This window comes from Chryseobacterium sp. NFX27, from assembly GCF_049887855.1.
GTDB lineage: Bacteria > Bacteroidota > Bacteroidia > Flavobacteriales > Weeksellaceae > Chryseobacterium.
On sequence record NZ_JAGEKK010000008.1, the window covers coordinates 1 to 115,343 of the forward strand.

The 115,343-nt window shown below is 38.2% G+C and carries 115 protein-coding genes, 2 tRNA genes and 1 pseudogene (1 of these 118 running past the window's edge); 56 read left to right on the forward strand and 62 right to left on the reverse strand.

Annotated elements, in window-relative coordinates; all coding sequences use genetic code 11:
- Positions 1-446: 446 nt before the first annotated feature.
- The 4 genes from J4Q03_RS10430 to J4Q03_RS10445 all read left to right on the forward strand — a co-directional run bounded on the left by J4Q03_RS10430 (position 447) and on the right by J4Q03_RS10445 (position 3,487).
- Positions 447-1,292, forward strand: a complete 846-nt coding sequence (locus J4Q03_RS10430; RefSeq protein ID WP_426048120.1) for a caspase family protein — start codon at positions 447-449, stop codon at positions 1,290-1,292.
- A gap of 71 nt (positions 1,293-1,363) precedes the next feature.
- Positions 1,364-2,374, forward strand: a complete 1,011-nt coding sequence (locus J4Q03_RS10435; RefSeq protein ID WP_426048121.1) for a trypsin-like serine peptidase — start codon at positions 1,364-1,366, stop codon at positions 2,372-2,374.
- Between the two features lie 259 nt (positions 2,375-2,633).
- On the forward strand, positions 2,634-3,143 hold the full coding sequence (locus J4Q03_RS10440) for a hypothetical protein (RefSeq protein ID WP_426048122.1): 510 nt from the start codon (positions 2,634-2,636) through the stop codon (positions 3,141-3,143).
- Positions 3,140-3,487 (forward strand): tRNA-binding protein, encoded by a 348-nt coding sequence (locus J4Q03_RS10445; RefSeq protein ID WP_426048123.1) that lies wholly within the window; start codon positions 3,140-3,142, stop codon positions 3,485-3,487. The genes J4Q03_RS10440 and J4Q03_RS10445 overlap by 4 nt, the downstream gene beginning before the upstream one ends.
- Positions 3,488-3,489: 2 nt before the next feature.
- Here J4Q03_RS10445 and J4Q03_RS10450 read toward each other — a convergent pair whose 3' ends face one another.
- Entirely contained in the window at positions 3,490-4,260 is a 771-nt protein-coding gene (locus J4Q03_RS10450) for a DUF4382 domain-containing protein (RefSeq protein ID WP_426048124.1), read from the reverse strand.
- Between the two features lie 83 nt (positions 4,261-4,343).
- Between J4Q03_RS10450 and J4Q03_RS10455 the strand changes: the two genes are divergently transcribed.
- Positions 4,344-5,045 carry a 3'-5' exonuclease gene (locus tag J4Q03_RS10455; RefSeq protein WP_426048125.1) on the forward strand — a complete coding sequence of 234 codons (702 nt, stop codon included), beginning with the start codon at positions 4,344-4,346 and terminating at the stop codon, positions 5,043-5,045.
- A gap of 3 nt (positions 5,046-5,048) precedes the next feature.
- Entirely contained in the window at positions 5,049-5,375 is a 327-nt protein-coding gene (locus J4Q03_RS10460) for an SUF system Fe-S cluster assembly protein (protein ID WP_111954157.1), read from the forward strand.
- Between the two features lie 247 nt (positions 5,376-5,622).
- Here the strand turns inward: J4Q03_RS10460 and J4Q03_RS10465 are convergent, their stop codons facing one another.
- From J4Q03_RS10465 to J4Q03_RS10525, 13 genes are all read right to left on the reverse strand, one after another.
- Entirely contained in the window at positions 5,623-6,462 is an 840-nt protein-coding gene (locus J4Q03_RS10465) for a sulfurtransferase (protein WP_426048126.1), read from the reverse strand.
- Between the two features lie 181 nt (positions 6,463-6,643).
- Positions 6,644-7,492, reverse strand: coding sequence for a hydroxymethylglutaryl-CoA lyase (locus J4Q03_RS10470; protein ID WP_426048127.1), 849 nt, complete (start codon positions 7,490-7,492; stop codon positions 6,644-6,646).
- A 192-nt stretch (positions 7,493-7,684) separates the two neighbouring features.
- A complete protein-coding gene (locus J4Q03_RS10475) occupies positions 7,685-9,208 on the reverse strand; it encodes a TSUP family transporter (RefSeq protein WP_426048128.1) in 1,524 nt (507 codons plus the stop codon).
- A gap of 5 nt (positions 9,209-9,213) precedes the next feature.
- On the reverse strand, positions 9,214-12,087 hold the full coding sequence (locus tag J4Q03_RS10480; protein ID WP_426048129.1) for a TonB-dependent receptor: 2,874 nt from the start codon (positions 12,085-12,087) through the stop codon (positions 9,214-9,216).
- A 137-nt stretch (positions 12,088-12,224) separates the two neighbouring features.
- Entirely contained in the window at positions 12,225-13,898 is a 1,674-nt protein-coding gene (locus J4Q03_RS10485) for an NADPH-dependent assimilatory sulfite reductase hemoprotein subunit (protein WP_426048130.1), read from the reverse strand.
- Positions 13,899-13,915: 17 nt separating this feature from the next.
- A complete protein-coding gene (locus J4Q03_RS10490; protein WP_426048131.1) occupies positions 13,916-15,622 on the reverse strand; it encodes a diflavin oxidoreductase in 1,707 nt (568 codons plus the stop codon).
- Complete coding sequence (gene cobA, locus J4Q03_RS10495; RefSeq protein WP_426048132.1) at positions 15,612-16,457, reverse strand: uroporphyrinogen-III C-methyltransferase; 846 nt, start codon at positions 16,455-16,457, stop codon at positions 15,612-15,614. The genes J4Q03_RS10490 and cobA overlap by 11 nt, the downstream gene beginning before the upstream one ends.
- Positions 16,458-16,481: 24 nt before the next feature.
- Positions 16,482-17,393, reverse strand: a complete 912-nt coding sequence (gene cysK / locus J4Q03_RS10500; RefSeq protein WP_426048133.1) for a cysteine synthase A — start codon at positions 17,391-17,393, stop codon at positions 16,482-16,484.
- A 31-nt stretch (positions 17,394-17,424) separates the two neighbouring features.
- A complete protein-coding gene (epsC, locus tag J4Q03_RS10505; RefSeq protein ID WP_426048134.1) occupies positions 17,425-18,255 on the reverse strand; it encodes a serine O-acetyltransferase EpsC in 831 nt (276 codons plus the stop codon).
- Between the two features lie 2 nt (positions 18,256-18,257).
- Positions 18,258-19,496, reverse strand: coding sequence for a sulfate adenylyltransferase subunit 1 (locus J4Q03_RS10510; protein WP_426048135.1), 1,239 nt, complete (start codon positions 19,494-19,496; stop codon positions 18,258-18,260).
- Positions 19,497-19,585: 89 nt separating this feature from the next.
- Positions 19,586-20,494 (reverse strand): sulfate adenylyltransferase subunit CysD, encoded by a 909-nt coding sequence (gene cysD / locus J4Q03_RS10515; RefSeq protein WP_426048136.1) that lies wholly within the window; start codon positions 20,492-20,494, stop codon positions 19,586-19,588.
- A 10-nt stretch (positions 20,495-20,504) separates the two neighbouring features.
- Positions 20,505-21,218 (reverse strand): phosphoadenylyl-sulfate reductase, encoded by a 714-nt coding sequence (locus J4Q03_RS10520; protein WP_426048137.1) that lies wholly within the window; start codon positions 21,216-21,218, stop codon positions 20,505-20,507.
- A gap of 84 nt (positions 21,219-21,302) precedes the next feature.
- On the reverse strand, positions 21,303-21,719 hold the full coding sequence (locus tag J4Q03_RS10525; protein ID WP_426048138.1) for an RrF2 family transcriptional regulator: 417 nt from the start codon (positions 21,717-21,719) through the stop codon (positions 21,303-21,305).
- 155 nt (positions 21,720-21,874) lie between these two features.
- On the opposite strand from J4Q03_RS10525, the gene pepT reads away from it, so the two are divergent.
- The 6 genes from pepT (at position 21,875) to J4Q03_RS10555 (ending at position 26,705) form a co-directional block, all read left to right on the forward strand.
- On the forward strand, positions 21,875-23,122 hold the full coding sequence (gene pepT / locus J4Q03_RS10530; RefSeq protein WP_426048139.1) for a peptidase T: 1,248 nt from the start codon (positions 21,875-21,877) through the stop codon (positions 23,120-23,122).
- Between the two features lie 6 nt (positions 23,123-23,128).
- On the forward strand, positions 23,129-23,698 hold the full coding sequence (locus J4Q03_RS10535) for a hypothetical protein (RefSeq protein ID WP_426048140.1): 570 nt from the start codon (positions 23,129-23,131) through the stop codon (positions 23,696-23,698).
- A gap of 159 nt (positions 23,699-23,857) precedes the next feature.
- Positions 23,858-24,097 (forward strand): hypothetical protein, encoded by a 240-nt coding sequence (locus J4Q03_RS10540; RefSeq protein ID WP_426048141.1) that lies wholly within the window; start codon positions 23,858-23,860, stop codon positions 24,095-24,097.
- Positions 24,098-24,246: 149 nt separating this feature from the next.
- Positions 24,247-24,843 (forward strand): porin family protein, encoded by a 597-nt coding sequence (locus tag J4Q03_RS10545; protein WP_426048142.1) that lies wholly within the window; start codon positions 24,247-24,249, stop codon positions 24,841-24,843.
- A gap of 76 nt (positions 24,844-24,919) precedes the next feature.
- Complete coding sequence (locus J4Q03_RS10550; protein ID WP_426048143.1) at positions 24,920-25,981, forward strand: sensor histidine kinase; 1,062 nt, start codon at positions 24,920-24,922, stop codon at positions 25,979-25,981.
- Positions 25,971-26,705: a LytR/AlgR family response regulator transcription factor gene (locus tag J4Q03_RS10555; protein ID WP_426048144.1), complete on the forward strand. Its 735-nt coding sequence runs from the start codon at positions 25,971-25,973 to the stop codon at positions 26,703-26,705. Before J4Q03_RS10550 ends, J4Q03_RS10555 begins: the two co-directional genes overlap by 11 nt.
- 154 nt (positions 26,706-26,859) lie before the next feature.
- On the opposite strand, the gene J4Q03_RS10560 is transcribed toward J4Q03_RS10555, so the two are convergent.
- The 5 genes from J4Q03_RS10560 to J4Q03_RS10580 all read right to left on the reverse strand — a co-directional run bounded on the left by J4Q03_RS10560 (position 26,860) and on the right by J4Q03_RS10580 (position 31,808).
- On the reverse strand, positions 26,860-27,762 hold the full coding sequence (locus J4Q03_RS10560) for a DUF6268 family outer membrane beta-barrel protein (protein ID WP_426048145.1): 903 nt from the start codon (positions 27,760-27,762) through the stop codon (positions 26,860-26,862).
- A gap of 151 nt (positions 27,763-27,913) precedes the next feature.
- A complete protein-coding gene (locus J4Q03_RS10565) occupies positions 27,914-29,104 on the reverse strand; it encodes a multidrug effflux MFS transporter (RefSeq protein WP_426048146.1) in 1,191 nt (396 codons plus the stop codon).
- Positions 29,105-29,269: 165 nt separating this feature from the next.
- Positions 29,270-30,088, reverse strand: coding sequence for a helix-turn-helix domain-containing protein (locus tag J4Q03_RS10570; protein ID WP_426048147.1), 819 nt, complete (start codon positions 30,086-30,088; stop codon positions 29,270-29,272).
- 92 nt (positions 30,089-30,180) lie between these two features.
- The gene (thiL, locus tag J4Q03_RS10575; protein WP_426048148.1) at positions 30,181-31,242 is read right to left on the reverse strand and encodes a thiamine-phosphate kinase; all 1,062 of its coding nucleotides are present in this window, start codon (positions 31,240-31,242) and stop codon (positions 30,181-30,183) included.
- 74 nt (positions 31,243-31,316) lie between these two features.
- On the reverse strand, positions 31,317-31,808 hold the full coding sequence (locus J4Q03_RS10580; RefSeq protein WP_426048149.1) for an acyl-CoA thioesterase: 492 nt from the start codon (positions 31,806-31,808) through the stop codon (positions 31,317-31,319).
- A 113-nt stretch (positions 31,809-31,921) separates the two neighbouring features.
- Between J4Q03_RS10580 and J4Q03_RS10585 the strand changes: the two genes are divergently transcribed.
- The 5 genes from J4Q03_RS10585 (at position 31,922) to J4Q03_RS10605 (ending at position 35,562) form a co-directional block, all read left to right on the forward strand.
- Complete coding sequence (locus tag J4Q03_RS10585; protein WP_426048150.1) at positions 31,922-33,124, forward strand: NAD(P)/FAD-dependent oxidoreductase; 1,203 nt, start codon at positions 31,922-31,924, stop codon at positions 33,122-33,124.
- A 31-nt stretch (positions 33,125-33,155) separates the two neighbouring features.
- Positions 33,156-33,581 carry an energy transducer TonB gene (locus J4Q03_RS10590; protein WP_426048151.1) on the forward strand — a complete coding sequence of 142 codons (426 nt, stop codon included), beginning with the start codon at positions 33,156-33,158 and terminating at the stop codon, positions 33,579-33,581.
- Positions 33,582-33,660: 79 nt separating this feature from the next.
- Positions 33,661-34,221, forward strand: coding sequence for a DUF2306 domain-containing protein (locus J4Q03_RS10595; RefSeq protein ID WP_426048152.1), 561 nt, complete (start codon positions 33,661-33,663; stop codon positions 34,219-34,221).
- Positions 34,218-35,138, forward strand: coding sequence for a YARHG domain-containing protein (locus J4Q03_RS10600; RefSeq protein ID WP_426048153.1), 921 nt, complete (start codon positions 34,218-34,220; stop codon positions 35,136-35,138). Before J4Q03_RS10595 ends, J4Q03_RS10600 begins: the two co-directional genes overlap by 4 nt.
- Positions 35,139-35,148: 10 nt before the next feature.
- Positions 35,149-35,562 (forward strand): energy transducer TonB, encoded by a 414-nt coding sequence (locus J4Q03_RS10605; RefSeq protein ID WP_426048154.1) that lies wholly within the window; start codon positions 35,149-35,151, stop codon positions 35,560-35,562.
- Here J4Q03_RS10605 and J4Q03_RS10610 read toward each other — a convergent pair.
- From J4Q03_RS10610 to J4Q03_RS10620, 3 genes are all read right to left on the reverse strand, one after another.
- Positions 35,549-35,950: a DUF2809 domain-containing protein gene (locus J4Q03_RS10610; protein ID WP_426048155.1), complete on the reverse strand. Its 402-nt coding sequence runs from the start codon at positions 35,948-35,950 to the stop codon at positions 35,549-35,551. The two genes, J4Q03_RS10605 and J4Q03_RS10610, sit on opposite strands and share 14 nt — an antisense overlap.
- Before the next feature lie 152 nt (positions 35,951-36,102).
- Positions 36,103-36,762, reverse strand: coding sequence for a thioredoxin family protein (locus J4Q03_RS10615; protein WP_426048156.1), 660 nt, complete (start codon positions 36,760-36,762; stop codon positions 36,103-36,105).
- Positions 36,763-36,772: 10 nt separating this feature from the next.
- Complete coding sequence (locus J4Q03_RS10620; protein WP_426048157.1) at positions 36,773-37,261, reverse strand: TlpA family protein disulfide reductase; 489 nt, start codon at positions 37,259-37,261, stop codon at positions 36,773-36,775.
- Positions 37,262-37,399: 138 nt separating this feature from the next.
- Between J4Q03_RS10620 and J4Q03_RS10625 the strand changes: the two genes are divergently transcribed.
- Positions 37,400-37,564: a bacteriocin gene (locus J4Q03_RS10625; protein ID WP_111954095.1), complete on the forward strand. Its 165-nt coding sequence runs from the start codon at positions 37,400-37,402 to the stop codon at positions 37,562-37,564.
- Between the two features lie 29 nt (positions 37,565-37,593).
- The gene (locus tag J4Q03_RS10630; RefSeq protein WP_223557943.1) at positions 37,594-37,752 is read left to right on the forward strand and encodes a bacteriocin; all 159 of its coding nucleotides are present in this window, start codon (positions 37,594-37,596) and stop codon (positions 37,750-37,752) included.
- A gap of 102 nt (positions 37,753-37,854) precedes the next feature.
- Here J4Q03_RS10630 and mutS read toward each other — a convergent pair whose 3' ends face one another.
- The 3 genes and pseudogenes from mutS to J4Q03_RS10645 all read right to left on the reverse strand — a co-directional run.
- Entirely contained in the window at positions 37,855-40,443 is a 2,589-nt protein-coding gene (gene mutS, locus J4Q03_RS10635) for a DNA mismatch repair protein MutS (RefSeq protein WP_426048158.1), read from the reverse strand.
- A gap of 65 nt (positions 40,444-40,508) precedes the next feature.
- Positions 40,509-41,984: a T9SS type A sorting domain-containing protein gene (locus tag J4Q03_RS10640; RefSeq protein ID WP_426048159.1), complete on the reverse strand. Its 1,476-nt coding sequence runs from the start codon at positions 41,982-41,984 to the stop codon at positions 40,509-40,511.
- A gap of 368 nt (positions 41,985-42,352) precedes the next feature.
- Positions 42,353-42,534, reverse strand: a pseudogene (locus J4Q03_RS10645) (hypothetical protein); the annotation flags it as partial.
- Positions 42,535-42,676: 142 nt separating this feature from the next.
- Here J4Q03_RS10645 and J4Q03_RS10650 point away from each other — a divergent pair.
- Positions 42,677-43,207, forward strand: a complete 531-nt coding sequence (locus J4Q03_RS10650) for a GNAT family N-acetyltransferase (protein ID WP_426048160.1) — start codon at positions 42,677-42,679, stop codon at positions 43,205-43,207.
- 180 nt (positions 43,208-43,387) lie between these two features.
- On the opposite strand, the gene J4Q03_RS10655 is transcribed toward J4Q03_RS10650, so the two are convergent.
- Positions 43,388-44,257 carry a cupin-like domain-containing protein gene (locus tag J4Q03_RS10655; protein ID WP_426048161.1) on the reverse strand — a complete coding sequence of 290 codons (870 nt, stop codon included), beginning with the start codon at positions 44,255-44,257 and terminating at the stop codon, positions 43,388-43,390.
- Positions 44,258-44,615: 358 nt separating this feature from the next.
- On the opposite strand from J4Q03_RS10655, the gene J4Q03_RS10660 reads away from it, so the two are divergent.
- A complete protein-coding gene (locus J4Q03_RS10660; RefSeq protein WP_426048162.1) occupies positions 44,616-45,497 on the forward strand; it encodes a bestrophin family protein in 882 nt (293 codons plus the stop codon).
- Positions 45,498-45,506: 9 nt separating this feature from the next.
- Here J4Q03_RS10660 and J4Q03_RS10665 read toward each other — a convergent pair whose 3' ends face one another.
- Positions 45,507-46,106, reverse strand: a complete 600-nt coding sequence (locus tag J4Q03_RS10665) for a hypothetical protein (protein WP_426048163.1) — start codon at positions 46,104-46,106, stop codon at positions 45,507-45,509.
- A 55-nt stretch (positions 46,107-46,161) separates the two neighbouring features.
- On the opposite strand from J4Q03_RS10665, the gene J4Q03_RS10670 reads away from it, so the two are divergent.
- The 9 genes from J4Q03_RS10670 (at position 46,162) to J4Q03_RS10710 (ending at position 53,840) form a co-directional block, all read left to right on the forward strand.
- A complete protein-coding gene (locus J4Q03_RS10670) occupies positions 46,162-46,782 on the forward strand; it encodes a toxin-antitoxin system YwqK family antitoxin (RefSeq protein ID WP_426048164.1) in 621 nt (206 codons plus the stop codon).
- Between the two features lie 5 nt (positions 46,783-46,787).
- Positions 46,788-47,318: an RNA methyltransferase gene (locus tag J4Q03_RS10675; protein ID WP_426048165.1), complete on the forward strand. Its 531-nt coding sequence runs from the start codon at positions 46,788-46,790 to the stop codon at positions 47,316-47,318.
- Between the two features lie 187 nt (positions 47,319-47,505).
- Complete coding sequence (locus J4Q03_RS10680; protein WP_426048166.1) at positions 47,506-48,156, forward strand: CBS domain-containing protein; 651 nt, start codon at positions 47,506-47,508, stop codon at positions 48,154-48,156.
- A gap of 1 nt (position 48,157) precedes the next feature.
- Positions 48,158-49,024: an NAD kinase gene (locus J4Q03_RS10685; protein WP_116010424.1), complete on the forward strand. Its 867-nt coding sequence runs from the start codon at positions 48,158-48,160 to the stop codon at positions 49,022-49,024.
- Positions 49,025-49,095: 71 nt separating this feature from the next.
- A complete protein-coding gene (fbaA, locus tag J4Q03_RS10690) occupies positions 49,096-50,166 on the forward strand; it encodes a class II fructose-bisphosphate aldolase (RefSeq protein ID WP_426048167.1) in 1,071 nt (356 codons plus the stop codon).
- 97 nt (positions 50,167-50,263) lie between these two features.
- Complete coding sequence (accD, locus tag J4Q03_RS10695) at positions 50,264-51,118, forward strand: acetyl-CoA carboxylase, carboxyltransferase subunit beta (protein WP_034739627.1); 855 nt, start codon at positions 50,264-50,266, stop codon at positions 51,116-51,118.
- 53 nt (positions 51,119-51,171) lie between these two features.
- A complete protein-coding gene (locus J4Q03_RS10700) occupies positions 51,172-51,681 on the forward strand; it encodes a DUF6973 domain-containing protein (RefSeq protein WP_426048168.1) in 510 nt (169 codons plus the stop codon).
- Positions 51,682-51,871: 190 nt separating this feature from the next.
- The gene (locus J4Q03_RS10705; protein WP_426048169.1) at positions 51,872-53,275 is read left to right on the forward strand and encodes a nucleoside recognition domain-containing protein; all 1,404 of its coding nucleotides are present in this window, start codon (positions 51,872-51,874) and stop codon (positions 53,273-53,275) included.
- Positions 53,276-53,447: 172 nt separating this feature from the next.
- The gene (locus tag J4Q03_RS10710; RefSeq protein ID WP_426048170.1) at positions 53,448-53,840 is read left to right on the forward strand and encodes a hypothetical protein; all 393 of its coding nucleotides are present in this window, start codon (positions 53,448-53,450) and stop codon (positions 53,838-53,840) included.
- Positions 53,841-53,854: 14 nt separating this feature from the next.
- Here the strand turns inward: J4Q03_RS10710 and J4Q03_RS10715 are convergent, their stop codons facing one another.
- The 4 genes from J4Q03_RS10715 to J4Q03_RS10730 form a co-directional block, all read right to left on the reverse strand.
- Complete coding sequence (locus J4Q03_RS10715; RefSeq protein WP_426048171.1) at positions 53,855-54,742, reverse strand: ferric siderophore ABC transporter substrate-binding protein; 888 nt, start codon at positions 54,740-54,742, stop codon at positions 53,855-53,857.
- 33 nt (positions 54,743-54,775) lie between these two features.
- Complete coding sequence (locus J4Q03_RS10720; RefSeq protein ID WP_426048172.1) at positions 54,776-55,174, reverse strand: ExbD/TolR family protein; 399 nt, start codon at positions 55,172-55,174, stop codon at positions 54,776-54,778.
- Between the two features lie 96 nt (positions 55,175-55,270).
- Positions 55,271-55,975: a MotA/TolQ/ExbB proton channel family protein gene (locus J4Q03_RS10725; RefSeq protein ID WP_426048173.1), complete on the reverse strand. Its 705-nt coding sequence runs from the start codon at positions 55,973-55,975 to the stop codon at positions 55,271-55,273.
- Between the two features lie 169 nt (positions 55,976-56,144).
- Complete coding sequence (locus tag J4Q03_RS10730) at positions 56,145-56,606, reverse strand: hypothetical protein (RefSeq protein ID WP_426048174.1); 462 nt, start codon at positions 56,604-56,606, stop codon at positions 56,145-56,147.
- Positions 56,607-56,774: 168 nt separating this feature from the next.
- Between J4Q03_RS10730 and J4Q03_RS10735 the strand changes: the two genes are divergently transcribed.
- Positions 56,775-58,571 carry a DUF885 domain-containing protein gene (locus J4Q03_RS10735; protein ID WP_426048175.1) on the forward strand — a complete coding sequence of 599 codons (1,797 nt, stop codon included), beginning with the start codon at positions 56,775-56,777 and terminating at the stop codon, positions 58,569-58,571.
- Positions 58,572-58,667: 96 nt separating this feature from the next.
- On the forward strand, positions 58,668-59,114 hold the full coding sequence (locus J4Q03_RS10740) for a DinB family protein (RefSeq protein ID WP_426048176.1): 447 nt from the start codon (positions 58,668-58,670) through the stop codon (positions 59,112-59,114).
- 168 nt (positions 59,115-59,282) lie between these two features.
- Here the strand turns inward: J4Q03_RS10740 and J4Q03_RS10745 are convergent, their stop codons facing one another.
- Entirely contained in the window at positions 59,283-59,903 is a 621-nt protein-coding gene (locus J4Q03_RS10745; RefSeq protein WP_426048177.1) for an endonuclease III domain-containing protein, read from the reverse strand.
- Between the two features lie 33 nt (positions 59,904-59,936).
- On the opposite strand from J4Q03_RS10745, the gene bcp reads away from it, so the two are divergent.
- Complete coding sequence (gene bcp, locus J4Q03_RS10750; protein WP_426048178.1) at positions 59,937-60,386, forward strand: thioredoxin-dependent thiol peroxidase; 450 nt, start codon at positions 59,937-59,939, stop codon at positions 60,384-60,386.
- 100 nt (positions 60,387-60,486) lie between these two features.
- Here the strand turns inward: bcp and J4Q03_RS10755 are convergent, their stop codons facing one another.
- Genes J4Q03_RS10755 through J4Q03_RS10775 form a run of 5 tightly spaced genes read right to left on the reverse strand, consistent with a single transcriptional unit; the run spans position 60,487 to position 64,699 of the window.
- Positions 60,487-61,023, reverse strand: a complete 537-nt coding sequence (locus tag J4Q03_RS10755) for a GNAT family N-acetyltransferase (protein WP_426048179.1) — start codon at positions 61,021-61,023, stop codon at positions 60,487-60,489.
- The gene (locus J4Q03_RS10760; protein ID WP_426048180.1) at positions 60,992-61,654 is read right to left on the reverse strand and encodes a hypothetical protein; all 663 of its coding nucleotides are present in this window, start codon (positions 61,652-61,654) and stop codon (positions 60,992-60,994) included. The genes J4Q03_RS10755 and J4Q03_RS10760 overlap by 32 nt, the downstream gene beginning before the upstream one ends.
- Positions 61,655-61,684: 30 nt before the next feature.
- Positions 61,685-62,767: a mannose-1-phosphate guanylyltransferase gene (locus J4Q03_RS10765; protein ID WP_426048181.1), complete on the reverse strand. Its 1,083-nt coding sequence runs from the start codon at positions 62,765-62,767 to the stop codon at positions 61,685-61,687.
- Positions 62,761-63,360 carry a SprT-like domain-containing protein gene (locus tag J4Q03_RS10770; RefSeq protein ID WP_426048182.1) on the reverse strand — a complete coding sequence of 200 codons (600 nt, stop codon included), beginning with the start codon at positions 63,358-63,360 and terminating at the stop codon, positions 62,761-62,763. Before J4Q03_RS10770 ends, J4Q03_RS10765 begins: the two co-directional genes overlap by 7 nt.
- A 1-nt stretch (position 63,361) precedes the next feature.
- Positions 63,362-64,699 carry a TolC family protein gene (locus J4Q03_RS10775; RefSeq protein ID WP_426048183.1) on the reverse strand — a complete coding sequence of 446 codons (1,338 nt, stop codon included), beginning with the start codon at positions 64,697-64,699 and terminating at the stop codon, positions 63,362-63,364.
- A gap of 98 nt (positions 64,700-64,797) precedes the next feature.
- Here J4Q03_RS10775 and J4Q03_RS10780 point away from each other — a divergent pair, with 98 nt between their 5' ends.
- The 3 genes from J4Q03_RS10780 (at position 64,798) to J4Q03_RS10790 (ending at position 66,268) form a co-directional block, all read left to right on the forward strand.
- A complete protein-coding gene (locus J4Q03_RS10780; RefSeq protein ID WP_426048184.1) occupies positions 64,798-66,042 on the forward strand; it encodes a bifunctional folylpolyglutamate synthase/dihydrofolate synthase in 1,245 nt (414 codons plus the stop codon).
- A 41-nt stretch (positions 66,043-66,083) separates the two neighbouring features.
- A tRNA-Val gene (locus tag J4Q03_RS10785) sits at positions 66,084-66,158 on the forward strand.
- Between the two features lie 35 nt (positions 66,159-66,193).
- A tRNA-Val gene (locus tag J4Q03_RS10790) sits at positions 66,194-66,268 on the forward strand.
- Between the two features lie 54 nt (positions 66,269-66,322).
- On the opposite strand, the gene J4Q03_RS10795 is transcribed toward J4Q03_RS10790, so the two are convergent.
- From J4Q03_RS10795 to J4Q03_RS10815, 5 genes are read right to left on the reverse strand one after another with little or no spacing between them, the layout of a single operon-like run.
- Complete coding sequence (locus J4Q03_RS10795; protein ID WP_426048185.1) at positions 66,323-67,219, reverse strand: glycosyltransferase family 2 protein; 897 nt, start codon at positions 67,217-67,219, stop codon at positions 66,323-66,325.
- Positions 67,219-68,190 (reverse strand): glycosyltransferase family 9 protein, encoded by a 972-nt coding sequence (locus J4Q03_RS10800; protein WP_426048186.1) that lies wholly within the window; start codon positions 68,188-68,190, stop codon positions 67,219-67,221. The genes J4Q03_RS10795 and J4Q03_RS10800 overlap by 1 nt, the downstream gene beginning before the upstream one ends.
- Positions 68,191-68,192: 2 nt before the next feature.
- Positions 68,193-68,612 (reverse strand): SufE family protein, encoded by a 420-nt coding sequence (locus J4Q03_RS10805; protein WP_426048187.1) that lies wholly within the window; start codon positions 68,610-68,612, stop codon positions 68,193-68,195.
- 50 nt (positions 68,613-68,662) lie between these two features.
- Positions 68,663-69,757, reverse strand: coding sequence for a glycosyltransferase (locus tag J4Q03_RS10810; protein WP_426048188.1), 1,095 nt, complete (start codon positions 69,755-69,757; stop codon positions 68,663-68,665).
- Positions 69,757-69,981 (reverse strand): uroporphyrinogen decarboxylase, encoded by a 225-nt coding sequence (locus J4Q03_RS10815; RefSeq protein ID WP_111954019.1) that lies wholly within the window; start codon positions 69,979-69,981, stop codon positions 69,757-69,759. The genes J4Q03_RS10810 and J4Q03_RS10815 overlap by 1 nt, the downstream gene beginning before the upstream one ends.
- A gap of 152 nt (positions 69,982-70,133) precedes the next feature.
- Between J4Q03_RS10815 and J4Q03_RS10820 the strand changes: the two genes are divergently transcribed.
- Positions 70,134-72,665: an ATP-dependent Clp protease ATP-binding subunit gene (locus J4Q03_RS10820; RefSeq protein ID WP_426048189.1), complete on the forward strand. Its 2,532-nt coding sequence runs from the start codon at positions 70,134-70,136 to the stop codon at positions 72,663-72,665.
- A gap of 246 nt (positions 72,666-72,911) precedes the next feature.
- Here J4Q03_RS10820 and J4Q03_RS10825 read toward each other — a convergent pair whose 3' ends face one another.
- Entirely contained in the window at positions 72,912-73,439 is a 528-nt protein-coding gene (locus J4Q03_RS10825) for a hypothetical protein (RefSeq protein WP_426048190.1), read from the reverse strand.
- A 117-nt stretch (positions 73,440-73,556) separates the two neighbouring features.
- Between J4Q03_RS10825 and mnmA the strand changes: the two genes are divergently transcribed.
- Complete coding sequence (gene mnmA / locus J4Q03_RS10830) at positions 73,557-74,744, forward strand: tRNA 2-thiouridine(34) synthase MnmA (RefSeq protein WP_426048191.1); 1,188 nt, start codon at positions 73,557-73,559, stop codon at positions 74,742-74,744.
- Between the two features lie 79 nt (positions 74,745-74,823).
- Positions 74,824-75,030, forward strand: a complete 207-nt coding sequence (locus tag J4Q03_RS10835; protein WP_426048192.1) for a hypothetical protein — start codon at positions 74,824-74,826, stop codon at positions 75,028-75,030.
- A 73-nt stretch (positions 75,031-75,103) separates the two neighbouring features.
- Here J4Q03_RS10835 and J4Q03_RS10840 read toward each other — a convergent pair whose 3' ends face one another.
- Together J4Q03_RS10840 and J4Q03_RS10845 are read right to left on the reverse strand one after the other, a co-directional pair.
- A complete protein-coding gene (locus J4Q03_RS10840) occupies positions 75,104-75,457 on the reverse strand; it encodes a hypothetical protein (RefSeq protein ID WP_426048193.1) in 354 nt (117 codons plus the stop codon).
- A gap of 11 nt (positions 75,458-75,468) precedes the next feature.
- Positions 75,469-76,224 (reverse strand): glycine-rich domain-containing protein, encoded by a 756-nt coding sequence (locus J4Q03_RS10845; RefSeq protein WP_426048194.1) that lies wholly within the window; start codon positions 76,222-76,224, stop codon positions 75,469-75,471.
- Between the two features lie 137 nt (positions 76,225-76,361).
- Here J4Q03_RS10845 and J4Q03_RS10850 point away from each other — a divergent pair, with 137 nt between their 5' ends.
- Entirely contained in the window at positions 76,362-77,258 is an 897-nt protein-coding gene (locus J4Q03_RS10850; RefSeq protein ID WP_426048195.1) for a hypothetical protein, read from the forward strand.
- A gap of 168 nt (positions 77,259-77,426) precedes the next feature.
- Here J4Q03_RS10850 and J4Q03_RS10855 read toward each other — a convergent pair whose 3' ends face one another.
- From J4Q03_RS10855 to J4Q03_RS10885, 7 genes are all read right to left on the reverse strand, one after another.
- Positions 77,427-78,170, reverse strand: coding sequence for a LytR/AlgR family response regulator transcription factor (locus tag J4Q03_RS10855; protein ID WP_426048196.1), 744 nt, complete (start codon positions 78,168-78,170; stop codon positions 77,427-77,429).
- Between the two features lie 52 nt (positions 78,171-78,222).
- Positions 78,223-78,492 carry a 2TM domain-containing protein gene (locus J4Q03_RS10860; protein WP_426048197.1) on the reverse strand — a complete coding sequence of 90 codons (270 nt, stop codon included), beginning with the start codon at positions 78,490-78,492 and terminating at the stop codon, positions 78,223-78,225.
- Positions 78,493-78,513: 21 nt separating this feature from the next.
- Positions 78,514-78,810, reverse strand: a complete 297-nt coding sequence (locus tag J4Q03_RS10865; RefSeq protein ID WP_426048198.1) for a 2TM domain-containing protein — start codon at positions 78,808-78,810, stop codon at positions 78,514-78,516.
- A gap of 181 nt (positions 78,811-78,991) precedes the next feature.
- Positions 78,992-79,561, reverse strand: a complete 570-nt coding sequence (locus J4Q03_RS10870; RefSeq protein ID WP_426048199.1) for a methyltransferase family protein — start codon at positions 79,559-79,561, stop codon at positions 78,992-78,994.
- Positions 79,562-79,665: 104 nt separating this feature from the next.
- Positions 79,666-81,000, reverse strand: coding sequence for a 2TM domain-containing protein (locus tag J4Q03_RS10875; protein ID WP_426048200.1), 1,335 nt, complete (start codon positions 80,998-81,000; stop codon positions 79,666-79,668).
- 129 nt (positions 81,001-81,129) lie between these two features.
- Positions 81,130-81,780 (reverse strand): hypothetical protein, encoded by a 651-nt coding sequence (locus tag J4Q03_RS10880; protein ID WP_426048201.1) that lies wholly within the window; start codon positions 81,778-81,780, stop codon positions 81,130-81,132.
- Between the two features lie 81 nt (positions 81,781-81,861).
- Positions 81,862-84,105: a TonB-dependent receptor gene (locus J4Q03_RS10885; RefSeq protein ID WP_426048202.1), complete on the reverse strand. Its 2,244-nt coding sequence runs from the start codon at positions 84,103-84,105 to the stop codon at positions 81,862-81,864.
- Positions 84,106-84,295: 190 nt separating this feature from the next.
- Here J4Q03_RS10885 and J4Q03_RS10890 point away from each other — a divergent pair, with 190 nt between their 5' ends.
- Positions 84,296-84,799 (forward strand): superoxide dismutase family protein, encoded by a 504-nt coding sequence (locus J4Q03_RS10890; protein WP_426048203.1) that lies wholly within the window; start codon positions 84,296-84,298, stop codon positions 84,797-84,799.
- Positions 84,800-84,849: 50 nt separating this feature from the next.
- Here J4Q03_RS10890 and J4Q03_RS10895 read toward each other — a convergent pair whose 3' ends face one another.
- Positions 84,850-86,979 carry a carboxy terminal-processing peptidase gene (locus J4Q03_RS10895; RefSeq protein ID WP_426048204.1) on the reverse strand — a complete coding sequence of 710 codons (2,130 nt, stop codon included), beginning with the start codon at positions 86,977-86,979 and terminating at the stop codon, positions 84,850-84,852.
- A 145-nt stretch (positions 86,980-87,124) separates the two neighbouring features.
- Between J4Q03_RS10895 and surE the strand changes: the two genes are divergently transcribed.
- Both surE and J4Q03_RS10905 read left to right on the forward strand, forming a co-directional pair.
- Positions 87,125-87,895, forward strand: coding sequence for a 5'/3'-nucleotidase SurE (gene surE / locus J4Q03_RS10900; protein WP_426048205.1), 771 nt, complete (start codon positions 87,125-87,127; stop codon positions 87,893-87,895).
- A complete protein-coding gene (locus tag J4Q03_RS10905; RefSeq protein ID WP_426048206.1) occupies positions 87,895-88,560 on the forward strand; it encodes a GNAT family N-acetyltransferase in 666 nt (221 codons plus the stop codon). Before surE ends, J4Q03_RS10905 begins: the two co-directional genes overlap by 1 nt.
- Positions 88,561-88,634: 74 nt before the next feature.
- Here J4Q03_RS10905 and J4Q03_RS10910 read toward each other — a convergent pair whose 3' ends face one another.
- From J4Q03_RS10910 to J4Q03_RS10920, 3 genes are read right to left on the reverse strand one after another with little or no spacing between them, the layout of a single operon-like run.
- Positions 88,635-90,038 (reverse strand): radical SAM protein, encoded by a 1,404-nt coding sequence (locus tag J4Q03_RS10910; protein WP_426048207.1) that lies wholly within the window; start codon positions 90,036-90,038, stop codon positions 88,635-88,637.
- A gap of 12 nt (positions 90,039-90,050) precedes the next feature.
- Entirely contained in the window at positions 90,051-90,284 is a 234-nt protein-coding gene (locus J4Q03_RS10915; RefSeq protein ID WP_426048208.1) for a hypothetical protein, read from the reverse strand.
- On the reverse strand, positions 90,253-91,023 hold the full coding sequence (locus J4Q03_RS10920; protein ID WP_426048209.1) for a prolipoprotein diacylglyceryl transferase: 771 nt from the start codon (positions 91,021-91,023) through the stop codon (positions 90,253-90,255). Before J4Q03_RS10920 ends, J4Q03_RS10915 begins: the two co-directional genes overlap by 32 nt.
- A 71-nt stretch (positions 91,024-91,094) precedes the next feature.
- Between J4Q03_RS10920 and J4Q03_RS10925 the strand changes: the two genes are divergently transcribed.
- Positions 91,095-92,135: a GMP reductase gene (locus tag J4Q03_RS10925; RefSeq protein ID WP_426048210.1), complete on the forward strand. Its 1,041-nt coding sequence runs from the start codon at positions 91,095-91,097 to the stop codon at positions 92,133-92,135.
- A 118-nt stretch (positions 92,136-92,253) separates the two neighbouring features.
- Here the strand turns inward: J4Q03_RS10925 and fabG are convergent, their stop codons facing one another.
- The 4 genes from fabG to J4Q03_RS10945 form a co-directional block, all read right to left on the reverse strand.
- On the reverse strand, positions 92,254-92,997 hold the full coding sequence (fabG, locus tag J4Q03_RS10930; RefSeq protein ID WP_426048342.1) for a 3-oxoacyl-[acyl-carrier-protein] reductase: 744 nt from the start codon (positions 92,995-92,997) through the stop codon (positions 92,254-92,256).
- A gap of 172 nt (positions 92,998-93,169) precedes the next feature.
- On the reverse strand, positions 93,170-94,678 hold the full coding sequence (locus J4Q03_RS10935; protein ID WP_426048211.1) for a WG repeat-containing protein: 1,509 nt from the start codon (positions 94,676-94,678) through the stop codon (positions 93,170-93,172).
- Between the two features lie 4 nt (positions 94,679-94,682).
- Positions 94,683-95,357 carry a 16S rRNA (cytidine(1402)-2'-O)-methyltransferase gene (gene rsmI, locus J4Q03_RS10940; protein ID WP_426048212.1) on the reverse strand — a complete coding sequence of 225 codons (675 nt, stop codon included), beginning with the start codon at positions 95,355-95,357 and terminating at the stop codon, positions 94,683-94,685.
- Positions 95,358-95,359: 2 nt separating this feature from the next.
- Positions 95,360-96,865, reverse strand: coding sequence for a hypothetical protein (locus tag J4Q03_RS10945; protein WP_426048213.1), 1,506 nt, complete (start codon positions 96,863-96,865; stop codon positions 95,360-95,362).
- Between the two features lie 61 nt (positions 96,866-96,926).
- Between J4Q03_RS10945 and J4Q03_RS10950 the strand changes: the two genes are divergently transcribed.
- The 6 genes from J4Q03_RS10950 to J4Q03_RS10975 all read left to right on the forward strand — a co-directional run bounded on the left by J4Q03_RS10950 (position 96,927) and on the right by J4Q03_RS10975 (position 105,751).
- Positions 96,927-97,517 (forward strand): thymidine kinase, encoded by a 591-nt coding sequence (locus J4Q03_RS10950; protein WP_426048214.1) that lies wholly within the window; start codon positions 96,927-96,929, stop codon positions 97,515-97,517.
- Between the two features lie 252 nt (positions 97,518-97,769).
- Positions 97,770-100,217 carry a bifunctional UDP-N-acetylmuramoyl-tripeptide:D-alanyl-D-alanine ligase/alanine racemase gene (locus J4Q03_RS10955; RefSeq protein ID WP_426048215.1) on the forward strand — a complete coding sequence of 816 codons (2,448 nt, stop codon included), beginning with the start codon at positions 97,770-97,772 and terminating at the stop codon, positions 100,215-100,217.
- Between the two features lie 2 nt (positions 100,218-100,219).
- Positions 100,220-102,376, forward strand: a complete 2,157-nt coding sequence (locus J4Q03_RS10960) for a patatin-like phospholipase family protein (protein WP_426048216.1) — start codon at positions 100,220-100,222, stop codon at positions 102,374-102,376.
- 4 nt (positions 102,377-102,380) lie between these two features.
- Positions 102,381-102,800: an rRNA maturation RNase YbeY gene (gene ybeY, locus J4Q03_RS10965; protein ID WP_426048217.1), complete on the forward strand. Its 420-nt coding sequence runs from the start codon at positions 102,381-102,383 to the stop codon at positions 102,798-102,800.
- A gap of 150 nt (positions 102,801-102,950) precedes the next feature.
- Entirely contained in the window at positions 102,951-104,813 is a 1,863-nt protein-coding gene (gene mnmG / locus J4Q03_RS10970) for a tRNA uridine-5-carboxymethylaminomethyl(34) synthesis enzyme MnmG (protein WP_426048218.1), read from the forward strand.
- Positions 104,814-104,929: 116 nt separating this feature from the next.
- The gene (locus J4Q03_RS10975) at positions 104,930-105,751 is read left to right on the forward strand and encodes a class I SAM-dependent methyltransferase (protein ID WP_426048219.1); all 822 of its coding nucleotides are present in this window, start codon (positions 104,930-104,932) and stop codon (positions 105,749-105,751) included.
- A gap of 149 nt (positions 105,752-105,900) precedes the next feature.
- Here the strand turns inward: J4Q03_RS10975 and J4Q03_RS10980 are convergent, their stop codons facing one another.
- The gene (locus J4Q03_RS10980) at positions 105,901-107,763 is read right to left on the reverse strand and encodes a hypothetical protein (RefSeq protein ID WP_426048220.1); all 1,863 of its coding nucleotides are present in this window, start codon (positions 107,761-107,763) and stop codon (positions 105,901-105,903) included.
- A 108-nt stretch (positions 107,764-107,871) separates the two neighbouring features.
- Complete coding sequence (locus J4Q03_RS10985; RefSeq protein WP_426048221.1) at positions 107,872-109,062, reverse strand: phosphoglycerate kinase; 1,191 nt, start codon at positions 109,060-109,062, stop codon at positions 107,872-107,874.
- A gap of 553 nt (positions 109,063-109,615) precedes the next feature.
- Between J4Q03_RS10985 and rpiB the strand changes: the two genes are divergently transcribed.
- The 6 genes from rpiB to J4Q03_RS11015 all read left to right on the forward strand — a co-directional run.
- Positions 109,616-110,050, forward strand: coding sequence for a ribose 5-phosphate isomerase B (rpiB, locus tag J4Q03_RS10990; protein WP_426048222.1), 435 nt, complete (start codon positions 109,616-109,618; stop codon positions 110,048-110,050).
- A gap of 430 nt (positions 110,051-110,480) precedes the next feature.
- Complete coding sequence (rnr, locus tag J4Q03_RS10995) at positions 110,481-112,634, forward strand: ribonuclease R (protein ID WP_426048223.1); 2,154 nt, start codon at positions 110,481-110,483, stop codon at positions 112,632-112,634.
- Positions 112,635-112,699: 65 nt separating this feature from the next.
- A complete protein-coding gene (locus J4Q03_RS11000) occupies positions 112,700-113,386 on the forward strand; it encodes a LysE family translocator (RefSeq protein ID WP_426048224.1) in 687 nt (228 codons plus the stop codon).
- Complete coding sequence (locus tag J4Q03_RS11005; RefSeq protein ID WP_426048225.1) at positions 113,383-114,312, forward strand: S66 peptidase family protein; 930 nt, start codon at positions 113,383-113,385, stop codon at positions 114,310-114,312. Before J4Q03_RS11000 ends, J4Q03_RS11005 begins: the two co-directional genes overlap by 4 nt.
- 38 nt (positions 114,313-114,350) lie before the next feature.
- Complete coding sequence (locus J4Q03_RS11010) at positions 114,351-114,722, forward strand: YraN family protein (RefSeq protein ID WP_426048226.1); 372 nt, start codon at positions 114,351-114,353, stop codon at positions 114,720-114,722.
- A 16-nt stretch (positions 114,723-114,738) separates the two neighbouring features.
- On the forward strand, positions 114,739-115,343 hold the 5' portion of the coding sequence (locus J4Q03_RS11015; protein WP_426048227.1) for an SDR family NAD(P)-dependent oxidoreductase. It continues 145 nt past the right edge of the window; only the first 605 of its 750 coding nucleotides appear in the window; it begins with the start codon at positions 114,739-114,741; its stop codon lies off the right edge, out of view.

The window sequence follows — 115,343 nt, forward strand, 5'->3', positions numbered from 1 at the left end:
AATCCTGCTTTTTACTAAAATATCAAAAAAATTCCTGAAAAAACAAATAACGGAAATCTAAACCTGAAAAATTGTAGATCGCAAACTTTGAGACACAAAAAAAGACTGCCCCTTTTGAGACAGCCTCGATTAAGCGGTTTTATCCGTCAGCTTCATCAACGACGTAGTCGAATTCTTTGCTTTCTCAAAATTATCCACTTCCTAAATAACCTTTGCGTTAAAATGAATTTTTAATCCGCAATACTTAGAAGTATCAATCAACTGTGTAAATCCGTGGTTGAAAAACTCATTCAAACCTTAAAAAAGGTGTTTTACCTACCACATAATTAGTCTTTTACCTCTGTTTTCGTTCTGTTGAATTATGGAATTTTGTCCTGTAAAACTAATCCATGAAGGCAGAACCCGAAAAGCCGAAACAGAGTAGGGAAAATTTAAAAACTAATAAAATGAAAAAAGCACTCGTAGTAGGAATCAATGACTATGCACCCATAGGATCAGGCGGACCGGATCTGAACGGCTGTGTGAACGATGCCCGGGACATGGCAAACACATTGGTCATTTGCGGATTTAATCCCGCAAAGATTAAAATTCTCACCAACCAGAATGCCACAAGAGCCAATATACTTAATTACCTGAAAGCATTGGTGAACAGCAGTATAAAAGGAGATTCTCTGGTCTTTTATTATTCAGGACACGGCACCAGAGTGGCCAATATTGGGGCAGATCTGGAAATAGACGGCTTGGACGAAGCGATTTGCCCTCACGATTATGCAAGTGCCGGCGTGATCCGTGACGATGATTTTAAAGCAGTACTCAGTAAAATGAAAGCAGGCGTGAATCTGGAGGTTATTTTTGACTGCTGTCATTCAGGAACAGGAACCAGGAAAATGGATCTCGGACTGGATTTAGAGCTCTCTTATGAAACGCCACGTTTCATCCCACCAATGCTTGAAGATGAATTTTATATGACGTATGCCAGTGAAATGCAGTCTTCTAAAGCTTCTAAAAAAACAACTTCCATGACCAAAGCCTTGATTCCCGTTGCCGGAATGAATCATACGTTATGGGCCGCTTCCAAAGACAACCAGGTATCCATGGAAGGAAATATGAGTGGCCAGATAAGGGGCTACTTCACCTATCACTTCTGTAAAATACTGCGGGCTACCAACGGCAATATTGTCAGGAAAACACTTGATAAACAGGTCGCTATTGCCTTAGCCGCGATGGGGGCTGCCCAGCTCAACCAGACGGAAAGCATTACAGCAGAATTTTCTCAAAAAATATTTTCGTAAACATCAAATCACTGGCGGAATCCGAAAAGCCATCCAAAGAGTAGGAAAAAACTGATTAAAAACTAATAATCATGTCTAAAACTGACAATAACAAGCCAATGACAGCGGAAGAAGTATCAAGACTTAAAACCGTTAAAGCAAAATCAACTGAAAAATTGACAAATGCCGAAAAATCAACCAGCCAGGGACCTGCCATAGAAACCATTGACGGAAGGTCTTTTCCCAAAGGAATGAAATCGATAGGAATGCCTGCCGGTGAAAAAGCAGCAGAAGGAAAAGTACTCGAAACCGATCACTTCTACCCTACCCATTCAGATTTTGAATACCAGCCTAAACTGGAAGCTAAAAAGGACCGTAAACCAAAATTCATTGACAGAGAATCTTTCTTATCTGCAGAAGGGGTAAAAACTATATTCGGTCCCGATCAGAGAAAGGTATATAATTCCACAGCTTATCCATGGAGATGCGTGGGAAGAGTAGAAAGTGCTTTAGGTTCAGGAAGCGGGGTAATGATTGGTCCGAGACACCTCCTTACCTGTGCCCACATTGTGGACTGGCAACCTAATAACACCACAGGCTGGCTAAAATTCACTCCTATGTATTATAACGGAAGTGCTCCGTACGGAAGCGCATGGGGTGCATTAACCTATTATAAGTATAAAGTAGCCGGACCAACCATAGATTCCACAGAAATTCAATATGATTATGTTGTGATTGTTCTCGACAGACGTATCGGAGACAATATAGGATGGCTGGGTGCGAAATCATATTCCGATTCATGGGATGGTGGTGCCTACTGGACTCATGCAGGTTATCCGGGAGATCTAACAGGAACCCAGAGACCAACCTATCAGACCGGTATTGCTTTAGACGGAGACTTCTGGAGTGCTGATGATAATGAAAGCATGAGCCATAAAGCAGATATCTGGCCGGGGCAAAGCGGTGGTCCGTTCTGGGGATATTGGGATGGAGCTCCCTATGCAGTAGCAACACAAAGTGCCCATAATTCAAGTGAAAATTTTGCAAGCGGCGGCTCTGACCTTGTTAATCTGGTGATCAAAGCAAGAAACGAACATCCTTAACCAATTATTTTCTTAAGTGAAGAGCCGGGCCAGTGTCCGGCTTTTTGTTGTATTAGATTTTAGTTTAAAAACACAATACAAAATTTTGACAGAAAAAACACCTGATAAATCCTGTTTGACTACACTATTAACAGATATACTAACTCGACAAAAACGGAATGAGTTCGATAGAAGTTTACATCAGGCAAGGTACTCATATGATTACTTTACCTCTATATAAATAAAATATTTTAATACATTTGTTTAAAACATATTCTGAATGAATTTCGAGCAGATCAACTTACATCTTGAGGCCTACAAAGAACACGATCAGATCCTGGATGCCGCTAAGTTTTTAATCCATTCCTTTGACCTGGAACATGAAAATTTTGCCGGTTTCGGATTCCGGGAAGAGCTCTCTCCCACTTCCATGCTTTTGACGGCGGAAGGAATATTGGGCGGTCCTCAGACCGTAATGATCCCCAAGAATTTATTTGATTTTGATCTGAACCTCGTCCTGAATATGGTCGCCCACGAAATGCTTCACGTCCGTCAGAAAGCTCCCGGGCTGGTCATCGAAGACAAAAATGAAAGGGAATTTCAGGCCTATTATGAAATGCTTTTCCATAAAGTCTTTCCACAGATCCCGGAAGTCTCGGATCATTATAAGAAATTCTTTGGAGGCCAGGCACTGGAATATTACAGGAGAATGGGCGAAGGATCGGAACTGCAGCAGAAATATGCATCAGAAAAAGCAGAAGTAGAACATTTAATCAATTCATTATCATGACTATAAAGCCGGAAATATCCTGGACAGACTTTGAAAAAATAGATATACGATGCGGAACGATAATTTCAGTTACCGATTTTGAGAAAGCAAGAAACCCTTCTTACCAACTGGAAATTGATTTTGGTGATCTGGGAATCAGAAAATCAGCGGCACAAATTACTGCTTTTTACCGGAAAGAAGATTTAATCGGAAAACAGATCTTAGCCGTCGTCAACTTTCCCAAAAAACAGATTGCCAATTTTTTCAGCGAATGCTTGGTATTGGGCGTTTACGGAGAGGACAAAAAGGAAGTGACATTACTGACAACATCACTTCCCACTAAAAATGGTTTCCAAGTAGGTTAAACCTATTGATGCAATGTTTTTGTTCCCAGATTGGTAATCTGTCCAAAGGTCACCGAAACATTACCCGTGCTTTCGTCTACATACCCGGTACTGTTACTTGCGTCATAAGAGACGGTATAAGTGCCCTGAGACAGGCCGGAAAACATAAAGAATCCATCATTGTTGGGTATTGCCGTTGCAATGGTATCTGAGGCCACAATTGCATGCACTACCGCGTCTGCTGCCTGTGGCTGTACATAACCTTTTATCTGCCCGTTTGTTAATTCAGAAAAAGTCCTAATCACCGGCTTCAGAATGTATGATCCGTTTCCGGTGCTCACAATAGATCTTCCGGCATCAAAATCTATCCATACCGTATAAGCTCCGTTGGCTTCTAACGTCTGATGCCAGTTAAATTTAAGACCGCTCTGTTCGGCAGAAGGAGTTTGCAATGAATAGGTTACCCCATTAGCAGCCAAGGTATTATTAGGGCCTAAAACCATCCTCATCTGAGAAATATTTCCTGCCGGCAGCACTGCCTGTCCTAAAACAACATCCGCCCCATTTTTAAAATTAAGAAGATTATAAACTCCCGGACTTGGAAAATTGAGTGGAGTCCACTGGCCATTGCTGTTGATTTCAATTCTCTGAATATCTATATTAACAGCATCATACGCGGCGGGGCCATCTGTAAGCCTCACATTCACTGTAGCAGTATCACTTCCTTCGGAATCATTACACGAAGCCAGAAAAAGTATACCTATACTGCTTCCTATCATTAATAATTTTTTCATAAAATAGTATTTTGTCTGTTCTGTAAAAACGTTTTTGATAATTATTTTATTATGTCATATATTTCAGTCTTAAAAACAAGAGAATGATACAGCACATCCCCCTGGAAAAAATTTTATTCCTCGATATCGAAACTGTTCCCGGTGCGCCATCCTGGGACGTATTATCTGAAGCGGAGCAGATGCTTTGGGAAAAGAAAACAAGGTTTCAGAGAAAAGAAGACGTCAGTGCAGCGGAATTCTATGACCGTGCCGGCATTATGGCCGAGTTTGGAAAGATTATCTGCATCACAATCGGAATGGTAGAAAAGAATGAAACCTTAAAAATTAAGAGCTTTTCGGGTCATGATGAGAAGAAGCTGCTTCAGGAATTCGGAGAGATCTTCAACAGCCCGAGACTGAATAATGTAATTCTCTGTGCCCATAACGGAAAAGAGTTTGATTTTCCCTGGATTGCAAGAAGGTATCTGATCAATAGGATGCAGCCTCCGGTTCCTTTCCAGATGTTTGGAAAAAAGCCATGGGAGATTCCGCATATTGATACAATGGAGCTTTGGAAATTCGGAGATTATAAAAGTTTTGTTTCTCTGGAATTGCTGGCTCATGTCTTCGGAATTCCTACGCCTAAAGATGATATAGACGGTTCAATGGTTTCATCAATCTACTACATAGAAAAAGACTTGCAGCGAATTGTTGACTATTGTGAAAAAGATGTCTTAACTTTGGCAAATGTTTTCCGGCGGATGCGTCAGGAAGATTTGTTGAAAAGGAATATCAATCTAGATTAAAAAATGAAATTTACAGACGATCAAATTGCTGACATTGGTGAGGAAATCATCAGCGTCTTAAAATCCGTATACGACCCGGAAATTCCGGTAGATATTTACGAGTTAGGACTGATATATGATGTACAGATCTCCGAGGATGGCGATGTAAAAATTATAATGACCCTTACTACCCCGAACTGTCCGGTTGCAGAAAGCCTGCCACAGGAAGTAAAAGACAAGGTAGGAGAAGTGGAAGGAGTGAAAAGCGTAGATTTAGAGCTTACTTTTGAACCAAGCTGGAATAAGGATATGATGAGTGAAGAAGCAAAGTTTGAATTGGGAATGCTTTAAGAAGGATGTAAGCAGGAAGATGGAGGTTTCAGAGTTCATAAAGCCACTTTCTTCCATATAAAAACTCCTTTTTTTACGCTAATACAATACAAACCCCGGAAATTTCCGGGGTTTTCTATTTTAAGATTAAAATATCTTTGCTTGTAAGTTCAGATGATTAAAAGAGAAAAGTTTTTAAAATCAAGCTACCAGAAATAATAAGACTAATAGTAGCTTCCGGCCTCCCTCTTCCATTTTCGTGCTTTTGTTAATTCTCTTTCGCAATCTCTTTTCCTTCTCTCCGGCTCCATTCGCTCCATGAGCCTACATACAGATCAGGAATTGGGAAGCCTGCATAATCCAGTGCTAAAATAGTATGGCAAGCCGTAACGCCAGATCCGCAATGGATGATGAGATGTTGAGGTTTATCTTTTAAAAGTTCCTTATATTTTTCTTTTAAAACTTCAGGCTTAAGGAAGTTTCCATGCTCATCAAGGTTTTCAGAAAAAGGAATATTAATTGCTCCCGGAATGTGTCCGGCTACCAGATCAATCGGCTCAGATTCACCTTTATAGCGGTAAGCATCCCGTACATCTATAACCGTTGAAGAACGGCTTATTATCTCATTTTCAACATATTCCAAAGCTTTAAAAGGAAGAAGCCAGCCTTCCTTTTTAATGACTGAAGATTTTTCAAAGGTTTCTTCACCGGATGAAAATTCTATACCTTCTTTCTCCGCAGACTGTATTCCGCCATCCAGCACCTGAACTTTTTCAAATCCGAAAGATCTCAGCATCCACCAGGCTCTTGCTGCTGCATTAGCTCCGTTTTTATCATCGTAAATAACAATATGAGCATCTTCTGATGCTCCAAGATTTGACAATGTTACAGCAAATTTTGCAGTATCCGGAAGCGGATGTCTTCCTCCAAAAGCGGCATCTTCCCCAATCTCAGCCAGATCTTTATCCAGATCTATAAAACGGGCTCCTTTGATATGTTTTTCAAGATAGTTTTGATATACGTCTTTTCCTACTCTGGCATCAAGGATGATGAGGTTTGGATTCTGAAAAATATTTTTTAGTTCGGATGATAAGATTATTGGTGACATTCTGCTGATTTTGGAGTTAGATGATATGTTTTGGCTAAAGCCGATCGAGTTTTAATACGGGAAAGCGGGTTAAAACCCGCTCCTGTTGATATTATTTGTTCCACAGGTTGTGCAGATTTCAATACTTTAAAAGTAATCTGATCTGCTTCATCTGCCTGATTTGCGGGATGATATTTCTTAATTAAAAATGAAAAATATCCTTCGCCTTATTATATGAGCTTTCGAAATTTAACAGATTCAGTTTGTGCTCTGCTTTTTCTACGCTCATAAAATTGATTACCTGTTCTGTAGGCATATTTCCTACCAGATCATCTTTGGCCATAGGACATCCCCCAATTCCTTTGATGGCACTGTCGAATCTTCTGCAGCCTTTATCATATGCAGCTTTCAGTTTTGAATAGGAATCTTCATAACGGTTATGAAAATGTCCTCCAAAATTGATCTCAGGGTATTTTGACGGAATTTTTTCAAATAAAAGGGCAATGGTTTCAGGAGTGGCAACACCAGTAGTGTCCGAAAGCAAAACATCTTTAATTCCAATCTCTGAAAATCTTTTGGCCCAAAAATCCACATCTTCCCATTTCCACATTTCTCCATAAGGATTTCCAAAAGCCATAGAAAAATAGATATTCAGCTGCTTTCCTTCACTTTTAACAAGCTCAAGCATCCTGATGATCTCGCTAAAAGCCTCTTCCTGGTTTTTGTTGGTATTCCTGTGCTGGAATGTTTCCGAAATAGAGAACGGGAAGCCTAAAATATCTACGCTCTGATGTTTTAATGCTTTTTCAGCGCCTCTGAAATTTCCGATGATTGCAGAAACTTTTGTTTTGGATAAAGATTTATCAATATTTTCAGCTACCTCATCGGAATCGGCCATCTGTGGAATTGCTTTCGGGGAAACAAAGCTCAGACAGTCCAATACATCAAAGCCAACCTCCATCAGTGAGTTGATATAATCTATTTTTTTGCCGGTAGGAATAAATTCTCCCCAACCCTGCATGGCATCTCTAGGACATTCAGTAAGAAACATTTTTACTTTTGATTTTCTCAAATATAATAAAACTAAACAAGTTTATAGATGAGGCATACAAATCTAACATTATTTTGATTTTCAAATATTTATATTTAATTTAAAATTTCGATAACTGATATATAAGTCCGGATAAACCAGACCAGACGTGAAAACCTTTGTTTATCTCCAATATTCTGATTCAAAAAATAGCTAGGTTAATGATTTTACAATCGTGATCAGACTCATTACAATTACCACTACACCCACTACCGCAAACATTTTTTTGGCAGGAAGACGTGAGGCAAACATCGCTGAAAAGGGAGCTGTAAAAACGCCTCCCAGAAGAAGCCCCAGAACAATGTTCCAGTGATGAATTCCAATGGTAAAAATAAAGGTTAATGCACTGACCACGGTCAGTAAGAATTTAGCCACAGTAGAGCTCCCCACTACATATCTGGGCGTTCTTCCCTCTTTAATCAGGGTTCCCGTCACAAGCGGTCCCCAGCCTCCTCCGGCAAAAGAATCAATAAAGCCGCCTGCCAATCCCAATATTCTGAGGTTGGTTGTCTTTTTTTGCCTGCTGTTTCCTGATTTTTTATTTTTCCCTTTAAAAGCATTTTTAAGAATGTTGATTCCCAAATAAAGAGTGTAGAAGGCAATGACCGGCTTCACAATATGAGCATAATGTTCCCCGAAATGAGACAGCGCAAAAGCTCCGGTAAAAGCTCCCACTGCCGCTACAGGAAATAAAGCCAAGACCATTTTTTTGTTGACATTCCCTAATTTATAATGACTGATACTTCCTGCTGCCGATGTGAACGATTCAGCGGAATGAATACTTGCACTCACCACCGGAGGCGGAACATTCAGAAGCAAAAGAATTGTTGTACAGATCACTCCATATCCCATCCCCATAGAACCGGCAACAATTTCTGCCAGAAATCCGGCCAGCAGCATCCAGTAAAAAATATGTCCGTCTTTACTGAGGAAACTTTGAATATCTCCGGACAGGTTAAACTGGTAAATGATCAGCACAAGGACAACAATAAGTGTCAGGACACCTATGATACCAAGGTAAATATTAGCTCTTCTCTGTACTGTCTTGGTGATGCTGATTAGTTTTTCCATCTCCAGTTTTTTTTCAGGCTGATCCCCCTTTTCCCCCAGGTATTGCGTCGTAAGCCTGTTCAGCTCTTTTACTTTATAGGTAAAGTCTCCTTTTAACTGATTACGGATGTTTTGCATGTTGTCTAAGAGCCCATCCATTTCTTCATCGGGAATTGTTTCCGTTAAAATCTCACGCAACCGCTTGGCTACCGTTGGTGATTTTCCATTGGTAGAAACTGCAATTTTAAGATTTCCTTTTCTTACAATGGAGCCCAGATAGAAATCACACAGATCCGGTTTATCGGCAATGTTGACCAGTGTATTATTTTGATGAGCCCTGTCACGGATCTGCTCAGCGATAAAAATATCATTAACCGCTACAATCGCAAGATCGGCACTGTTAAAATCATTATCCGTAAAAGATCTCTCGTGCAGGGTAAGGTTGGGATAATTCTTTTTGAGTTCTTTAACCTGGTCACTAATTTCCAGTGCTACCAGCTTAATGCGCGCTCCCGGAGAATTGGCGAGAACAGATTCCAGTTTTTCCAGAGCAATATTGCCTCCGCCAATGATGAGCAGGGATAATTCCTCCAGTTTTAAGAATATGGGATATAAAAAGTTACTCATCTTATTTAAAGTTTTAGATCATAGGTAAATGCGAGATAATACAGCCCTCCAATCTCGGGTCCTGCGGCATACTGAAGATACCGGCGGTTAAGCAGATTCGTTGCCCCTATTTTAACGCTTGCTTTTATTTCAGGAATTCTCCACGTTGCCTGCGCATCAATGGTATAATAGGCCGGAATATTACCGGAGGCTAGCGGGCTTTCCCATAAGAAACCGTCCTGCCATCTTGCAGCAATTGTAAATCCTATATTTTTGATGATCTCTCTGTTTCCAACACTTAAATTGACGGCCCATTTAGGTGTATTGAAAGCCGTAATAAAAAGGTCTGAAGTATTAGTTGAAACAAGGTCATTGTACGAAACGTTGACGTTCACATTATAATTTTTCACCAGATTATACCGGATTCCCAAAGATGTTCCGAGGCTTTTGTATTTACTGGTGCTATTGGTGTATACTCTGTACCGGTCCTGTTTAGTTCGGTCAAGCATCGCTAAAACTGCATTATCACTACCTATATTTTCATTTTTTGGAACAGCTACTTCCACCTGTCCCAGAAAACCTTCATACACGTTATAATAAAAGTCCCAGTCAATGACCAGCCTGCTGCTGAATAAAGCCGATTTATAGCCTATTTCGAAAGAGGTTACCTTTTCCGGCTGTAATCTCGGAAGGTTGGCAGCGGTCAAAAGATTTCTGTTTTTCATCGCAGCCTGGTTCTGATTAAACCCACCATCTATATCTTTATTAACTGCAGAAATGAATTGATCAATAGAAGCCAGCGTATATGAATTTTCAAGATATCCCAACCCCTCATTAGCCTTCAACAGCCCACCTACCCTTCTTACATTTCCGTTGTTCACGAATGAAAGGGCTTCAAACAGAGAAGGAAAACGGTAACCATTTTGAACAGAGACCCGGAAATTATGTTGGTTAACCGGAGAATAAACTACGCTTACCCTTGGATTTAACTTAGTTTCAAACTCCGGATTTCGGTCGGCACGAAGCGCCAGATTTACTTTTAGCTGATCGCCGAAAAAAACTTTGGTAAATTGGGCAAATGCACCATATTTCTGGTAAATGACGTTGCTCCCGAAGGTTCCGTCAGATAAAGGGATATTCCTATCACTGACTGGCCTGTCAAAATCAACAAAATTATTTCCGTCAGGAGTAATGCTGTAAAGACGGTAATCTGCGCCGACAAGAAGATTAAAAACTTTTACAAGTCTTGTAAAGTCGTAAGTGATTTCTCCCTGATAAAAACGGGATTTCTGTTCAAGTTTTGCTCCTCCTGTAGCCGGTGCTCCGGCAATTCCGGAATTAGCAGAATCCCAGTTATTGATCCCGATGATCGTATTCTTTAACTGCTCAAATGCTGCCGTCCCGGGAACAGCCCTGTTTTTATCGGCTTCCCGTCTGGCCAAAATAAAAGCGTCATTCAGATTCACTCCCGAATTAAGTCTGTCCTGCAAAACAGTCTGAAAAATATTTTTCCAGTTTCCATTGGAAAGATGGGTAAGATCCAGATTATCCGCTAAAGGCTTCAGATTATACGAGTCCCCGGTATTTTCTATGGACATATACGCCCTGAATGTCAGCTCCTTACCCGTCAATTCTACTTTATGGTTCTGAACGGTTGCATTCTGAAGACGGATCTTATTTCCTCTCTGAAAGGTACCATCCAGCAGGCCATAACGGTAAACGTAAGAGGTCCTCCACTGATCTCCAAAACGGTAGTATAATCCGGCATCAAATTTCACATTCTTCACTTCAGGACTTATCAGATCTTTTTCATCATATCCTGTCCTTGATATGTTAAAAGTAGTCGGTTTTCCGTTGTAATTTACTTTTACAGAGGTACGGTTGTTCCTTTCATCACCATATTTATTCCAGAGATCTTCAGCCGGATTGCTGGCCAGGGAGAAGTTGGGATTGGCGGTCATCAGTGAATTTGGATTCTGGTCCGTACGGTTATCCGAGATCCAGTCAACTCCGCTGAAATAGGAGGCATTGATCTTTACAGCAAAATTCTTATTAAAAACTTTAGCAATTCTGACGGCACTTTCTCCTAAGGCAGCTGTTTTATGATTCACATGATCCACATGGTTCACACCGCCTCTGAAATAAAGACTGATTCCTTCTGAGGTAAACGGATCTTTTGTCTGAAGGCTCGCCAATCCGTTCACAGCGTTCATTCCATACAAAGCAGAAGCAGCTCCGGGAGTAATCTCCATGGACTGGATGTCCAATTCTGTCGGGCCTATGGCATTTCCCAGTGGGACTCCAAGTGTGGCAGACTGTACATCTACACCATCTACCAGCTGCATGAATCTGAAGTTATTCGGAGAATTGAATCCCCTGGAATTGGGAACTTTTAAAGTAAGGCTTGAGGTTAAAAGCTGCAGACCTTTTACATTTTCCAATGTTTCGTAGAAGGAGGCGGCCGGACTTTCCCGGATGGTTTTAATATCAATTTTTTCAATAGCAATGGGCGACCTCAGTATTTTTTCGGGAACACGTGAAGCGGAAATAACCACTTCATTAATGATGGTATTCTGAGGATTCAATTCTACTGCAATTTTACTGGACAATGACAGGATTTCAGTAGTCTGAGTGGCAAATCCTTCCTTGGCAATGACAATTCTGAAGGGTATCTTCACCCTTGTTCGAAGCCGAAAGTTCCCATCCTGATCAGTTATTGCCGTCTCCTGAGTATGTTCTACGCGGATGTTTGCTCCGGCAATTCCTTTTTGGGAGTCTGTATGTCTGATCATTCCGCTTACTTCAATAAGCTGCTGCGCCTGTACGAGGCCGGCGAAGGAAAGGGTAAACAGTATAAGATGGATTTTTTGTTTAAAATGTGGATGGTGTATGAATTTCACTTGTTTCTTATTTAGGGTTGAAAATGATTTTATGCGTCGTCAAGTAATGAACAGCACATACACATTCGGAGCCCTAAAAGATTCTGATCACGTTTTTTAGCTTTTTTCTGTCTGTAAAGGAGATTGGTCATATTTTTTTATTTTACGGTTTGCAAATAGTGGCAGGAGAAATCACCGAAGGTCTCTTCTTCATTTCTCTGCTCTGAATAGATTCTGAAAAGCTGGTCAAGGGTGTCTATGATTTCTTCTTCACCTATATTTTCCCTGAATTTTGTATTCAGACGCATTCCGAGCCTGTCACCACCGATATGAAGATTATATTTGCCATACGCTGTACCCACGAATCCAATTTCTGCATTGGGTGATCTTCCGCATCCGTTGGGACAGCCTGTCATTCTGATGGTAATATCCTCGTTCTGAAGTCCGTATTTTTCAAGGACGGGCTCTATTTTTGTAACTAAAGAAGGTAAATAACGCTGAGCCTCCGCCAAAGCCAACGAACATGTATTCAATGCTACACAGGCGACGGAATTTTTACGCAGAGCACTGGCTTCGTCAGTATAAGTGGATATTCCTGATTCTTTGAGCAGGGATTCAATTTCAGCTTTATCTTCTTCGAGAATATCAGAAAGGATGAGATTTTGATTGCAGGTAAAACGGAAACTGACTTTTCCGGTTTCAGCAATTTTTAACAGTCCTGACTTTAAAGGATATTCTGCCGTATCAAGAACCCGTCCGTGTTCTACGAATAAAGTATAAAACCATTTCCCTTCATGGTTCTGTACCCAGCCGTAACGGTCTTTTCTCTGCTCAAACTTAAATTCCCTTGCCGTTTCAAAATTAAAACCGCATCTTTTTTCTACTTCAGCTCTATACCCTTCAACCCCCAGTTTATCTATTGTATATTTTAACCTTGATAATTTTCTGTCGCTTCTGTTCCCAAAGTCGCGCTGTACCGTAATAATTTCATATACCGCTTTCAAAACTTTTTCCTCCGTATCCACAAAACCAAGCAGAGATGCCAGCCGGGCATACGTCGCTTCATTTCCGTGTGTAGCACCCAATCCTCCGCCGGCAGCAATATTATAACCGGCAATTTTGTTATTTTCAATGATAGCGATCAGTGCTATATCATTAATAAAAACATCCACATCATTATTGGGTGGAACAGCAATTCCGATTTTCAGTTTTCTGGGCAGATATCTGTCCTGATACAAAGGATCTTCCTCTGTTTTTCTGTCAACTACCAATTCATCGTCAATCCACAGATCATAATACGATTTTGTTTTAGGCAGACACATTTCACTGATCTTCCCTGCCAGTTCGTAAGCTTCCTGATGCAATGGTGATTCGGAAGGATTTGAGGTACAGGTCACATTTCTGTTCACATCACCGCAGGCTGCAATGGAATCCAGATGCTGGAGATTGAAACTCTGAATGGTAGGTTTTACATGAGATTTTAAAATCCCGTGCAGCTGAATGGTTTGGCGTGTCGTAATTTTAATTACTCCCGTGGAATGATCTTCTGCAATTTCATGAAGTCCTGCCCATTGTTCTGAAGTTAAAAACCCTCCGGGAAGCCTCAGCCTGATCATATAGGAATATAGCCACTCCAACTTTTTTGCGACTCTTTCTTCACGTCTGTCCCGGTCATCCTGCTGATACATTCCATGGAACTTGATGAGGGTTTGATCATCTTCTCTGATGGCTCCCGTAAAATCGTCCAAAAGGCTTTCCTTTAAGGTTCCCCTTAGCCCGTTACTGGCTGTTTTTATCCTTTCTACAGACGAAAGGTTATTCTTATCTGTCATATTGATCCGTTTATGATTTAGTATACATCTTTTACATATCTGCCGCTCAGTTCCAGCTCTTCCAGGTAATTCCGGGCTTCTTCCAAACTTTGTTTCCCTTTATCCTGAATGATGTTCAGAATGGTTTTTTCAACATCTTTACTCATGGGATCCCTGGTTCCGCATACATAAAGTGATGCTCCGCTTTCCAGCCAGTGATAAACCTCCTGTGCTTTTTGCTCCAGCCTGTGCTGAACGTATATTTTTTCGTCAGTATCTCTTGAAAAAGCAAGGTCCAGATGAGTTAATGTTCCGGTTTTCAGAAAGTCCTGAATTTCTGCCTGATAAAGAAAATCTGAAACAAAAGTCCGGTCTCCGAAAAAGAGCCAGTTTCTTCCTTCCGCTCCAATGGCATCGCGCTCGTACAGAAAAGATCTGAAAGGCGCAATTCCTGTTCCCGGGCCAATCATAATGACGTCTTTATCCGGTTGGGGTAGTCTGAAATGCTTGGCTTCCTGAATATAGAATTCAAGATCTTCTCCTTCCTTAAATTCAGCAAGGAAACTGCTGCAGAGTCCATTCTGCTTTTTATCATTAATAAAAAACTCAGATTTTGTTACTGTAATGTGGATTTCGGTATTCCCATGAGCTTCCAGCGATGAAGAAATGGAATACAAACGCGGAGACTGTCCGGTTAAAACCTTAAGTACCTGTTCAAAATCCTCTGCATTTTTCACCGGATAGATCCGCAGCAGATCAAGAAGGCTTAATCTTACTTCAGGAATATGCTGTCCTGTGATTTCTGCATATTGAGCCACTGTACTTTTAAGCAGATAACTGATATTAAGATGTTTGTAAAGAAGTTCTTCTGCAACGGCTGTAATTTTTGCTGTTTTAATCTGTTTCTGAGGATCAATTCCGGTCAGGGTAATAATTTCCTCAACTTCTTCTTTCGGGTTAAAGGCTATAACACCCAATGCATCACCCGGACTGTAGATTAAAGGTTCTTCCGTCTCTATTTCAATATGATAGGTTTCTTTATCAGATCCTATATCATTTAAATTGATGATTGTTGAAATTTTTCCCCGGTATTTCTTTCTTCCTGCCGATATTTTTGACGTGGCTGTATTTTTCCGGCTGCTTTCCTTTGTTTTATTAGCCACATCAAGAATATGTTCCGCCCAGACATGAGCTTCCTGTTCATAATCGATATCACATTTTTTCAGAGGAAGAATCCGCTGTGCTCCCAGTACTTCAAAACGGGAATCGATATCTTCGCCTGTTTTGCAGAACAACGGATAGCTGCTGTCTCCCAGAGCAAGGACTCCGAATTTCAAATTACTGATGTTCAAGTCATTTTCATGAATATGATCATAAAACTTCTTCGCAAGAATGGGTGGCTCACCTTCTCCCTGGGTGCTGATAATGATAAAGAAAAGGTCTTCTTTAGCAAGATCTTTAGGCTTATACTGGGAAAGATCTGCCAGCTTTACCTGAATGCCTTTTTTCTTGATGATACCGGCAAGTTCTACCGCAAGTTTCTTACTGTTTCCGGTTTCAGTACCATAGGTAAGGGTAATTTTCTTTGCTGAAGACGTTTCCGCATGAATAGCCGAAGGAAGGAGTTCCTGCACGACCGATGATCCTGCAAGGCCTGCCAGAAAACCGCTGGCCCAGACGGCTTCATCTCTGGAAAAATCGACGGATATTTCTTTAAGCGCTTTTAGTTTAGTTTCAGACAGCATATTCGAATAGATTTTGATGATTTGACACTAAGGTTCCGTTCGTTACAGATTTAAAATAAATCCCTTCCTGTATAGGTAATTTCAGCCACGAAAACTCTTCATGCAGATTAACCACTTTTCCTATCACGACCAATGATGGCGATACAAAGTCTTTACTGCCCAATTTTGTGTGAAAATCTTCTATAGATGAGGTATATACTTTCTGATAAGGTGTGGTAGCCTGTTCAATGACCGCTATTTTTTTGCCATCGGTCTTGCCTAATGCCAAAAATTTCTCTATCAATCCATTAAGGTTTCCTTTAGACATATAAAAGACAAGGGTATCTTCTGATGTTCCCAATTCTTTCCAGTATTCATCACTGAGAATTTCTGTTTTATAATAGGTAAGGAAACGGACTGATGTGGCATATCCCCTTGCCGTTAAAGGTATTCCGGCATAGGCGGCGGCTCCTGAAGCTGCTGTAATTCCCGGTATAATTTCAAATGTGATATGATGTTCTTTAAGAGCTTTCAATTCGTCCAGTACATTGGAAAAAAAGGAGATATCCCCACCTTTAAGCCTTACCACGGTTTTTCCCCGGGAAGCATGGTCAACAATTAATGTATTGATGCGGGACTGTGGTGTAGAGGCATTCTTACTGCATTCTTTTCCAACATATATAATTTCGCTGTTTTTATTGGCGTAACGGCTTATTATTTCAGGACTTACCAGACGGTCACATAGGATAACATCGGCAGCAGCAATGGCTTTTACCGCTTTTACCGTGATCAGATCAGGGTCGCCGGGTCCTGCACCGACAAGGAAAACCTGTGGTGAATTACTATTTTGTTTCATTTTTAATTTCTTTATTAGGGGTGGCTAGAACAGTCCTTCAACGGAAAGGTACCTTTCACCTGTATCATAGTTGACCGTTAGAATGGTAGATCCTTCGGGAATTTCAGGCAGTTTCTTCGCTACTGCAGCTAAAGCAGCTCCTGTGGAAATTCCAACGAAAAGGCCTTCTTTTTTAGCAGCATTTTTTGTGTATTCAAAAGCTTCGTCTTTATTGATCTGAACAATTTCATCCAGTAGAGCTGTATCAAGTATGGAAGGGATGAATCCGGCACCCAGACCCTGTAAAGGATGTGGAGCGGGAGTACCTCCGCTGAGTACGGGAGACAGCTCGGGCTCAACAGCAATTACTTTGATATTGGGAAGCTCCTGCTTAAGGACCTGTGCAATTCCTGTGATATGTCCTCCGGTTCCAACTCCGGTGATCAGGTAGTCTAATCCATCCGGAAAGTCTTCCAGAATTTCCCGGGCAGTGGTTTCAACGTGCACTTTCACATTAGCCGGATTATCAAACTGTCTCGGGATCCATGAATTTGGGGTTTCTTTTGCCAGTTCTTCAGCTTTTTCAATAGCGCCTTTCATTCCTTTTTCTCTGGGAGTCAGAACGAATTCTGCTCCATATGATTCCATAATTTTACGGCGTTCCAAACTCATACTTTCGGGCATCACGAGAATCAGCTTATAGTTTTTTACAGCGGCTACCAGGGCAAGGCCAATTCCAGTATTCCCGCTTGTAGGTTCTATAATTACACTGTCTTTATTTAAAATACCTTTAGATTCGGCCTCTTCAATCATGGATAAAGCGATTCTGTCTTTGATGCTTCCGCCAGGATTAGCCTTTTCCAGCTTGATCCAGACATCATGCCCGGCACCGAAAAGTTTATTAATTTTTACAACCGGGGTATTACCGATGGTTTCTAATGCGTTTTGGAACTTCATACCGATTCAGTTTTATGTTGTTTTTTGCTGTTTAAATTACAAATGTTAAAGATTCAGGAAGAGGTCCGTTATCTTTTATTTTTATTTCACTTTTATTATAGACCAGGGAACTGGAGGGTACATTTTGGGTGATCCATACATTTCCTCCAATGATACTGTCTCTGCCAATGGTTGTGTCTCCTCCTAAAATGGTTGCCCCTGAATAAATGATCACGTGATCTTCAATATTGGGGTGTCTTTTCTCATTGGCCTTATCTTTTGAAACATGTAAAGCTCCCAGTGTTACTCCCTGATATAGTTTCACATGATTGCCAATAACTGTTGTTTCTCCGATCACGATCCCTGTTCCGTGGTCGATAAAGAAATGTTCGCCAATGACGGCACCCGGATGAATATCTATTCCCGTCCTGCTGTGTGCATATTCTGAGATGACGCGCGGCAAAATCTTTATTTCCTGAATCCAGAGCTGATGCGAAATTCTATAGACATAGGTTGCAAAAAAGCCCGGATATGAAAGCAGAATTTCCTCTAAAGATTCTGTAGCAGGATCAAATTCCAGTATAGATTCTGCATCGAGAATCAATTTATCATAGATATCAGGCAGGGCCATAAAAAAAGCATTGGTCTGATTTTCAGAGGAAACCTGGTCGGTCACGGTACTTTCTAATAGATCAAAAAGAAGTTTACCCAGCTTTTCAAAATCATTATAAAGCTGATCATCCGTGTTGATCTGTTTGGGAAGAAACATAAGATTGTACAGCTCTGTGACAAAATCTTCCATTTTTTTATAATCAAAGAACCGGGTGGAACTGATCTGCTTTTTTTCAAGGATTTTCTTAATAAAAGGATCTGATATCTTCATTTCTACTGAATTATACAGGCCGCAACGGTAGCATTGGATGTTTCATCTACCAAAATGGCGGATCCTGTTTTTTTATTACTTATAAAATCATCAAACACCAAGGGCTGTGCTGTCCGTATCGTTACTTTAGCAATTTCGTTGAGCTGTATATCTTCTTCAGCGGTTTCTTTTTCCAGCGTATTGACGTTGATCTTGTAATCGACCTGTTTTATCACAGCTTTTAATTGTCTGCTGTGATGTTGCAGCAGATATTTATTACCCGGCTGCAGGGCTTTATGATCAAGCCAGCACAGTAATACTTCTATTTCTTTTTCAACATTGGGAAGTTCTTCTGCCGAGGTAAAGAAATCGCCTCTGCTTACATCTATATCTTCTTTAATCTGAATTACAACAGGCTGTCCTTCAAACGCTTCCTGCACCTCAGCGCCATTCACCTCTATTGCAGAAATTTCTGTGATGATACCTGCCGGAAGTATGGCTATTTTATGACCTTTCTGAAAGCTTCCGCTTACGATTTGTCCGGCATAACCACGGTAATCATGTAATTCTTCGGTCTGCGGACGGATAACATACTGCACCTGAAAACGGCTGCCATTGTTCTGTACCTGATCAAGCTGTACTTCTTCCAGGTATTCAAGAAGAGAGCTTCCTTTATACCAGTCCGTAACAGGAGATAAGGAAACAATATTATCCCCTTTCAATGCAGAAATCGGAAAATAGGTAACATCATTTAAGCCCAGCTCTTCTGCGATCTTAGAATAATCAGCTTTTATAGTTTCAAAAACATCTTCCGAATAATCCACCATGTCCATTTTGTTGATGGCGACAGCTACCTTTTTCAGTTTTAGCAATGAAGCTATAATGGAGTGTCTCCTCGTCTGCTCAATAACTCCTTTACGGGCATCTATGAGAATGACCATGAGATCCGAATTAGAAGCTCCGGTAATCATATTGCGGGTATACTGAACATGTCCCGGAGCATCTGCAATAATAAATTTTCTTTTTGATGTCGAAAAATATCGGTAAGCGACATCAATGGTGATCCCCTGCTCTCTTTCAGCACGGAGCCCATCCGTTAAAAGAGCAAGATCTACCCCATCATCGTTTTTGTTTTTTGAATGTTTTTCAAGTACTTCCAGCTGGTCCTGTAAAATACTCTTGCTATCGTAAAGCAGTCTTCCGATGAGGGTGCTTTTACCGTCATCTACGCTTCCTGCTGTTATTAATCTTAATATATCCACGATTTTTTATTTATAAGTGATAAATGATAAGTAATGAGTGATTGTTATGTGTAATAGTGCCTGTTCATTGATTGCTTATTCATTATCTATTAGAAATAACCTCCTTTTTTACGGTCTTCCATGGCCGCTTCAGTAACCCGGTCGTCAATCCTTGTTTCTCCTCTTTCTGAAATTCTGGTGGCTACAATTTCTTCAATTACCCGGTCAACGGTTGCCGCTTCAGATTCTACGGCAGCCGTACAGGTCATATCTCCCACAGTTCGGTAGCGGATCCGTTTTGTTGTTACAATATCACTTTCTTCCAATACGGCAAATTCAGAATTAGCAATCCACTGTCCGTTAAGGTCTACTACTTCTCTTTCATGCGAAAAGTAAATGGACGGCAGATCTATATGCTCTCTTCGGATATAGTTCCAGACATCGAGCTCCGTCCAGTTGCTTATCGGGAAAACCCTTACATTTTCACCTTTATGAATTTTTCCATTGAAAATATTCCACAGCTCCGGTCTTTGAAGTTTCGGGTCCCATTGTCCGAATTCATCCCGGACAGAAAATATTCTTTCTTTTGCACGCGCTTTTTCTTCATCTCTCCTTGCTCCCCCGATGCATGAATCGAATTCAAATTCTTCAATTACATCAAGCAGGGTAAAGGTTTGCAGCCAGTTACGGCTCGGGAATTTACCTTTCGGTTCTGTCAGTTTCCTTTTCTGAATTGTGTCCTCTACTTTCCGTACAACCAGATCCACATTCAGCTCTTCAGCCAGCTGATCTCTGAAATCTAAGACTTCCTGAAAATTGTGTCCGGTATCAACATGAACGAATGTAAATGGAATCTTTCCGTGGGGAAATGCTTTTGCTGCCAGATGAGCCAGAACAATACTGTCTTTTCCACCACTGAACAGTAAAGCCGGGCGTTCAAACTGCCCCGCAACCTCTCTGAGGATATAAATGGACTCGGATTCCAGCTGATCTAAATAATTTAACTGATATAATGACATAGTATATTTTTTATTGATGAACATGTAAACCGCATTCTTTCTTATCGGCATCTTCCCACCACCACCGGCCGGCTCTGAAATCTTCGCCTTCTTTAATAGCTCTGGTACAGGGCTCACATCCTATACTTACAAATCCTTTTTTGTGAAGCTGGTTATATGGTAGGTGATGTTTTTTTACATAGTCTGCCACCTGTTCCGTAGTCCAGTGAAGGATAGGATGAAATTTAATGATCTGATGATCCGGATCCCACTCCAGTTGCGGCATTTCTTTCCTGCCTGCGGAATGCTCAGACCTTAAGCCTGTAATCCAGATCTTATATCCCTGAAGGGCCTTTTTCAGAGGCTGAACTTTTCGGATATTACAGCAGACTTTTCTATTTTCCACAGACTGGTAAAAAGAATCCGGTCCGTTTTCCGAGACAAATTTCTGCAGGGCTTCCGGATCCGGATAATAGGCTTTGATGTTCTTTTTGAAAAAAGCCCTGGATAAGGTCCAGGTTTCATAAGTCTGTTCAAAAAGTCTTCCCGTATCGAGCGTGAAAATATCAATATCCAGGTTCTTTATCAGATGACTCACAACCTGATCTTCATAGCTGAAGCTGGTAGAGAATATCACTTCTCCCGGAAATTTTTCTGCCAGAATCTGCAAAAAATCGGCATTAAAAACACCTGTAGAGGCATTTTCGAGGAGATTATTGAATTCTATTTTCAGAGCGTTTTCCATTTTTAATTGAAATTAACTTCTGCAAATATATATAAATCCTATTTATCCTACCAAATTAGTAGGATATAAAAATTAAAAAAAATTTCAGCTGTTTTTTATAAAGGAAGTAAGGGTAGCTTCCATCATGCTTTTTCTGGTTTTTTCTCTTACTATGATCAATTCATTTCTAAGATAGCAAGTTGCCTCATCAACACAGTCGTCACAAGGCTCATAAAAGTTTAGTGAAATACAGGGAGTTAAGGCAATCGGCCCTTCAAAAATACGGTAGATATCTGCCAAGGAGATTTCATCAGGAGATTTCAGGAGGTAATAGCCTCCCATAGTTCCCTGTTTGCTGTTGACCAGCTTGGCTCTTTTGAGCTCGAGAAGAATCTGTTCTAAAAATTTTTTGGAAATATTCTCATCCTGTGCAATAATAGCCGTTGACAAAAACCCCTGGTTGTAGTTTCTTGCCAATCTTACCATTGCTTTCAATGCATATTTGCAGCGTTTGGACATCATAATTGATGCAAGTTATGATAATTTATTTGATTATCGAAATCACCGCTGGAATTGAAAAACTGAATCTATATTGTGCTTTGAAATATGCCAGAAAGATGGTCCAAATTTCAGATTTGAAAAATTTACATTGTATATTTGTTGGAAATTTATGATCGATGAGTATAATAGAATTCAACCCATTGTGGAAAGAGAAATTACTGAACCGTTTTCTCGCTTATGTAAAAATATATTCAACCAGTGATGCAGAAAGCGAAACAACTCCTTCTACTCTCCGACAGTGGGACATTGCAAAATATATTACTGAGGAACTGAGAACCATTGGTCTGGAAGATGTTTCTCTTGATGATAACGGTTATATTATGGGGTATATTCCTTCTAACCTGGAAGATGATAACAGACCTACCATTGGTTTTATTTCACATTATGACACGTCACCGGATTTCAGTGGTGAAAATGTAAAACCACAGATTTGGGAAAACTATGACGGAAGTGATCTTGTTCTGAACCAGACTACAGGATTTACCCTGTCTGCTTCAAAATTTGAAAGCTTAAAAAAATATATCGGACAAACACTGATCACTACTGACGGAAATACACTTTTGGGAGCTGATGACAAAGCTGGCTGTGCAGAAATTGTAACGGCTGCGGAATATCTTATTGCTCATCCGGAAATTAAGCACGGAAGAGTTGCGGTAGGATTTACCCCTGATGAAGAGATTGGAAGAGGTGCACATAAATTTGATGTAGCTAAATTCGGTGCAGAATGGGCCTATACCATGGATGGAAGTGAAGTAGGAGAATTAGAATACGAAAATTTCAATGCTGCAGGAGCTGTAGTGAAAATCCACGGATTGAGTGTTCATCCGGGTTATGCATATGGAAAAATGGTGAATGCAGGTCTTTTAGCCGCTGAATTTATTCAGATGCTTCCAGCGAATGAAACTCCGGCCACGACTAAAGGTTTTGATGGATTCTATCATTTAATGGATATTACGGCTGATATTTCTGAGGCTAAGCTTCAATACATCATTCGTGATCATGATGAGGAAAAATATGAAGCCAGAAAAAAATTCATGGAGGAAAAAGTAGCTGAATTCAATCAGAAATATGGTGAGGGCACTGCTGAAGTGGAAATAAAAGAGCAGTACAGAAACATGAAGCAGCAGTTCGAAGGAAAAATGCATATTATCGATCTTGCAGCAAAAGCCATGAAAGAAGCGAATATTGAGCCTAAAATCAAAGCAATCCGAGGCGGAACAGATGGAGCTCAGCTATCCTATATGGGACTTCCGTGTCCGAATATTTTCGCAGGCGGAATGAACTTCCATGGACCGTATGAATATGTTGCCCTTGAAAGTATGGAAAAAGCGACTGAGGTGATCATTAATATTGTAAAAGCTTAATAGATTATGAAAAGACTCTTAGCATTAGTATTCATTATATCTTTTGTTTTCAGCCAGGCCCAGATCTCTGCATTTGATAAAGCCGATTCCCGCTATGAAAGAAAGAAAAAGGCTCTGTACAAGAAATATCCTAAGCCTAATGATTTAAAAACTAAGCAGGAGTGGCTTCTTACGGAGGAGAAAATAACGGCATATAAAAATGCTTTAGAGAAAATTTCTGAGGAGGAAAAGAAAATGATAACTGAAGTTCCACCTCCTATGGCTCTTAAGATTACTAAAGAAGCAGAATATGAAACCGGAAAGGCTTCGTTCCAAAAGCTTTTAAATGAAGCTGTTGATCTTTCTTTCCTGAATTTTGCCGTGAATCCTTATAGAATAACTTTAAAATTCACTTTAGACTCTAAAGGGAATATATATAATGTAAAAGTGAGGGGTAATAATGAAGATGTAAATGCATTTATAGAAGCAGGCTTTTACCGTATCAAGGATAAGGGCAAATGGAAGCCCGCAGAATCGAATGGCCGGCCGGTACTTTCTGTTGTAAACCTTCCTTTACAATTAAATTTCAGTAAATAATAATAAGCCCGCTGCCTAGACAGCGGGCTTATTATTTTCATACAATTCAAAAATATCCTTTATAAATTTTTGTTTCATTATTTATTGATAAAAAAATAAAATGTTTTTTGATTATATTTACTTTAACATCAAACTTTTAACTTTTAAAATCAATTTATTATGAGAAAAATGAAAAAACTTTTGAGAAAGGATCTGTCAACGATTCTTGGTTCCGGGATAAGCGGATGTCATATGAACGGCGATTCTGCGTACTGCTGGACAGACTGTGAATGTGCTTTCGGGAACGGCTGTGAATTATATGATGATGAGAACCCAGGAAGGTGTGTTTCCGTGGGAGGAGGCGGATCTCCAGGGGGCGGTTGCCCTTCAGGCATTATTTGCGAGGAAGAACCTTTTTAACGGACATCCATCGGAAGATAGATCTTCCGATTTTTTATTCTTTTTCAGCTAAAAACAGAGTCTTATCCAAGCATTTCTGCCGTTTATCAAATAAAATTTCATTGTCTTCCACATAGTTGTTGTTTTGCATCAAATTATTACAGCAATTTATGAAACAGCAAATTTTAGCACTAAGCTCACTTTTATTATGTATTACCTGTTCGGTTGAAACCAAAGCACAGCAAACTCCGGCTTTCCACATCGGGATAAAAGGTGGGGCAACCTATACAAAAACCTCTACGGAATCTTCTGCACTGGAAGGAAAATATGGTTTTGGATATCAGGGAGGCATTATGACAAGAATGGATATTGGAAGCCTCTATGTGCAGGGAGAAGCTTTATTCAACAAAAGAAAGACTTCTTACAATTCCAAAGACGGAAGCTCTCCAAAACTGACCTGGAACTCTATTGACATCCCGATAGTAGTGGGTTATAAATTGATCAACACTAAGGATTTTAATGTAAGAGCCTTTGCCGGAGGAGTTTACAGCTATGCATTCAAAAATAATCTTTCAACATCCAAAGCATTGCAGGAAGGCTTTAAAAGCTTTGATAAATCAAACATCGGTATTACGGGAGGTATCGGGGTAGATTATAAAAACTTCACAGCAGATCTCAGATATGAAACAGGACTTACGAGCATCAGTAAGGAGTTTAAATCCAAACCCAACGGCTTTACGCTCGGGATAGGATATTTCTTATTCTAAAAACTTAAAGTACCTTTACCTATTAGAAACTGCGCCCAGCGGTTTCTAATTTTTTATAACCTATGTTATCCTATCCATGACAAAACCTCTAATATTAAGAAAATATTTTTTTGTTACGATTTTCTGGCTCGTTTTTGCTGTTGCGGTATATATTAACTTTCAGGCTACTTCTGACAAAGCTTCAGCCGTATTCCAAACGATTGCTCTTGCCATTACTTCGTTTATCTTTACTCATTTTCTTACAACAAGGCTTCTTCCTAATGCTTTAAGGCTAAAAAAGATGAAGCTATTTCTGATTCAGGCCACCGGAATTATACTTTTACTGAGTTTTATCTATTCCCTGATCTTCACTTATATTGAGATCAATTCAAAGAACCAGCTTCCTGCTGATTTCGTGGATCACCTTCCCTTTTTGTGGAAAGGATTTTATCTGGCTCTTCCGGCCTCTTTTTTGGTTAACGGATCTGTCTGCGGAATCAAATTCTATCAGGAACACGGAAAAATAGAGCGGGACCATATTCTTCTTCAGCAGGCTCATTTAGAAAATCAGCTCAAACTTTTACAGGATCAGATCAATCCCCATGTAGTTTTCAATATTTTGAATCATATTCATATTCTGATGAAAACAGACACCAAACTTGCTGATTATCTGCTTCTTAAATTTTCAGACATTCTCCGTTATCAGCTCTATCACTGCAGCCAGAGTCTTGTACCTCTGGATAAGGATATTGAGCATCTGCAGAACCTGGTAGAAGTTGAAAAGTTAAGATGGGGAAATGAGCTGGAGGTGAATGCAGACTGGAGTACCGGAAATAACAGGTCATTTATTGCTCCTCTCCTTCTGGTTCCATTTATCGAGAATGCATTTAAGTATGTCTGCAGGCTGCCCGGGCATAAGGGTTATGTGAAAATTTCCTGCATAGAGAAGGACGGTTTTCTTTTGTTTTATGCCGAAAACTCTTATTCAGAACCAGCAACCTATAAAAAGAAGGAAGGCTCCGGAGGAATCGGGCTTCAAAATGTACAAAAGCGTTTGAAATTACAGTATCCGAATGCTCACGAACTCACCATTCTGGCAGCCGATAATGTATATAAAGTAACGTTAACCCTACAATTATCTGATAATAATGAGCAGTAATATTCCCAAAATAAAATGCCTGATCACCGATGATGAGCCTCTGGCCAGATTTCACTTAAAAGAGCTGGCAGACCAGATCGATTTTTTATCTGTTGAGGGTACCTGTGCCACAGCACTGGAAGCTGATGCCATAGTAAAGGAAAAGGAAATTGACCTTCTTTTTCTGGATATTAATATGCCTTACTTAAGTGGTCTTGAGTTTCTGGAGCAGCTTGAAAACCCGCCTTTATGCATTCTCACAACCGCCTATTCAGAATATGCGCTGGAAGGCTACCGCCTGCAGGTTGTGGATTATCTTCTGAAGCCCATTGCCTTTAACCGTTTTTATCAGGCCGTGAACAAAGCACAACAACAGTTTATTGTTTCTGAAAAGATCAAGAAGAACTCTCCTTTTGATGATCCTTTTCTGTATGTAAGGCAATCTGATACCTTCATAAAAGTCTCCTGGGTAGATATTCTCTATATTGAAAGTATGCAGAACTATACGAAACTGCACTTTAAAGACAAGTCTCTGGTTATCCATCAAACCATGAAAGCCATTGAAGAATCCCTTCCGTCCGAACATTTTTTCAGGATCCACAAATCTTTCCTGATCAATATTACCCATATCGACATGATCTCAGGCGGACGTCTTTACATTAATAAAACAGAGCTTCCTATTTCCCGTACCCGAAAAGAGGAATTGCTCAATCAGGTGGTGTATAAGAAGCTTATCAGTAAGTAGATTTGGAAAGGAAGAGAGAAGCTGGGAGAGGGAAGTTATTGCTGCCGAAAATTAAATGACGGTCTTTTCTATTTGAATCTACAAGGATACAAATAATCAACAGACTAAAAGCAAATAATTGTTGGGTAGTCACTTCCATCTTCCCTCTATGCTCTTAAGGTAAATTCCACCTCAGCGATACGGCGGCATAAAATGTGCTGGCAAACTTGGGATCTGCCATTTTTTTGTCTTTGAAAATACTTTTGATCTTCCTGTCGTTCTCATTGAAGCTTCTCAACAGGGCTGTTCCTCCTGTAAGACGGAGACTCAGCTTGTCATTCAGTTTGAGTTCGGGCCTGATTCCGGCCGTGATCTGTTGATAACCAAGCAACATAGACTTTCCGTCTTGATTTCTTTCTACCGTCATCCCGCTGAGGTTCACCACAGCCTTCAGGGCAAATGTATCCGAAAACAGGTAGCCAGCCTCCATTCCTTCCGGGAAGTTGATGTTGAATTTAATTTTACCATTTGTTTTCCAGTCGAAATAGATCCACGGCAATATCATAGGAACTCCAAATGCGGTGGTTAGCACAGGCCCTCCACCTAAAGCCAGATTGGGATTGAAATGTCTGATAAATAATATTCCTCCCTGTCCGAGAATATCGTCAGAGCTGATCTGCTCCAGATCTGTATAAACTCCTACTGTAGCTGTCATCATCATGCTCCACTTTTTTCCTAATGGTCTTATATGCTGGATTCCGGCCTGCGCATTCAGCATCTGATCTGGAAACAGCTGCTTTTCATAGTCTTTATGAGCCATCTTTGCATAGGATCCGCTAAGTAAAAGTGACCAGGCTTTTATCTTTCCGCTGCTGTCTTTTTTCACTGACAATGGAATGCTGAGGTTAAGATCTGCCCTTTTAAAGTTAGTTTTGGAATTGGTTTTCACGCTGTCTTCCGGACGTATATAACTGGAAAAGGGTATATATTCAGTTTTAAGCTCTCCTGATATTCCGGATTGTGCGCTGGCCCAATATCCGAGCAGACAGCAGGACGCTGCCAAAAGATTTCTCTTCATAATTTAAATTTTATGCAAAGAGATACTTTTAGAAGGCGGTCACAAAAATTACTTGATTAAGTGCTTGAATGGTATGACCAAACGGAAAAACAGCATGATATACAGAATATTACTTCGCCCAATTTGAGATCAAACCTGTAAGAATTTCATATTACACCCAATCTTTTTTATTCTTAAATGAGCGGTAAGCAAACCAAACTGCAAATAATGCAATGCCTGCACGCAGAATAACCATAGGCATAATAGAATCAGCTTCTAAAAACCCAGCCAGTCCTGAAAGTAAAAATGTAACCATCAGCTGCATAAAGCCCATGATTGCCGCCGCTGTCCCCCGTCCTTCTTTAAAAGGAGACAAAGCATGGGCAGAAGTTATAGGAAAAAGAATTCCTATGGCCAGCAATGACAGGTACAGCATTATAATTTCTAAAGCCACAGAAAGATCAGACGCAGCTATCAAAATATGGAGGCCACAAACCACCAGCAACAGAAGAGTGGCTGCCAGCAAAAGTTTTGTATCACTTACTCTCCTTATTAATTTAGGGGTAAGATATGCTGCCGTTATCAGTGCCAGTGAATTAAACCCAAATATCAGACTGAAAATACCGCTGGAAAATCCATGAAGTTTCATGAATAAAAACGGTGCATTAGAAATATAAATAATCAGAGAAGCGAAAGCAATACTTCCAATCATCGTGCTGTTGATGAATTCTTTATTGGAAATAATTGCTTTTAAATGGTTTTTTAATCCTTTTTCGACTTCGGTAATATCAGGAAGAGATGTTCTTGAATTGGTCTCAGGAACATACTTATAAACCATGAAAAGGGTAATCAGCCCCATTATTCCCAAAAAAGCGAACGAACTGTTCCAGCCCCAGAATTTAAGAAATACACTTCCAAGAAGCGGCGCAACAATGGGAGCAATTCCACTGATCTGTGACTGCTGGGAAAAGATGGCTACAGATTTCTGCCTGTCATAAAGGTCGATAACGATCGCTCTTCCGATCACAATGCCTGCACTTCCACCGAATGCCTGTAGAAAACGCATCGCCCACAGCATAAAAATGTTTTCTGTAAAAAATATGGCTGTAGCTCCTGCAATAAAAAGTAAAAGTCCGCAGTACAGCATGGGCTTACGTCCCGTCCTGTCAGACAAAGGTCCCCAAAGTAACTGTCCGAAAGCAAACCCGGCAAAAAACACAGAAATTGAAATCTGAATATGTCCGATATCGGTTTGAAAAATCTGGGCCATGCTTGGAAAGGCAGGCAGATAAAGATCTATACTTAATGATTCCAGAGTGTTGAGCAGTGCCAGAATAAACACTACAATGCTTAAATTTCTCATAAAACAGGGTATCCGCACAGGGCGGTTTTTTCTTCCGGCAAAATTCCTCCAAAAAACAAGGCTGTTCAATACAGGAAGTGAAGGAAGACCAGCACAAATTGAGGATCACATCTTTCTGTTTGAAATATTTAATATTAAAACAAAATGGAAAGAACTTTATGAAGATCAATCCTTTCCAGCCTTAAACATATCAGGATTCTGGCCAGTATGTTTTTTGAAAAAACGGGAGAAATAAGATGCATCGCTGAACCCCAGTTTAAAAGCAATTTCCTTAATGGTCAAAGCTCCAAAACTAAGTTCTCTTTTGGCTTCGAGCACCAATCGTTGGGCGATCATCTTTTTAACCGTCGTTCCTCTCGAAAGACGGACAATATCATTCAAGTGATGGGTGCTTATTTTTATCTGATCTGCATAGAAGCGGGTATCTCTCTGGATAATATAATATTCTTCGATCAGACTTATCAGCTTCTGAATGCGCTGCCTGTCATTAATTGAAGAATCCTGCCGATTGATTTGCTCTGTGATGATGATACAGAATGCTCTGAGGTAGGTTTTTAATAAATCGACTCTTGATGCACCAATATATTCCTCTTCCATAAGCGAGATAATAGTATTGCATGTTTCTGCGCTTTGGGGACCTAAAGAAAAGGGACACGTTCCGCCTATGAGAATTGTTTCGATATCGCAGGCTTCTTTAAATATCTCCCTGCTCACGGCCAGTACATAGCCTTTTTCACCTCTCAGTTTCATATTGAATACCTGTCCAGGTGCAATAATGCAAATCTGGTTATTTTTAAGGGAGTGACTTTCAAAATCCAGCTCCAAACTGCTGTTTTCCCCGACATGACTGAACCAGATAATCTCAAAGAAATTATGCCTATGAACATCATTAAAATTCTCCGGATGTCCTGTATCAAGAGTCATCAGCTGAAACTGTTGGGAGGTGAGGTGGTGGACGGGGATGTTTTTTTCCGGTGTGGACATTGGTCTGTTTCTTTAATATTATTCAGCTAAACAAAAACCACAGCAAAAAAAGCTGTGGTTTTCTACAATATTCAAATTAAATATAATTCTATTTATTTTTGCTGGCTGTTTAAAAAAGCATCCCAGCCCTGTGCCGTCAGTGGAACAAGCTGATTGGAGCCTCTTGCTACCATATAGTTTCCTTCTTCACTGTCTACCGCATGACCAATGATCGTAAAATCAGGATGGTTTTTGATTTTATCAAAATCATTTGGAGAAATGGTGAACAGCAGTTCATAATCTTCGCCGCCGCTTAATGCAGTCATCACAGGATTAAGATTCATTTCGTCCGCCGTGGAAATCGTGAGACTGTCCATCGGAATCTTCTCTTCATAAAGTCTGAATCCCGCTTTCGACTGGTCAGAAAGATGCAAAATCTCAGAAGCCAGACCGTCAGAAATATCGATCATTGAAGTCGGCTTGATATCCAGTTCTTCCAGAATGGCTTTAACATCTGTTCTTGCTTCAGGTTTAAGCTGTCTTTCAAGGATATAATCATAGCCTTCCATTTCTGGCTGCATATTGGGGTTGGCTAGGAAAACAGCATGTTCTCTTTCAAGAATCTGTAGTCCCATATAAGCACCACCCAAATCTCCGCTTACCACCAGAAGGTCATTCGGTTTTGCCCCGCTTCTTTTTATGATATTCTCCTCATTCTCAATTCCCACAGCGGTAATACTCATGACGAGTCCGGAATTAGAACTTGTGGTATCTCCTCCTATCAGATCAACCTTATATCTTGTACATGCCGCCTGTATACCTGAATAGATCTCTTCCAAAGCTTCCACCGGAAAACGGCTGGAAACAGCCAGAGAAACCAAAATCTGTGTGGGAACAGCATTCATTGCTGCAATATCGCTGAGGTTCACAACAACAGCTTTGTAGCCTAAATGCTTTAAAGGCACGTATCCTAAATTAAAGTGAACTCCTTCTGCAAGTACGTCCGTTGTAAGGACAACTTTCTTATTTCCAGGGTTGATAACCGCCGCATCGTCTCCTACTCCAAGTTCCGTTGATTCGTTGGACAATGGAAAATGTTCTGTCAAATGCTTTATAAGGCCAAATTCTCCTAATTTGGAGATCGGGGTCAGTTCCTGAGATTTATCTTCAAACATATTTTTTTGTATTAATGTCCAGTGTGAAATGTATTGTGACATTCACCATTGAACCGTGAGCTTTAAACCTTGAATTAGTTAAATTCTGCCGGATCCACATTATTGGGCTGGAAAGGAAGCTTTTTAAAGTCTTCCCTGCTCATCACTATGGTTTCAGGGCTTTTGTATTTGTTCATTGCTTCTACCACATCATCCGGCGGAGTGGTCATTTTTCTCAGCATCATGTCTATCCATACGCCCGTAGCCTCTGCAGTGGCACAGTGTACCCCATCCGGCGTATAAAATTTATGGAGAAATCTGTAGATGGAAGAGTCTTCCGAGCATCCGTCGATTTCAAGGCTTACAATTACCGTCTGGTCGGCGTAGATCTCCTTAAAGAAAGAATATCTTTCATGCAGGATTACGGGCCCTATTCCCCATCGGCTCAGCTGGGTTACCCCCATCTTTTCTTTGGTCATAAAAGCCATTCTGGACTGGGCACAGTACTGTACATATGATGAATTGGCTAAGTGCTTGTTGGCATCAAGATCACTCCAGCGTACTTCGAATTTATGGTAAAAAATCATGTAAAAGTTGTTTTTAGTATGATTAAATTATAATCTTCAAAATTACTCAAATAAGATGGTTTATAAAAATTGTACTTTTGAAAAAATAATCTTCAGCATAGGATTACCATTACATGAAACAGATCATCATTATCGGAGGCGGTGCGGCAGGCTTTTTCTGCGCATCGAACCTGGACGAAAAAAAATATAAAATCACCATCCTGGAACAGAACTCGGATGTACTTCAGAAGGTAAAAATCTCAGGCGGCGGTCGCTGCAATGTCACGCATGCCTGTTTTGACCCCCGGGAACTGGTTCAGTTTTATCCGAGAGGAAATAAGGAACTGCTGAGCGTTTTTACTAAATTTCAGCCGGGAGACACTATGGAATGGTTTGATCAGCGCAGCGTTCCTTTGAAAATTGAGAGTGATAACCGGGTATTTCCGGAAAGCAATTCTTCACAGACCATTATCAATACTTTACTGAATGAAATTCAGAATAAAAAGGTAGAGGTCAAAACAAAATGTTCCGTTAAAGAAATTGTAAAGCAGGATGAAAAGTATCTTGTTAAGACCAGTTTAGGTGATTTTCAGGCAGATTATATCGTTTATACAACAGGAAGTTCACCAAAATCTCTGAAGATCGTTGAAAATCTGGGTCATAAGATCGTGGATCTCGTTCCGTCGCTTTTTACCTTCAATATTAAAGATGAGCTGCTACAGGATATTCCGGGAACCAGCTTTGAAAATGCTGAAATCTCAATTCCTTCCTTAAAAACTGAAGAGAGCGGACCTCTACTGATCACGCATTGGGGGCTTTCGGGACCTGCGGTTCTGAAAATTTCTGCATGGGAAGCGATAAACCTCGCGAAAGTAAAGTATCAATTTGAAATTGAGGTAAATTTTATTTCAAAACCTATGGATGATGCTGAAGAAAGTTTCCAGAGTTTTAAACAGTCAAATCCTAAGAAAACGATCGGACAGGCTAAGATATTTGATATTACCAACCGGTTCTGGCAGAAAATATTAACCGTTTCACAGGTTGATCTTAATAAGCAGATCTCCAATATTTCAGGAAAAGAAATGCACAAGATTCTTGAAAATCTCTGCAGCAAAAAAATGAAAGTAAGTGGAAAATCTACTTTTAAAGACGAGTTTGTAACTGCAGGAGGTATTGATTTAAAGGAAATTAACTTTAAAAACATGTCCTCCAAACTACTTCCTAATTTTCACATTGCAGGAGAAGTCCTGAACATTGATGCAGTGACGGGAGGTTTTAATTTCCAGGCGTGCTGGAGTGAAGGATGGCTTATTGCACAGGATCTCAACGGATTGTAAAAAAGTATTATTTTTACTGTAAACTATAAACATGAAAAAAATCTTAATATTCATTTTACTCCTAGGAGGGCAATTTGCTTTTTGTCAAGCACAGGAAACTCAAGCACAACCTGTAGAAGATCGTTCAACAGCTCAGTATAATCCTGCAGACGATAAATTTGAATCATATCCTGGAGGGATGATGAAATTTCGAAAAGATCTTGCTGACAAAATAAATTTAACCCGGATAAAGGATATAAATTTGAAAAAAGGAACACTCTTTTCGAAAGCAAAAATTATAGTTAAAGCCAATGGCAGAATAGAAAATATTCTAGTAACAGGAGATGATCCCGATTTCAATAAGGAAGTAGAAAGAGCAATCAAATCTCTAAAAACTAAATTGAAACCGGCAGAACACAATGGAGTACCTGTCCGTTCATATTATTCGGTTCCTTTTACCTTAACAATGAATAATTAAAGTGCTATCAGTCAAAAAAAACATTTCTTTTTTCTTTAAAACCCTTTTGATTTTGGGGTTTGGATATTTCTTTTGGCTGATGCTCAAAATTACACTGGAATACATTCCCTTCAATCCCAATGTGAGCTTTCTGATGATCAAGCAGACAGAGGTTCAGGACAGACCGGAATATCTTTCTTTTTTTTATACGCATGTGTATACCAGTATTTTTGTGTTGCTTTCCGGGTTTCTGGCTATTCTAAGAAAAGATTTCGGGATTAAAAACTTTCACAGGAATATTGGAAAAGTTTACATTTTTTTAATTCTGATTCTGGCGGCACCCTCCGGAATCTACATGGGATTTTTTGCCAACGGAGGCTTTTTTTCTAAAATCTCGTTCATTATTTTAGGATCCCTTTGGTGGCTCACCACATATAAAGCCTATCAATCGGCAAGACAAAAAAGGTTTAAAGAACACAAGCATTGGATGTGGCGAAGTTTTGCCCTTACTTTATCTGCCCTTACTTTACGGATCTGGAAAGTTATTATCGTATATTTATTCCACCCAAATCCAATGGATGTCTACCAGATCATCGCATGGCTGGGCTGGATTCCCAATATCCTTTTAATTGAATATTTAATTGCAAAAAAACATATATGAAAATTCTAAACTACACCCTTGCTTCCTTACTGGCGGTTTCTCTGCTGAGCTGTAAGAAAGATGGAAAAATGAACGAAACAGGAAAAGATTCTGTGATTGCTAAAAAAGATTCTGTAGTTGTCCCGGAAATCTATAAAGAATATTACGGGATTTATACCGGAGATTTTGCCGGGATGGAAAAAATGGTAGATGAAACTGACGGTTCTGAATATGAAGGGAGCATCAATAAGAGAATCTCACTGAAAATCAACAGAATTACTAAAGACAGTGTGTACGGACAGAGTATTGTTAGTGGAAATCAACGTCCGTTCAGAGGCATTTTTAATGAAAGTACAAAATCTTTTGTACTGGATGAGCCCGGCAATGACAAAACAGATGGCAGGTTTGAAGTGAAATTAAGCGGCGACAGTATTACCGGAAAATGGAATGCCTTCAATAAAACAGCAGTAAAATCCCCTTTAAAAACCATTAAGCTTTCAAAGAAGGATTTTGTATATAATCCGAACTTTATGCTGGACAAGGATTCTGATCTGGTTGACTGGTCCAATCCAAAGGATTTTGTAGAAAAATATACGGATGATGAAACCGGAAAGACGGAAAGCTATACCACTTCTAAAAACAGAGTAGCTTCTGAAGCGATTTTTAATTTAAATGCATCGAAGCAAAAGCTGTCTGAAAAAGACCTTAAAAATTTACGCAAAATAGACCTTGAGATCATCAAAAATTCTGTTTTTGCAAGACATGGCTATTCTTTCAAAAAGGAAACCTACAGGTATTTCTTTGAGCAAACCGACTGGTATATTCCTGTTTCAAATAATGTTGATAAAGAGCTTTCGCCAATGGAAAAGGAAAATGTAGCCTTACTTAACCGCTTTATAAAATATGCGGAGGATAAATATGACAGCTTTGGAAGATAAGATGTACTTTATGAAAAAATATTTGTTTTTTATTCTGTTATTCTGGACCGTTTCTCTTGCTGCCCAAAAAGATTCAGCTGTAATTCCGGATCCAAAACCATCGGTAGATACAGAACCCGGGCCATCCCGAATTGCCGCGTTTCCTGGCGGGCACCAGGCATTTGTAAAGGAAATCTTAAAGAATTTCCGGACCTCTCCATTAGTAAAAGCGGAGATTATGAAAGCTAAAGCCGTTGCTACCTTCATTGTAGATACCGAAGGAAATATGGTAGATATTAATATAGAATCCTATGAATATAAAATGGTAAAAGATGAATTTCTAAGAGCTTTGAAAATGGTGAAAACACAATGGATTCCTGCAGAACAGAATGGCAAAAAAGTCCGGAGCATCATGAGACAGCCTTTGGTATTCAGCCTGCAATAGTTTGCTTCTCTTTTTTTGATTGGGTAAACTTCAGCCCAAGGAAAAGCAGCAGGCATCCTGCAGCATAACACAGAATATCTATCCACGAGAAGGAGTTTCCTATTACAATATACATCAGGCTTCCAGGACGGAAACCTAATTTTTCTGCAATCTTAAAGTATTGTGCAAATTCTACGATACAGGAAAAAACCAAGATTCCTAAGATAAGTTTTTCATTATTAATTTTCGCGAAGGCTTTAACAAATGTGTACAGAAGCATAACAACTATCACGTCACCAAGATAAGCTCTTACGAAGAAAATATTGGCCAGTTTTGTCGCGATCAGAACTTCTATAAGAAAGAGAACAATGGTAAAAAGAAGATATTTCAGACTGAATTTAAATTCCATGCTGTTTTTAAGTTTTGGCTAAAGCCTTCAATGGCTGATTTTTTGTGCGGGCTAAAGCCCGCCCCGATTGAATAAATAAAACATCATCCGATTTCGGTCATAAAAAATCGGCATTCAAAGAACACCGATCCTTATAATTTTGTACAAATATATTATTTCTTTACTTTGATTGTACATCCTATAGCTACTGTTTTTGTCATTTTCACAGGCTCACCTTTAATTAGAGCATTTACAGCATCCTGAGCGTAATATTCAGATACATCATTTGGATTTTCATAGTTGTTGTCTATGGCTCCGATATATTTCACGATATTTTTTCCGCTTTCTTTCTGAAGGACAAAAACGTGGGGTGTTTTTGTAGCTCCGTAAAGTGGGTATATCTTTTGTCCTTCGTCTACCAAATACGGGAAAGTAAATCCTTTCTGTTTTGCTCTTTCGATCATCTGTTTGTAACCGTCTTCCGGTTGTACATTGGGGTCATTGGGATTAACGGCAATAACCGGATACCCCTGATCCTTGAATTTTTTATCCAGTTCTACGATCCTGTCTTCATATTTTTTTGCGTATGGGCAATGATTGCAGGTAAAGACCAGGATAAATCCTTTCGCGCTTTTAAAATCGCTTAGGGAAACCATTTTACCGTCAATATTCTTCAGCTTAAAATCAGAGGCCTCATCTCCAACTTCATATCCTTTTACGGAAGATTTTGCAGATATTTTTTGTGGAACATCTGCTTTATCATCTATTGTTGTAAAACTCAGAAGCCCGAGCCCCGTAATCAATGCTGTCATTAAAATTTTCAGGTTTTTCATATGATATTTTTTATTTTAAATTATTGTTGATGGTCTTTTCCAGGTCCTCTTTACTCATTTCCCCATCGTTGAAATACACTTTTTCACCATTTTTATAGAAGATCGTTACCGGAATATTTCCGTCCCAGTTTTTTTCAAACCTTGGAATCCAGGTATTCATTCTTTTAATATCATCCAGCAGGATGACTTCGGCGGTAAGATTTTTATTTTTGATGAATTTCAAGACTCTTTCTCTATCCACAAGCCTGTCCAGTGACACCAAAATCATTTTAAAATCTGACTGACCTTTATATTTATTATTGATCTCCATAAAATGTGGCAGTTCTTTCACACAAGGTGCACAGGTAGTCGCCCAGAAGTTGACCACCACCAGCTTATCGTTATCCTTCTGAATATGTTTTTCCAGATCTTCATATTTCATAATGGAAACTTCTGTCTGCTGAGCATTCAAAGCAGCAAAGGATACAAAAAAGATAAATATACTTAGTAATTTCTTCATGCTTAAAATTAGTAAATGCTTTCCTTTTCTTTAAGTATCAATCTGTTAAACTTTGTTAATGATTTTTATTTTTTTATCACTACCAATAGAATTATATAAAATAAAATGTAAATTAGCTATCACCAAATTAAGATTATTATGAAAAAATCAAATCTTCAACCAAGAAAACTTTCAAAAAAAGAATTGAAAGAAATCAGTGGAGGCTTCAGACCTGTATGTCCAAGAGTCGTAAGCTGTATTGATCCGGTAACCGGAGTAGAATTGTATGGCGTTTATGGTATTCAGGATGGATACTGCTGTTAAAAATTTAAATTAACTACAAAATAATTGGTATGAAAAAATCAAACTTCCAAAGCAGAAAACTCACAAAAAAAGAGCTGAAAGAAATCAACGGAGGCGCTTCATGCGCTGAAGGTCTGTGTAAACTCAGAGGGGTACCCAGCCATTTCATGATCATCGGACCGAGAGGCAGTGACGGATACTGCTGCTAAACATTACCCTATAAAAAATAAACAGGCTGGAAGATCTTCCAGCCTGTTTTAATGTAAATTAATATCTTCCTGCAATGAATAAAGCCGGAAAGCAACTGTAAGCTACCCTCCAATCATTTTTTTTATTGAATTAAGCTTCATTAAAGCTTCAATCGGGGTCAAAGTATTGATGTCTATTTTTGTAAGCTCTTCACGGATATTTTCCAGTACAGGATCATCCAGCTGGAAAAAAGAGAGCTGCATGTTTTCTTCAGTTACCCTTTTAATACTTTCTGAAGTACTGGAAGTCTGCGAACGGCTTGCTTCAAGGGTTTTAAGGATCTCATTGGCTCTGTTGACCACTTTTGCAGGCATGCCCGCCAGTTTAGCCACATGGATACCGAAACTGTGCTCACTACCACCCGGGATCAGCTTTCTTAAAAAAATGATATTTCCTTTATTTTCCTGAATGGAAACGTGAAAGTTCTTTACCCTTTCAAAATTCACGGTCATTTCATTCAATTCGTGATAGTGGGTTGCGAACAACGTTTTTGCCTGTGTAGGATGCTGGTGAAGATATTCTGCAATAGCCCACGCAATGGAAACTCCGTCATAGGTGGATGTCCCACGGCCTATCTCGTCAAGAAGGATAAGGCTGCGTTCCGAAATATTATTCAGGATATTCGCTGCTTCATTCATTTCTACCATAAAAGTAGATTCACCGGCAGAAATATTGTCGGTCGCCCCTACCCTTGTGAAAATTTTATCCAGAACACCAATCTCGGCATGCTTTGCCGGAACAAAACTTCCAATCTGAGCCAAAAGGCACACAATTGCTGTCTGACGCAGAATTGCCGACTTACCGGCCATGTTAGGCCCCGTCACCATAATGATCTGTTGGGAGTCTTTATCTAAAAATATATCGTTCGGGATATATTTTTCTCCCAGAGGAAGAGCATTTTCAATAATCGGGTGCCTTGCCTCTTTAAGATCAATGGCATACCCCTGATTAAGAATCGGTTTTGTATAACTTTCTGAAACAGCCAATTCGGAAAGTCCTGCAGCAACATCAAGCTGGGCAATAATATTGGAATTTCCCTGGATCTGATCCATATAGACCATTGTTTCAGAGCAGACATTTCTATACAGCTCATTTTCCAGAACGCCTATTTTTTCTTCGGCACCCAGGATCTGGCTTTCGTATTCTTTCAGTTCTTCGGTGATGTAACGTTCTGCGTTGACAAGCGTTTGCTTTCTTAACCAATCAGCCGGAACTTTATCTTTATGGGCATTTCTTACTTCTATATAATATCCAAAAACATTATTAAAATCAATTTTAAGGCTTGAAATTCCCGTTCTTTCTATTTCTCTCTGGCACATTTCATCCAGAAAGCCGCGGCCTTTACTTTGAAGGCTCCTCAACCGGTCAAGTTCTTCAGAGATACTTTCCTTGATAATATTTCCTTTGGAGATGTTCACCGGAAGTTCATCATTAAGATGATTCTGTAAAAATTTGATCAGCTCCTCCATATCAAACAAAGGTTCCAGCCACGCCAAAACATCTGAGTGTGGATGAAGCAACGCTTTGATCTGATGAATATTGATCAGACTCTGACGCAGGTAGCCCAATTCTTTCGGAGATATTTTTTCCGCCGCCAGTTTTCCCATCAGCCTGTCAAGATCCGAGATTGATTTCAGCAATTGGCAGATCTCGTATTTGAGATGATCATTTTCATTCAGGAAATCAATCAGGGAAAGTCTTCTCATGATCTCGTCCACCGACTTTAACGGAAGAATGATTCTCCTCCTCAATAGCCTTCCGCCCATGGGGGTAGATGTTTTATCAATAATATCCAGCAGCGATTTTCCCTGTGGATTACTTGGGTAAACAATTTCAAGGTTTCTTAAGGTAAAGTTGTCCATCATCAGATAGTCTTCCTGAGGAATAATCTGAAGCTTTGTGATATGGGCCAGCAGATTGTGATGGGTATCTTCCACCAGGTAGGCAAAAATAGCTCCCGCAGCTGTAATGGCAAGCGGAAGGTTTTCAACACCAAAACCTTTTAAAGAATTCGTTTTGAAATGGGAAGTCAGTTTTTCGTAGGCAAAATTATACTGGAAAGCCCAGTCTTCAAGCTTAAAGGCACTTTTATTTTTGAGTTGTTCCGGCAATTGAACACTTCTTTGATATACAATTTCGCTGGGGTCAAAAGTATTGATGATATGCAGGATCTTTTCAAGATTTCCTTCACTTACCAAAAACTCACCGGTAGAAACATCTACCATAGCAATCCCAAACTTTTCTTTTTCTTTATGCAGAGAAAGAAGGAAGTTATTCTTTTTTGAATTTAATACCTGATCATTGAAGGTAACTCCCGGAGTCACCAGCTCTGTCACCCCTCTTTTTACAATACCTTTGACTGTTTTAGGGTCTTCCAGCTGATCACAGATGGCAACTCTCATTCCGGCCCTTACCAATTTTGGAAGGTAAGAATCTACGGAATGGTGTGGAAATCCTGCCAGTTCTATATGTCCGTCTCCATTAGCTCTTTTGGTAAGAACAATACCCAAGATCTGGGAAGTTCTCACAGCATCCTGCCCGAATGTTTCATAAAAGTCTCCAACCCTGAACAACAGCAGAGCATCAGGGTATTTAGCCTTGATGGTATTATACTGCGTCATTAACGGGGTTTCCTTCTTCGTTTTTGCCATAATAAAAAATGAGCCCCAAATTTAAAAAATAAATTTGGCGTTATAGGATGCTGAAAATATAAAATTTATTTCTTGATAAACTTCAATGTCTCTTTCCTATCCTTACTTTGAATTTTGATAATATAGTTTCCGGAAGGCAGTAAAGAAAAATCTAATTCTGTATTTCTTTGAGTGATAATAGTTTCTGATATTTTCCTTCCATCTGCACTGTAAATGGCTGCAGAGGGCTTGTCTTTTACCTGGCTCATCATTAATTGTGCTTTACCGGAAACAGGATTAGGTACCAGCTCAACTTTTGCAGACGGCTTTTCTGTTTCAACTGATGAAAGCGTAGTGGTATTATATAAAATTTTAGCTATACGTCCTGATGTTACCCCTAGTAAATAATTATCATGAATATACCAGTTGGGGTTTTTTGTGTCAATAGCAGATGATACATCAAACACACCATAAGCCGTAGAATAAGGATTAATAACCATTCCTCCAAAACCAATATCTCGATCTCCATTGGGGTTTAAGCAAAGTAATACTCTACGATCTGAACTTTGTGAAATATCTACAGTTGTTGATATTAAGATCTGATTATTGGGCAGAGTATATGTCCTGTTATCAGGCTGAAATTGTACTCCCGATGGTGAAGTCATAGAAAAAGAGGGATCCACCTGCATATCAGGCAAATACCTTTTAACTACCAAAGGACGGTTGTTTGATCCTATCAGATGCATACTAACAGTAAGTGCTTTTCCATATTGTACAGTAGAAACTAGGCCATAAGCTCCAGAGTCTCCATTATTCCCATAATTTAGATTCTTCACTCCTGTCTGTAAATCATATTCAGAAATATATGGATAAGAATAAGTTGTACCAGTATTGACTAGTATCTTATTATTATAAAAATATAATCCGTTTATAGCAAATTTATAAATTGATGGAACGTTAAAAGCCGGAATGACATCCAAATGTCCTTGGTTGAGATAAGTGGGATCCACATTAAGATTTTGATCTAAACAAACAATCTCAGCTTTATAATTGTTAAAAATATCTTTATAACTGTTGGTAATGAAAGAGTGATTGTTGTATTCATATACTTTTATACCTCTATAATAATATTGTGCTCCCTCGAATATCTGTTTAATCCCATTATAACCAAAGCTTGTATCCTGGGTTCCATCAGAATTCAGTCTTAAAGCCGTCCCATCTTGCATAAACAATACAATTTTACCCCCTGTTAATACTTTTAAGCCCATAATAGTGGCACTTGAAATAGGACTGAAATTAGTAAAGCCCCCATTTCCAAATATAGGATCTAATTCTCCTGCTGAATTATATTTTGCAACACATAATAATCGTTCATCGGGAGAAGTACGAGAAGAGGTCCATCCTACATATATATTATCAAATGCGTCTGTAGCTGATACAGCTCCACCAGCATAAGGAAAACCAGGAATCGTTGGTAAATCTTTATACCATGCTATATTCTGTGCCTTTAAAAAGAATCCAGATAATAAAAAAAGAATAAAAAAAAGATATTTTTTTTTCATAGTGTTTTTTTTGTAAAAATACAAATTTTCGGATAATTCTTATAGTTTGTTTAAAAATTTTATAGCGGATAATTTGACCATGTTTTCAGAGGTTCCACCAGGATTCATAATTTCTGCATAGATTTCTGTCATTATCAAACAATGAAAACATCCGCTCGATAATCAATATTTAGTTTTTCATTGTAATTTGATTGATTAGTTACCAATAAATTACAAAAACAAATCAATACAAACAAGTGACAATTTTTTTTAAATTTGTTTTTGGCGTGAAATTCGTCATGTAAATTTTAATAGTTTTATTTTTAAACATGCTCTTAACTTAATTAAATTTTGTTCTTTAGTTGTTCCCCAACGCATCTGTGCTTTTGCGGAAAGCCCACCAGCTCTATATGCCCCTCTCCATTGGCTCTTTTTAGTAAGAACAATACCCAGAATCTGGGATGTTTTCATAAAAGTCTCCAACCCTGAACTACAGCAGAGCATCAGGGTATTTAGCCTTGATGGTATTATACTGCGTCATTAACGGGGTTTCCTTCTTCGTTTTTGCCATAATAAAAAATGAGCCCCAAATTTAATTAAAATAAATTCAGGGTTGGAAATTGTGATGAAATTAATCTCGCTATGGGGATCAAAAATGATGTTGATGTGTTCTGAATAAAATATTTATTGTATTTTTCAGTAAAATTAATTCTATGATTTACCCTGTTTTGGAAACTGAAAGGCTTCTTTTAAGACAGCTGGTTCCTGATGATGCAGAAGACCTCTTCGAATATTTTTCCATGGATGAAGTCATGGAATATTATGATCTGGAAACCTTTAAAACCCTGGAAGATGCTCAAAAGATCATCAGACATTTTAATAATGAATTTGAAAAAGGAAAAGGCTTCCGGTGGGCACTGGAATTAAAATCCGAACAAAAGGTCATAGGAACATGCGGCTACCACAACTGGTACCGGGAGCACTTCAGAGCTGAGATCGGCTATGAACTGAACCCTAAATTCTGGAGAAACTCCTATATGAAAGAAGCCATTCTTCCTATTCTTACTTTTGGCTTTGAAAGTATGAAGCTTCACAGGGTAGACGCATTCATAGATCCTTCCAATATTTCTTCCGAGAAACTTTTACATGCTTTAAATTTTAAAGATGAGGGAACTCTCCGTGATTACTTTTTTGAAAAAGGAAGGTTTGTAGATGCCAAAATCTTCGGACTTATTAATGAATAAAGATGGGAGATGGATGCCGGAAGATGGAAGTTTCTGAAGTTCTACAGAACCAATGAATATTTTTTTTAATTAATTTTTTAAAACCTTTTGACTTTCCTAATTGACTTTCGTTGAATTAAACCGTCACAGGAAATATAAGGAGATATATTAACCTACAGCTTCCGTCTTCAACCTTCAAGGCTATTTCCTTTTCTTTTCAAAGGCTTCCATGCCTTTTTCATAAGCCCATTTCTGCTTGTAATTCACCCACTTAGCCTTAAATAGCTTCCGCAAAAGCTTATCTGTATACCTCATGATAAAAACATGGTACATCATATTGGCAAAAACGTTCGGCTTGTTGGGAAGAGCTCTGAGCGACATAGAAAATCCCGGTTCCAGGTATCTGTTGAAATGCCAGAATGCCCCGGGAATGAAAAGCGCATCACCATGCTCCATAAAAATTTCATAGCCTTTGGCATACTGCAAGGCCGGAAACTTCTCATAATCAGGATTTTCATAATCGATATCATATACCGTATGAACAGAGAGCGGCACTTTATATAAAAAGGCAGATTGTTTTTGGTCAAATAGCAGGATCCTTTTCTTACCCTCGAAGTGAATGTGAAGAAAATCTCCCAGATCCACATCGTAATGCATCAGCACATGAGCCTCACTTCCGCCAAAGAAAAGAGTGGGCAGCCGTTTAAAAAACTTAATTCCAAGATCAGGATACGTAAAATTTTTCAGCAGTTCCGGAAGCCGGTCTGTGATGATGTAAAAAAAGATACGCAGATCTGAAGGCCCGCTTTTGATCCGGTCAATATAGTCCTTCATTTTCATATTCGTCACAGGAGCATCCGAGCTTTTGGAAGCATCAGCCGGTTTATTATCATACAGCGGCACGAGCTGATCACCTGCCTTTTCACGGATGTAGGCAAGATTCCATTTGTCAAAGGCATCCCATCTGGACGCAAAATTTTTGATCAAAAGCGGTTTGTGTTTTTTGAAATAATTCTTCTGAAAATCTTCTTTACTGATATCACTGACTACATCTACGTTTTCGAGGATCATCTTGTTTAGTTATTTAAATACGAAATAAAAATAGTCTTTTTTTGAAATCTGGGAAAATTAAAAAATTGATACCTTTATCATTAGCCTATTCAACTTAAGACATAAAACAAAAAAGAAAGTACTCCTCCTAAAATGACAACCACACATCCCTGCGGATTTTTAGTTCTTCTTTACCTCTTCCAAAAGTATTTACATAATGTCCATTCACCCGTTTTCCATTCTTTTTAAAATGTCCTTTTCTATAATATCCCATTTATTTTTTATTGCAAAGAAACGGGATGGGCTAAAATCAATTTTATAGGTTCCCATAAAGCAGAGATAAAATGAAAAAATTATCTTTGTAGGACTAAGCGCATTTATGAGAGCCTATAACACCAAGCATTTTCTGAAGATTCTTTTCAGTATGCATAAAAGCGATACGATGAAGATTCTTTTTCCAACGATGATCCTCGTTGGGCTTTATTCCTGGGGAATTCAGTATCTGGAAGTAGAGTATCTTCATCTTACTACAAAATCGGGGGTAAGCAATGTTGGAATGATTCATTCCCTGTTGGGTTTTGTATTGTCGCTGCTATTGGTTTTCAGAACAAATACAGCTTACGACCGATGGTGGGAAGGCAGAAAACTTTGGGGAAAACTGGTGAATGATACCCGGAATTTTGCTGTAAAGATCAATGCCATCTTAGGCAACAACCCGCAAGACGCTGAGCAGATTTCAAGATACTTAAAATACTTTCCGCATTTTCTGGCCAAGCATCTTTCCCAGGAATCTACAAGATTGGCTTTAGACGAAGATTATTCTGAAATTGAAAGTTCCCTGAAGCATCATGGTCCCAGTGAAATTATCATTCTTTTAACCCATAAGCTAAATCAGCTGAAAAAAGAAGGAAAGATCTCGGATATTGAAATGCTGTATCTTGACAGTCAGCTTTCCGGATTTCTGGATGTCTGCGGAGGTTGCGAGAGAATTAAAAACACCCCTATTCCCTACTCCTATTCTTCATTTGTTAAGAAATTTATCATCTTATATGTCCTGGCACTGCCTGTTGCCTATGTGATTACCATTGGACTGCTGATGATCCCGCTTACCGTATTTGTCTATTATGTTCTGATGAGTCTTGAGCTTATTGCTGAGGAAATTGAAGATCCTTTCAATAATGACGAAAATGATATTCCCATGGAAGCATTGGCACAAAATATTGAGAGGAGTGTACACCAGATCATGGGACTGAAAAAGTAAAAATCAACCTTAAAGGTTGATTTCTTTGATTTCTCCGTCTGCTTTTATTTCTACAAATTTACTTTCGCGGTTCGCCGCAGAATAACCATAAAAAAAGGTCTGGTATATAGGAGTAGAATACAGATAACCACCGTAGCCATTATAGGCATCTGATCTTCCGGTCTGCTCCTGATAACTTGCCGTTGCTGTGAAGTTAACAATCGTTTCCAGATAATATTTTCCGGGTCTTAATTTTTCAAACTTAAACCTTCCGTGATCGTCCGTTAAAGCTTCCAGCCTGTATTTAAACGCATCTTCGGACATGTAGACCGTTGTTTTCTTATTCTCATACTTTCTTCTCATGCTGTAAAACTCATCAAAATAAGGCGTTACAGGAAAAAGCATCACGACAGTTCCTTTAGGAGCATAATGCTTTGCCCCGAGCAGAGGTTTGATCCCCCAATTGTTTTTCTGCTTCGTGGAAGCCACTCCTTCTATCGTAGAATTTCCAAAGCTAAGCATCTCCCTGGCTAACTTTTTATCAAAAAAAGCCTGCGGATAATAGGTGTTCTGTGCCTGTGAAAACAGAAAAGAGAATACCAACAGCAGTAAAGTAGATATTTTTTTCATGTTAATATTTTAAATCAAATATAAGTATTTTACTATTTTTGAAATAAAAATATCTATGAAATACTTTTTTCTGTTGCTAATGACCGCGTCATCGTGGTTAATAGCACAAAAGCCATGCGGATTCAAAGACGGACTTCAGGAAGGATCGTGCAAAGCTTTTTACGATAACGGGCAGGTAAAGCAGATTCTGGAATGGAAGAAAGGAAAAGTGGAAGGTGATGCCATTTATTACCACGACAACGGAAAAGTCCAGGCCAAAGGAGAATACAAGAAAGACTATAAGGTAAAAGAGTGGGCCTATTATGATAAAAATGGCGTTCTTACTTCAAAAGAGGTTTTTAGAAATGGCGACAAAAATGTTTATGACAACAGCTTTACAGCTACTTTTTATACTCCTTCAGGCGCCGTTGCTGAAATTTCCAATTATAAATTTGCTAAATTACACGGTGAAAGCAAAGTTTTCTACGAAAACGGGAAATCCGTAAAACAGATCGGTCAGTATGAGAACGGACTTGCCGTAGGAAAATGGAAATCATTTCACCCGTCAGGAAAACTACAGCGTGAAACAGAATTTGCCAACGATAAATGGAACGGAACCCGGATTCATTACCGTGAAGACGGAAGCGTTGAAAAGACAGAGATCTACAGAGACGGAAAATTAATCTCAACAAAATAAAACAATTGGTACAGAAATTAAAACTGGAAGAACTTAACAGAATAGATGTAGAAACATTTAAGAAGGCTGAGAAAATTCCATTGGTCATTATTTTAGACAATCTAAGGAGCATGCATAATGTGGGAGCCTCTTTCAGAACGGCAGACGCTTTTCTGATCGAAAAAATAATTCTTTGCGGGATTACGCCACAGCCACCGCACCGGGAGATCCACAAAGCGGCACTTGGAGCTACAGAAAGTGTGGACTGGGGCCACGAAAGTGATATTAACACAGCAATTACCGACTATAAAAGCCGTGGATATGAAATCATAGGGATCGAGCAGACAACAGACAGCATCATGATCACAGATTTCAGTATCGACAAATCGAAAAAATATGCACTGATCTTAGGGAATGAAGTAGAAGGAATAAGTGATGAAGCACTCGCGAATATTGATACATTTCTTGAAATTCCACAGCTTGGAACCAAGCACTCTCTGAATGTAAGTGTATGCGGCGGAATTGTGATGTGGGAGTTTGCCAAAGCCTTAAAATAAAAAAACTGCATATGTCCTTAAAAGACAGTGCAGTTTGAAATAAATCTAATAAAAAGTAAAAATGAAAGGCGACAAAGATACTTTTTTTTTCCTTACGAACAAATTTTAACATCATTTTTTTAATTTTTCAAGAAAAAAAATGATGTTTTGAGAAAAAGTTTCATTTAATTTTTTATAAATTAGCACAATGTTTATCAAGGATTATATCTCAAAAGACTTTCCGTGTTTTAGCCTGACTGACTCAATAGAATCAGCGAGGAATACGTTAGAGGATTTTGGCTATTCCCATGTTTTCATAAAAAAGTCCCATCACTTTTATGGAGCCATTGCAGAGGATTTCCTTTATGACGGCGATGGAATTCTAAAGGATCTTGAGCATCAGATTGAGCGTTTCGCCATCCTGGAAGATAATAATATCATGGACAGCATCCGCCTTTTCTATACGTTCAGTGCCAATGTAATTCCGGTGATCAATAAAAACGAAAAGTATCTTGGGTATATTACCTGTGAGGATATTTTCCAGAATCTTTCCCGTTATCCGCTGTTTTCAGAGACCGGAGCTATCCTTACGATTGAAACCCCGGCCAGAAAATATTCGATGACGGAGATCGCCAATATTGTTGAAAGTAACAACTCGAAATTCTATGGCGGATTCATCACATTAATGTCTGATGAAGTGATTCAGGTAACCATTAAGATCAGCAATGAAAATCTGTCTTCAATAGACGCTACTTTTGACCGGTACGATTATAGAATTGTTGAAAAATACTATTCTGATGAAAAATCAGATCTGTTTAAGGACAGATTCGGGTTTTTCCAAAAATTCATAGAAATATAACATGAAGGCAGCCATATATTCTCAGAAAAAAGACCTCGATACTTTTTTATATTTAAGCAAGTTTATTTCAGAACTTGAAACCAGAGGCGTAAAATCTGTTCTGTATGATGAAATGGCTGAAGCACTTCAGTTCTCAAAGATATTTGAAACCTTCAACAGCAAACAGGATCTGCTGGATAAGGAGGTAGATCTTTTCTTTACTTTTGGAGGTGACGGTACGATCGTCAATTCATTAACGTTTATTGAAGATCTTGAAATCCCGATTGTTGGGGTAAATACCGGAAGATTAGGATTTTTGGCCAGCTTTACAAAAGAGGAAGCATTCAAAGAACTTGATGCCATCTTAAAAGGTGACGTCAAAACAAGCCGCCGTGCCGTTATTGAAGTAGTTTCTCCAAAATCCGGTGACTTTTTCCCGTATGCATTAAATGACGTTACCATATCAAGAAAGGAAACAACCTCCATGATCACGGTAGATTCATATATAAATGACGAATTTCTCAATGTATTCTGGGGTGATGGTGTGATCGTTTCTACGCCTACAGGCTCTACGGCTTATTCTTTAAGCTGTGGAGGGCCCATTATCTCTCCGAACAACGAAAATTTTGTCATTACCCCTATTGCTCCCCACAATCTGAATGTGAGACCTTTGGTGGTAAATGACAAAGTAGAAATAAAATTTAAAGTGGAAAGCAGGGTACCTCAGTATTCTCTTTCGCTGGACTCCAGACTGGTCCATATAGAAACCGACAAAGAAATTATCATCAAAAAGGCGAATTTTCAGATCCTTCTGGTACAGCCCAACCATTTGAGTTTCTACGAAACAATCCGTCAGAAGCTGCTTTGGGGCAGGGACAAAAGAAATTAGTAATTCCTCAAAAATGATTACCTTTACAGGAATTTTAAAAACGCCTAATAATTTAAAATAAAAAGTAAAACATGAGCAGAATTTTTCCGGCAGGAGTTGCCACAGGTCAATTAGTTACTGATATTTTTCAGTATGCCAAAGAAAATAAATTTGCACTGCCTGCAGTAAACGTAATTGGTTCAAGCAATGTAAATGCTGTTATGGAAACTGCAGCAAAATTAAACTCTCCTGTAATTATCCAGTTCTCAAATGGCGGAGCTGCGTTCAACGCAGGAAAAGGATTAAGCAATGACGGCCAGAAATCAGCTATTTTAGGAGCTATTGCCGGAGCAAAACATATCCACACACTGGCAGAAGCTTACGGAGCCACTGTTATTTTACATACAGACCACTGCGCTAAGAAATTATTGCCTTGGATCGATGGATTATTAGATGCAAGTGAAGAGCATTACAAGCAGACAGGAAAATCTCTTTATTCTTCTCACATGCTGGATCTGTCTGAAGAACCTTTAGAGGAAAACTTGGAAATCTCTGCTAAATATTTCGAAAGAATGGCTAAAATGCAGATGACTTTAGAAGTTGAGATCGGTGTTACAGGTGGTGAAGAAGATGGTGTAGACAATTCTGATGTAGACAATTCCAAATTATATACTCAGCCTGAAGATATAGCTTATACTTATGAAAAATTAAAAGCTATTTCTGACAATTTCACTATTGCAGCCGCTTTCGGTAATGTACACGGAGTTTACAAGCCTGGAAACGTGGTTCTTACCCCAAAAATCCTTGACAACTCTCAGAAATTCGTTCAGGAGAAATTCGGAACAGCTGATAAGCCGGTTAACTTTGTATTCCACGGAGGTTCCGGGTCTACTTTAGAAGAGATCAGAGAAGCAATCGATTATGGAGTCATCAAAATGAATATCGATACTGATCTTCAGTTTGCTTACACAGAAGGAGTTAGAGATTATATGGTTAACAATATTGATTATTTAAGAGCTCAAATCGGAAACCCTGAAGGAGAAGAAAAACCAAACAAGAAATTCTATGATCCAAGAGTTTGGGTAAGAAAAGGGGAAGAGACTTTCTCTACAAGACTGGTTAAAGCGTTTGAAGACTTAAATAACGTAAATACTTTAAAATAATTTTTGTAAAAAGAAGAATGTATAAAGTACAGAGTAGATTAATGCTTTTGTCTTTATACATTTTACCTTTTACATGATACATTAATACAGACAAAAAATGGCATTCGACTGGTTTAAAAGAAAAGCAAAAAACATTACCACCTCTACTGATGAAAAAAAGGACGTTCCCAAAGGCCTTTGGCATCAGACTCCATCAGGAAAAATTGTGGAGCATGATGAATTGAGAAGAAACAGCTATGTTTCTCCTGAAGACGGGTTCCACGTAAGAATAGGAAGTGCTGAATTTTTTGAGATCCTTTTTGACGAAGGTAAGTTCACCGAACTGGATGCCAATGTTGAAAGTATTGACATCTTAAATTTCAAAGATACCAAGCCTTATAAAGACCGTTTAAAAGAGGTAAGAGCTAAAACAAAACTTACAGACTCTATCAGAAATGCTGTAGGAACCGTAAAAGGAACTGAAATGGTGGTTTCTTGTATGGATTTTGCTTTTATCGGCGGATCTTTGGGCTCTGTAATGGGAGAAAAAATCAGAAGAGCAGTGGATTACTGTATCGCCAACAAACTTCCGTACATGATCATCTGTCAGTCCGGAGGGGCAAGAATGCAGGAAGCAACTTATTCTCTGATGCAGCTTGCTAAGGTACAGGCTAAACTGGCCCAACTTTCTGAAGCAGGGCTTTTATACATCGCTTACCTTTGTGACCCTACTTTTGGAGGAATTACAGCTTCTTTTGCTATGACAGCAGATATTATCATGGCTGAGCCGGGAGCACTGATCGGTTTTGCAGGTCCGAGAGTAATCCGTGAAACAATCGGAAGAGATCTTCCTGAAGGTTTCCAGACCTCTGAATTCCTACAGGAAAAAGGTTTTGTAGATTTTATCGTAAAAAGAACTGAAATTAAGGATACGGTAGCTAAAACAGTAAATTTATTAGCTGTAAACGCTTAAGATCTGTAACAAACAACATACAGTCTCTCTCTAATTAGGGAGAGATTTTATTTATGAGGACTTTCAAGATTTTTTTTAATACCATCCGAAGCATGAGTCTGAAAAAGATCATGCGTCTTTTATCGCTTATTCTTCCCCATCCTCTTTTTGCTTTATTAAGCTTCCATGCCACGATGCAGGCTTTTACCATTGCTCAGAAAAAATTTCCTAAAACAGCCTCAAATAATGGCATTGGAAATGCTTTCAGGCATGCGCTGTGGTGCTGTTTTATTATGATGTACTGCTGTAAGGTTTCCTCTCCGGAAAAAGCTCTGGATTTCTGTAAAAGAATTACGGATATGCATGAAGAACTGTTTCCAAACGAGCCTTTGGAAACGAAAATGGATCTCCACAACAACAAGATTGGTATGGATTATTTCATGGAACTGCTTCCGGGAATCCACCGCCAGTTTTTTGAAAAAAGTTTTTTTATCGACAGCCTGGCTAAGAAAATGGATGAGGCTAAGGTTCTTAAAAGCCTGGATGATGATTTTGAGGGATATCTGGTGTATCTAAATGACTAAGATTTAGAACGCTCGATTTCGCTCAGTATAACATTGGATATCAACTTTTAAGGAGCAGAATAACCTTCTGTCATCCTGAGCGAAGTTGAAACAGCTCAATATAAATCATAAAATCAGCGGAGTTTATAAAGATCTTTTTCCTCAATTTCCTTTTTATTTATTATCTTTTCTAAAATTTTAATTTAATCGAATGGTCCTCAGCAGAATTTGGTCGGCTTTCATTATCATCGCCATTGCCATAGCCAGTATTAAATACGTTTCGTCCGGCCACTACAAAACCATCTTTAATGATATGGTGGTAGGAAAAGGAGGTGACACGGTTCAGGTCGCTTCACAGCAGATGAATACGCTTACTCCGCTTGTCAGGGACAGCCTGATGAAAAAAAACGATTTTGCAGACCGCAGGATCCATTATAAAACAGACTCTCTAAAACAGAATGTAAACGTCTACAGAATTCAGGAAGCAGACGGCGTGATCGGAACTTCCGAAACCGCAGTAAAGATATGTATTGGCCTGATCGGGATTATGACTTTATTTATGGGATTCATGAGCATTGCGGAAAAAGCAGGCGGAATTAATCTTTTAAGCCGCTTTATACAGCCTTTTTTCTCAAAATTATTTCCTGAAATTCCTAAAAACCATCCGGCTTTCGGGCATATGCTGATGAATTTCAGTGCCAACCTCCTGGGTTTGGACAATGCCGCTACCCCATTTGGATTAAAAGCTATGGAAAGTCTTCAGACTTTAAATCCCAATAAAGATACTGCCAGCAATTCGCAGATCATGTTTCTGTGTCTCCACGCGGGAGGAATGACATTAATTCCAGTTTCTATTATCGCGATCAGGGCTTCAATGGGTTCGAAAACTCCAACCGATATTTTTCTCCCCTGCATGATTGCCACTTTTGCGGCGACACTCGCAGCTATGATCATCGTATCTCTTTATCAGAAGATCAATCTGCTTCGCCCGGTAGTAATTGCTTATGTGGGCGGAATTTCAGCTCTTATTGCGCTTCTGGTTGTCTATTTGGTTCAACTTAGTAAGGACGAGCTGGATACGTTCAGTAAAATATTAAGTAACGGACTGATTCTGTTCATTTTTCTGGCGATTGTTTTGGGTGCTGTTTATAAAAAAATCAATGTTTTTGATGCATTTATTGAAGGCGCAAAAGAAGGCTTTACCACCTGCGTCAAGATCATTCCCTATTTGGTAGGAATGCTGATCGCAATTTCTCTTTTGAGAACTTCAGGCGTTTTCGATGTAATTATTGATGGAATGAAGTGGGTAGCCAACACCGCCGGCTTTGATCCAAGATTCGTGGACGGACTTCCGACTGCCTTGATTAAACCTCTCTCCGGATCGGGAGCGAGAGGAATGATGGTGGATACTATGGCCACATTTGGAGCAGACAGTTTCCAGGGGAAGCTTGCAGCAGTTCTTCAGGGAAGCTCAGATACCACGTTTTACGTGATCGCAGTATATTTTGGAGCAGTAGCCGTGAAAAACACAAGATACACGGTAATTGCCATGCTTCTGGCAGATTTGGTAGGAGTTATTACTGCAATTGCGCTGGCGTATTTGTTTTTTGCTTAATGAGCAATGGTGGCTTCGAGTGCCTCAGCCACCAGAACTCCGTATCCATATGAACTAAATAAAGATATTAAAATAAATATTATCAAAAAGCCACGACTGGGATTTGTAGGTGGCTGAGGCACTCGAAGCCGCCATTAACTTTAAACATCGAACCTTAAACTTTGAACCAAAAATGATCACAGATAAAGAATTCACATTAAGATTAATACGACAGTTAACCCAGGCATTGGAAAAACTGATCTTAGATAAGCCTGAGGAAAGTTTAATGCAGAAAGAACTGGATTTTGATTCTTTAATGAAAGATATTTTCAAGATAGATTTCGCAGAAATTTCTTCAAAAACGAAAGAAGAGATCATTGCCATTGTTAATGAAAGGCAGGAAAGAGACCATAAAGACTATTATGAAATGCTGGGAAACCTTTTTTACTTTAAGGGTAAGCAGGAGGATAACAAAGACTTTTTAGACAAGTCAAAAACATTCTATGAGCTTTATCTCCAGACCAGCGGGATTTTCGCCCTTCCTGTGATCAACAGAATCAATGAAATGAAAAAAGCACTTGAATAAAGTGCTTTTGTATTTTAGAATGTGATTTTATATGTTCCGGTAGAGGATGTAGCGGCCTTTTCGGCTTTCACATACTTTTTAACCCATGATACGCCTGTAGAAGAAATACAGGGATCTGATGTTCCTCCCGATCTCCTTGCAGAAATTACATTTCCAGCTTTATCTACGGTATAAGCAATGGTAATTGTTCCGCTTGCCGTGCAGCTGTTACTTGGCTGTGCGCCACCTCTTCCCATAGTTCCCGGAATATATCCAATTAACTTTCTGTCAATTCCTACTTTACTGTCCCCGTTTCCGTCTCCTCCCAGAGGATCTCCTGCGTTTCCTATTCCACTACCCGTACCCTGGCTTCCGGCTTTCGTTCCTCTTCCCCTGATCAGGTTTCCAATCGCTGCGTTTCCTTTTCCGTCACCACTTCCTGTTTTAGAATTGGCTGTTGTTGCTCCCGTTTTTTTAGTATTCTTAGAGGCACTTGAACTTGTCGATGTCTTTTTGTCTGTCTTTTTGGATTCCTCCTTCTTCGGAACACTTACTTTCGAATTGTTTCCTGTAAGTACTTTTTCCTTCACCTCTGTTTTCTTTGGTTCAGGTGCAGGTTCAGGCTTTATAACCGTTTTTGTTTCAGGCACAGCCGTTTCTGCCGGCTCGGAAGTTACTTCTTCAGTAGCTGCAGCAAGGCTTCCCGGCTGATCAGCGGGTTCTTCAATTCCGTTTCCGTTCCTGTTATCCCCGAAATTAACAAGCATTGTTGTTATCACTTCATCCGGTTGCTTATCCAATTCCGGCTTCAGTTTATAAAGAAAAACAAAAAGCAAAATGGCGGACCAGATGAGGACAGAAAGTATGGCACTTTTTATCCTGTCTTTGTTTTGCTCATTTTTGTTTACAGTGTAACTTCTCATCTTAAATGATTCTTTCCGGCAGTTCCGGAGACGTTATTTATCTTTAACCGTTGCAATAGCAATATTAAATTTATTCTTTTCAGCAATTTCCATGACAAAAACAACGTCTTTATGCATGGTATTTTCATCTGCACGGATGGTAAATGATTTATTCGTCTGACCCGTCAATTTACTGACAATTACTGATTCCAGCTGTTCTCTCGTAACAGGGTTATCATCAACAAAATAAGATCCGTCCGGCTTAATACTTACCGTTAAAGGATTCGGAATATTATCTTCTATTGCCCCCGCTTTCGGCAACTTTACATCAATTGCACTCTGATTGGCGGCTGATGAAGTTATCATAAAAAATATCAGCATCAGCAAGATAACATCTGTCATCGCTGCTAAACTGAATTCCGGATTCGCTTTATTTCTCCTCTGAATTTTCATCTGTTTCTTTTTACTTTTTTAATGGTCAGATGGAATCGCTTAATACATTATTATCTGAAAGGCCAAAAGGCTCGTAAGCGATTTCATAAGAAAGATTTATAAAGGTTTGTTGATAAGGTCTAAAAATTCTCCGGACATATTCTGTGTTTTCAATACAAATTTATCAATTCTTGTTAAAAGTATATTGTAAAAAAAGTTAGCCGGAATAGCTACAGCCAAACCTACAGCTGTCTGTCCTAAAGCTGTATAAATACCTTCAGATAAAGTCTTAGGCGAGAAAGATCCTGTGGCATGGGAAAGGTTGAAGAAAGCGATGATCATCCCGATAACCGTTCCTAAAAGTCCTAGCATTGGTGCAATACTCGGCACCACAGCCAAAAGATTCAGATTCTTCTCCATATTTGCCACCTCTACCTGAGCCTGAGATTCCATCGCACTTACAATATCAGAAACGGGACGTCCCAATCTTGAAATCCCTTTTTCTAAAATTCTTCCTTCCGGAGAATTCTGTCTTTTACAGTAATCCGCTGCCGATTCTATCTTTCCTTCTTTGATAAAATCTTCAATATTCTCTATGAAATTGGCATCTGTTTTTGAAGTCAGCCTTTTAATAAAGAAAAAACGTTCAAAGAACAGATACAGTGAAAATACACCCAAAGCGAGAACGACAAACATTACAATTTTAGCAAAAGCCCCTCCGTGGAACATGATTTTCCAAAATGAAAATTCTAAATCGTCTGTTGCAACTGCTGGAGCAGTAATCTGTGCAAATAAAATCTGAGTAAGTTCCGTTAACAGCATTAATGTAAATTTTTATAAAATTTTAACGACAAATGTAGTGGAATATTATGAATTGCTCTCTTAAAAATTGTTTAAAAACAACTTAAAATTTGTTATTATTAAGAGACAGCAAATTTCTTTCCAAAAGAAATTTTGAAAAGAAATTATTATAAAAAGATAAAGAAAACGGTTAGTCTTCGTCTATATTAATTTGGTCCTGCTTAAATTCACATTTGAGACGGAATGGGATGGGTGTATCAGATCCTGTATAGAAGTCGTCTATAGTTCCTTTCCAGATCACCTGAAGCTCACCTTCTTCATTTTTCTCAAACAGGAGTTCATTATCGTAGATAAAGGCATCCTCATCATCAAACAAATCCACTTCTGTATAAGTTTCTTCATCAGAATCATTGATTTTGATCGTTTTCCCTTCAATCTCCTTCGATTCTATCGGAAAATCAAAAATTTCAAGTGAAAGTTGCGGAAAGTTGTACTGTAATGAATCATCATCTACATGATCCAAACTGTCATCCGTTATAATTTCAACCTCTAATAAATGTTGCTGGTTGCTGTAGACCGCCTTACAATAAGTGTTTCTAATATTGTATTTTAGGGTCTCCTCCGGATGGTAAATTTTTAAAATCCCTTTCATTATTTCTTAAAAAAGAGCTGTAATAATATGATTGTTAAACGTTTTAGACAAAGATAAAAAATTGATTCAAAGTTAAAAATTTTTTGAAAATTATTTTTTTAAATCATTATGATTGATTATTCCGCATATGCCAATAATACTTACTTTTGTTTCATAAAGATTCTGAAAATGAAAAACATTTTATCAAAAGGTATTTTGGGACTGGGACTGGTGATCAGCATGGCAGCCTGCAAAAAATCTGATTCTCCTTTAACGAAGGTAACGCCTACCAATATGGATTCTATTGCGTCCAACTATTATGAGCAGTATCTTAAACTCTACCCCTTAGAAGCTACTTCTCAGGGAGATACGAGGTATAACGACCAGCTTCCTATTAATATTGACAGGGATTTTATTTCCGGAGAGGTTGCTTTTTACAATTCTGTCCAAAAACAGCTGGAAAACGTTGATTATAAAGGCCTTTCGGATGATGAAAAGGTTGTTTATGATGTTTTGGATTATACCTTAAAAGATAAAATTGAAGCATACGCCTATCATCCCGAATATATCCCTTTTACACAGTTTGGAGGTCTTCCCCTGAACTTCCCGCTGTATGGAAGCGGAGAAGGAAGCCAGCCTTTTAAAACTGAAAAGGACTATAATGACTGGCTGAAAAGAATGGAAAAATTTCCTGACTGGATGAACGCCGCCGCAGAAAATTTCCGTGAGGGAATCAACAATAAGATTGTCCTTCCTAAAAAACTGGTTGTCAAAATGATCCCTCAAATGAGAGCTGAAGAGATCACCACAACCGATCTGGAGAAAAACATTTTCTACGGACCTGTCAGAAAATTCCCTAAAAGCTTTACCAAGGCACAAAAAGACAAATATTCAGCTCTTTATGCTGATGCTATTACAAAAAAGATCATTCCGGCCTATACCAAAATGGGAACATTCCTGGAAAAAGAATATCTTCCGAAAGCACGGGATACAGATGGCTACAACAGCCTTCCGAACGGGAATGAGATTTACAGATATTATGCTAAAAGCTGGACAACAACAAAGAAAACTCCTGAAGAGATCAACAAAACAGGATTACAGCAGGTGGCAATGCTCCGCGCAGAAATGGAGAAAGTAAAGCAGCAGGTTGGCTTTACCGGAACACTGGAAGACTTTATTAACTTTGTGAAGACCGATCCTAAAGCAATGCCTTATAAAACTTCTAAAGAGGTTCTGGATGGATTTAACGGCATTTTAGCAAAGATCACTCCTAAGCTGAAGACTATGTTCAGTGTAACGCCAAAAACGAAGTTTGAAATCAGACAAACGGAAAAGTTCAGGGAAGCCAGTGCCAGTGCAGAATACATTCAGGGAACTCCGGATGGAAAAAGACCGGGCATATTTTATATGCCGCTTCCGGATCCTGCCAAATTCAATGTAACCTCAGGGATGGAGTCTCTTTTCCTTCACGAAGCTATTCCAGGGCACCATTATCAGGTTTCTCTTCAGCAGGAGAATACCAAGCTGCCTAAGTTTATGAGATTTGGATGGTTTGGCGCTTATGGTGAAGGCTGGGCACACTATTGCGAGACCTTAGGCCCTGAATTCGGCCTGTATACGGATCCTTACCAGAAAATGGGGTATCTGAGCGACCAGATGCTGAGAGCCGTAAGACTGGTTGTAGATACCGGAATTCATACGGGAAGCATGAAAAGAGAGGAGGCCATTAAATATTTCCTGAGCAATATTTCCTATGATGAAGCCAGCGCGACCGCGGAAGTGGAAAGATATATGGCAATGCCGGGCCAGGCACTGGGATATAAGATTGGTTCTCTCCGTATCCGCGAGCTTAGAGAACAGTATCAGAAAGAGCTTGGAAAGAAGTTTAATTTAGCAAGCTTCCATGATGAGATTTTAAGCCAGGGATGCCTTCCTCTTGATGTTTTGAACAGAAAGATGGAGCTTTGGGCAAAAAAACAGAAATAAATTGCTTTAAACGGATCAAATTAAAGATGGGATGATTAATTTTAATGTCCCATCTTTTTGTTTGAAAAGCTTAACGAGTTAATAATAGAAATTACTATGATCATAGAAAGCCTAAGATCTCTTTACAGCAGAGATTTAAATAAATTAAAAACAGAAATAGAATCTTATCAGAATGAAAATTCTATCTGGAAAACAGATAAAAACATTGCAAATTCTGCGGGAAATCTCTGTCTGCATCTGGTTGGCAACCTCAACAATTATATTGGTGCAGAGCTTGGTAAAACCGGTTATATCAGGAACAGGGAACTTGAATTTTCATTAAAAGATATTTCAAGGGCTGAACTTATTGAGAAAGTAACAGCAACCATAGCTATGGTAGACAATGCACTCAATAAATTAACGTCAGAAGATCTCGAAAAGGAATACCCTCTTGTTGTTTTCGGAGATACCATGACAACAGGCTACTTCTTAATTCACCTGATCACCCATCTGGATTATCATTTGGGCCAGATTAATTATCACAGAAGACTGCTGGATTTCTAATTACATAGCTTTTAACCTTGAAATCAAACAATTAATAAAAACCCTTCTCGCCAAATGAATAAACAGATAAAGAAGTTGTAATTATCCATAAAAAAGCACCATTTTTATGGTGCTTTATATCAAATTTGAAATTGATAAATTATTTTATATTCTTAAAAATAACGTATTTTATTTTTCAAACATCATTTTAGTAATAAAATCCTTCTCTCCTTTTCCTCTGGCCGGCGAATATTCTCTTCCGTAGAAAATAATCTGCAGGTGAAGCTTGTTCCAGACCTCTTCAGGAAATATTGCTTTAGCATCTTTCTCTGTTTCTACGACATTTTTTCCGGAAGTAAGCTTCCATTGCGTCATCAGTCTGTGGATATGAGTATCCACAGGAAAAGCCTGAAATCCGAAGCCCTGGCTCATCACTACAGAAGCTGTTTTATGACCTACTCCCGGCAGTGCTTCCAGTTCTTCGTAAGTTTGGGGAACTATCCCGTTATGTCTTTCCAGTAAAAGTTCTGCCATTCTTTTAAGGTTCTTAGCTTTGGTATTGGACAGTCCAATCTCTTTGATCAGCTCTTTGATCTGATATTCCTCCAGTCTGGCCATCCTTTGCGGCGTGCCTGCCACCTCAAACAAGGCGGGAGTTACCTGATTTACTTTTTTATCAGTGGTCTGTGCAGAAAGCGCTACAGCTACCATGAGTGTATAAGGATCGGTATGATCCAGCGGAATGGGTGTTGTAGGATATAATTTATCCAATTCTCTCTGAACGAGCTCCGCTCTTTGCTTTTTTGTCATTTAACCATTAAATTTGAACAAAATTAATTCATTATGCTGAAAGTAGGAGATAAATTACCTGAATTTGAAGGAACAAATCAGGATGGAGAAACAATAACCTCATCGAAATTAATCGGAAAGAAATTAGTCGTTTTCTTTTATCCTCAAGCCAATACTCCTACATGCACTGTGGAGGCCTGTAACCTGAGCGACAATTATTCAAAGCTTGAAAAGGCCGGATTTCAACTTCTTGGCGTGAGCGGAGATACGGTAAAAAAACAAAAAAACTTCCATAGTAAATTTGCTTTTCCCTATGATCTTCTTGCTGATGAAAACCATGACGTTATCGAAAAATTCGGGGTCTGGCAGGAGAAAAAAACATTTGGAAAAACATATATGGGCATTGTAAGAACTACCTTTATTTTTGACGAAAACGGAATATGTACAAGAGTAATAGAAAAAGTAACCTCAAAAACGGCTGCAGAACAGATTTTGGAGAAATAAGTTTTTATTTTAATGTTCTTAATAATGAAAAAGTAATTGCCTTTAAATAAGAATCGGCGGCCTTTGGCCGCCGATTCTTATTTTTTAATATCAATTCATCTTACTGCTTCGTCTCGTAATACATAAGTTCTTCATCCTCATTTGGAAGCGTAACATAATTTTTGAATTCAAGTCCTAATTTTTCAATCAGCTTCTGAGAAGAAAAGTTATCCTTTGAAGTAATGGCTGAGATCTTTTTCAGACCAAATTCATCCATTCCTATAGATTTCACCTTCTCTGCAGCTTCATACGCATATCCTTTACCTTCAAATTCCTCCAACAGAGAAAATCCTATATCCACGATCTCCAGACCTTCCCGCTCAAAGATGCCTACCCCTCCTATTTTTTCACCTGTATCTTTGGTAACAACCAGATAATTTCCGAAGCCCAATTTATCAAACTGCGGAAGAAATCTGTTTCTGATATAGTTTTCTGCATCCAAAACAGTCTTAATCTGGCGGTCACCAATGTATTTAATAAACTTTGGTCTGTTATAAAGCTCAAAAATAAACTCCCCGTCATCTACAGACATAGGCTGGATGATCAGTCTTTCCGTTTCGTAAATATTATTTTCGTTTGGTAGATTTTTTAGGCTCATCTTTTGGTTCTTCTTTTTTCTGGATTTTTAAAAGCCTTGGATTATTGGCACATTTCTTATTGTAAAGCTCAATATAGGTTCCATTATCTTTTACATTAGAAACAGCTCCTGTAGCCTTATTCACAGTCAGGGTATAATGGGTTTTCTGGTAAGGGCACTCTTTTGAAGTAAGCTTTCCCAGATCCAGGTAATAATTGGCAGCATCTTCATAATAATTACCGGCAACATCTTTAAACTCTTCATCCACCATATATCCGTCAGCTGTCAGAACAATGGCTGCTTCTTCAGCATTATCAATTTTCCCGACAAATTTTTTCAGGCCTTCAAGATCTGTAATGTAATTCATTTTCCCCCCTGAACCGTAGGCAATATAATAAAAGCTGTCTTCGTCAGGGAATAAATTAAACCCTGAAAACTGTGGGGTATAGTATGGTTTTCCGGCAGATGTTCTGAGCTCCTGATTTTTTCCGTAACTGTTATAAACAAGAACCCAGGAATCTGTCCTGTCGTTCGGAATGATCTTTTGTAAAATATTCGGAATCCCGGAAAAGTTTTTCTTGCTCTGAGAGTATCCTAAAAATCCCAAAAGCAGAAGTATAAGAGCTATTGATCGTATTGCGGTTTTCATCATAATTCAAAAATCAGCAGAAAGATAGCAATATTACATGAATTTATCTCCTTTCTTAAAACTTTTCAGATCAAGAACATAGTCTTTGATCAGCTGATCATTGTCTCTGGGACATATCAGCAGTGCTTTATCTGTGTCTACAACAATAAAATCCTCAAGACCGTCAATGATCACGGCTTTATTATTGTTCTTAAGGCGAATAATGTTTCCTTTGGAATTATAATTCAGGAAATGCCTTAGCTTTACGGCATTTCCATTCTTATCCTTTTCAGTATTTTCGTATACAGAAGTCCATGTGCCAAGATCACTCCATCCAAGATCTGAAGGAATGACATATACATTTTTTGCTTTTTCAAGGATTCCGTTATCAATGGAAATTTTCTGAACTTTCGGATAAATAGTTTCAATACAGCCATCCTCTTTTTCAGAATTATATTCACAGGCCATGAAGTGCTGCATCATCTCAGGAAGATACAGTTCAAATGCATGATGAATGCTTTTCACGTTCCAGATAAAAATTCCTGCATTCCACAGGAAATCACCGCTTTCTAAAAAGCTCTGTGCAATTTCAAGAATAGGCTTCTCTGTAAAGGTTTTAACTTTAAAATAATCTGATCCTTTCTTTTCCACAAACTGGATGTATCCGTATCCCGTATCGGGTCTTGTAGGCGTAATACCCAGGGTTACCAGATAATCATGTCTGGCAGCAAGATCAAAGGCAAGCTTCACTTTCTCCAGGAATACCTCTTCTTTTAAAATCAGGTGATCTGCCGGAAGAACAATCATGGTTGCTTCCGGATTAATTTCAGCAATCTTGTTGGCCATGTACAGGTTACAGGCCGCTGTATTTTTCATCAGGGGTTCCCCCACAATATTTTCTTCAGGAATTTCCGGAAGCTGCTGATGGGAAAGCGCAACATATTCTTTATTCGTGATCACGAAGATCTGCTCTTTAGGAATAATCCGGCTGATTCTGTCATAAGTCTGCTGAATCATGGTACGCCCTGTCCCTAAAATATCCTGAAACTGTTTTGGAAATTTCTGTGTACTCATAGGCCAGAACCGGCTGCCGATTCCTCCCGCCATGATGACACAGTATCTATCTGATTTTAACATTCTTGCCTACATTTTTCAACCCTAGCCAGAGGCTTGAAAGAATACTTTCTTCCTGTAGCCAGATTCTTACAAAGATAGTTTTTTTTAATCAGACCTTCTAATAAATACTTTTCGTTCCGGTATATAAAAAACTCTCCTTTCTGAAGCTCTTCAATGAAATGCAGTCTATCATCTTGTTTCTCAGTATGAAAATACCTTACCAGATCCGGGCTGGCCATAAAATTGGCCTTTGGGGATTTTGAAAATCTTACGATGATCGGTCTGAGATCCTCGTCATAAATCTCAAGGCTTTCAAGAAGCATGTTTCTAAATGTTTCTTTCCATTCATTTCCGTGCGGTGATATTCTTCGTCCGTATTTTTCAAAAGCAATCAGATGAGCCAGCTCATGGGTAAGGACAAAGAAAAAAAGCGGCGGCGTCAGTGTTGAATTGACGGTTATTTCGTGGGAGTTATCAGGAAGTTTTCTGTAATCTCCCAACTTAGAATTTCTGCCGCGTGTTACTTTTATATGAATATAATACTCCGAAAACCAGTTCCTTAAGTATTTATGCGTGTTTTGAGGTAAATATTTTTCTAATGACTGGATAGACATTTTACAAAGTTAATGGAATTCCTGAATAGAAATTCAACAGTTTAAGACTGAAAAGATAATTATATTTTGCCTGGGCAACAGATCCCTGGGCATTGGCGTAGTTATTTCTGGCTACATTCACATCATAAATTGTTGATCTTCCTGCCGCATAACTTTTATCTGCAAATTCTAAAGCCAGTTTGGTACTTTTCTCAGTTTCTACTGCTGCAAGGAAGGTTTCATAATTGGCATCTGCATCAAACTGCGCTTTCTGCACATTTTGTCTTACCGTCTGCTTCTGTTGTTCCAGGGTATTTTTAGCGACACTCTGGTTAATTACAGACTGCTCTACCTGCAGCTTGGTAATTCCTTTGTTGAAAATAGGAATATTCAGGGAAAGTCCTATATTCTGTCCGAAATTATCTTTATACTGCTGGAAAAAAGTGGGATCATTAACAGGGTTCCCAAGCTGGTCGTAGTTTTTACTTAACATATTATTATAGAACGAAGAAACCCCGGCATTCGCAGTCAGTGTTGGCCAAAATCCCGTCTTGGTTACTTCCGTCTGTGCTTCAGCAGACCGGATTCTGCTTTCGGCAGCTTTTATCTGCGGTTGGTTTTCATAGGCTGTCGTAAGAACATCATCCACAGACTTAAGTTGGGACGGCAGTGTATCGGAAACAGGTACATCTTCCACATCAAAGCCTTTATATTCGGGAAGCTGTAAAAGCTGAACAATGGCAAACAAAGCTCTTCCTACATTTATTTCCGCAGTTTTAAGATTCTGCTTTTCTCTTGCTAAGGCTGCTTCTGCTTCTGCCAGGATAGTTTGTGCAGTGGTTCCTACCTGGGTTGTTATTTTAGCCCGGTCATATTGTTTCTGAGCATTTTCTACCGCACTCTGGGAGATCTTAACAATTTCCTTGTTCAGAAGAACAGTAAGATACTGCTGTGCAATCTGTAGAGAAATATCATTTTTAATGGTTTCTATATCGTATTGGCTGGCTTCTACATCAAACTGTATTTTTCTGATGTTTTTCTCTAGTCTGCCATTATTGTAAAGCAGAACATCCGCACCCAGGTTCGCACTGTTGTTGAACCTGTCATTCCTGATACTTCCCGTACCCAATGGAAGCTGCCCGAAACCTACTGAATTGGACATTCCTGCGGACACGGAAGGCAGGTATTCTTTTTTAGCCATTTTAAGGTTAGCATCCTGGATCTGCTTAGAATATTGATTTTGGATAACCTGAAGATTATGCTCCACAGCATAGTCTACACATTCTCTTAAGGACCATTTCTTCTGAGCGCTTAGTCCCAGACAACTTAATCCAAAAACGATAATCCAACCTTTTTTCATATTAATAATTTTCAATATTAGACGAGCCAAATATAAAAAAGTTACAGTTTAAAAAAATTATTGTTTCATTTTAATAAAACTTTTGAGAATTTTGTATCATGACAACCGAACAATATCAGGAATCTGTCGACTGGCTTTTCGTACAGGCTCCCAACTATCAGACTGACGGGCTGAAGGCCTATAAACCCGGATTAGATAATATTATAAAGCTGTGTTCTTTCTTTGGAAACCCACAGGAAAAGATACAATGCATCCACATCGGAGGCACAAACGGAAAAGGGTCTACCAGTAATATGCTGGCCTCAGTTCTGCAGGAAGCGGGATACAAAGTCGGTTTATACAATTCCCCGCACCTTATTGATTTCACAGAACGCATTAAGGTGAACGGTAAAAACTGCAGCAAAGAATTTGTTTATCATTTTATCCAAAAACTGAAAAGTCTTCCTGAAGATATCCTTCCTTCTTTTTTTGAGTTTACCACCATCATGGCTTTTGAATATTTTTATCAGCAAAAGGTAGATTTTGCCATTATTGAGGTCGGGCTTGGCGGAAGGCTGGATTCAACGAATATTATTAAGCCTTTGGTAGCTGCAATTACTAATGTACAGCTGGACCACCAGAATATTTTGGGAGATACTATTGAAGAGATTGCTGCTGAAAAGGCTGGAATCATCAAAACCCATATTCCGATAATTTCGGGAGATGAAAATAAGACTGTTAAAAATATTATCAGGCAGAAGGCAGATCAAGAAAATGCACCTTTTATTGACGCCACACTGATACAATCTGAGCTGGGTTCTGATCTTAAAGGCAATTATCAGAAGAAAAACATCCGCGTTGTTCTTGCCCTGATTAAAGAGTTAAAAAAAATAAACATTCCTGTTTCTGAGAAAAATATTGAGAAGGGACTTCTTCATGTCCATCAAAACACAGGGTTTATCGGGCGCTGGTTCGAGTTTTCAAAAGATCCGCTTACAATTTGTGACACCGGGCACAACCAGGCGGGACTGGAATATGTATTTTCTCAACTGAACTCCATTGACAAGCATAAACACGTTATTTTAGGGTTTGTGAATGATAAAAAAATAGATGAAGTAATGGCTCTTCTTCCCGAAAATTCTGAATTTTATTTTGCCAAACCATCCATCAGCAGGGGAAGAGATCCGGAAGACTATGAAAATCTCTTACAGGAAGCAAAAATTTCTTATACTATTTTCAATTCAGTACAGGAAGCGTATCTTTCTGCAAAAGAGCGATGTACAAAAGAAGAAGTGATTTTCATCGGCGGAAGTAATTTTGTAGTGGGAGAATTTTTAGAAAAAAATTTGGAGATTTCTGAATAAGTCGTATATTTGCACCACTCTAAACGAGGAAACAAGTATAGGGGCTCTTAGCTCAGTTGGTTCAGAGCATCTGGTTTACACCCAGAGGGTCGGGGGTTCGAATCCCTCAGGGCCCACACAAAGGTAACTGAAGCCTTTCAAAAAAAATTCAGGGCTCTTAGCTCAGTTGGTTCAGAGCATCTGGTTTACACCCAGAGGGTCGGGGGTTCGAATCCCTCAGGGCCCACAAAATCTCTCAGGAAACTGGGAGATTTTTTTGTTTAATAGAAATATCAAGATATTACTCTTTCATATCTTTGATAAGCAATCCTAATTTGTAAAGATCAAGATAATACAGATTGTCATTACCTTTTAAAAGTTTCGACTTAAGGGCATACAATGTTTTATCAGCTAAAAACAGTTCGATAAAAGACTTAAAAAAAAGCTTATTGTACAGCCTTACCAATTTGACTTCAGACAATTTTGGCTTCAGACTCTTGTCTCTAAGCATTTTGGTTAAGCTTTCTACAGATTCCGCTACTTTTTCAAGATAAATAGTATTAGTTTCAAGATCATTATTAAGAATCGGGTTATCTATGTGATTTATCTTTATTTTTTCAGATTTTAGGTCCATCGCAAAAAGAAGATCTTCATACCCGTATTTTTGAAAGTCAGGATTGAAATGTATTTTTTCAAAGACCTCTCTTTTAATAATAAAATTGTTGGTCTGAAAACTTAAATAAGGTTTACTCAAACGAAGCCCGAGAGGCAGATTTTCCCTTTCAATAGCAAATTTCCACCTTAAATAATATTCAGGCCCCGGAGCGTGTCTCAAAACACTTCTGCCTCCATAAATAACCTTTGTTTCCTGATCTTTTTGTATAAACTCTGTATATTTTTTTAAGAAATTTTTGTCTGTAATTTTTCCGTCACAATCCAAGAATAACAGATACTCCCCTTCCGCGTACTTTTGAAAAAGGTTACGTATTCTTGATCTGCCAATATTTTCTTCAAGAAAAATGAAGTTTTTAACCTCATTTTGAAGTACTTGATTAGTCTTTTTATAGTTTCCAAGAGAAGCATCGTCAATCAAAATAATTTCTGCATCGATTCCGTTAGTACCAATCTCTTTCTTTAAATCAGATACAAGCCCACGGACATCAAAATTATAGACAGGAATACAGATTGACAACAACATTATAATTGAATTTTTTCAACGATCTTCTGGAGATTAAGCTCTTCAAGACAAGCCCAGTCACCGCGGTAACATTCTTTATCTCCAAAAACAGAGCAGGGTCTGCAGGTAAGATCGGTCACCTGGACCACATCTTTTTCACTTTGTCCGAAGCCCAGAAACCCCGCATAAGGATGTGTTGCGCCCCAAACGGAGATACATCGGGTTCCCATAAGGCTTGCAAGATGCATATTGGCAGAATCCATAGAGATCATCAGTTCCAGTTCAGAAATTTTCTGAAGTTCTTCTGCAAGATTCAATTTTCCTGAAAGGCTTTTGGTATTCGGAATTTCACTTTCCCATTTTTCAAGGGTTTCCGTTTCTTTTTTACCTCCGCCAAAGAAATAGATGGTTTGTTTTTTTGAAAGAATTTTTGCCAGCTCATATGATTTTTCCAAAGGAAGCATTTTTCCTCTGTGCTGTGCAAAAGGAGCCAAGCCAATCCCCGATTTTTGTCCCGATGCCGGCCTAAGCTTATGAGAAAGCTCTACTTTGAAACCCATCGCACGAAAAACATCTGCATAACGCTCAACCGTCTTTTTTAGCTGAACTTTATTCAAGTTCCATACGTCGGTAAGCTCTTCTTTTTCTTCTTTTCCTTTGTTTATTTTAAAGACTTTAAATCCTTTTCTTCTGTAGATTCTATCCAGGATTTTGGTTCTGATCACGTCATGAAGATTGGCTATAAGATCAGGGTGAAATTCTTTGATCAGCTCATTAGCCAGTCTTCTCAACCCAAAGATACCCTTATAATCATCAAGGTTAATTCCTTTAAATATAACATTGGGGATATCAGCAAATAAGCTTTCAAAATTTTTCCTGGAAACCATAACAATCTCCACATTAGGGTTCTGTTCCAGAAATTCCCGAAAGACAGGCGCCGTCATTGCGACATCGCCAAAAGCAGAAAAACGATATGCTAGAATTCTGGTCACGGCTACGATTTTAGCTGATAGGCAACTGCGTAAAATTTGATCTGTTTTGTCATCGCCATTAGTCCGTTTGCTCTGGACGGCGAAAGAAATTCCTGAAGCCCGATCTCTGAAATGAATTCAAAATCAGAATCTAAAATTTCCTGAGTGGAATGGCCGCTGTAAATGCTTACCAGAAGAGAAACAATACCTTTCGGAAGAATTCCGTCGGAATCTGCATCGAAAAAAAGCTTACCATCTTTAAATTCAGCATCAATCCATACCTTACTCTGGCATCCTTTGATTAGATTATCATCTGTTTTGCGATTTTCAGGGAGTCCTTTTAACTCTTTTCCAAGATCAATAATATACTCATACTTTTGTTCCCAGTCATCAAGAAACGCAAACTCTTCAATGATTTCCTGCTGTTTTTCTTTAATGGTCATTTTTTTTAACAAATTTTTAATGCAAAGATACCATTTTTTATAAAGATTATTTATTTTGATGCTTTTTCAAAAACTTTCAGCAGTTTTATTTCTTCATTTTCCCAGCAAAATACTTTAGAAGCCTTTTCCAGTTCATCCTGATAGCTTCTTCTCCCTTTATCAAGGATTTTCTGTACGGCAGCAGCAATATTTTCAGGCTGGTGGTCTTTGATAATTTCCCCTACATCAAATTGCTTTTTGATATTCTGCATTTCGGGAAGATCCGACAGCACTAATGGGACACGGGACTGGATACAGTCTAAAACCTTGTTCGGAAGTGAATAAAAGTAACTTTCACCTCCATTTTCTTCGATACTCATCCCCACATCAGCGGTTACTGTTATTTTTCTCAGATCTTCCGGTTTTAATTTTCCTAAGAACTGAACTTTATGTTCAAGTTTTTCTTTACTGACGAGATCTTCATATTCTTTTTTTCTCGGACCGTCCCCTGCTATCTTAAAAATCACACCATCAAGATGATGCATTGCCAAAATAGCTTTATCAATACCCCGAAAAGGATTAATCGCTCCTTGATATAAAAATATTTTAGGATTATTTTCGGGAATTTCAATTGTAAAATCCTGTCGTCTGGGTGCATTTTGGATGACTACCGGATCAGCTCCGTATTTCTTTTGGAACCATTTTGCATAACTTCCGCTGGCTGTCATCATAAATTTAAGCCTGGGTATAACTTCTTTTTCTAAATACCTCCACAATTTTTGTGACATTTTGCCCTGAATTGCAGGCATTTCTGAAAAAATTTCATGACTGTCAAAAACCAACGGGATATTTAATTTTTTGGAAATAAGATAATTGGGCAGCAGTGCGTCAACGTCGTTGGCATGAAGAATTGTGTTATGATCTGCTTTTTTCTTTAACAGATGATACAGTTTCCAGTTAAATTCAAAGTAGGCGGTTTTTAAACTTGTGGAAGATAAATGTATCCTTGAAAACGGATAAGGCCGCTCCATAGATTCCGCTCCTTTCCAGTCATTACCTATCAGCTCTATCTGATAACCGTTCTCATATAAAGTCCTGCATACCTTTTCTATTCGCTGGTCTGTATACAGATTACTGAAAGCAGAGGTAATTATTTTTTTCTTCATTACTTTTTATTTCCGGCCAGCAAATGATACACCTGAATAAAGCAGATCAGTCCATTGGGGATAATAACCGGCCAGAGCATTCCGTTGAAGATACCATAAATGACAAAGCAGATACAGCCTATCATATTGACTATTCTAATTTTCCTTACATCTTTTAATATAAAACTCAATACTATAAAAATGGATGCAGAATAACCAATATATGTAGTAATTTCGGGATTCATGGGGAATTTTTAAAGGATAACAAACTTAATCATTTTCAATAAGATAATAAAATTTTTTCTGCCATAAAGTCATTAATTGATTTTTGGTAAAATATTTGTAATTTAGATAATGAATAAATGGCACCGCTGCCATTATTCTAATGAGATATATTATGGATTATAAGTTTTCACAAGGTTTGAGCCAGGTGTTCAAACAAAGCAAGAGCGAAGCGAAAAGGCTCAAAAGTGAATTTCTTAATACAGAACATCTACTTTTAGGTATTATAAAAACAGAAAACTCTGCAAAAGAAATCCTTCAAAACCTTAATGCGGATTTAACACAAATCAGAAGAAAAATTGAAACTCTAAATACAGCAAGTCTTAATCCTATTTCTGAGGAGGTTACTAATATTTCTTTCACGAAGATGGCAGATCATGCCATTAAACGTGCGGAGCTGGAATGCAGACAATATAAAAGCAATGAAATTAATACCGTTCATCTGCTTTTAGGCATTCTTTACAAATATGAGGACCCTACTTCGAATATTCTGGGCGCTTACGACATCGATTATGAAGGAGTTTCAAGAGAATACCAGACGATGCTTAAAAATTCCGGACAGGCACCACAGATGAGTGCTTATGATGACGATGATGACCGTGAGGAATTTGAGCAGATGAGAAAGCCTTCAGGAAATTTAGGCTCTGCAAAAAGTAAAACGCCAACACTGGATAACTTCGGCAGGGACTTAACTTCTTTGGCTAGAGATGGAAAACTAGACCCAGTAATCGGCCGTGAAAAAGAAATTGAGCGGGTTTCTCAGATCTTATCACGTAGAAAGAAAAACAATCCGCTTCTTATCGGGGAGCCGGGAGTTGGTAAATCTGCGATTGCGGAAGGGTTAGCTTTAAGAATTCAACAGAAAAAGGTTTCAAGAGTTCTTTACGGAAAACGTGTGATCACTCTGGATCTGGCAAGTTTAGTGGCCGGAACAAAGTACCGTGGTCAGTTTGAAGAAAGAATGAAGGCCATCATGACTGAGCTGGAAAAGAACAGAGATGTCATCTTATTCATTGATGAGCTTCACACTATTGTTGGTGCAGGAAGTTCTACAGGAAGTTTGGATGCCTCCAATATGTTTAAACCGGCTTTGGCACGAGGCGAAATTCAATGCATCGGGGCTACAACACTGGATGAGTACCGTCAGTATATTGAGAAAGACGGAGCTTTGGAAAGAAGATTCCAGAAGGTAATGGTAGAGCCTACTTCCATTGACGAAACCATTCAGATTCTGAATCAGATTAAAGATAAATATGAAGAGCATCATAATGTTGTCTATACTCCGGAAGCGATTCTGGCGTGTGTCAATTTGACATCGAGATATATTACAGACCGTTTCTTACCGGATAAAGCGATTGATGCGATGGATGAAGCCGGTTCACGTGTTTACATCAAAAACATGAAAGTTCCGACTGAAATCATTGATTTTGAGAAGAAAATCGAGGATATCAAAGAAATGAAGCAGAAAGCAGTAAAAGCTCAGGATTATCTTGAGGCCAGAAAGCTTAAAGATGAAGAGGAACGTCTTCAGATGGAACTGAATGCGGCTCAGGAGAAGTGGGATAAGGATGTAAAAGAGAAAAAAGAAACCGTAACGGAAGAAAATGTAGCAGAAGTGGTTTCTATGATGAGTGGCGTTCCGGTGACGAAAGTCGGCAAAAACGAGCTTGATAAATTAGCTCAGATGGATGAGAAACTGAACGGAAAAGTGATCGGTCAGGAAGATGCTGTGAAGAAGGTTGTGAAAGCAATTCAGAGAAACAGAGCAGGTCTTAAAGATCCGAACCGTCCTATCGGTACATTTATTTTCCTTGGTACCACCGGGGTTGGTAAAACCGAGCTTGCCAAAGTAATGGCAAGAGAACTTTTCGAGTCTGATGAATCGCTGATTCGTATTGACATGAGTGAATACATGGAAAAATTTGCGGTTTCAAGATTGGTTGGTGCGCCTCCGGGATACGTTGGATATGAAGAAGGCGGGCAGCTGACTGAAGCGGTGAGAAGAAAGCCTTATGCTGTGGTTCTTCTGGATGAGATTGAAAAGGCCCACCCTGATGTATTCAACATTCTTTTACAGATTCTGGATGAAGGTCATGTTACAGACAGCCTGGGAAGAAAAATCGACTTTAGAAATACGATTATTATTCTTACTTCAAACATCGGAACAAGAGATCTTAAAGATTTCGGAGACGGTGTAGGATTCGGAACTTCAGCTAAAAAAACAAGTACAGATTCAAGAGCAAGAAGTACGATTGAAAATGCGCTTAAGAAAGCATTTGCTCCGGAATTCTTAAACAGAATTGATGACATTGTGATCTTCAACTCTCTTGTACAGGATGATATCAAGAAAATTATTGATATTGAACTGAATAAACTATATGGCAGACTTGAAAAATTAGGCTATAAAGTTGAGTTAACTGATGAAGCAAAAGATTTTATCTCTGAAAAAGGATGGGATAAAGATTTTGGAGCAAGACCGTTGAAACGTGCTATCCAGAAATATATTGAAGATTTGTTGGCAGAAATGCTGGTAAATAAACAATTATCTGAAGGAGAAACAGTGATTCTTGATCTTAATGATGCAAAAGATGCATTGATCGGGAAGGCTCCCAAAGCGAAAAAAACGACTGAAAAGTCTCAATCGTAATTGATTAACATTATATATTGAAAAGCACCGGAAATTCCGGTGCTTTTTGTTTTTATATGTTTTGGCTAAAGCCGATCCGGAGACGGATGAAAGTTAGACGGGCTAAAGCCCGTCCCTATTGATATTTAGATTCTGTTGTTTTATATTTCACAAATTTGCACTGGATGTTACTTATTTTGTGAGTATTTATTCCAACCATTTATATATCAACATATTGAGGGATTAAAAAATCTTGAAATCAAAAAGTTAAAGTCCTACTACAAAACCTATACTTGGGACAAGACCGCTGGAGAAAGCACTCGAATTCTCTTTCCACAGTACATTATACATTACCCCAAGCTGCATAAAAGAGTTCCCTCCTATTCTCTGCATATAACCGCCACCAAGATACAGCGCTGTTTCCTGTTCATTCACTTTATAATCGTAAAATTTGTCTTTATAATTGATAAAGTACTGTTGAAGATTAGCTCCTACATAAAAGGATCTTGCAAAATAATAATTGGCAAAAGGTCCTACCCCAAACATCGTGGATTTATAATAATCAGAGGTCTGCCAGGAAACGCTTCCTACCACTCCAGCCTCAAGATCTTCGGTAAGTCTATATCCTACTCTGGGAGAAGCCTGAAGATAAAATGAACTGTTGCTGCCAAACCCCAACCCTATACCTCCACCGAAGGTCCAGCGGTTGGTTACTGCCACCGGTGCACTGGTGGTAATCTGGGAAAATACAGATCCTGAAATCATCAGCATTACGGGAATAATAAATTTTTTCATATTAATATCGTTTTTATCAATGTTTAAAATTATGGTTTTTTTGCGAATCTTTTTAATTGTATTTTTGCCGGGTCAAACTAAGGACTCCCGTTAAGAGTTCCGTAAAATTGAAATAAAATGAAAGTAGTAGTAGGATTATCTGGAGGTGTAGACTCCAGTGTTACAGCATATTTGCTGCAGCAGCAGGGTCATGAAGTTGTGGCTTTGTTTATGAGAAACTGGAATGATGCTTCAGTAACGCTGGAGGATGAATGTCCGTGGATTGAAGACAGTAATGATGCCCTGATGGTTGCCCAGAAGCTGGGAATTCCTTTCCAGGTGATCGATATGAGTGAGCTTTACAAAGAGCGCATCGTAGATTATATGTTTGATGAGTACCAGAAAGGAAGAACTCCAAACCCGGATGTTCTATGCAACAGAGAAGTAAAATTTGATGTCTTCATGAAAACGGCAATGTCTTTGGGGGCAGATAAGGTGGCAACCGGACATTATGCGAGAGTAGATTCTACTTTTGATGAAAACGGAAAGGAAATTTTCCACCTTTTAGCCGGAAAAGATAACAATAAAGATCAGTCTTATTTCCTTTGTCAGCTAAGCCAGGATCAGTTGTCAAAAGCGTTGTTCCCTATCGGAGAGCTTACCAAGCCTCAGGTAAGGGAAATTGCTAAAGAGATCGGACTTGTCACTGCCGACAAAAAGGATTCTCAGGGGTTATGCTTTATCGGAAAGGTAAGTCTCCCCCAGTTTTTACAGCAGCAGCTGGTTCCCAAAGAAGGGGAAATTGTAGAGATCTTCAAAGATTCACCTTTATTTTCAGTGGAAAAGCCTGAATTTTATTCGAAGGAAGAAGAGCTGGAATTTTTATCCAGAAAAATCGATTATAAAAAATCGGACGGAAAAGTAATCGGAAAGCATCAGGGTGCTCAATTTTTCACGATCGGACAGAGCAAGGGGCTTGGTATCGGCGGACATAAAGAAAGCTGTTTTATCCTCTCCAGAGACATGGAAAACAATATTATTTTTGTAGGTGAAGGTCACAGCTCTCCGGGATTGCACAAAAAAGCATTAAAAATTGACAATTCTGAGATGCACTGGGTTCGTGAGGATATGCAGCTTGAAAGTGGAGAATCTCTGGAAGTAATGGCGAGATTCAGATACAGACAGTCATTACAGAAAGCGGTTCTTTATCAGTTTGAACATGCGGCTTATATCGAATTTGAAGACCCTCAGTCGGCGATTGCAGAAGGACAGTTCGCAGCCTGGTATATGGATGAAGAGCTGATTGGAAGCGGCGTTATTGCCTAAAGAAAATTTTTTGAAAATTTTCTGTAACGAATTTTAGATTGTTAGACTTACTCAGTAAATAACAATAAAAAATATCACTATGAAAACGACTTCAAAAAACCAGTATGCTTTCGTCAATCTACTTTTAATTCCTGTTGTAGGTGCCGTTTTGGGGTACAATCTTTATCAGATGATTGTCCATGCGGAAACTTCAAATATTGCTGCCACTATCATTCTTGCAGTGATCACTGCTGTTATGGTGCGCAAATACGGCTACAGACCGGTAAAGGAAAAAGAGAACAATTAAATAATTTTAATGATACTTATAAATCCCGAAGCATGTATTGTTTCGGGTTTCTTTTTTATTGATCTGCTGATTTTTAGTACTTAATTTTATCCTTGAATTCAGTTGATATAAGAATCATACTGACAATAACTTCAACTACCAGGATACTGAATAAAATTCCTACCGGCCGGTCTAAAATCAACCCCCTGAATAATTTGACAACACCCAGAACGAAAATAAAGATCATGAAGTAAAAGGTGATTTTTGAAAGTTTCTCCCTAAAGAATTTTAAGCAGAAGACAGAGAGATAAAACCCTATAGTCAGGGTAAAATAGAATTTTAAAAATTCCGGTCCTCTTACAATAATGGGATTGAATGTATGGCAGAATACGGCCAGTCCTGCAAAACTTATCAATACCGGTATTAAGTGAATGATTATCTTTTTCATAGCTCCTTTTTTTAACCGCCACATCCTCCTCCGCAACCACCACAACCTCCTCCGCAGCCACTGCTACACCCACTTCCTCCTCCATCTCCGCTACAGCTGGAACCGCCACCATCACCACTTCCGTCATTGCTTCTGTCATCTTTCTTTTTAACGGTGATATTTTCGCTGTTAGGCTGAAATGCACCGACCATATGAAAGAAAATAAAAAAACCTATGATGGGTAGAGCTACCAATGTTAATGTTCCAATAACCTCTCCCAGACAGGACGACAGCATGAAAAGAGTAATAAATAAAGGAATTATTCTTAATCTTTTCAGCCAGGTTGTCTTGGTTTCACCCTTTTGTTTTTCATACCAGATATCCCTGGGAGCTTCCTGCTGAAAGATTTCCTGATAGCTCTTCAAGGTCTCTGAAAACCAGTTCCTGTGTTTTGTATTTTCATTAGGGCCTCCTTTTGAAGGATGATGATGGAGTTTTCTTTTTAAAATATTCGGGCAGAAATCTTCCCAGTAATTCTGAGTGTAAATCAAATGCATATGCCAGACTTTGTCTACCGTTTCGCTTGGAGAGGCTCCATTGGGAAGGATGCAGCAGAGATAAACAAACTTTTTATACTCCTGGATGGCTTTTTGAGTAAAGTCTAAGCTCCATCGTTCTTCTTTAGCCAGTTTTTTCGAAAAAGGAAAATCAGCATCTGAAGCATCTAATGAAAATCTCTGGATCCTGTCCCAAAGGCTTTCGTCTTTTAATAAGATTGTTGTTTTCATTGTGTTAACTTTTGTTTTTCTATTCAAATATCATTTGATTTCAGAATATAAAAGTCTTTGAAAAATCTTATTTAAATTTATAAAAATCTTATATTAGTCTTATAAATGGAATTTATTGAAACATAATATCAAAGCTGATGAAAAAAGAAGATATACTGCATCTTGAGAAATTAATGAATTTTTTAAGCCTGCATTTTTTAAAGAAAAATCATTGGGAAGATGTGACGAAAACCGAATGGTCATACATCGGCGCAGAGCTTAATGACCTGATCATCAGTGATTATTCTGAAAAAGAAATCAAAAAAGAGCCTGATCTCTTAGGCTCAAATTATCTCTATGAGCATCTGATTATCAATAAACTAAAGAAATATCAGCAAAACAATAATGCTGTTTTAAGCAGGCCAAATCTTGCTAAACTTAGCCAGATTGTAAAGGTTCTAGGCTATTCCAATTACATTGATTTTATTAATTCCAATACTGAAGCATTCGATTTCAATGATCTCAGGATAGATATGAATAATGTGAAGCAGAATACGGCTTTACTGGACCGTTTGGTTGGCTGCTGGTATTCCTACAACAGAAACCTTCCGGAGAATCCTCTTCAGGCCCGGGAAGAACGGATATGGCGCTCTGCAATGGAGATTTACAAGTCTGAAACTACGGGCGAATATTTCATCGAAAGAAGCGGGGGCGATCATCATAAATATTTCGGAAAAGTGACAGCCTATTCAGATTACGTATTCATCATCATGAACAGCAATACATTCATCCGACAGCGGCACTTTATCTCAAGGATAAAAGATATCAAGGAAAAGCTCAAAAATCCAGAATATAAGCTCCATGAGGTTCATTTTATAAGTACTTGTATCAGTTTTAATCAAGAGCCGATAGCTCTGTTTGAAATATTTCAGAAAGCAGACCGAAAGACATTTGTTTCCGATTCTATCAGCTTACCGATTGACAGTGATGAGATTCCAAAATCTATTATACAACAGCTTGAAGACACTGAATCTAACAGAATTGATTACAGGTAGTTGCGGTTTATTGAGTGAGAGGGTTTGAGAGTATGGGTGTTTGGCTCGGGTTTCGAGATCGGTTTTAAAGTTAAGGGGCAACGTTTCCGCATAATGCTTTAATCTTGTTCTAGCCTAAACCTAAAATCTGATGTCTGATGTCTGATGTCTGAAATCTAGCAACTAAATCTACCCTACCAGCCATTCCTTAAAATCTTTTACCCGGTCCCGGCTTACCGTGATCTCTTCTTGTGGCTGAAATTCCAGATCAACTTTATAATACGGGGATGTATGGATATTTTTAATATGGTCTGAGTTGATGATAAACTGTCTGTTGACACGGAAAAATTTCTTTTCTTCCAAAATATCTTCAAGCTCATCCAGCGTAAAATCTGAAGGATAAGCGCGTTCTCCGGTCTGAAGGTAGACCATCTTGTTTTCACTGAAAAAGCAGCTTACTTCCTGTGTCTGGACTATTTTCAGATTATATCCTATTTTTACCAGAACCCTTGAAAGTGTAGACTTTTCTTTCCTGATCAGCTGTTTGATATCCTCAGAACCCGGGGTATTGCTGGCCGGGATAAATGATTTAAACTTTTCTACTGCTCCCGAAAGGTCCTCTTCCAGAATAGGTTTTAAAAGATAGTCAATGCTGTTCAGCTTAAATGCTTTCAAAGTATACTGATCAAAGGCTGTTGTATAAATAATAAATCCTCTGGTGGGTACTTTCTCAAAAATGTCAAAGGACAGGCCATCACCCAGAACAATGTCAGAAAAGATCAGCTGCGGATGCTCGTTTTCAGAAAACCAGGCGACTCCCTCCTCTACTGATTCAATTTTGGCAACGATCTCTATTTCAGGAAAATTACTCAGCATTCTTTCCAGTTTCCTTGAAGCAGGTTTTTCGTCTTCGATAATGACAGTCTTGATCATTGAGCTTTAGTTTTTAGTTTTAAACAGGAATAAAAATAGAGAAAAATTATACTTAAAAATCTATGTTCTTTTTATTTTTTCTCATCTCTTTTTCTATAATATCTCTTTCCCATTCGGCGTCAAAAAGAAAGAGCTTGACAGCTTTAACGGTCAAAATAATACCCCATATGAGCAAAATGACCGATCCGTCGAATAAAGAAAAATTGATTTCCCGGTTATCATCATTAAAAAATATAATTGCAGCCACTATTCCAAACCAGAGAAGGTTTTTATAAAATTTTTTCAGCTGAGTGACTCTTTCGTATGCGCTATCGTAATTCATGATCGTTAAAATTTTTAGTTATTATGTTGTTTTTGTATTTCTTTTTTCCTGATCCATCAGTTCTTTGATCTTTTTTTCTTCCCAATCTTTCCCAATGCCGAAAACGTTCACAGCGTGCGCTATAATCCCGACTCCCCATCCCAGCATTGGCCAGTAGAACCATAAATGCTCCGGAGATGTAAGCAGATTCAAGACGAGCAGAAAAGGAATAACCAGACAGTAGGAGGTCAGGTTTCCGTAGAATCCTTTCAGCTCTTTAACTCTTTTTGCTGCTTTTTCATAAGCCAGTGTTTCTTTTGTGTATCCTAATGTTTCCATAATTTTTATTGTTAAAGGTGAGTTTGTTGTTTTTGTTGAATCAAAGGTAGGTTAGAAATGAGGCTCTATTCAACTTTATATGACTGAGTCGTAGAATATGCTTTCTGAATGGTAAAAAGATTGGTTCAACTGTAAGCTCCATAGATTTTACAGATGGATAGGTCTAATGGAAAAATAAAAATCAGTAAATAAAAGGGATAAGCTTTTTGGTCTTTTCCACGTATTCTGAATATTCCGCTCCGAACTGTTCTATAAGAGCCTGTTCTTCAATTTTTATACGGTAAGTAAAAGCGATAAATGGTGGCAGAAAAGCCAGGATTAAAGAAACCCAGTTATTAAGATAAAGACCTAATCCTAAAGAAGTTAAAAGGGAAAATGTATATGAAGGGTGTCTCAGGTATCTGTAGAAGCCGTCTTTCTTGATTTGATGATCCTGTTTTATTGTGACATCTACCGTAAAATATTTCCCTAACGATCTGATGATGATAAATCTAAAAACAATTCCTATAAGAATACAAGCTTCGCCAGTATAAAAGATCCAGCTACCTTCCGCCATTGGGAATTCTGTCATGTAAGATACTGTTACTGAAGCTGCTATGGAAAACGGAATGGCCAACCATAAGATATTCAGTGTAGATTTATCCTTATCTTTCTTGTCTTCTTTGCCGGATTTCAACATGTTTTTATAGAGAATCTCCGTAAGAAACCAGGCAACCATTGAGACCGTGAACAAAATTTGAAGTAAATGCATATTTTTAAACTTACTTTTTTTCATCAGTTTCCTGATTTGGGCAAAGTGATCATGGAATGAGCTCTTTCAACTTTTCTTTTAGCCTGCTCGTTCCGGATACCGTTTCATTGCAGGTTTCCATTATTTCCATTTTTTTGTTTATCCATAATCTCCCGGATTTTCTTTTCTTTCCAGGACTCTCCCACTCCAAAAACCTTAAATGCGTGGGAAACGATCCCAACTCCCCATCCTAACATGGGAAAGTAGAACCAAAGGTTTTTAGGAGAAACAATCAGGTTGATAATAATCAGAAAAGGGATGATGGTACAGTAGGAAATTAAATTACCATAAAAACTTTTAAGTTCTTTTACCCGTTTTCTGGCCTTCTCATAAGATCCGTTTTCATCCTCCGTTTTTACACTGATTGTATTTGGTTTATTGGAAAGTATCGGAACTTTTACTTTAAAATAATCCTCCGATTTTTCAATGAAAACATTCTTCTTCGTAAGCAGCGCATAACGCTGAACAATATTGGCCAATCCTATTCCGGCGCTTTCCTTCATCTGTTCTCTTGCCTGCAGATTGTTTTCAATGCAGAGCGTATCATTTTCAGAGAATATTTTAATGACCAGAGGCTTCGAAGAGGTCGCAAAATTATGCTTGATACAGTTTTCCAGCAAAAGTTGAAGTGAAAGCGGTACTACATATCGTCTGTATTCTTCTTTTTTCACATCGAAAATAAAATCTACGCTGTCCTCAAATCTTGTTTTTAAAAGCTCACAATAGGTTTTTGCAAATTCAATCTCGTCTTCTACTGTTACAAGCTCTTTGTCTTTCTGTTCCAGCACATAGCGGTAAATCTTTGACATTGAAGCGGTAAACTTCTGAGCCTGAGCCGGATTCTCATCGATCAGAGCGCTCAATACGTTTAAAGAATTAAATAGAAAATGTGGATCCAGCTGATTTTTAAGGCTTTCAAACTGTGCATTGGCAGATTTTGCAATGAGCTTCTGTTCTACTACCTCTTTTTTAGATGTTTTCTTAAGCTCCTCCATGAAACTTTTTGCATGAAGAAACGCGGAGATAAGCAACGCAATATTGATCATGAACCAGTTGGTCGTAGCATATTCTCCGGAGAAAAAGGTTTCTGATGTGGCCACTTTCTGAATCACGACATAATTGATATAATTACAGAAATATACGAGGATAAAGTTTCCGATAATAATGGAAACAATACTTAAAATGGCTCTCGTTCTTGTTGTTTCGGACCAGGGAAACTTTTTATTGAGAAAGTCATTTATAAAAGCATTTCCAAAGCCAAGAACAAAAGAATACATCGCAGAGATCAGCAGCGTAATGAAAAAATTGTAAAAAGTCTTCTCTTTCGTGAAAACCAAGAAGAAAAATAGCGCTGTGGCCAACGATACCCAAAATAAAATTATAAATCCTTTACGTTTCATGATCCTTTTTCTTGGCTCAAAATTAGTCTTTAATAAAGGTATCGAAAATTATTTTTTACTGAAAGGCCGATTTTCCTTTCCGAACGGAATAAAAAAACCTTCCGTGTCAGGAAGGTCTCATTATCGTTGTTATTTGGCCGGCATACTGATGAAATATTCAGCTTCTGCCCTACCCCAGTTTGGATCTAAGGCTGTTTTAGGTTTGTAGCCATTAAATTTTGTAATGGCTTCTTTAAACATTTCTATCCCTTTGGTTTTGCTTCCACCATACTGTTCAGGGGTAAAATAGGTGTCTTCTGCTTTGATAAGGGCTATCCTTGGGTTGGAAGGATCTAGTTTCTCTGCAATACTAAGTTCTTCAGCAGCTTTAGCACCATCTGTCATATAACGCTGAGCCGGATTGACCATCATTCTTAAAGAAGCCGCCATTTTTCTCAATAAATGGATTTCCGCATTATCTGCTCCAGCAAGGTTCTGAGCGCTTGCCAGATATTTATCGGCCTGAGCGGCTGTTTCATCCAGCTCCTGCATGTTTCCGTTTCTCATCATCAGTCTTCCTTTTTGAATTTGTGAGAATGCTGCATAATATGGCGGAAGCCATTTTGAGCTTTCTTTACTGCCGATTCTCTGGAAATCGTTAGCCAGAGCCTGGAACTCTTCAGGAGTTTTACAGGTTTCTGTTTTCGCAATCTTTTCAGCCATTATTTTCTCGTAATCTGCCTGTGCAAAAGCTGTTAAGCTCATAAAAGCTAAAGCAAAGCTTAATAGGTATTTTTTCATTATATCATTTTTTTAAAGTTAGTTAATTGTATTTCCGAAGTTATGTATTTTGTAAACATTATAATATCCGTTGCTTTTATTTTATAAATTATTATTGATTGCATCCTGCGTTCTGTCTACTCCAAAACTGATGAAAGCGCCTATAAATACAAAAGTATTGACCGGTGGAACTACTGATGAGCTTTTGGTACCGTCTAATGAGAAGTTGTATCCATAAACATTTTTAGATCCTAAAACATTGGAAATACTCAGTACAAAGACGGTAAAAGCCTTGGCATCTTTTTTTCCCAGATTAGGAAGATAATTAAAGCTGATGTTAAGCGCATTATAATCTTTCAGCTTTCCTTCATTTCTGATATAATTGATAGCGTTTCCGCTTTCATCTTTCGTTGCAATATCATAATAAGGGCGGCCTTTGGAATAGGTATAAGATAAGTTGACGCCCAGCTTCCATTCCGGAATAAATCTCTTCGCCACAGCAGAAAGAGTGTGGGCAGAAGCGAAATTAGGTTTTAAGCTGACCGGATAATTGATGAAATCCCTCTTTGAATCAAGAAATGAATAGCTGATCCAGTAATCGATGTTTTCAAAGGTCTTTTTATCTCTCCAGAAAAGCTCCAGTCCTTTCGCATATCCGAAACCATTGTTGTTCAGAGCCGTCTGTACCTGCTGATTCTGTTCTTTATCCGGTGTGATATTGAATGTTTTGATTAACTGATCATATTTTTTATAAAAAGCCTCAAAACGTAAGCTTCTGCCCTCAGACGCTCTCTGAACCTGGAAAATATAATGCTCTGATTTCTGAAAATCAAGATCTGCAGGTCCGTTGATGTATTTGCTTTCAGGATTCTGATAGAACAATCCATACGCAAAGGAAGTCGTCCAGTCTTTTGCCAAACGGTAAGCTAATGCAAAGCGGGGAGCTATATTGCTTTTTCCTAAAAACGAAGAGTTTTCTGCTCTTATACCTATTTTTGCTGACAATGCATTACTGAATCCCAGATCTGTTTCTGCAAAAACAGCAGATATGAGGTCTTTATAATTCTTATGAACTTCCCCAAAGTTGAGTTTTTCATCCGTATTATTCAATTCAAAACCGGCCCTTACCGCACTGATTTTATTTATTTTACGCTCAATAACAGCTTTGAAGTTGATATAATTTCCATCCGTTAAAAGCTGAGATCTTCCAGATTCTGTTCCATCAGTTTCCGTAGAAAAATTAAGATCGGATCTGTTGTAGGAATAAGAAGTTCCTGCGTTTAAAAGATATTTGCCGAATTTCTGTTTAAAAGACAGATTATGATAGGTATTTCTTCCTTTAAGCCTTACCAATGCAAAATCATATTCCGGCTCTAAGCTTTCTGTTCTAACACCCATTTTATTGGAATCATACATTCCGTAATATTTTAAAAATCCGCCTGATTTTGTTTTAATTCTGAAATTAAAATCGCCGTTTAAGCCCTGCGGTGCATCAATAAAATCTGTATTAAAATTAAAAACCTTCTGCATAACGCTCAAAAGTGAATAGCCTAAAGTAGCTCCGAAAGAATGATTTTTATCTGCTCCGAGCTTCTGAAATCCAGCACTTAAAAAGATGGGTGAAATTCCAAAGTCATAAGAACTCTGATCCGGCAGATCCACGCTTTCCAGCATCAGTGCTCCGGAAAGAGCCTGACCGTATAAGGCAGAATAGCCTCCGCTTGAAAAAACGTTTCCTTTAAAAAGTGACGTATTGAAACGGTCTCTTCCTGCAATTCCGGGAACTGAACTGGAAAAATAATTGTTAATCAGGCTTCCATCCATAAAGATTTTGGACTCTGTTCCCGTACCTCCTCTGATGAAAAGACCTTCCGTTTCTCCTACTTTCTGTACGCCGGGAAGATAATTCAGCGCCGAAGAGATCTGCCCGTCTGCTCCCGCTGTAGTATAAATGTCGATTGGCGTCAGCAATGCTGTGGCTCTTTTTTTATCACTGGCTTCTATGGAGCCTGCGGAAACTACAACAGCATCAATTTCACTGATCTGTTCTTTAAGTTCGGCATTGACTGAAACATCCTGATTATCAATGATAATTGTTTTTTTTACATCCTGATATTTCGGATGGGTAAATGTCAGGATGTGATTCCCTTTTTCGGATGTTTCAAAGGAAAAGTTTCCCTGGGCATCTGTTGTAGCACCATCATAAGTGTCTTTTAATGTGACATTTATCTCGCTGATGCCTTTATTTTTAAAAGTAACCTTCCCTGAGATTCTGACCTGTGAATATCCGGCAATAAAGAATAGAAAAGCAATCAAAAGTAACAGTTTATTTCCTGGTGTTTTCATGGGTTTTATTTTCGGATCAAAAATAATACGGAATAGGCCTTTCTTTAAAATAAATTTTACTGAAAGGCATACTTTGGCCTCTGAATGGGAAACTGATGTGGTGCTGTTTTGAAAAAAGGACTGAAATCATAAAGCCTTTCGGAAAATCTTTTATAAATTTATGGTTAAAATCACTTTAAATCATTTAAAAATGAAAGGACAAACAGTAGCATTACTGGCGGGGTGTGCATTTTTAGCGACTTCATGCTGCACAACAAAAACGTACGCGGTAAACGCCAAGAGCGGAACAGAGACGGGTGGAACAGCAAAGTTTACCCAGAAAGGAGAAGAGGTGACCATGAAACTTGAGGTAACAAATCTTACTCCCGGTATTCATGCAGTACACATCCATGAAAAAGGCGACTGTTCTGCAGCCGATGGAACTTCTACAGGAGGACACTGGAACCCGGCCAAGGATGACCACGGAAAATGGGGTGCTGAACACTTCCACATGGGAGATATAGGAAACTTAACGGCTGACCAGACCGGAAAGGCTGTCCTGACTTTCAAAACGGATAAATGGTGTCTCGGCTGTACGGATGAATCTAAGAATATCATCGGTAAAGGGCTTATCGTACATGCGGCAGCAGATGATTTCCATACTCAGCCTACAGGAAATGCAGGCGGAAGAGTGGGATGTGTAGAGATTAAATAATTTCTATTTTCAATAAAAAAATCCGCTGATTTCATCAGCGGATTTTTTGTTTATGATTTGCTTCCCATATCGGAAACGATATTCATTGCTTCCTGTAAGTATGGATCTTTTTTCAGATTTTTGATCCACATTTCAGATTTTTTCTTGAAAGCTTCGTCTTTTTTCTCTCTTTCCATTTCAGCCGGATACATCGTGAACTTAAGACCGTTCTCAAATTTGCTTAAAGCCTTGAATTTCTCGATCTGAGCTTTTCTCTGCTTCATCAGCTCATTGAACTTATTGATATTCAGCGTAATGTTTTCTTCTTTATCCAGCTTTTCTCTCCATTGGGCAGATTCAAGCAGAAGCTGATAATTGCTGTTTTTAGCCATTCTGTCTGCGCTTGCTTTTTCAAGAGCCTGAATATTGAAATAGTTCAGTTTCTGGAAATTAGTCGCAGGAATTTTATCCCAGGCCAAAGCAAAGTCATCATATCTTTCTCCTACTTCAGCATAGGTAAAGAAATCTTTCATCTGGATATCTGAAACAATTCCTTTTCTCTGTGTAGATTCTCCTGTAATTTTGTAGAACTTCTGAATGGTCAGCTTTAAAGATCCGAAGTCATCCTCGGTATTTAAGAACCTGTTCAGGTCTACAAAGGTCTGTACAGTACCTTTTCCGAAGGACTGTGGAGAACCGATGATCATCGCTCTTCCGTAATCCTGCATTACACCGGCAAGAATCTCTGAAGCCGAGGCCGAAAGCTCATTCTGCATAATCACTAAAGGACCTGTCCAGATTGGAGTTTCATTTTTATTCTTTAAGGTCTGGATCTTTCCGTTTCCGTCTTTTACCTGTACATAAGGTCCTGCATCCATAAAAAGGCCCATAATATCACCAACTTCAGTCAACGATCCTCCTCCGTTATTTCTAAGGTCAAGGACAATTCCTTCAATATTCTGTCCTTTAAGTTTAATGATCTCATTTTTGATGTCATCAGAAGCATTCCTTCCTTTAGCATCCTCAAAATCAGCATTAAAGCTTGGAAGATTGATAAATCCGTATTTCTTTCCGTTCGGAGAGTTTACAACAATACTTCTTGCGAATGTATCTTCAATAGCCACTTCCTCACGGATCATTGTTACATCCTTGATGGTTCCGTCTTTCTTCTGAACCGTTAATGTTACCGGAGTTCCTTTTTCCCCTCTGATGAGTCTTACGGCTTCATCGGAAAGCATTCCCACTACGTTTACGGCATCATCCTTCGGTTTTGATTTTACTTTTAAAATCTTATCCCCTTCAGATAGCTGTTTAGACTTCCATGCCGGCGCACCGATTGTTAACGCTCCCAGGAAAAGATTTCCTTTTTTCTCCTGAATAAGAGCCCCGATCCCGATCACTTTACCCGTGAACTGGGTATCAAAATCTTCTTTATCTTTTGGAGAATAGTAATTGGTATGGGGATCGAATACTTCGGTATAGGCGTTCATATACACGGTAAACCAATCCATTTTCTTTCTCTTCTTGAATCTTGTGAAGGTATCTTTTACAAGGTCTTTCACTTCATCGGTAGCTTTTTTGATCTTCTGATCCTGGTTAAGCGGCTGATATTTAATTGTATCTTTCAGCTTATACTTCTGAACAGAGTCTTTTTTCTCTTTCTGAGCCTCTTCCTTACTGTTCATAGACTCAATCTCCTGAAGGATATTGTATTTGATATACTTTCTCCACTCGTTATACTGTTCCTGTTTGTTGACAGGTACTTTTTTAAGCTTCGGCTCAAGAGTCAACGATTCGTCTTCTTCAAGATTAATCGGCTTGCTGAAGATATCCTGAGTAATCTTATCTATTTCATCCACTCTCTGGTACAGCCTGTCGATGGTAAGTTTGTAGAATATCAGATCACCCTGGCTGATATAATCATCCAGCTTTGTTTCATGCTTGCTGAATTCGTCCATATCAGACTGCAGAAAATATCTTTTAGCAGGATCTACCAGTTCGAAATAATGTTTATAAACGTCCTTGGAATAGGCATCATTGATTGGTTTCGGGCTGTAATGTAAATAAGAAAGTGTATTCTTTACGCTCACCATAATCGTCTGCATCTTTTCATCGTCATTCTTTGGCGAGTTGAAACAAAACATTAGACTTGTCAATGGAATTAGGAGTAAAAATTTATTCAGTTTGAAATTTTTCCACATAAACTGTCTTTATTTATTAATTTTTTTAAAATATGTACTACAATTAGTAGCAGCAATTAATTCGCTGTTACAAACTATCAAATTTAATACCTTATTTATAATTATCGGATAGTTTTAAGTATTTTTGTTAAAATTTAATTTTTTTATGGAAAGACCACTTATTCTGGTAACTAATGATGACGGAATCACAGCACCTGGTATCAGAAACCTTATAAATTTCATGAACGAAATAGGAGAAGTTATTGTCGTTGCACCCAACTCTCCCCAAAGTGGAAAAGGCCACGCTATTACAATTAATTCTACCTTAAGCTACGAAGAAGTAACGCTCGACGGGCCACAAACAGATTATTCCTGTAGTGGGACTCCTGTTGACTGTGTAAAAATGGCTCTTGACAAAATCCTGAAAAGAAGACCGGATATTGTAGTTTCAGGGATCAACCACGGCGCTAATTCTTCAATCAATGTGATTTACTCCGGGACCATGTCTGCCGCGGTAGAAGCTGGTGTGGAAGGAATTCCCGCTATTGGATTTTCACTCCTTGATTTCAGCTGGGAGGCTGATTTTACCCAGGCAAAAGAATATATTCAGAATATTGTAAGAAGAACTCTTGAAAACCCGATGCCAAGAGGAATTGTACTGAACGTCAATATCCCGAAATTAACTGCAGGAGAAATAAAAGGTATAAAGGTCTGCAAACAGGCCAATGCCAAATGGGAAGAGAGCTTTGACGAAAGGGTGAATCCTCATGGAAAGAAATATTACTGGCTAACGGGCTATTTCAACAATATGGATGATTCTGAAGATGCTGATGAAACAGCATTGGCCAACGGATATATTTCAATTGTTCCTGTAAAGTTCGATCTTACAGCTTATGAATATATGAAAACTCTTGAGGAAGTAATGAATTTTAACTGATGTACGGAAAGCTAGACAATCCTGTTTATCATTCACTTAATGAATATCACGAAAAGTTCTGCTTTAATTTTGGGGACACGAAGTTTTATAACCCTGAAGTAGCCTCTTTCGGAGGTGCAGCAGAGCTTTCAGGAGAAAAAGATATCACTGAATATGCAAAGATCTGTGATGATTTTCTGATTTTCGGAGCCCGGCCGGATCCTGGAAATTTAAAAACTGATTTTTCACAGCTTATCTGTGATCAGTATGTTCTGGAGAACCCGGTTGAGCTTGATATAACCGAGGAAATCGTTGAACTGAAAGAAGAAAACCATGAAGAACTTCTGGCATTTGTCATGAAGTTCTATCCTTATTATTTTAAAGCAAGGACCCCTGAATTGGGCCGTTATTTCGGGATCTTTAAGGAAGGTAAATTAGCCGCAGTAACGGGGGAAAGAATGCAGATGAACGATATGACGGAGGTAAGCGCCGTGATCACAGATACAGATCATCTGGGAAAAGGTCTGGCCAAACAACTGGTGACTTTTGTATCCGGAAAAATATTTAAAGACGGAAAAACACCTTTCCTGCATGTCGCAGAAAGCAATACCGGAGCTAAAATGCTGTATGAAAAGCTTGGCTTCATGCATAGAGGAACAATAAACTTATGGGGCGTGAAAAGATAATTTCCCGCCCTTTTTATTATAAAGCTTCACGGCTCTCTGAGTACAAGAATCTGAACAACCTGCCGGAAAATCATTTAAAAAAGAATCTTATCCTCTTTTCTCAATTCCTCAAGGTATTTAATTTTATCATCTCTGTAAAATAAATTCATCGTCTCGAAAGGAATCATCTTTAAATCTTTATTGACAATGTGAACGCAAGATTTTTTAATGGCGCGCACATCAAAATCATGGGCATCCATAAAATTCATAATGATAATTCTGAAGAGATTGTCATAGTCTAAATTGGGAGCCGAAACTTCCGGAAGACAGCATAATAACTGGTTTACTTTAGGCTGAACCTTATCTACAGAAATTCCGGTGCTGAAAATATCCAAAAGCTGCATCTGCAGTCCCGCATCCTGTTCATAAACAATGGTGTTTTTCGTTTCATTATTCAGCAAATCAGCAGGATTGATATACCGTGTCAGAGGAATAGTTTCCCCTTCAAGTTTAAGAATATAACCCATCGCCAAAGCATCTGGATTACACGGAACAGGAATAATATCATCACCATTCAGAAGCGGGAACTGATTTAAGATTTCCTGCCTTACTTCCGTTAAAGTAATTTTTTCGTGTGCAGAATCCTCCCTGTTTCTTCCGGCCACTTCAACAGGCTGAAAGGTAATCCCGCGGACGCATTTCTGTTTTAAGGCAAAATCAATCAGTTTTCCGATTTCATCAATATTTTTCCCTTTCTGAAGCACAATAACCAGGGTCGTGGAAAGATTCAATTCATTTAATTTTTCCAAAGCTTTCATACGGACATTCGTCAGATCTTTTCCTCTGAAATCTTCCAAAACTTCAGGTTTAAAAGAATCAAACTGAAGATAAATCTCAAATTCAGGAGCGTAGGTCGCCAGTTTTTCTGCAAAACCGGGATCATTCGCAATACGGATTCCGTTGGTGTTGAGCATCAAATGTTTAATCGGTTTGGTTTTCGCGATATCCATAATTTTAAAAAATTCAGGATGAATAGTCGGCTCGCCGCCGCTAATCTGCACGACATCGGGTTCTCCTTCGTTTTTAACAATGGTATCAAACATCGCTTCAATCTGCTCCAAACTCCTGTGACTTCCATAATGTGGCGACGACATGGCATAACAGGTCGGGCATGTCAGATTACACCGGTCGGTAACTTCCACAATGGAAAGACAGCTGTGCTGCTCATGATCTACACACAAACCGCAATCGTAAGGACAGCCATATTCCACATCGGTCCCGAAATGGACGGGCATTTCCGAGGCCTTATTGTAATTTCTGATATTTTTATAGTATTGAACATCCGAAGCAATCATGGTCTTGAAAAAGCCGTGATCAGGACATCTTTTGGTCATAAAAACCGCTTCATCTTCAATAATGATCTTGGCACCTACTCTTTTCAGGCATTCGGGGCAAAGACTGATGGTATAATCGTAATACGTATAATTTCTTACCGGCATATTTTCAATTTTTTACATTCCTCCACAAACAAAACCGCTGATCAGGCCACAAATCAACAACGAAATAAGCATCGTCTGCCAGAACTGTGTTTTAGAAAACTTTCTTCCATCTTTGCCTTCATAAACAGACTTTACAATTAGTGTAATAACCAATGAAACAACAAGGGAAATAACTACAATTATCCCTATAATCATGGCGACAATGCCACCGAGGTTACCAACTTCCAGAAGGGTCAGCATTTTCATAATTTAATATTTTGTGTGTTTTAATCTTATAAATGTAATAAATAATCACCGAAAGACAGACCAGTTGAATTGTTCCTAAATTTCCGATAATATCAATTTTAGGTTTAATAAAATCTAAAAAGAACCTAAATGTAAAATAACTGAGCATAAATAGCTGAAAAATAAAACCTGAAGGGTGTTTTCGTTTTTTCTCAACCATTTTTAAACAAATCCACAAAAGAATCAGAAAACCAATCTCATACAATGCAACAGGATGTCTAAGATATTCATCACCAAGATGCATTCCGAATATTGATGTGGTAGGCAGGCCGTAAGTTTCTTCGTGAATTCCTGTTAGAAAACAGCCGATCCTGCCGATGATTATGGCTACTATTAAAGGGTAAACAATCAAATCACCGGTACTTTCTTTGTGACCGACTATTTTCTTTGCCCATTCAACTCCCATTAATCCGAAAGCTAAACCGCCAACAATGGTATTATTGGTCCAAAATCTTTTAAAGTTAAAATTTTCAAATAAAACATAGGGATTTTCAAGATTTCCGATGAGTTTTGAACCGATTAACGCTCCTGCCGTTGCTCCGATAAGAACCGCTGCAGAAGTGTTGAAAGACAGTTTTTCGGTTGATTTTCTTTTTAAATAAAAATAAAAGCGCATCCCAAGAAAAATACCCAGTGTTTCAAATACAGGATGTGCAAGAACCGTTTTACCGAAAATCTGAAAAGTAACAGGGAAATCCATCCTTTCAAAAGTAGTATATTTAAGTTAAATTACTAATTTTAATTTTTTAAACAACAAATAAATTCACCAAAATGCGAATAGAAAATGATATAAAGCTAGGTTTTAAAGACGTTATGTTCAGACCCAAACGTTCTACTTTAAAATCCCGCTCAGAAGTGAATCTCGAAAGAGAATTTACCTTCAAGCATACGAAAAAGAAATGGAGAGGAGTTCCCCTGATTGCAGCCAATATGGATACGGTAGGAACTTTTGAAATGGCGGTAGAGCTGGCCAAAGATAAGATCATTACTGCCGTTCATAAGCATTATACTCCTGAAGAGTGGAGCCGGTTTCTGGACAGCCAGCCGGAAAGTATCCATCAATATATTGCTCTGAGTACCGGTACCGGAAAAGCTGATGAGGAAAAGCTAAGACTAATCCTCGAAAAGCACCCAAAAATCGAGTTTCTGTGCATCGATGTAGCCAATGGTTATTCTGAGCATTTTGTTGAATTTGTGAAGAAGGCAAGGGCTAATTTTCCTGATAAGATCATCATGGCAGGGAATGTAGTAACGGGAGAAATGGTAGAAGAGCTTCTTCTTGTGGGGGCAGACATCATTAAAGTAGGTATCGGGCCAGGTTCGGTGTGTACAACAAGAGTGAAGACCGGTGTCGGCTATCCTCAGCTTTCTGCTATTATTGAGTGTTCTGATGCTGCTCACGGTCTTGGAGGACATATTATTGCGGACGGAGGCTGTAAAGTTCCGGGAGATGTGGCTAAAGCTTTTGGCGGAGGGGCAGATTTCGTGATGCTGGGAGGCATGTTTGCCGGCCATGATGAAAGTGGCGGCGAAATCATTGAAGAGAACGGGAAAAAATACCGACTGTTTTATGGGATGAGTTCTAAAACAGCTATGGATAAGCATTCCGGAGGAGTAGCAGAATACCGTGCTTCTGAGGGAAAGACCGTAAAAGCTGTTTATAAAGGCCCTGTTTCGGAGACGGTGAAGGATATCTTGGGTGGTGTACGTTCTACGTGTACGTATGTGGGAGCTTCCAAACTTAAAGAGCTTTCGAAAAGAACTACTTTTATCAGGGTTCAGGAGCAGGAGAACCAGATATTTAAAGACTGATATCTGAAAAGAAATAGGCTCTCGCTGATTTTGCAGATGGAGCAGATTTTTTTAATTTCTAAATAAAAACAAAACCGGCTGTACAAGTGATGTACAACCGGTTTTGTTTGGTTTAGTATTAAGTCAGCATTCCGCCGTCTACGTTTAAAGTTTGTCCTGTGATATAAGAAGCCATTTCACTTCCTAGAAATATACAGGCATTGGCAACATCCTTTGTCTGCCCTGCCCTTTTCATCGGAATCCTGTCTCTCCATGCCTGAAGGGTTTTCTCATCCAGATCTGCTGTCATTTCAGTTTCAGTAAATCCCGGAGCAACTGCGTTACATCTTATATTTCGTGATCCCAGCTCCAGCGCGATAGACTTTGTAAATCCTATTACTCCGGCTTTAGAAGCTGCATAATTGGACTGTCCCGGGTTTCCGCTGATCCCCACTACTGAAGTCATATTGATGATAGATCCTGATTTGGCCTTCATCATCGGCTTAATCACTGCTTTCGTAAGGTTAAATACAGAATCCAGATTGATTCTCATTACCTGGTCCCAGTCTTCTTTAGACATTCTCAACAGCAGGTTATCTCTGGTGATTCCGGCATTGTTGATCAGAATATCGATCTTTCCGAACTCTTCCATTACATCATCGATTAATTTTTGAGCTGCATCGTAATCCGATGCGTCAGACTGATATCCTTTGATCTGGGTTACAGAACTTAAAGCCGCCTCTAATGCTTGAGCTTTGTCTACAGAACCGGCATAGGTAAATGCTACTTTTGCACCCTGTTCAGCGTACATTTCAGCAATTTTCTTTCCAATTCCTCTTGTAGCTCCGGTAATTAGTGCTACCTTTCCTTCTAATAGTTTCATCATATCTCTTGATAATTATATTCTTAGTAAATACTTCCGTCTTTAAAAAACGGCAATTTAGCATATTTAATTTTATACTAATTAAGCAGTCCGCAAAGATATTATAAATTGTTATTCAATGCATTTCAAATCATCAAATTAGTGATTTTTTTTCGCTGTTTTTTATCATATTTTAAAGACGGCTGCCGATGTTTTTAAATCTTGTAAAATAAAGAATATCCGTTTTTTTGTCTTTATCCAGTTTCAGGACTTCCTTCTGCCAGTTATATTTATCATAAATAATATCTTTCAAAGGTTCGTTCTGAAAATTCACAACACCATATTTGTCCTGCTTCTTTACGACAATTTCGTTCTCAGAATTTTCAAATACAATGATGTCATCGTAAATAAAAGGAACAATTTCCTTTCCTTTTTCATCGATTATTCCGTACAAATTATTGCTGTTTCTGCAGACCGCCGGTTTTGAATACAGATTAAAAATATTGAAAAAATCCGGTTCCTGCTCTTTGATAAAAACAATGTTTTTCAGAACAGAAACAGATTTGTCGAGCACAGAGAACTTATAATAGCTGTCCTGCTTTTTAATGATGAGATGCTCCGTATAGAAAGCAATGATCCGGGTATTTTCTTCCAGAATATTTTTCAAATCTTTATCCAGAAATTTTTCTTCCTTCCCTTTTTTAAGATAAATGAAATCTTTCCCTGAAATAGTGAAGCTCTGAATAAAATCATATTCCTGGGGAACAATACTATCTCCCTGAAGGCTCACCATGCCTGATTTCTTTGATGGTTCACTGTAAACCCTGAAAAGATCATTGAATAAAGGTGTTAAATACTTGAAATTGGCCGGATAGAGCTTTTTATCTTTTTTATTAAAAACACTTGTTTTTCCTTTTTTTCTGAGATAAACATATTCCTTTGCCCCAAAATATTCCGGTGAAGCATCATCAAAAATCTCATCGGCGAGGATATTTTCTTCGGTATCAACCAATCCGTACTTTCCTGTTGTCCTGTTTTTAGTGATCAGAAAAGGATAAGAGGTTACGTCATAGATCTTTTTAGAAAATTTATGCAGTGTCTCTCCGTTTTTCCCGATGATTTCACTTTGATTATCTTCATTGGTGATCAAAGCTCTGCCATTTTCGAAGCGAATCTCTTCTTTAAATTCCCGGCTGCTGATCTGTTTTCCTTCCAGATCGTATAAAAACCAGCTTTTATCTTTCAATACAGATAAACGGTCTTCTGCTACAAAACGAATTCTGTCCGAATAAGGAATGATCTGTTTTCCTTTATAATCATAAACAGCTTCTTCCCCCTCTTTTGAAGAAATAATACATTTTTCACTGAGCCAGGGCGTATTAAAGCTCTGATCATCCATAGGAAGCAATTCGTTTCCTTTTTCATCAATGATGGCAGATTTGGTTTTATAGCCGGATTCTCTTGAAGTAAGAATAAATCGGTTTTTAAATACATGTGAAATACTGTGAGGAGATTCAAACGTAATATTTCCCAGTGAATCTACAATGTGCTCTTTCTTTCTTTTTGAATCGTAAACCGTTCCATAACCTTCTGAATAGGAATGAACTTCCATCCCGATTTTTTTTGACAAAAGGATCTTGGTATACTGATTGGTCTGGGCCATACACACTGACGAACACAGTGCGAAAACTAAATTTTTCAAAGATTTAAATAGAATTATTGACAATAAGAACAATCTCTCCTTTTAAAGTTTTACTTTTGGAAAATTCAATTAATTCATTGATAGTTCCGCGTTTGGTTTCTTCAAACTTTTTAGAAATTTCCCGGCTCAGACTGGCTTTTGTTTCTTCTCCGAAGAATTCTTTGATCTGCTCCAGAGTGGTATTGATCTTATGTGGACTTTCGTATAAAACGATGGTCTTTTTTTCTTCTGCAAGCTGTTTCAGCTTTGTCTGCCTTCCTTTTTTCTGGGGCAGAAATCCTGCAAACAGAAATTCATTATTCGGAAGTCCGGATACGACAAGCGCTGGGATTAAGGCTGTGGCTCCGGGAAGACATATCATTTCAATAGCATTGTCTGAACCTGCTTTTGCCAGCAGATAGCCGGGATCTGAAATTCCGGGAGTTCCTGCATCGGTAATGATGGCAATATTCTGTCCGCTTTTAAGATCAGCAATCACCTTTTCGGTGGCCTGATGCTCGTTATGAAGGTGATAGGATTTTAAAGGTTTGGAAATCTCGTAATGCTTCAAAAGTATTCCTGATGTCCTTGTATCTTCACATAAAATATAGTCAACTTCCTTAAGGACTTTTACAGCCCTGAAGGTCATATCTTCTAAGTTCCCGACCGGTGTGGGAACAAAATATAAGATTCCGCTCAAAATTATAAGAATTTATTTTCTACCAATATCCAGAGTCTCTGGGCATATTCATCTACCTTACTCCACTTTCTTTCGTAATAAAGATCGCTGAGATATTCTTTTGCTTCTTCCAGGTTTCTAAAACTGTTCAATTGAGTTACTGTCTCGTTGAGATCCGTCTGACTTCCGCCAAAAAGCATTTTTGAAAAGGCAATTCTGTCGTTCAGATCAAGTCTGAATTCAGGCTTCACCTTATCAGCCTCCATAAAGTGGGTCGGAATATTTGTTTTAAGAATGCTTCCCGAGTCTTCTTTTGGTTCATAAACAGGTTTTTCTTTCGGCACTTCTCTTTCCAGAGGATCATCGTCAAAAAGAGTCTGTACGGCCTTTAGTCCTTTGATATTGGCCAGTTTTATTTTTTTCTCCTGCTGATAGGCATCTAGATCTTCGAAGCTTTCATCAGAAGCTGGTTTTGTTTTTTCTGTTTCGGGAAAAGGCTTTTCTATTTCAACAATTTTTCTTCTGTCGTATACCTCTGCAAGAATAGTTTCTTCTTTTTCTTCTGAAGGAAAATCATTTTTTATTTCGCTCAGAATACTTTCCACATTAGAAGTTTCTGTCAGCATTTCACCCTGTTCCACGGTTACATTGGAGACACTGAACTGTTCCTCATTTTCCTCGATTAACATTTCATCTTCCAGCAGCTCAGTATCGAAAATGCTTGGAATTATTTCTGTCTGTTCTTTAACTTTATTTTTAGTAGTAGGGTCTGATTCTTCTTTTGCAGGGTCATTTGAAGCATCCGTTTCATGTGAAACATTGTCTTCATCTTCGTCAATTTCATTCAACTGATTATTGAAAACGACCTCTTCTTCTGTAATCTCATTGATGAATAAATCTTCATTAAGACCTTCATCATTATCCGGTTCAGCATCAGCAAGGATTCTTTCCTCATCTACGAAACTGAAGACTTTCTCATTAACATTGAACGCTTCATTTTCATCAATTTCGTTCAACTGATTATTAAAAACAGCCTCTTCTTCCGTAAGATCGTCATGATGAGAAGTTTTTTCATTAACAGTTCCTCCCGGATTCTGTCCTAAATTTTCCTCTGCGAAACTTACAATATTTTCATGGAACTCATTTTCTACGATTTCATCAAGCTGATGGTTAAATTTTTCCTCTTCATCTCCTGAAGCCACTGCATATTCCTCTCCTTCATTTTCATCAATTTCATTAAACTCATTATTGAAAATCGCTTCTTCTTCCGTTACTTCATGATGAGATTCATGTACATCATCGTTATGTAATGAAGTGTATTGGTTTTCTGAGTTTTGCTGTGAATTATCTGTAATAAAGTATTCAATATTTTTTTCCAGAAGCCTTAAAAAAGAGATCCTGTTCGCAAGCTCATCTACAAGATCCTGCTTGGAAAGTAATTCATCTACGTTGTTTATTTTCTCCAGAATATCAATGATATTCTTGGATTCAAAAAAAATTTTTTCCTTTAAATCTTGGATGTTCTGCATAATAAGAATCTTATTAAAATTGCTTACTTTTGATCTTAAAAATATACGGCTAATTTAACAAATGTTTTTAGAAAATACAATTAATCATTCCAAACAAAGCGGTTGGATGGAAGTTATTTGTGGCTCTATGTTTTCGGGAAAAACCGAAGAGCTGATCCGAAGATTGCGAAGAGCAGAAATGGCGGGGCAGAACGTGGAAATTTTTAAACCGAGACTGGATACACGATATTCTGATGAGGACGTTGTTTCTCATAATCAGAATAAAATACGCAGCACAGCAGTAGATAATCCCAATGAGATTCTTCTGCTGGCCTCGAACTGTGATGTAGTGGGAATAGATGAAGCTCAGTTTTTTGATGAAAGCATTGTTGATATTGCCAACCAGCTTGCCAACAGCGGTGTAAGAGTAGTTGTGGCAGGTCTTGATATGGATTTCCTGGGACGTCCCTTCGGACCGATGCCCAATTTAATGGCTACCGCAGAATACGTAACAAAAGTGCATGCTATTTGCAAGAGAACGGGTAACCTGGCCAACTATTCCATGAGAATCTCCCAGGGAAATGATCTGGTAGAGCTTGGTGAAACAGAAAGTTACGAAGCAGTAAGCCGACGTGTTTTTATTGATGAAGTACTTTTAAAAAAGAAAAAATAAGTCATAAGGCTTACAGTTAATTTTCACTGAGCATAGGTTTTATCTTTATATAATCTACAACCGGACTTTTAACATATTAAAAACGGTCTTCCACTGAAAATTAACTGTAAGCCTTTGTGGTTGTCCAAAATAAATAAATTAACTTGTAAAGGTAAAGGGGTTAAAAATTTGAATGGATCCGGTTTAAAACCATATATTTAACTTTCCGGTTTTACCATTATTAAGCTCAAAAATAAAGCAGAAGGGGTACCAATGAACTATACAGTAAAACAAATTGCAGAGATCACCAATGCACAGATCATTGGAGACAGGGATGTATTGATCCGAAATATAGCGTTCGACAGCAGAATTATTTATTCAACAAAGAATACGGCATTCATTGCGATTAATACGCATAAGAATTCCGGTGAAAAATTCATTGAATCTGCCATAGATCGCGGTATTGCCGTGATTATTTCTGAGCATCATTATCCGCAGTTTGAAAATGTAACCTGGATCATTGTTGAAAATGCAGTAGAATTTCTTCAGAAACTGGCGAAATATCATTTCGAAAATTCCCACCTGAAATCTATCGGGATTACCGGAAGTAATGGTAAAACCATTTTAAAAGAATGGCTTTATCAATGTCTGTGGAACGAATTACCAACTGTAAAAAGTCCGAAGAGTTTTAATTCCCAGATCGGACTTCCGCTTTCCCTTCTCCAGATCAACAGCTCTTATGAGCTTGGAATATTTGAAGTGGGAATTTCAAAGCCGAACGAGATGGAAAAACTGGAAAATATATTCCATCCCCAAATCGGTCTGCTTACGCATATCGGGAATGCCCATGCTGCCAATTTTCAATCTGAAGAAGAACTGATCGATGAAAAGATCATGCTTTTTAAAGGTTCTGAAATTATTATTTACAATGGTGACAATACATTGGTAGACAAAAAGATCCATGAATTATATTCAGATAAAAAATTAATTTCCTACGGGCTTAAGAAAGGCAACCAGGTTTTCATTAAAGAAAATGTTTCTAAGGATGAAAAAATTACGGTTGTGTATTTCGATGAAGAGATCTCCTTCCCTGTCCATCAGAGAGATGAAGCTACCTTAACGAATGCTTTGGCCCTGATCACAGTTTTAAAGGAAATGAATATCGATAATCAGAAAATTGTCGAAAAAATCAATTCTTTAAAGGCGGTAGAAATGCGCCTTGAAGCTATCGAAGGAATTAAAAATAATATTGTTATCAACGATTCCTTTAATCTGGATCTGGATTCCCTGAAAACAGCCCTTCAGTTTCTGAATGAATATAAGAAACCTAAGAAATCTCTGGTTTTAACGGATATAGTAGGGGTTAACTCGAACTCTAAAGAGCTCTACGAAGAAGTTTCCGAACTGGTAAATGACCAGAATTTTGATTCTGTATTCCTTATTGGTGACGAAATATCAGTATTCAGTGAATTATTTAAATCTAAAACTTCTACTTTCGTTAATACTCAGGAATTAATTGACAGTAAACATCTTACAGAAATTGAAAACCAGATCATCCTGCTTAAAGGAGCAAGAAAATTTGAAATTGAAAAGCTTAAAGATATTCTTGAACTCAGAAAGCATGACACTGTTCTGGAGATCAATCTGAATGCAATCCTTCATAACATCAACTATCACAAATCCCTGCTGAAACCGGGAACGAAAATGATGGCAATGGTAAAGGCTAATGCTTATGGCTTAGGCAGTTATGAAATTTCTGAATTTTTACAGCATCATCATATAGATTATCTGGGTGTTGCTTATGCTGATGAAGGTGTAGAGCTGCGTAAAAAAGGCATCACCACTCCTATTGTAGTCATGAATCCTGAACAGCATAGCTATGAAGCTATCATTGAATACAATCTGGAACCTGAAATTTACAGCTTCAGGGTTTTAGAATTATTCTATGAAGCCGTGCAGAAGTCAGGTTATGATAAAAAATATCCTGTTCATATAAAGCTGGAGACCGGAATGCACCGTCTTGGCTTTAAAGATTTTGAACTGGATCAGTTAAGTGAAACTTTAAATAGTAAAAATGTAAAGGTTCAGAGCTTATTCAGTCATTTATCTTCTTCTGATATGCCTGAAGAAAAGGAATTTACAGTAAAACAATTAGAAATTTTTGAACAGAACTCCGCTTATCTGATGGGAAAGCTGGGCTACACTCCTATCCGGCACATTCTTAATTCTTCCGGAATAACAAGTTATACGGAACATCAGTATGACATGGTAAGAATAGGGATCGGAATGATTGGAGAATCACCATGCAGTGAAATACAGAAACAGCTTCAGTCTGTAGTAAGCTTTAAAACCGTAATTTCACAGATATCAACAGTTGATACCGGAGAATCTGTAGGTTACAGCAGGAAATATAAACCTGATCATGCCGTAAAAATCGCTACGATTCCTGTAGGCTATGCAGACGGAATCCCAAGACTGATCGGAAATCAGGTTGGAAATGTGGGCGTAAATAAAGTACTGGCACCAATTGTCGGAAACATATGCATGGACATGATGATGATCAATGTAGATCAGATTTCCAATGTAAAGGAAGGTGATACAGTCACTGTTTTTAATGCAAAACCAAGTTTAAAAGAATTCGCAGGCTACTGCAAAACAATAACCTATGAAGTATTAACCTCCATTTCGCCCCGGGTGAAACGGATTTATATAAAAGACTAGTTATGAGAAAACTCCTGATCCTTCTCTTCGTATTCCAACTCCTGATGATCCATTCTCAAGTGAAAAAGGATCTGGTTATTCCAAAAAATCCAAAAATCGGCCTTTCCCTTGCCGGTGGCGGTGCCAAAGGTTTTTCACACGTCGGAGTACTGAAGGTATTAGATTCATTGGGAGTAAAAATCGATTATATTTCCGGAACCAGTATGGGAGCCATTGTTGGAGGTCTGTACGCTTCGGGGTATTCCGGAAAAGAAATAGAGAAGATCGTAATGGATACCGATTTCTATTCTCTGATCATGGATCCAAAATCCAGGCAGGAAACTTCTTTCTTTAATAAATCCGTCGATAAGTATCTTTTATCCATTCCTTTAAAAAACGGGAAGATATCCCTTCCCTCCTCTATCAGTTCAGGACAGAGAAATGTATATCTGCTTAAGGAGCTTTTTAAAAACGTTTCCAATATTGATGATTTTTCCAAACTGCCCATCCCTTTTATGTGCGTTGCCACAAATCTGGAGAGCGGCAATATGGAAATTTTCGAAAAAGGAGATCTCGTACAGTCAATTATGGCCAGCTCTGCCTTTCCATCTTTAATGGATCCTGTAAAAATTGGTGACAGTATTTATATAGACGGAGCAATGACGGTAAATTATCCTTCAAAGCCGTTAAAGGACAAAGGAATCGATATTGTGATCGGTGTGGACCTTAATCAGGATTTATCGAAAAGAGAGGATTTAAACAATATTATTTCAATCCTTAATCAGGTTATTGATTTCGGAATTAAAAGAGACACAAGAAAACAGTACAAATACACCGATATCAACATCAAGCCGGACCTTAAAGGAATGACCGCCACCAGCTATGACGAAAAGAAAAAAATTCTCGACAGCGGTTATGTAGAAGGCATGAAATATACCTCTATACTGGATCAGCTTCCAAAACGGCAATTTGACCGTCTTAGAGAGCGTGTAAATCCAATATATTCCAATGTATATAAGATTGATAGTATTTCGCTGGAAGGAGGCCGTATTTACGGTAAAAACTATGTTCTTGGGAAAATGGCGCTCCGCCTCCCTTCTATGCAGACTTACGGGTCAATTAACAAAAAAATAGATAAACTTGTAGCCACCAATAACTATCGCTTTATTAATTATGATATTATTCCTGAGAATGATGCCAACTACCTTAAACTCTACGTTACAGAAGATGAAGCCCGTCATTTTTTAAAGGTAGGACTGCATTATGATGAAGTATTCAAAACAGGTCTTCTCCTGAACTATTCAGGAAAACGTCTTTTATTTAAAAATTCAAACCTATCGCTTGATGTTGTCGTAGGCGATAAACCGAGATATTACCTTAACTATTTTATTGATAACGGATATATTCCGGGATTCGGTATTTACTCTTCCGGGATGAGCTTTGATCTTAAGAATATTGATAATAATGTCGTAGATAAATGGGAATGGTTCAGAAATGAAGCGTTTATACAGTCTGTATGGAGGGACAAATTTGCCATAGGAGGCGGAATCAGTCATGATTATTTTGGAGCAGAAATAAATGGCGAACATGAAAGGTATATGCGTTTTCTAAACCCTTATGTATTCTTAAAAAGCGATACTCAAAATGACAAAGACTTCTCTTCAAGAGGAATTTATATCAACGCGGAAGGTAAAGTGATTGATCTTTTGAAATCTGAAGTTGAAAAAAGAATTATACAGGTTAAAGCGGATATCAGGATTAATGTTCCAATCTCAAAACAATTTTCTTACCGTCTTAATCTGTATGGCGGTATTACAATCGGTGACAATCTCCCGGAATTTTATCAGTACAAACTGGGTGGAATTTTTGAACAGAATATCATCAACTTCAAAAGTTTTGGAGGCTTTTATTTTGCTCAGCTTAATAGCAATAACGTCGTTCTTGTTTCCAATGATCTTCAGTTCAAATTCAATAAAAACTATTTCCTAAGCGGGAATTTTAGTTTTGCCAATCTTTCTGATGACATTAATTTTGAAGATGCAGTTAAAGTAAATTATAGCTCAGTAGGGCTTACTGCCGGCTACAAATCACCGTTTGGACAAATCAAGGTCAACTTTAGCCACTCACTTAAAAACAATCAAAAAGGCATATTCAGTGTTATTTTAGGACACTGGTTTTAATACAATGATACAATTCTTTTACGAAAATTTACAGGAATCTGTGAGTACAGATTATCAAAAATGGCTGGAAGATATTATTCTTTCAGAAGAAAAAAAACTAGGTGAAATCAATTATATTTTCTGCGATGATGAATATCTGCTAAAGATCAATCAGGATTATCTGCAGCATGATTATTACACAGACATCATCACTTTCGATTATGTAAAAGGGAAAACAATAAGCGGAGAGATTTTCGTATCTTTGCAGCGAATTTCGGACAATGCTTCTACCCTATCCAGAGATTATGAAGAAGAATTAAAAAGGGTCCTTGCCCATGGAATCCTTCACCTCGCTGGATACAAAGATAAGACAGAAGCCGAAGAGAAAGAGATGCGCAAAATGGAAGATTTATACCTGGCTAAGTTTAAGGAATCAAATCCTTGATAAATTGAAGAATCACTTAAAGAACTATACGTAAAGTGTTCACTTATAGCCATAATAAAAGCTCACCTGGAGCACATTCTCCAAAAATGTTTCACGTGAAACATTGACAGAAAAGATTAAAAATTAAAGGCTTAATAAGCAATATAAAAAATGATTTCAGATATATATGACGTAATTGTAGTAGGTGCAGGACATGCGGGTTGTGAAGCCGCAGCTGCAGCCGCGAACCTAGGTTCAAAGACCCTGCTTGTTACAATGAATATGCAGACCATCGGACAGATGAGCTGCAACCCGGCAATGGGAGGAATCGCAAAAGGACAGATCGTAAGAGAGATTGATGCAATGGGAGGATACTCCGGAATTGTAGCAGATAAATCCGCTATCCAGTTCAAAATGCTGAACCTTTCCAAAGGCCCCGCGATGTGGTCTCCCCGAACGCAGAATGACAGAATGCTTTTTGCAGAAGAGTGGAGACTTGCATTAGAAAATACACCCAATCTTGATTTCTTTCAGGATATGGTGAAGCAGCTTATCGTAGAAAATAATAAGGTAACCGGGGTAATCACCTCTTTAGGAATTCAGATAAAAAGTAAATCAGTTGTTCTTACCAACGGAACCTTCCTTAACGGATTGATTCATGTTGGAGACAAACAATTAGGTGGAGGAAGAATGGGTGAGCCGAGAGCATTCGGAATTACCGAACAACTCGTAAGCTTGGGTTTCGAAGCCGGAAGAATGAAAACAGGAACCCCTCCGCGAGTGGATGGAAGAAGTCTTGATTATTCTAAAATGGAAGAGCAGAAAGGAGATGAAAATCCTCAGAAATTCAGCTATACAGATACTCCGAAATTAACAAAACAGTTAAGCTGTCATATCGTTTATACTAATGAAACGGTTCATGATATTTTACGTGAAGGTTTCGACAGAAGCCCAATGTTTAATGGTACGATCCAAAGTCTCGGTCCCAGATACTGCCCGAGTATAGAAGATAAGATTAACCGTTTTGCAGAAAGAACAAGACATCAGCTTTTCGTAGAACCGGAGGGATGGAAAACTGTTGAGATCTACGTAAACGGATTCAGTTCTTCTCTTCCGGAAGATGTACAGATCAAAGCGATGAAACATATTCCTGGTTTTGAGAATGTAAAAGTATTCCGTCCGGGGTATGCCATTGAGTATGACTACTTCCCTCCTACCCAATTAAAACATACTTTAGAAACAAAACTGATCGATAATTTATATTTTGCAGGTCAGATCAACGGAACTACAGGGTATGAAGAAGCAGCAGGACAAGGTTTAATCGCCGGTATCAATGCGCATAATAAAGTACACGGAAAAGAAGATTTCATTTTGAACAGAGATGAAGCTTATATTGGAGTATTAATTGATGATTTGATTACAAAAGGAACTGAAGAACCTTACAGAATGTTCACTTCCCGTGCAGAATACAGGCTTTTACTAAGACAGGATAATGCTGATATCAGATTGACTGAAAAAGCTTATCATTTAGGCCTTGCAAAAGAAGACCGTTTAAGAAAAGTTGAAACGAAAGTAGCTAAGAGTCAGGAACTTGAAGAGTTTTTAAGAGAAACTTCTTTAAAGCCAGGCATTATTAATCCGATATTGGAAACTATTGACAGTAATCCTGTAGACCAGGCATACAGAGCCGCACAATTCCTTACCAGACCAAATATCACGTTGAAAAAACTTGATACTATTGACGCTATCAAAGAGTTTTCTTCTCAATATGATGAAGAAGTAAGGGAGCAGGCTGAAATCAATATCAAATACAAAGGCTATATTGAAAAGGAAAAAGAAAATGTAGCAAAACTTAACCGTTTGGAAAATATAAAAATTCCGGAAGATTTCGATTATAAGAGTCTTTCCAGTCTTTCTTCAGAAGCCAAACAGAAAATGTCTAATGTAAGACCTAAAACTATTGCACAGGCAGGCAGAATAAGCGGTGTTTCTCCGGCTGATATAAACGTTTTACTGGTCTATCTGGGACGTTAAATCAAAAATGTTTCACGTGAAACATTTGTAAATTAAAAGCAAAAATTTAGGTATTTACAGGCGTTAAATTAAACACGGTACATATCTCAATTTTAAAAATATCAAGTTATTAATTCATGAGAATAAAGGATCATTTTCTTTCACAGGAAATATTTGAAATAAAAGAAACAGAAACAAAAGGAGTTTTCAAGACCTCCCCCATTCCATCTAGCATTTCCAAATATTACGAAAGCGAAGATTATATTTCCCATCACCAGGATTCAGGAAGTTTTAAAGAAAAACTCTATAAATTCTTACAGTCTTTTAATCTGCAATACAAAAAAAATATACTTGCAGACAGAATAAAAAAAGGATCTAAAGTTCTTGATTACGGCTGCGGAGCAGGAGAATTTGTAAAATATATAGAAAACTATTTTGAAACTTTCGGTTTTGAACCAGATGCTGATGCCAGAAAAGCCGCACTTCATAAAATATCCAAAGCAACGGTAATTGATGATATCAACATTATTCAGGATCACAGTCTGGATGCCATCACTCTTTGGCATGTATTTGAACATGTAGAGAACCAGGATGAGATGCTTGAAATTTTTCACAGGAAATTAGAAGATAAAGGACTCCTCATTATTGCTGTTCCCAACCCTACTTCCTATGATGCAAAACATTACAAAGAATATTGGGCAGCTTACGATGTACCGAGACATATTTATCATTTCTCCAAAAATGGTATGGAAAATTTAATTTCCAAGAAACCGGACTGGAAAATGAGAAAAATAAAACCTCTGGTTCTTGACTCCTTTTACATCTCCATGTTGAGCGAAAAATACAAAAAATCACCTCTTTTTTGGTTAAAAGCTGTCATCTACGGAACAATTTCTAACGTAAAAGCGCTTTTTTCGAACGAATTTTCAAGTTTGATATATATTATCGAAAAAAGATAGAAAATGGATTTTTAAGCTATTTCTGAAGGTCAATTTTCATCAATTTAAAGACAAAAATAAAAAACTCAGGAGAATCTCCTGAGTTTTTTATTTTCTATATAAAGTAATTTTTTTACTAATTTAAAATTTTACATTTTTAAAACGGAGATTTACATCTCAACTATAATATTACTTTTTAGTAAAGTATTAGCTAGAAAAGTTAAAGATGTAATGTTATCAACTTTAAAATCTACATTAGCACTTCCACCTTTTCCAAAAGTAATTGCATGAAAAAAAAGTTCAGAAAAAGGATAGGTTGGTTGAATTGTATACATTGCCCCTACTCTTTTATGATCATTAGAAATTACAGGAGTGATAAAATCATAATCATTAGCACCAATTGTTGGAACCGATGTATCAACCAAAGAAAGAATATATTTTGCTTTATTTGAAGAATCACCTCTAAAAACAGAAGAAGGTGTAAATTCTACACTTGGAATATTATTAAGATAAACATTATCTCTAATTGTTGTAGATTGTATCACATCACTATTAATTTCAATTAAATCAACTAAATTATTCGTTTCCAGAGTCACCGAATTATCAGAGATCAAACTATGAGTAATTTTTTCTGCGTTTAAAGTAACCATTTTCGATATAGAATTAAAAGTATTTCGAGAAATTTTTACAAAAGAATAATCACCCAAAACATCCAATTCCTCTTTGTCGAAAAGAAAGCCTAAAGAATGTCCTACAAAATTATTATTACTGATTTCCAAAACTTCTACCCCAGCAAAAATATCAGCTGCATATCTTAGATGATCTCCTATGGTATAAAGTATATGACATGAGTTGCTTTTTGCAACAATTCTTTCATATTTACCACCCTTATCCATAATTTTTAATAGCCCTTGATGACCATTATAATTTTGGGATTCTCCTTCAATATGTTTTTGCCTGACATTATTTCCGATTATTAAAACATTGGAAATTAGAGAATTAATGTCAGACCAAAAATATACAACAGTATTTGTGATATCAGCAATATTATCGGTGATATTAATATTCGTAATATTCTTTCTTTCACTTTCAAAAGAAGCAATGAAAATCATTCTGGTATAATCATAAACTTTATTATTATCAAAGGATGAATAACTACCATGGAATTCACACGCGCAACCAATCAAACTCATTAATCTATTACCTATAAAAATATTATTATGAACAGATAGGAAATCTACATTTCCATAAATAGTAGAATGGTCATGATTTTTTTCTTTAGTTCCTGTTGCCAGATTCTCAAACGTACAATTTCTTATTGTTACATTACCTCCAGAATTTGCCTTTCCTACAGCAATACAGTTACGTAAATCACCATTAGTCCAATATAAACCATCAATGATAATATTGGTACATTTGCCTCCTTCAAAGCCTACCCTGTTAAGATATGCGGATTTCATTTTAGAAACATCACCGCCAAAATCAATAATACCTTTACCTTTAAAAGAAATGTTATATAAAGGAGAGGAATCAGCGTTAAGACCTGAGAATAATATAAAATCCCGATCGTCAAAATATTCATCAAGCTTAATTACACTATAGTTTTCAAACTCAACATCCAAACCTGATCTCAATTCAAGAATATTTCCAGATGGTGGGCTATCACTATACGTTTTAATCAAAAAATGCCCGCTTGGAAATATCAATTTCAAACCTAATTCAGAACATACATCAAAAGCATTCTGAATAAAAGGTCTCTGATCATCTACATAAGAAGATTTTGCACCGAACGCTGTAACATACACTCTTTTAGTTGAAAATACAATTGTATTTACATAAAATTCTATACCTCTCTTTCTGTAAATAATCTCATCCTCCAAAACCCGTGAATCACCAGGAACGAGTCCTGTTCCATCAATCCATGTAGATACTTTTTGGAAATTAATAACTTCTCCTGTATTGGAGTCAATCAATTGTACAAAACTGTCATTTGAGCCTAATAATGACACGAAAAATTCATTTGTTGTAAGCATAATATTCTAATTTAGTACAGCAAATGTATATTCCGGAAGCGCCAAAAGCTGACGTATAAAAAAAGTCTGCCAAAATTTAGCAGACTTTATAATTATATTTTTGGAATATTATTTATTGATAGCAGCAATTCCGGGAAGTTCCAAACCTTCCAGACTTTCAAGCATTGCTCCTCCTCCTGTAGAAACATAACTTACTTTTTTATCATAACCGAACTGCTTTACAAAAGCAACGCTGTCACCACCTCCTACTAAAGAGAAAGCTCCTAATTTTGTAGATTCTGCGATACTGTCGCCAAGAGCAACTGTTCCTGCGGCAAAGTTTGACATTTCAAAAACCCCGATCGGACCATTCCAAAGAATTGTTCTTGAATTTAACAATACATCATTGAACTGATCTCTCGATTTTGGACCGGCATCAAGCCCCATCCAACCTTCAGGAATTGCATAGATATCCGATTCTTTTCTTTCTACATCATTATTAAAAGCTTCCGCAATAATAACATCAGAAGGAAGATATACCTTAACCTTATTTTCTTTAGCCTTTCCTAAAATCTCAAGTGCCAAAGGGAGTTTATCCTCTTCTACCAATGAGTTTCCTATTTTTCCTCCCAGTGCTTTAATAAAAGTGAAGGCCATACCTCCTCCAATGATTAGATTATCGATAGCAGGAAGTATATTTTCTATAATGGTAATTTTAGTTGAAACTTTAGATCCACCAAGTATTGCAGTTACAGGCTTTTCTCCTTTTCTCAAAACTTTATCAATGGCCTGAAGTTCTTTAGCCATCAGTAAACCGAAAAATTTAGTTGATTCGAAATACTGAGCAATAACTGCCGTAGAAGCATGAGCTCTGTGAGCTGTCCCGAAGGCATCATTTACAAAAGCATCACCCAACTTTGAAAGCTTCTCAGCAAATCCCTCATCCCCTTTTTCCTCTTCATTGTGAAAACGAAGATTCTCCAATAATAAAATCTCGCCGGCTTGAAGCTCAGAAGCTGCCTTTTCAGCTTTTTCTCCGATACATTCGTCTACAAACTTAACTTCTTTTCCAAGAACACTTGAAACTTCATCTACGATATGCTTAAGAGAAAATTCATCCTTTACCTCTCCTTTTGGTCTTCCAAGGTGAGTCATTAAAATTACAGAACCTCCGTCATTAAGAATCTTTTCTACTGTAGGTTTTACAGCTGTTATTCTTGTATTATCTGTCACTTTAAGCTGATCATCCTGCGGAACATTAAAGTCCACTCTTACCAGAGCCTTCTTATCTTTAAAATTGAAATCATTGATTGTTTTCATAAATATCGTTGAATTTTCGTTTCACAAATGTAAGCTTTTAAACATTTTCTACAGAACCAATAAAACAAAACTTTTGGAAAACTTTCCCCCAACCCACTCATCCACTAATCAACAATTTTTCTCTCTTTAAAAAAAAGAATAATGTAGTTGTTGTTGAGTATTGTTAGTTTCGGGGATAAGTTTTAACAAAATAATTGGTAACATATAATTTTTATTCAATTCATATTTAATTCACATTGTAAAATATTGTAAATCTGTCTTTTCACAGACTTACCAACAGATGTGAGTAACTTTCCCACAAACCCGTTATTAGTAATTTTTTTATGGAAAAACTTTGGATTAAGTGGAGAAAACATTTTGAAAATTATGGTTGAAATTTTCAAATACATTTCCCATTACGAAATAAATTTATCTTTAAAAATAGAAAGTTGGAAAAGTTTTCCACAGTTATTCACATACCTTTTCACAAATTACCACCGATTAACTAACAGACTTTGTTATTATTCTTACCTTTGTCATGAAATAAAATCTAAAAAGACTTAATACAAGTATTATGAAAAGAAAAATAGCTATTGCTGCAGACCATGCAGGCTATGAGTATAAGGAGATTGTTAAGAACTATCTGTCAGAACAGTTTGATGTTCAAGATTTTGGCACGTTTTCCACAGACAGTGTGGATTATCCGGACTTTGTGCACCCTGCGGCAACATCAGTTGAAAACGGGGAAAATGAATTGGGAATTTTGATCTGCGGAAGCGGAAACGGAGTTCAGATCACAGCAAACAAGCACCAGAAGATCAGATGTGCACTTTGCTGGATGCCGGAGATTGCAGTGCTGGCAAGGCAACATAATGATGCCAATATGATTTCAATGCCGGCAAGATTTATCTCTAAGGAAGTGGCTATAGAAATTGCAGAGAAATTTCTTTCCACGGATTTTGAAGGTGGAAGACACCAGAACAGAGTTGATAAAATTGCTGTTTGTTAAAAATATAAAGGCCTGTAAATCAAAATACAGGCCTTATTTATTTTTTATTTCATACATTTGCAGCAGCTAATAGAAGTTACAATCCTATTATTCCATACCGAACCTTAAATACTTAAAGATATTTATTCAAAGGTTTTTCTCCCCTCTTCTCCATATTTGTAGTAATTTTAACAGACTAAAAGTTTCCATTGTAAATAAATTGGAAAGAAAATTGATGCTGTTGAATTAATAAAGAAAAATAACATTAACCAATAAGTAGGTAATAATTCCTAAAACAATTCTATTCAAATGCCTCTCAGTAAGAGGAAGAAATAATAAAAATAGAAACCCAGCCAGGTGATCTTAATTATTATTTGAATGTAAGAACTCTACGTTTTCAGAGATTTTAAAAAGGATTATTACAATTAATAACAATTAAATAACATTAAAAATGCCAAGAAAAGGTAAATATATAAGCCATAAAAACGATCAGAAACTCATAGAGATCGGAAGACAGATCCTGCGTTTCATGAATACCAATGCGTCAAAGATCTATAATTACAAGCAGATCGCAGACGGAATAGATTATAAGAATCCCCGTCAGAGAGAGCTGGTGATCCAGGCCCTACACAAACTGCAGGGTTCTGAAAAGATCAAAGAAGTGGAAAAAGGAAAATATATCATTAATCTGAAAATTGAGGGAACCCTGACAGGTACCATTGATTTCAACCAGTCCGGCAACGCCTACGTTAGTGTTGAAGGAATTGAAGATGATATCTTTATTCACTCGAAGAACGTAAAAGATGCCCTGCAGGGCGATAAAGTACTGATTGTAACCTATCATTTCAAAGGAAAGAAACTGGAAGGATCCGTACTGGAAGTTCTGGAAAGAACAAGAACAGAATTTGTAGGAACATTCCAGCTGGTTGCCCATAAAGATTTTGGATTTGTAGTTTGTGACAAAAAAACAATCAATACCGATATTTTTATTCCTAAAACAAAATTCGGAGGAGCTGAAAACGGCGATAAAGTAGTTGTAAAAATGACAGAATGGAAGCCTGGTGATAAAAATCCTGAGGGAGAAATTATTCAGGTTCTGGGAGCTCCGGGCGAGCACGAAACTGAGATCCACTCTATTCTTGCAGAATACGGCCTTCCTTATGAATTTCCACAGGAAGTTGAGCTCGATGCGGATAAAATTGACAGAAGAATCACTGATGAAGAAGCTGCAAAGCGTTGGGATATGCGTGATATCTGTACGTTCACCATTGACCCTAAGGATGCAAAAGACTTTGATGATGCCCTTTCGATCAGGAAACTGGAAAATGGAAACTGGGAAATTGGTGTACACATTGCCGATGTTTCTCATTATGTAGTTCCGGGAACGATGCTGGATGATGAAGCCTATAACAGGGCAACTTCCGTATACCTTGTAGACCGTGTGGTTCCGATGCTTCCGGAAGTTTTAAGTAACGATGTATGTTCACTTCGTCCCAATGAAGATAAATATACCTTCTCAGCAGTTTTCGAGCTGAATGATAAAGCGGAGATCAAGAAACAGTGGTTTGGAAGAACAGTGATTCATTCAGACAGAAGATTTACTTACGAAGAAGCACAGGAACGTATCGAAACAGGCCAGGGAGATCTGGCAGAGGAAATTAATACCCTGGACAGGCTGGCGAAAATTATGCGTGACGAACGTGTAAGAAACGGAGCCATTACATTTGACAGAAGTGAAGTAAGATTCAATCTGGATGAAAATAACTCGCCCATCGGAGTATACTTTAAAATAAGTAAGGATTCCAATCACCTGATCGAAGAATTCATGCTTTTAGCTAATAAAAAGGTATCTGAATTTGTTTCATTGAACAGTAAAGGAGGTGTGTCAAACAATACCTTTATTTACAGGGTTCACGATGATCCAAATCCTGCAAAACTGGAAGCATTAAGAGATTTTGTTTCTACTTTCGGATACAAAATGAATCTTGACAACACCAAAAAAGTTGCAGAATCACTGAACAAACTTCTTTCTGATGTCAAAGGAAAAGGAGAAGAAAATATGATTGAAACGCTGGCCATGAGAAGTATGAGCAAAGCCGTATATTCTACAGAACCTATCGGCCATTATGGTTTGGGGTTTGAATACTACAGCCACTTCACCTCTCCTATCCGACGTTATCCCGACCTTCTTGCCCACCGCCTTTTACAGCACTATCTTGACGGAGGAAAATCCCCAAGCAAGGCAGAGCTTGAAGACAAGGCAAAACACTGCAGTTCTATGGAAAGACTTGCTGCCGATGCAGAAAGAGATTCCATCAAGTTTATGCAGGTGAAGTTTATGGAAAAGCATCTTGGAGAAACATTCACTGGGGTTATTTCAGGTGTGGCCGAATTCGGTTTCTGGGTTGAAATTCCTGAAAACGGTGCCGAAGGTTTGATCAAATTAAGAGATCTTGTGGATGATTCCTATTCATATGATGCGAAGACCCATGCCGTATATGGTAGCAGAACGGGTAAAAAATATCAGTTAGGAGACCAGGTGCAGATTAAAGTAGTAAAAGCAAACCTTATTCAAAAGCAGTTAGACTTTAAGATTGTTGATTAATTAAATCATAAAGTCTAACTTTGTATTCAATGGGATGAATTTTTTTTCATTTAAAATACTATTGAATGTTTGAACTTGTACTATCTGCTATTGTCTTAGGATTTATGCTGAGCCTGGTTTTTATAGGACCTATTTTTTTCCTTTTAATTGAAACCAGCTTCACCAGAGGGCCAAGACATGCTTTGGCACTGGATCTTGGAGTCATTACGGCAGATTTGTTATGCATCGTTGCTGCGTATTATGCAAGTGCAGATATTGTTACTTTAATAGATAAGCATCCCGGATTTTACAGGATTACTTCTATACTTATTTTTGTATACGGAATCGTTATGATGGTCACCAAGACCAAAATGCATATGCCGGGTGAAGAAAAAATCATTGGACAGAACTATTTCAAAACGTTTTTCAATGGTTTTTTCTTCAATCTTTTAAACGTGGGAGTTATTCTTTTCTGGCTGGTTACAGTAATCTCTGTAAGGAATCAATACCCCGATACCAGTAGTTTTATATTCTATGTAAGTATCGTCATCGGTACCTATTTGTGTATAGACCTGGCCAAAATATTCTTAGCAAAACAATTTCACGATAAACTTACCCAGAAGCTGGCCAACCAGATCAGAAGAATCGTTGGCGGGATTCTTATTGTTTTCAGTTTCTTTATCTTTCTGCAAAGCTTTAAGAAATTTAATCAGTTCGACAGGCGTTTAGAAGAAGCTGAGAAAAAAGAAATCAAGTACCAAAAAACAGAATGAAAAAAATAATATTTCCCAAAGCCCTTAAAAAAGGAGCTAAAATAGCCGTTATTTCCCCAGCCGGAGCTGTAGACACCACTCAGCTTGAAAAGGGAATAGAAATGATTAAAAACAAAGGTTATGAGCCCGTTCTTGGCGAGCACCTTTATACTAAATATTCAAACGGGTATAATTACGCCGGAACAGAACAGGAAAGAATTAAAGATATCAACTGGGCTTTGAATGATAAAGATATTTCGGCAATCTGGGCTTCAAGAGGAGGCTATGGTTGCCAGCACCTGATTCAGCATTTAAAGCTGAAAAACTTTACAGAAAATCCGAAATGGTACATCGGTTATTCCGACAATACTGTTATTCAAAGTTATTTATTGAAAAAAGGTTTTGCTTCTATCCATGGGCAGACTATTAAAACATCCAGTTTCGGAGTAACAGATGAAAGCTATGATCTGGTTTTTGATATTTTAAAAGGAAAAAGACCCAAATATGCTTTACAATCCCATGAGTTTAACAAAATGGGGAATATTGAAGGTGAATTGGTTGGAGGTAATTTAGCCCTGATCTATGCGCTTCTGGGCACCAAGTATTCTTTTGACTTCAGGGATAGGATTTTATTCATTGAGGATATAGGAGAAAATTTTTATGCCTTGGACAGGATGATTATGACCCTCGAATTAGCCGGAGTTTTCAACAAAATAAAAGGATTGATTGTTGGCGGAATGACCAATATGGGAGATGAAAAAGAAAATAAAAGCTACGAAGAAAGCTTTGATGAATTTGCCTATAAACTGATCTCGGACAGGATTTCAAAATATAAATTCCCAGCTGTTTTCGGATTTTCGAATGGGCATATTAAAGATAACAGACCTTTGATTATAGGAGGAAATGTTGATATGAAGGTCGGAGAAAAGGTTGAAATTAAGTTTTAATTGGGCCTATTTCACTCTCAAACTTTTAAACTCAAAAGATGGCAACTCATAATGATTTTGGCCAAATAGCAGAAGATCTTGCAGCTGAATATCTGCAGAAAAATGGGTATAAAATCCTTACCCGGAATTTCAGGTTTCAGAAAGCTGAAATTGATATCATTGCTGAAAAAGAAGGGTTGATCATCATCGTGGAAGTAAAAGCACGTTCTACAGATGTTTTTATACTCCCTCAGGAAGCGGTTACCAAATCAAAGATCAAATCCATAGTTATTGCAGCCAACCATTATCTCGACGAATTTAATAAAAACAGTGAAGCAAGATTTGATATTATTTCTGTTCTGCCTGACAAAAAAGGAAATTTAAATATAGAACATATTGAAAATGCTTTCGAAGCATTGGATGCAAACTAATACATTTTACAATAAAATGAAAACAATACTCATCACCGGAGCTACTTCCGGAATAGGAAAATCCACGGCAGAACTTCTGGCCAGACAGGGTAACAGAATAATTATCTGTGGAAGAAGAAATGAAGTTTTGGAATCCCTAAAAACGGATTTTTCTCAATTTACCGAAATATTTAGTTTAAAATTTGATGTAAGGAATCTTCAAGAAGTTGAAGAAGCAATAAATTCCCTGCCCGAAGAATGGAAAAACATTGATGTTCTTATCAATAATGCTGGAAATGCCCACGGTTTAGATCCTCTTTCTGCCGGGAAGACAGATGATTGGGATTCTATGATCGATGGTAATGTAAAAGGGCTTTTGTATGTTTCCAAAATGATTATCCCTTCCATGAAAGACCGTAATTCAGGGCATATTGTAAACATTAGTTCAGTGGCAGCAAGGCAGACTTATGCGAACGGAACGGTTTACTGTGCAACTAAAAAAGCAGTTGATGTAATTTCCGAAGGAATGCGTCTGGAGCTTACTGAATTTGGGATTAAAGTAAGCAATATTCAGCCGGGTGCTGTGGAAACCGACTTCTCTCTGGTAAGATTCAAAGGAGACAATGAAAGAGCAGCCACCGT

Excerpts from the sequence above, each read along its gene's own strand:
- J4Q03_RS10430 (WP_426048120.1), top strand. The coding sequence starts at position 447 with ATGAAAAAAGCACTCGTAGTAGGAATCAATGACTATGCACCCATAGGA.
- J4Q03_RS10435 (WP_426048121.1), top strand. The coding sequence starts at position 1,364 with ATGTCTAAAACTGACAATAACAAGCCAATGACAGCGGAAGAAGTATCA.
- J4Q03_RS10440 (WP_426048122.1), top strand. The coding sequence starts at position 2,634 with ATGAATTTCGAGCAGATCAACTTACATCTTGAGGCCTACAAAGAACAC.
- J4Q03_RS10445 (WP_426048123.1), top strand. The coding sequence starts at position 3,140 with ATGACTATAAAGCCGGAAATATCCTGGACAGACTTTGAAAAAATAGAT.
- J4Q03_RS10450 (WP_426048124.1), bottom strand. The coding sequence starts at position 4,260 with ATGAAAAAATTATTAATGATAGGAAGCAGTATAGGTATACTTTTTCTG.
- J4Q03_RS10455 (WP_426048125.1), top strand. The coding sequence starts at position 4,344 with ATGATACAGCACATCCCCCTGGAAAAAATTTTATTCCTCGATATCGAA.
- J4Q03_RS10460 (WP_111954157.1), top strand. The coding sequence starts at position 5,049 with ATGAAATTTACAGACGATCAAATTGCTGACATTGGTGAGGAAATCATC.
- J4Q03_RS10465 (WP_426048126.1), bottom strand. The coding sequence starts at position 6,462 with ATGTCACCAATAATCTTATCATCCGAACTAAAAAATATTTTTCAGAAT.
- J4Q03_RS10470 (WP_426048127.1), bottom strand. The coding sequence starts at position 7,492 with ATGTTTCTTACTGAATGTCCTAGAGATGCCATGCAGGGTTGGGGAGAA.
- J4Q03_RS10475 (WP_426048128.1), bottom strand. The coding sequence starts at position 9,208 with ATGAGTAACTTTTTATATCCCATATTCTTAAAACTGGAGGAATTATCC.
- J4Q03_RS10485 (WP_426048130.1), bottom strand. The coding sequence starts at position 13,898 with ATGACAGATAAGAATAACCTTTCGTCTGTAGAAAGGATAAAAACAGCC.
- J4Q03_RS10490 (WP_426048131.1), bottom strand. The coding sequence starts at position 15,622 with ATGCTGTCTGAAACTAAACTAAAAGCGCTTAAAGAAATATCCGTCGAT.
- cobA (WP_426048132.1), bottom strand. The coding sequence starts at position 16,457 with ATGAAACAAAATAGTAATTCACCACAGGTTTTCCTTGTCGGTGCAGGA.
- cysK (WP_426048133.1), bottom strand. The coding sequence starts at position 17,393 with ATGAAGTTCCAAAACGCATTAGAAACCATCGGTAATACCCCGGTTGTA.
- epsC (WP_426048134.1), bottom strand. The coding sequence starts at position 18,255 with ATGAAGATATCAGATCCTTTTATTAAGAAAATCCTTGAAAAAAAGCAG.
- cysD (WP_426048136.1), bottom strand. The coding sequence starts at position 20,494 with ATGTCATTATATCAGTTAAATTATTTAGATCAGCTGGAATCCGAGTCC.
- J4Q03_RS10520 (WP_426048137.1), bottom strand. The coding sequence starts at position 21,218 with ATGGAAAACGCTCTGAAAATAGAATTCAATAATCTCCTCGAAAATGCC.
- J4Q03_RS10525 (WP_426048138.1), bottom strand. The coding sequence starts at position 21,719 with ATGATGTCCAAACGCTGCAAATATGCATTGAAAGCAATGGTAAGATTG.
- pepT (WP_426048139.1), top strand. The coding sequence starts at position 21,875 with ATGAGTATAATAGAATTCAACCCATTGTGGAAAGAGAAATTACTGAAC.
- J4Q03_RS10535 (WP_426048140.1), top strand. The coding sequence starts at position 23,129 with ATGAAAAGACTCTTAGCATTAGTATTCATTATATCTTTTGTTTTCAGC.
- J4Q03_RS10540 (WP_426048141.1), top strand. The coding sequence starts at position 23,858 with ATGAGAAAAATGAAAAAACTTTTGAGAAAGGATCTGTCAACGATTCTT.
- J4Q03_RS10545 (WP_426048142.1), top strand. The coding sequence starts at position 24,247 with ATGAAACAGCAAATTTTAGCACTAAGCTCACTTTTATTATGTATTACC.
- J4Q03_RS10550 (WP_426048143.1), top strand. The coding sequence starts at position 24,920 with ATGACAAAACCTCTAATATTAAGAAAATATTTTTTTGTTACGATTTTC.
- J4Q03_RS10555 (WP_426048144.1), top strand. The coding sequence starts at position 25,971 with ATGAGCAGTAATATTCCCAAAATAAAATGCCTGATCACCGATGATGAG.
- J4Q03_RS10560 (WP_426048145.1), bottom strand. The coding sequence starts at position 27,762 with ATGAAGAGAAATCTTTTGGCAGCGTCCTGCTGTCTGCTCGGATATTGG.
- J4Q03_RS10565 (WP_426048146.1), bottom strand. The coding sequence starts at position 29,104 with ATGAGAAATTTAAGCATTGTAGTGTTTATTCTGGCACTGCTCAACACT.
- J4Q03_RS10570 (WP_426048147.1), bottom strand. The coding sequence starts at position 30,088 with ATGTCCACACCGGAAAAAAACATCCCCGTCCACCACCTCACCTCCCAA.
- thiL (WP_426048148.1), bottom strand. The coding sequence starts at position 31,242 with ATGTTTGAAGATAAATCTCAGGAACTGACCCCGATCTCCAAATTAGGA.
- J4Q03_RS10580 (WP_426048149.1), bottom strand. The coding sequence starts at position 31,808 with ATGATTTTTTACCATAAATTCGAAGTACGCTGGAGTGATCTTGATGCC.
- J4Q03_RS10585 (WP_426048150.1), top strand. The coding sequence starts at position 31,922 with ATGAAACAGATCATCATTATCGGAGGCGGTGCGGCAGGCTTTTTCTGC.
- J4Q03_RS10590 (WP_426048151.1), top strand. The coding sequence starts at position 33,156 with ATGAAAAAAATCTTAATATTCATTTTACTCCTAGGAGGGCAATTTGCT.
- J4Q03_RS10595 (WP_426048152.1), top strand. The coding sequence starts at position 33,661 with ATGCTCAAAATTACACTGGAATACATTCCCTTCAATCCCAATGTGAGC.
- J4Q03_RS10600 (WP_426048153.1), top strand. The coding sequence starts at position 34,218 with ATGAAAATTCTAAACTACACCCTTGCTTCCTTACTGGCGGTTTCTCTG.
- J4Q03_RS10605 (WP_426048154.1), top strand. The coding sequence starts at position 35,149 with ATGAAAAAATATTTGTTTTTTATTCTGTTATTCTGGACCGTTTCTCTT.
- J4Q03_RS10610 (WP_426048155.1), bottom strand. The coding sequence starts at position 35,950 with ATGGAATTTAAATTCAGTCTGAAATATCTTCTTTTTACCATTGTTCTC.
- J4Q03_RS10615 (WP_426048156.1), bottom strand. The coding sequence starts at position 36,762 with ATGAAAAACCTGAAAATTTTAATGACAGCATTGATTACGGGGCTCGGG.
- J4Q03_RS10620 (WP_426048157.1), bottom strand. The coding sequence starts at position 37,261 with ATGAAGAAATTACTAAGTATATTTATCTTTTTTGTATCCTTTGCTGCT.
- J4Q03_RS10625 (WP_111954095.1), top strand. The coding sequence starts at position 37,400 with ATGAAAAAATCAAATCTTCAACCAAGAAAACTTTCAAAAAAAGAATTG.
- J4Q03_RS10630 (WP_223557943.1), top strand. The coding sequence starts at position 37,594 with ATGAAAAAATCAAACTTCCAAAGCAGAAAACTCACAAAAAAAGAGCTG.
- mutS (WP_426048158.1), bottom strand. The coding sequence starts at position 40,443 with ATGGCAAAAACGAAGAAGGAAACCCCGTTAATGACGCAGTATAATACC.
- J4Q03_RS10640 (WP_426048159.1), bottom strand. The coding sequence starts at position 41,984 with ATGAAAAAAAAATATCTTTTTTTTATTCTTTTTTTATTATCTGGATTC.
- J4Q03_RS10650 (WP_426048160.1), top strand. The coding sequence starts at position 42,677 with ATGATTTACCCTGTTTTGGAAACTGAAAGGCTTCTTTTAAGACAGCTG.
- J4Q03_RS10655 (WP_426048161.1), bottom strand. The coding sequence starts at position 44,257 with ATGATCCTCGAAAACGTAGATGTAGTCAGTGATATCAGTAAAGAAGAT.
- J4Q03_RS10660 (WP_426048162.1), top strand. The coding sequence starts at position 44,616 with ATGAGAGCCTATAACACCAAGCATTTTCTGAAGATTCTTTTCAGTATG.
- J4Q03_RS10665 (WP_426048163.1), bottom strand. The coding sequence starts at position 46,106 with ATGAAAAAAATATCTACTTTACTGCTGTTGGTATTCTCTTTTCTGTTT.
- J4Q03_RS10670 (WP_426048164.1), top strand. The coding sequence starts at position 46,162 with ATGAAATACTTTTTTCTGTTGCTAATGACCGCGTCATCGTGGTTAATA.
- J4Q03_RS10680 (WP_426048166.1), top strand. The coding sequence starts at position 47,506 with ATGTTTATCAAGGATTATATCTCAAAAGACTTTCCGTGTTTTAGCCTG.
- J4Q03_RS10685 (WP_116010424.1), top strand. The coding sequence starts at position 48,158 with ATGAAGGCAGCCATATATTCTCAGAAAAAAGACCTCGATACTTTTTTA.
- fbaA (WP_426048167.1), top strand. The coding sequence starts at position 49,096 with ATGAGCAGAATTTTTCCGGCAGGAGTTGCCACAGGTCAATTAGTTACT.
- accD (WP_034739627.1), top strand. The coding sequence starts at position 50,264 with ATGGCATTCGACTGGTTTAAAAGAAAAGCAAAAAACATTACCACCTCT.
- J4Q03_RS10700 (WP_426048168.1), top strand. The coding sequence starts at position 51,172 with ATGAGGACTTTCAAGATTTTTTTTAATACCATCCGAAGCATGAGTCTG.
- J4Q03_RS10705 (WP_426048169.1), top strand. The coding sequence starts at position 51,872 with ATGGTCCTCAGCAGAATTTGGTCGGCTTTCATTATCATCGCCATTGCC.
- J4Q03_RS10710 (WP_426048170.1), top strand. The coding sequence starts at position 53,448 with ATGATCACAGATAAAGAATTCACATTAAGATTAATACGACAGTTAACC.
- J4Q03_RS10715 (WP_426048171.1), bottom strand. The coding sequence starts at position 54,742 with ATGAGAAGTTACACTGTAAACAAAAATGAGCAAAACAAAGACAGGATA.
- J4Q03_RS10720 (WP_426048172.1), bottom strand. The coding sequence starts at position 55,174 with ATGAAAATTCAGAGGAGAAATAAAGCGAATCCGGAATTCAGTTTAGCA.
- J4Q03_RS10725 (WP_426048173.1), bottom strand. The coding sequence starts at position 55,975 with ATGCTGTTAACGGAACTTACTCAGATTTTATTTGCACAGATTACTGCT.
- J4Q03_RS10730 (WP_426048174.1), bottom strand. The coding sequence starts at position 56,606 with ATGAAAGGGATTTTAAAAATTTACCATCCGGAGGAGACCCTAAAATAC.
- J4Q03_RS10735 (WP_426048175.1), top strand. The coding sequence starts at position 56,775 with ATGAAAAACATTTTATCAAAAGGTATTTTGGGACTGGGACTGGTGATC.
- J4Q03_RS10740 (WP_426048176.1), top strand. The coding sequence starts at position 58,668 with ATGATCATAGAAAGCCTAAGATCTCTTTACAGCAGAGATTTAAATAAA.
- J4Q03_RS10745 (WP_426048177.1), bottom strand. The coding sequence starts at position 59,903 with ATGACAAAAAAGCAAAGAGCGGAGCTCGTTCAGAGAGAATTGGATAAA.
- bcp (WP_426048178.1), top strand. The coding sequence starts at position 59,937 with ATGCTGAAAGTAGGAGATAAATTACCTGAATTTGAAGGAACAAATCAG.
- J4Q03_RS10755 (WP_426048179.1), bottom strand. The coding sequence starts at position 61,023 with ATGAGCCTAAAAAATCTACCAAACGAAAATAATATTTACGAAACGGAA.
- J4Q03_RS10760 (WP_426048180.1), bottom strand. The coding sequence starts at position 61,654 with ATGATGAAAACCGCAATACGATCAATAGCTCTTATACTTCTGCTTTTG.
- J4Q03_RS10765 (WP_426048181.1), bottom strand. The coding sequence starts at position 62,767 with ATGTTAAAATCAGATAGATACTGTGTCATCATGGCGGGAGGAATCGGC.
- J4Q03_RS10770 (WP_426048182.1), bottom strand. The coding sequence starts at position 63,360 with ATGTCTATCCAGTCATTAGAAAAATATTTACCTCAAAACACGCATAAA.
- J4Q03_RS10775 (WP_426048183.1), bottom strand. The coding sequence starts at position 64,699 with ATGAAAAAAGGTTGGATTATCGTTTTTGGATTAAGTTGTCTGGGACTA.
- J4Q03_RS10780 (WP_426048184.1), top strand. The coding sequence starts at position 64,798 with ATGACAACCGAACAATATCAGGAATCTGTCGACTGGCTTTTCGTACAG.
- J4Q03_RS10795 (WP_426048185.1), bottom strand. The coding sequence starts at position 67,219 with ATGTTGTTGTCAATCTGTATTCCTGTCTATAATTTTGATGTCCGTGGG.
- J4Q03_RS10805 (WP_426048187.1), bottom strand. The coding sequence starts at position 68,612 with ATGACCATTAAAGAAAAACAGCAGGAAATCATTGAAGAGTTTGCGTTT.
- J4Q03_RS10810 (WP_426048188.1), bottom strand. The coding sequence starts at position 69,757 with ATGAAGAAAAAAATAATTACCTCTGCTTTCAGTAATCTGTATACAGAC.
- J4Q03_RS10815 (WP_111954019.1), bottom strand. The coding sequence starts at position 69,981 with ATGAATCCCGAAATTACTACATATATTGGTTATTCTGCATCCATTTTT.
- J4Q03_RS10820 (WP_426048189.1), top strand. The coding sequence starts at position 70,134 with ATGGATTATAAGTTTTCACAAGGTTTGAGCCAGGTGTTCAAACAAAGC.
- J4Q03_RS10825 (WP_426048190.1), bottom strand. The coding sequence starts at position 73,439 with ATGAAAAAATTTATTATTCCCGTAATGCTGATGATTTCAGGATCTGTA.
- mnmA (WP_426048191.1), top strand. The coding sequence starts at position 73,557 with ATGAAAGTAGTAGTAGGATTATCTGGAGGTGTAGACTCCAGTGTTACA.
- J4Q03_RS10835 (WP_426048192.1), top strand. The coding sequence starts at position 74,824 with ATGAAAACGACTTCAAAAAACCAGTATGCTTTCGTCAATCTACTTTTA.
- J4Q03_RS10840 (WP_426048193.1), bottom strand. The coding sequence starts at position 75,457 with ATGAAAAAGATAATCATTCACTTAATACCGGTATTGATAAGTTTTGCA.
- J4Q03_RS10845 (WP_426048194.1), bottom strand. The coding sequence starts at position 76,224 with ATGAAAACAACAATCTTATTAAAAGACGAAAGCCTTTGGGACAGGATC.
- J4Q03_RS10850 (WP_426048195.1), top strand. The coding sequence starts at position 76,362 with ATGAAAAAAGAAGATATACTGCATCTTGAGAAATTAATGAATTTTTTA.
- J4Q03_RS10855 (WP_426048196.1), bottom strand. The coding sequence starts at position 78,170 with ATGATCAAGACTGTCATTATCGAAGACGAAAAACCTGCTTCAAGGAAA.
- J4Q03_RS10860 (WP_426048197.1), bottom strand. The coding sequence starts at position 78,492 with ATGAATTACGATAGCGCATACGAAAGAGTCACTCAGCTGAAAAAATTT.
- J4Q03_RS10865 (WP_426048198.1), bottom strand. The coding sequence starts at position 78,810 with ATGGAAACATTAGGATACACAAAAGAAACACTGGCTTATGAAAAAGCA.
- J4Q03_RS10870 (WP_426048199.1), bottom strand. The coding sequence starts at position 79,561 with ATGCATTTACTTCAAATTTTGTTCACGGTCTCAATGGTTGCCTGGTTT.
- J4Q03_RS10875 (WP_426048200.1), bottom strand. The coding sequence starts at position 81,000 with ATGAAACGTAAAGGATTTATAATTTTATTTTGGGTATCGTTGGCCACA.
- J4Q03_RS10880 (WP_426048201.1), bottom strand. The coding sequence starts at position 81,780 with ATGAAAAAATACCTATTAAGCTTTGCTTTAGCTTTTATGAGCTTAACA.
- J4Q03_RS10885 (WP_426048202.1), bottom strand. The coding sequence starts at position 84,105 with ATGAAAACACCAGGAAATAAACTGTTACTTTTGATTGCTTTTCTATTC.
- J4Q03_RS10890 (WP_426048203.1), top strand. The coding sequence starts at position 84,296 with ATGAAAGGACAAACAGTAGCATTACTGGCGGGGTGTGCATTTTTAGCG.
- J4Q03_RS10895 (WP_426048204.1), bottom strand. The coding sequence starts at position 86,979 with ATGTGGAAAAATTTCAAACTGAATAAATTTTTACTCCTAATTCCATTG.
- surE (WP_426048205.1), top strand. The coding sequence starts at position 87,125 with ATGGAAAGACCACTTATTCTGGTAACTAATGATGACGGAATCACAGCA.
- J4Q03_RS10905 (WP_426048206.1), top strand. The coding sequence starts at position 87,895 with ATGTACGGAAAGCTAGACAATCCTGTTTATCATTCACTTAATGAATAT.
- J4Q03_RS10910 (WP_426048207.1), bottom strand. The coding sequence starts at position 90,038 with ATGCCGGTAAGAAATTATACGTATTACGATTATACCATCAGTCTTTGC.
- J4Q03_RS10915 (WP_426048208.1), bottom strand. The coding sequence starts at position 90,284 with ATGAAAATGCTGACCCTTCTGGAAGTTGGTAACCTCGGTGGCATTGTC.
- J4Q03_RS10920 (WP_426048209.1), bottom strand. The coding sequence starts at position 91,023 with ATGGATTTCCCTGTTACTTTTCAGATTTTCGGTAAAACGGTTCTTGCA.
- J4Q03_RS10925 (WP_426048210.1), top strand. The coding sequence starts at position 91,095 with ATGCGAATAGAAAATGATATAAAGCTAGGTTTTAAAGACGTTATGTTC.
- fabG (WP_426048342.1), bottom strand. The coding sequence starts at position 92,997 with ATGAAACTATTAGAAGGAAAGGTAGCACTAATTACCGGAGCTACAAGA.
- J4Q03_RS10945 (WP_426048213.1), bottom strand. The coding sequence starts at position 96,865 with ATGCAGAACATCCAAGATTTAAAGGAAAAAATTTTTTTTGAATCCAAG.
- J4Q03_RS10950 (WP_426048214.1), top strand. The coding sequence starts at position 96,927 with ATGTTTTTAGAAAATACAATTAATCATTCCAAACAAAGCGGTTGGATG.
- J4Q03_RS10955 (WP_426048215.1), top strand. The coding sequence starts at position 97,770 with ATGAACTATACAGTAAAACAAATTGCAGAGATCACCAATGCACAGATC.
- J4Q03_RS10960 (WP_426048216.1), top strand. The coding sequence starts at position 100,220 with ATGAGAAAACTCCTGATCCTTCTCTTCGTATTCCAACTCCTGATGATC.
- ybeY (WP_426048217.1), top strand. The coding sequence starts at position 102,381 with ATGATACAATTCTTTTACGAAAATTTACAGGAATCTGTGAGTACAGAT.
- mnmG (WP_426048218.1), top strand. The coding sequence starts at position 102,951 with ATGATTTCAGATATATATGACGTAATTGTAGTAGGTGCAGGACATGCG.
- J4Q03_RS10975 (WP_426048219.1), top strand. The coding sequence starts at position 104,930 with ATGAGAATAAAGGATCATTTTCTTTCACAGGAAATATTTGAAATAAAA.
- J4Q03_RS10980 (WP_426048220.1), bottom strand. The coding sequence starts at position 107,763 with ATGCTTACAACAAATGAATTTTTCGTGTCATTATTAGGCTCAAATGAC.
- J4Q03_RS10985 (WP_426048221.1), bottom strand. The coding sequence starts at position 109,062 with ATGAAAACAATCAATGATTTCAATTTTAAAGATAAGAAGGCTCTGGTA.
- rpiB (WP_426048222.1), top strand. The coding sequence starts at position 109,616 with ATGAAAAGAAAAATAGCTATTGCTGCAGACCATGCAGGCTATGAGTAT.
- rnr (WP_426048223.1), top strand. The coding sequence starts at position 110,481 with ATGCCAAGAAAAGGTAAATATATAAGCCATAAAAACGATCAGAAACTC.
- J4Q03_RS11000 (WP_426048224.1), top strand. The coding sequence starts at position 112,700 with ATGTTTGAACTTGTACTATCTGCTATTGTCTTAGGATTTATGCTGAGC.
- J4Q03_RS11005 (WP_426048225.1), top strand. The coding sequence starts at position 113,383 with ATGAAAAAAATAATATTTCCCAAAGCCCTTAAAAAAGGAGCTAAAATA.
- J4Q03_RS11010 (WP_426048226.1), top strand. The coding sequence starts at position 114,351 with ATGGCAACTCATAATGATTTTGGCCAAATAGCAGAAGATCTTGCAGCT.